This is a genomic window from Lysobacter yangpyeongensis, from assembly GCF_042655745.1.
GTDB classification, from domain to species: domain Bacteria; phylum Pseudomonadota; class Gammaproteobacteria; order Xanthomonadales; family Xanthomonadaceae; genus Agrilutibacter; species Agrilutibacter yangpyeongensis.
Genome location: NZ_JBHSNM010000001.1, coordinates 512,577 through 627,919, shown reverse-complemented (window position 1 = coordinate 627,919; position 115,343 = coordinate 512,577). Strand labels below are relative to the sequence as shown.

The following is a 115,343-nucleotide window of genomic DNA, read 5'->3' as shown; positions in this document are numbered from 1 at the left end:
CCTGTATCCGGACACCATGCGCATGGTGCTGTCGGGTTACACCGACCTGGCGATGATCACCGATGCGATCAATCGCGGCGCGATCTACCGTTTCCTGACCAAGCCCTGGAACGACGACGAGCTGCGCGAGCACATCCGCGATGCGTTCCGCGCGCACGAGCGCACCAGCACGTACGAAGAATCCTTCTGAGGCGACGACCGATCGCGGCCGGCGCCGGCGCGTCATGCCGGCGGCGCGACTTCCGAGGTCGATCCTTCCGCGGACGCCGGCTGCTTCACCGGCAGCACCACGCGGAACACGCTGCCGGTGCCGAGCGTGCTGCTGACCTCGATACGGCCGTGGTGCTTGGCGATGATGTTGTAGGCGACTGCGAGGCCCAGGCCGGTGCCGCGACCGATCGGCTTGGTGGTGAAGAACGGCTCGAAGATGCGCGGCAGCACGTCCGGCGCGATGCCGCTGCCGGTGTCGGCGATGCTGATCCACGCCTCGCCGCTTTCCACGCCGGTGGTGATGACGATGCTGCCCCGGTTCTCGATCGCCTGCCCTGCGTTGATGAGCAGCGTCATCAGCACCTGGTTGATCTCGGACACATGGCACTCGACCAGCGGCATGCGGCCGTAGTGCTTCTCCAGATGCACCTTGTACTTGAGCTCGTTCCAGACGATGTTGATCGTCGATTCCAGGCCCTTGATGAGGTCGGCCGGCCGCATCGGCTCGCTGCTGCTGCTTCGCGAGAAGTCCTTGAGGTCCTGCACGATCTTGGTGACGCGCTCGATGCCTTCGCGCGATTCCTCCAGCAGCTTGGGCAGGTCGCCGCTGATGAAGTCGATGTCGAGGCGGTCGCGCTTGGCCTGCACTTCGTGGCGGCGTGCGACCGGATCGCTCGAGTGGAGGACGGATTCGTAGCACTCCACCAGCGCGAGCAGCGCGCCGACGTAATCCTGCAGCGTGCCCAGGTTGGAGTGCACGTAGCCGATGGGATTGTTGATCTCGTGGGCGACGCCGGCGGCGAGCTGGCCGATCGAGGCCATCTTCTCCGACTGCAGCAGTTGCTCCTGGGTGCCGATGAGCCGCTGGTAGGTGCGCTCCAGCTGGTCACGCTGCATCTGCCGCGCATCGGCATCCTCGCCGGCGCCGGCGCCCGCTTCGCCGACGGTCAGCAGGCTGCGTGCCGCGCTGCCCTGCATGCCCGTGTAGAGGCGGACGCCGAGAATGGTGTCGTCGATCGTGACTTCGCCGCTCCAGCGGCCTTTCGCTCTCGCTTCCGTCCAGTCGCGCTCGGTCACCAGGCCGAGCAGGAATTCGGGGCCGGCGTCCTGGTGCAGTCGTGCGGCCAGCATCCAGGCCGACGGGTTCGCATGGAGGATCCGCCCGTGCACGTCGAGCAGCATCGCGGCCGTGTCGACCATGTCGATGGCCCAGCGGATGTCGTCGCCGCGATCGGTCGACGGAGGATTCGATTCGAGTTCGCTCATCCCACCCCGAGGCAGCGCGCCGTCGGACTGGCGCCGGATTGCCCGGTGGCATCGTACACGCCGGTGGATTCCACGCGGCCGAGATGGCGCAACGCCCAGCCCACTTCGCGGCGACGCCGCGCGAGCAGGATGCCGTTGGCCTGGTTGAAGTCGCGCAGCGCCAACAGGCGCGCTTCGTCGACCGCGCGGGACGGCAGGCTTTCGGCCTCGCGCAGGGCCGCCAGCTTGGCGGCCGTGGAACTCAACAGCGCATCCGCGTCGTGCTCGAGGAGTGCGCGACGTTCCGCATTGAGCGCCCGTTCCAGCGCTTCGAGCGGATGCACGGCGGGCATGGCGGCCTCGGCGGATGGCATCGGCGGGCTTTACTTCGTCAACGCGCGGTCGAAATCGAGCATGCGGGTGGCGATCTGCTCGGCATCGACACGGTAGGTGCCGTCGGCGATCGCGCTGCGCAGCGCGTTGACGCGCGCCATGTCGATGCCGGCGGGCGCGGAACCCAGCTGGCGTTCCAGGGCCTGCAGGCTTTCGGCTTCGCCGGTCAGGCGCACGCTTTCGCTCGCGCCGGTGGCGGACACCGACTGTGCGCGTTCGGCACCCGCACGCTGGGCGGCCGACGTGGCGACGGTCTCTGCCGGGCGGACGGCGGGCGACGCTCCTTCGATCTTGTGGGTCATGACACGTTCCTGATTGCTCGGTCGAACACGGTAACGGCGTCCCGGGAGGGAACTTGAGGGCTGCGGTACCGGCCCGGACGAAGGGGCCGGGCCGCGGGTCCGGTCCCCCGGGAAACTGGGGCCTCGGCGGGCCGCATCAGAGGAGAATTTCCACTTCCCCCTCCCCGGCTATCCGGCCGCGCAGTATGCGGCGTGACGAAACGTTTTCGACCGTGACCACGCCCCCGGCCTGGGCAGGGCCCAGGGCCCGCCCCTGCATGCGCACCTCGACGCCGCCGGTCCGGGCCACGAGGGTGACCGGATCGCCGCGGCGCAGGGTCGTGGCCGAGGTGAAGTCGGATTCCGTCGGCACGATGCCGGCAGCGAGCGCGCGACGCGGTGTGCGGCCGACCAGCGCGGCCGGATCGGCGAAGGCCGCATCGCCGAGCGTCGAGACCTCGCGGCGCTGGACGACCAGCTGCTGCGCCGTGATCGGCATGCCCGGCGCGGCCGGCGCCGCGAGCACGACGACATCGGCCTCGCGATGCGCCCGTACCGGCACGTACACGCGCCAGCCCGGCGCGTCGGGGCAACGCACCAGCGCCGTGCGCGGGCCCGACGCCACCGCCTGCAGCGGTTGCGTGCATTGCACCAGTCGCAGCGCGGGGTCGAGGGTGATCTGCGCGTCGGCAGGGGCGCCGACGGCCGTCGCCGCTGCAATGCGGATGTCTTCCGTGGGGTGAAATGCGCCCGCAATCGCACCCGTCGACCACGCGATCAACGCAAGAGGCAACGACACCCGGGGAGGCAGGAGCTTCGGCATGCCCGACAGCGTGCAAGCGACGTGCCTGCGGCGGCGCTCAAGAATCCGTCGCGGCGGCCGTCAAACCGCCCATGAGTCAGGACCTGCTGGACCGCATCGACCAACGAACCCGCCTCGCCGGCCACAACCGGCTGGCGCTGCTGTTGTTCCGGCTCGCCTCGCGTCAGCTTTTTGGCGTGAACGTGTTCAAGGTGCAGGAAGTGCTGCCGCGTCCGGCGCTGTTCACCCTGCCCTCGCTGCCGCCCGCCTTCGCCGGCGCGGCCGACGTGCGCGGCCGCAGCGTGCCGGTGCTGGACCTGGCGCGCGCGATCGGCCAGGCCGGCGATGCGGCGTTCGATCCCAGGTATCTGGTCGTCACCGAGTTCAACCGCTCCGTGCAGGGCTTCCTGGTCGGCGGCGTGGACCGCATCGTCAACATCGCGGTCGAACAGATCCAGCCGCCACCCGAGCTCGGCGGCGCCTGCCATTACCTCACCGGCGTGACGCGCCACCAGGGCGAACTGATCCAGCTGATCGACGTGGAAAGCGTGCTGGCCGAATCCGCGCCGCGCGGCAGCGATGCCGGCCAGATCCGCGCCCTGCCGGCCACGGCCGGTCCCCGCGAAGTGCTGGTGGTCGACGATTCGCGCGTCGCGCGCAACCAGATCCGCGCCGTGCTGCACCAGCTGGGGCTCGAAGCCACGCTGCTGTCCGACGGCCGCCAGGCGCTGGAGCACCTGCAGCAGCTGGCGCAGTCCGGGCAGCTCCCGCACGAGCGCTACGCCATGGTCATCTCGGACATCGAGATGCCGGCGATGGACGGCTACACCCTGACGACGGAAATCCGTCACGACCCGGCGCTGCGGGGCCTGTTCGTGCTGCTGCACACCTCGCTGTCGGGCGTGTTCAACCAGGCGATGGTCGAGCGCGTCGGCGCCGACGATTTCGTGCCCAAGTACTCGGAAAAGGACCTCGCCGACCGCATCGCGGCGCGTATCGGGTCGCTGTAGGGCGGTTCTCGGCCCGCCGTCAATGAGGCGGCATTCCCGCCTCCGTTTGAAAGGATGTGCCCGATGACGGGTCAAGACCCCTCCCAGGCCGCATCGCGATTCTCTGGCACGCCGCTTGCCTCGACGGGACGGAAATCCGCTCCCGGAGGGGCCCAATGTCCGACTTCCTTGGCATCCACGGCACCGCGCTCGCGCTGCGCGAGCAGCGCCTGCAGTTGCTCGCCGCCAACATCGCCAACGCCGACACGCCCCACTACCAGGCGCAGGACCTCGACTTCACCGCGGCGCTGAACAGCGCGCTGCAACCCGGCGCGGGTGCCACCACCGCCGCCGGCGGCGATGCGATCCAGCAGGCGGCCGCCGCCGCGCGCTACCTGCGGCCCGCGAGCCAGCCCAGCCTCGACGGCAACACCGTCGACGGCGATCGCGAGAACGCCGCCTACGCGCAGGCCGTGGTCGAGTACCGCGCCTCGCTGTCCTTCATCGAATCCAAGGTCCGCTCGATGCTGACCGCGATCACCGGTCAGTAAGGAGCGATGCGATGAGCAACCTGCCGATCTTCGATGTCGCCGGTTCGGCGATGAATGCGCAGTCGGTGCGCCTGAGCACCGTCGCATCGAACCTCGCCAATGCCGATTCGGTATCCGGCGATCCCAACACCGTCTTCCGCGCGAAGCAGCCGGTGTTCTCGGCCGAGCCGGTCGCGAACAACCCCGCGCTCGCCGGCGTGCAGGTCACGCAGGTGACCGAAAGCAATGCCGCGCCACTCAAGCGCTACGAGCCCGGCCATCCGCTCGCCGATGCGCAGGGCTACGTGTACGCGCCCGACGTCGATCCGGTCGCGCAGATGGTCGACCTCATCTCCGCTTCGCGCAGCTACCAGGCCAACGTCGAAGTCTTCAACAGCGCGAAGGAACTCGCGCTGGCCACGCTGAACATGGGCCGCTGATCGCGGCCCTGACAAGGAACCTTCGACATGACCACGGTCGGCACGAACAACAACGCGGACAGCCTCGCTTCGCTGGGCCTGTCCGTGCAGCAGAACGCGCGCAGCACCTCGCTCGGCCAGGCCGATTTCCTGCGCCTGATGACCGAGCAGCTGAAGAACCAGGATCCGCTCAAGCCGCTCGACAACGCGCAGTTCCTCGGCCAGCTCGCGCAGTTCTCCACCGTGCAGGGCATCGACAAGATGCAGAACGCGATGCAGGCGGTGGCGAGCGTCATGGAATCGGACCAGACCCTGCGCGCCGCCGCACTCGTCGGCCGCGATGCGCTGGTCGAGACCGACACGCTCGACGTGCAGGCCGGTGCCGCCGTCAACGGTGAAATCGCAGCGACCGGCGCCGGCCCGATCACCCTCGAAATCGTCGACGCCGCCGGCACGCGCGTGCGCACGATGACCGTGCAGGCCAACGCCGCCGGCGGCACGCCGTTCCAGTGGGACGGCAAGGACGACAGCGGCAAGGCGGTGGCCGCCGGTCGCTACACCGTCCGCGCCACTTCGGGCACCGGCGACGACGCCGAAGCGCTCGCGGTCGGTGTCGCCGCACGGATCGACAGCGTTTCCATCGAGCCCAGCGGGCTCGTCCTCAATCTCGAAGGCCTCGGCAGCCATCCGCTGTCGGCCATTCGCCGCATCGGCTGACCGCCGAAGCCATCACCAGGAGTCACCATGAGTTTCCGCATCTCGCTCAGCGGCATGAACGCGGCCTCGGCCGACCTCAACGTCACCTCGCACAACATCGCCAACGCCAACACCACCGGCTTCAAGCAATCGCGCGCGGAGTTCGCCGACGTGTTCCCGGTCTCCGCCTCGGGCCTGTCGCGCAATGCGATCGGCGCGGGCGTGCGCCTGGAAAAGGTCGCGCAGCAGTTCGCGCAGGGCAACGTCGACTTCACCGGGCGCGCGCTCGACATGGCGCTGTCCGGCCAGGGCTTCTTCACGCTCTCGGCCAACGGCTCGATGGTGTATTCGCGCGCCGGCAACTTCGGCACCGATCGCGACGGCTACGTGGTGAATCCGGCGGGCCAGCGCCTGCAGGTGTTCCTGCCCAATGCCGGCGGCAACGGCTTCGATACCGGCCGCATGAGCGACCTGCGCCTGGCCACCGGCGATTCGCCGCCGCAGGCGACGACCTCGGTGGAAGTCGGCACCAACCTGCCCGGCAATGCCGTGCCGCCGACGATCACGCCGTTCGATGCCAACGATCCGACCACGTACAACCACACCACCTCGCTGACGATCTACGACTCGCTCGGCGCGCCGCACACGCAGTCGATGTACTTCATCAAGACGGCGAATCCCAACGAGTGGCAGGTGCAGACCCAGATCGACGGCACCGACGTGGGCACGCCGCAGACGCTGCAGTACTCGTCGACCGGCCAACTCACCGCGCCGGCCACCGGCCGCATCGCCCTGCCCGCCTACACGCCCACCGGCGGCGCCGCGGCGATGCCGATCACGCTGGAACTGGGCGACTCCACGCAGTACGGCAACGCCTTCGGCGTGTCATCTCTGACCCAGGACGGCTACGCGACGGGTCGCCTGATCAATATCGAAGTGTCGAGCGAAGGCGTGGTCAACGCGCGCTACACCAACGGCGTGTCCACGCCGCTGGGCCAGGTCGCGCTGACGACGTTCACCAATCCGCAGGGCCTGCAGCCGCTGGGCGACAACGGCTGGGCCGAGACGTTCGAATCGGGCCAGGCGCGTCGCGGTGCGGCGGGCACGTCCGAATTCGGCCTGGTCCAGGGCGGCGCGCTGGAAGCGTCGAACGTCGACCTCACCGAGCAGCTGGTGAACATGATCACCGCGCAGCGCAACTTCCAGGCGAACGCGCAGATGATCTCGACGCAGGACCAGATCACGCAGACGGTGATCAACATCCGTTGATGAAACCGCTCGTCATCCCCGCGCAGGCGGGCATCCAGTGACTTTGGTTCTGAATTGACCGGCCTGGTGAAAAAGCAAAGTCGCTGGGTTCCCGCTTTCGCGGAACGACGAACAAAAGCAAACAGCGTCTCGCATCGCTGGAACGCCGAGCCAAAGCAGCTGAACTGACGCAGGAACCTCCCATGACCGACCGCTCGCTCTACATCGCCATGACCGGCGCCAGCGCCACGCTGCGCTCGCAGGCATCCGTGGCGCACAACCTGGCGAACGCGAACACGGTCGGCTTCCAGGCGACGTTGAACGGCACCGTGGCCGCGCCCGTTGCCGGTGCCGGATTGCCGTCGCGCGTGGCGACCGTGTCGCAGACGCTGGGCGTCAGTGCGGCGGCCGGTTCGCTGACCGACACCGGCAATCCGCTCGACATCGCCCTGCAGCCGGAACACTGGCTCGCCGTGCAGGACCGCAGCGGTGGCGTCGCCTACACGCGTGCCGGCGACCTGCGCATCAATGCGAACGGCCTGCTCACCACCGCTTCCGGCCTGCCCGTGCTCGACCAGGCGGGTGCGCCAGTGACGATCCCGCCCAACGACGCCCTGCACATCGGGAGCGACGGCACGGTGTCGATCGTGCCGCAGGGGCAACCCGCCTCGACGATGGCCAACACCGGGCGCCTGCAGGTCGTTGCCGCCAGCACGCGCGACCTGGTGCGCGGCGACAACGGCCTGATGCGCGCGCCGCCGGGTGCGACGCCTCCGGCGCCCGCGGCCGGCAACGTCCTCACCACCGGCGTGCTCGAGAACAGCAACGTCGACGGCACCGCGATGCTGGTGTCGATGATCCAGCTCGCCCGCCAGTTCGAGACGCAGGTACGGGTCTTGCACAGTGCTGACGAGAGCGCGCGATCGGCCAATTCGTTGCTGTCGTCGCGCTGAGTTCCGCCCTCCTTCACTACGAGTAGTCCGCCATGACCCAGGCTCTGTGGATCGCCAAGACCGGCCTCGACGCGCAGCAGACGCGCATGGCGGTCATCTCCAACAACCTCGCCAACACCAACACCACCGGATTCAAGCGCGACCGCGCCAGCTTCGAGGACCTGCTGTACCAGACCGTGCGCCAGCCCGGCGGTGCCTCGTCCGAGCAGACGCAGCTGCCCACCGGCCTGTCGACCGGTACCGGCGTGCGCGTGGCGGCGACGTCCAAGCAGTTCGCGCAGGGCAACCTCGCCCAGACCGGCAACGCGCTCGATATCGCGATCAACGGCCGCGGCTTCTTCGAAGTGCTGATGCCCGACGGCAGCACGGCCTACACGCGCGACGGCACGTTCCAGCTCAATGCGCAGGGTGAACTGGTCACCAATTCCGGTTATCCGGTGCAGCCGGGCCTGCAGTTCCCCGAAGGCACGCAGAGCGTGACCGTCGGCAGCGACGGCACGGTGAGCGTGCAGATCGCCGGACAGGCCGAATCCGTGCAGGTCGGCCAGCTGACCCTGGCGGACTTCGTCAATCCCGCCGGCCTGCAGGCCAAGGGCGAAAACCTCTTCGTCGAAACCAGCGCGAGCGGTCCCGCGCAGAGCGGCGCGCCCGGCCAGGGCGGCGTCGGCGTGCTGGTGCAGGGCGCGCTGGAAGGCTCGAACGTCAACGTGGTCGAGGAACTGGTGTCGATGATCGAGACGCAACGCGCGTACGAGACGAATGCGAAGGCGATCTCGACGACCGATCAGATGTTGGGTTACCTCAACAACAACCTGTGAGTGGTGTGATGAAGCGGAGCCGCGGCATTCTTTCGCTCGTCGTTCCCGCGAAGGCGGGAACCCAGCGACTTTCGGCCTTTCCTCGTTGCATGGGAGGAAAGGCGAAGACACTGGATTCCCGCCTTCGCGGGAATGACGAGCAAAAGCAACAGCGGGGGCTGCAGGTTCTGACCGCCTCCGCCCTGCTCGCGCTCTCCGGTTGCGCCAGCATCGTCGGCGATGTGAAGCCGTTCGCTTCCGAGGCCGGTTCGCCCGCAGGCCGTCCGATGCCCGTGCAGAACTACGCGCCTGCCGCGCCGACGGCGGGCGATGGTGGCGGTTCGATCTTCGCCGGTGCCGGCAACGGCGGCGGCAATGCGCGCATGCGGCTGTTCGAGGACAACAAGGCGCGCGAGGTCGGCGACCTGCTGACGATCGTGCTGGTCGAGAACACGCGCGCCAAGACCAACGCCAAGACCGCGGTGACCAAGGATTCGGGCGTCGACATCGCCGCGCCGACGGTCTTCGGCCAGGACGTCACCTTCCACGGCAAGCCACTGCTGCAGGCCGGGATCGAAGGCTCGCGCGACTTCTCCGGCGCTGGCGACAGCGCCCAGAGCAACCAGCTCGCCGGGAACATCACGGTCTCCGTGGTCGAGAACCTCGGCAACGGCAACCTGCGCGTGGCCGGCGAAAAGCGCCTGCGCCTGAACCAGGGCGACGAGCTCGTCCAGATTCAAGGAATCGTCCGCACGGCCGATATCGGTCCTGACAACCGGATTTCCTCCGATCGTGTCGGCGACGCGCGGATCGTCTATGGCGGCCGGGGCACGCTCGCGCGTTCCAACGCGATGGGCTGGCTCGGACGCTTCTTCAACTCCGCGGCGTTCCCGTACTGAGGCAACAACATGAAGTACGTGACGCAAGCTTTTGAATTTATTAAAAACGAGCATGGATCCGTTGGTCCTGAGCGCAGGCGCGCAATGCCGTCGTCGAAGGCATCCGGGGGCCGCCACGATGGGGCTGACCTTCGACGACGGCCTTGCGCCCTGCGCTCAGGACCAACGGATCCGGCTGCACGCACGAGCATGGCAGGACGCCTCGCGCTGGCGGCGTTGCTGCTGGTGTCGGTCATCGCGCCGGCCCACGCCGAGCGCATCAAGGACCTCGCCCAGGTCGCCGGCGTGCGCGGCAATCCGCTGGTGGGTTACGGCCTCGTCGTCGGTCTGGACGGCAGCGGCGATCGCACCAGCCAGACGCCTTTCACCGTGCAGAGCCTGAAGACGATGCTCGACCAGCTCGGCGTGACGATTCCGCCGGGCGTGAATCCGCAGCTCAAGAATGTCGCCGCCGTCGCCATCCAGGCCGAACTGCCCGCTTTCGCGAAGCCTGGCCAGACCATCGACGTCACCGTCTCCTCGATCGGCAACGCCGGCTCGCTGCGCGGCGGCACGTTGGTGATGGCGCCGCTGCGCGGTGCCGACGGCCAGATCTACGCGATCGCGCAGGGCACGCTGATCGTCAGTGGTTTCGGCGCGGCGGGCCGCGACGGCTCGAAGATTTCCGTGAACGCGCCCAACGGCGGCAGCATTCCCAATGGTGCGATCGTCGAACGCGCCGTGCCCAACGCGGCGCAGGGCAGCAGCGTGGTGACGCTGAACCTCAACGATGCGGACTTCACCACCGCCGCGCGCATCGTCGAAGCCGTCGACGCGGCCTTCGGCCCCGGCCGTGCGCACGCGCTGGACGGCGTGACCATCGAAGTGACGCCGCCCGCCGGCGACCGCATCGCCTTCCTGGCCCAACTCGAATCGCTGGACATCGCGCCGGGCGCCGCGGCCGCGAAGGTGATCGTGAGCGCGCGCACCGGCACCGTCGTCATGGGCGGCCAGGTGACCGTGCTGCCCGCCGCGGTGTCGCACGGCTCGCTCACGGTCTCGATCACCGAAAGCATCAACGTCAGCCAGCCCGACGCCTTCGGTCGCGGCAACACGGTCGCGACGCCGCAATCGAACGTCGAGGTGCAGCAGGACGGGGGGCACATGCTCATGTTCGCCGGCGGCACCTCGCTGGAATCCATCGTGCGCGCCGTGAATGCGGTGGGTGCGGCCCCGGGCGACATCGTCGCGATCCTGGAGGCGCTCAAGCGCGCCGGCGCGCTGCGGGCGGAACTCGAGGTGATCTGAGGTGGAGCAAGGGCGGGAATGAAGAGCGGGAACCGGGAACAGGAAATCAACGCGGCGCGCGGTGACGCGAGTCGATCCGCTACGCCCACGCCTTCACGAGCGTGGCTCCCTGCCTCGCTGTTCCCTTTTCCCTGTTCCCGCCCTTCGATACCAGGCACGCCGCTTGCAGCGCCCCTGACATGCGCCTGACTTCCGCCACCGGCATCGCCCTGGAGCCCGCTTCGTCGGGCTCTTCGCATGCGCGCATCGAGGAAGCCGCGCGCCAGCTGGAGACGCAGTTCGCCCACATGCTCATCAAGTCGATGCGCAGTGCGTCGATGGGCGATCCGATGCTGGGCAACGACACCACCTACCGCGAGATGTACGACCAGCAGCTCGCGAAGGAACTGAGCAAGGGCCGCGGGCTCGGCCTGGCGCCGATGATCATGCGCCAGCTGGAACGCAGCCAGCCCGAGGCGCCGCAGGCAACATCGCCCTTTCCGCAGGGCCTGCCGGCCGGAAGTCCTTCCGCGCCGCTGCCGCTGTCCGTGCCGACCGGGCCGATGTCGCTGCCGGCCATGAACGGCATGTTGCCGCTGGCACCGGCACGCAATGGCGTGTCGATGCAGGCGCTCGATCTGCCGGCGCTGAACGCCACGCAGCCGCAGGCGCCCGCCGCATGCGAGGCATCGGAACGGCTGGATTGCAGCAGCCCCGAAGCCTTCGTCCGTTCGATCTGGCCGATCGCGCAGAAGACCGCGTCGGAACTGGGCGTGCCCGCGCGCGCCCTGGTCGCGCAGGCGGCGCTCGAAACCGGCTGGGGCCGCCGTCTCGTGCAGAAGAACGGCGAGACCTCGCACAACCTGTTCGGCATCAAGGCCGGCGGTCGCTGGAGCGGATCGCGCATGAGCGCGTCCACGCACGAATTCGTCGATGGCGTGCGTCGCAGCGAACGCGCCGACTTCCGCGCCTATGGCTCGGTCGCCGAAAGCTTCGCCGACTACGCGCGACTGCTCGGCAACGGCCGCTATGCCGCCGCGCGCGGCTCGGGCGAGGACGTGCACCGTTTCGCCAGCGCCCTGCAGCACGCCGGCTACGCCACCGATCCGGCCTACGCGAAGAAGATTTCGGCGATCGCGCATGGCGCCACGCTCAACCGCGCCCTGGCGATGCTGCCGGCGCAGGACACCGGTGCGGACCGGCGCTTCGTCGCCAGCGCCGATGTCGCCACCACGCCACGGGGCTAAGCCATGAGCGGAATTCTCTCGACCGGCACCTCTGCCCTGCTCGCTTTCCAGCGCGCATTGGGCACCGTCGGTCACAACGTCGCCAACGCCGCCACGCCGGGTTACAGCCGCCAGCGCGTCGAATTCTCGGCGCGTCCCGGCCAGGGCACGAGCACGACCTACGTCGGCCAGGGCGTCGATGTCGGCAGCCTGCGCCGGCTCGCCGACGGCCTGGTGTTCGCGCGCCAGATCGACAGCAGCAGCGAACTGGGTCGCCTGGAACAGGTGTCCTCGCTCGCGACGCGCGTCGATGGCCTGCTCTCGGGCGATGCCACCAGCCTGTCGCAACCGTGGTCGGCGTTCTTCGGCGCGGCGCGCGGCGTGGTTTCCGATCCGACCTCGCCGGTCGCACGCACCCAGCTGATCAGCTCGGGCCAGCAACTGGCCACGCGCTGGCGATCGCTCGACAGCCAGCTCGCCACGGTGGAAAAGGACACCGACCAGAAGCTGGTCACGACGGTCGCCGATGCCAACCGCCTCGCCAGCGAGATCGCCAACCTCAATCGCGACATCGCAGCATCCGGCAGCAACGCGTCGCCGGACCTGCTCGACGAACGCGCCCTGCGTATCGACCAGCTGGCCAAGCTCGTCGGCGCCGAAACCGTCGCGCAGGACGACGGTTCGCTCAACGTCTTCACCACCGGCGGACAGGCGCTGGTGCTCGGCGGCCGCGCCATGACGCTGGACACCGTGCCCGATCCGTACCGTCCCGACCGGCTGCAGCTCGCCTTGCAGGGCGCGAACGGCCCGATGCGCCTGCCGACGAACGCCATCGGCGGCGAGATCGCCGGCCTGCTCGAATTCCGCGAACGCGTGCTCGATCCCGCACGCGCCGAACTCGGCCGCAGTGCGACGGCCTTCGCCCTCGCCTTCAACGAAGCGCAGCGCGCCGGCGTGGACTACAACGGCGCGCCCGGCACCGACTTCTTTTCGATCGCGCCGCCGCGCGTCGATGCGCACGCCGACAACGCCGGTAGCGCCGGCATCACCGCGAGCGTGGCCGACGTCGGCACCCTCACGGGCCAGGACGTGGTGCTGCGCTTTGATGCGGGCACCTGGTCGGCGACGCGCAGCGACAGCGGCGAGCCCGTCGCGTTGACCGGCACCGGCACCGCGGCCGATCCGCTGCGCATCGGCGGACTCGCGCTGGTCGTGGGCGGCGTGCCCGCGAACGGCGATCGCTTCGCCGTGTCGCCGACCGCAGGCGCGTCGGCGAGCCTCAAGGTCGTGCTGCAGGATCCGGCCGCGATCGCGGCCGCTTCGCCGCTGCAGGGCAAGGCCGACACCGGCAATCTCGGCACGGCAAGCGTCGGTGCGGCGCAGGTCACCGATCCGGCGGCCTTCGCCGGCTTCACCGGCGCCAGCATCGAATTCATCGACGACGACCAGTACACGATCGACGGCGCGGGCCCCTACGCCTACACCGCCGGCACACCGATCGCCGGCAGCGGCTGGTCGGTCGCGCTCGAAGGCACGCCGGCCGCGGGCGACAGCTTCGCGCTCTCGCCCACGCCGCCGCGTTCGGCCGACAACGGCAATGCGCGCGCGTTCGCCAATCTCGATACGAAAGCCCTGCTCGACGGCGGCACCACCAGCCTCACCAACGGCCTGAGCCAGCTCACCGCGCGCGTCGGCAGCGCCGCGCGCCACGCCGACCTCACGCTGGAAGCGCAGCAGGCCATCCACGCCCAGGTCGAAGCCGAACGCGAATCCGTGTCCGGCGTGAACCTCGACGAGGAAGCCGCCGACATGCTGCGTTTCCAGCAGGCCTACCAGGCCGCGGCGCAGGTGATCGCCACCGCCGACAACGTGTTCCAGTCCCTCCTGGGAGCCATCCGCCGATGACCCTGCGCATTTCCACCGCCGGCCTCCACGCACAAGGGCTTGCCGCGCTGCTTCGCCACCAGAGCGAAATCGCGCGCACTCAGCAGCAGATCACCACCGGCAAGCGCTTCAGCCAGGCCAAGGAAGATCCCGTCGCCGCGTCGAGCGCGCAACGGCTCGATCACGTGCTGGCGATGCTGGGCGAATACAGGCGCGGCGCCGAACAGGTCGACAACCGCCTGCGCCTGCAGGAAGAAGCGCTCGCGGACGCCGGCGACATGCTGTCGCGCGCGCGCGAACTCGCGATCCAGGGCAACAACGCGCCGCTGTCGGACAACGACCGCAAGGCGATCGCCGCCGAGATCCGCCAGCTGCGCGCCGGACTGATCTCCGTCGCCAACCGCGACGACGGCAACGGCCGTCGTCTGTTCGCCGGCACGCGCGATGGCGTGGTGCCCTTCGTCGACAACGCGGGCAGCGTCAGCTATCTCGGCGACGACGGCCAGAACAACGTCGACATCGCACCCGAAATCGCGGTCGCCGACACCGATCCGGGCAGCGCGGTGTTCCTGCGCGTGCGCACGGGCGATGGTTATTCGCGTGCGAGCGCCGGGGGCGCGAATGCCGGTTCGGGCGTGCTGGAGGAAGCCAGCGTCGGCGATCCCGCCGCGTGGAATGGCCGCGCGTTGTCCGTGCGCTTCACGTCCGCGACCGATTACGAAGTCGTCGATGCCAGCGGCCCCGCGCTCTCTCCGCCGGTCACCGGCACGTGGTCTTCGGGCCAGGCGATTCCCGATCCCGCGGCCGGACTCGGCGTGCAGTTCCGCATCAGCGGCGTGCCCGCGGCCGGCGACACGTTCTCGATCGAACGCGCGCCCACGCGCGATGTCTTCGCCACGCTCGACATGCTTGCCGATGCGCTGGAAGCGCCTTCCGGCACCAGCGCGGATGCAGCGCGACGCGCGAACGCGATGGCCTCGGCCATCGGCGATATCGCCACCGCGCAGGACCACATGCTCACGGTCCGCTCGGGTACCGGCATGCGCCTGCAGGAATTGGATCGCACCGCCGAACGCCGCAGCAGCGAGGAAGTCACGCTGGCCGGCACGCTCTCGGAGTTGCGCGACATCGACCTCGCCGAAGCGGTGAGCCGCCTTTCCCTGGAAATGACCGCACTGGAAGCCGCGCAGAAGTCGCTGCTGCGGGTTCAGGGGTTGTCGTTGTTTGATCAGTTGTGACGAAGGGCGGGAACGGGGAACGGGGAAGCAAAGGCAAAGCGCTGCAGTTCGCTTGCTTCCCTGTTCCCCGTTCCCCGTTCCCGCCTCCAAATCCCCAACCCCCATCACAAATTCAGCAAATTCCCCGCTAAAGACCCCCCGGACGGTGCCGTTACCTAATCCAGCAGAGGACAGGGCCGGTGGAAACGGCAAGCCCCTGCCAGACCACCACCCAATCGACGTTCCGTCGGCACCGTAACCGGAGACAAACAGATGTCCATCATCAACACCAACGTGATGTCGCTGAACTCGCAGCGCAACCTCGCGACCAACAGCGCCAGCCTCGCCACCACCATCCAGCGCCTGTCGTCGGGCCTGCGCATCAACAGCGCGAAGGACGACGCGGCCGGCCTCGCCATTTCCGAGCGCTTCTCCACCCAGATCCGCGGCATGAACCAGGCCGCGCGCAACGCGAACGACGGCATCTCGCTGGCGCAGACCGCCGAAGGCGCGCTGGGCGAAATCGGCAACAACCTGCAGCGCATCCGCGAACTGGCCGTGCAGTCGCGCAACGCCACCAACTCGGCCGACGACCGCGCCGCCCTGCAGAAGGAAGTGTCGCAGCTGAAGTCGGAAATCGACCGCGTTGCCAACCAGACCACGTTCAACGGCACCAAGCTGCTGGACGGCTCGTTCACCGCGCAGGCCTTCCAGGTCGGTGCGAACCAGGGCCAGACGATCACCGTCGACGCCATCGCCGATGCCAACATCGCCGCGCTGGGTACCTGGAACTCGGTCGCGCAGTCCAATGCTTCCGGCGCCGCCGGCACCTTCACGCAGGTCGACCTGGCCGATACCGAGGAGTACAGCCTCGAAGTCGACGGCGTCTCGATCATCTCGGTGACGGGCGATGCCGACGGCGAATCCGTCACGGCCGCCGACATCGACGCGCAGCTCGCCGACTCCACCGTGCAGGCCAACCTGGCCACCGCCGGCGTCACCGTCAGCGGCACGGCCGCCGGCGGCGACCTGAAGTTCACCAAGACCGACGGCAGCGCGATCGACATCGTGGTCGCCAACGATGCCGGCGCGAACGGCTTCGGCGGCGCGGACTTCGCCACGGGTACCAACACCGTCGACAACGGTGCCGCCGCTGCCGCGCAGACCGGCTTCGCCTCGCTGGACATCTCGACCGCCGAAGGCGCCGACAACGCGATCCTCGCGATGGACGCCGCCCTGAACTCGGTCAACAGCGCCCGCGCCGACCTGGGTGCCGTGCAGAACCGCTTCACCTCGGTGATCGCGAACCTCAACACGACCGCCGAAAACCTGACCGCGTCGCGCAGCCGCATCCGCGACACCGACTTCGCGAAGGAAACGGCGGAACTGACCCGCACGCAGATCCTGACCCAGGCCGGTACCGCGATGCTGGCCCAGGCCAACCAGGCGCCGCAGGGCGTGCTGAGCCTCCTGCGCTGATGAACGACGCGGGACGCGGCTCCGGCCGCGTCCCGCTGTCCGGGCACCACGGCACTACTGCAACACGCTTCAAGGCTTCAAGGTTTCAAGGCTTCAAGGTTTCAACGCTTCACGACTTCATTGCACCACCGCTCCGCTTCAACTCCAACGCAATTGGCTCCGCGTAATCCGTTCCAACTTTCTCCCGCGAGGCGTTCCATGGCCCACGACCGACTCCTATCGAACCGCCGGTCCGTGGTTTCCCGGAGCGCCTCGCTCTTCTTCGCCCGGTGGTCGCGATGAGCATCACGTCCACCGGTATCGGCAGCGGCCTCGACGTCGCATCCCTGGTGCAGCAGCTGGTCGCCGCCGACCGCGCGCCCACCGCGAACCGCATCGACGCGCTCGAGAGCAAGACCAAGGCCCAGATCTCCGCCTTCGGAGCGCTGCGCAGCGCCTTCGACAGCCTGCGCACGGCGATCGGCAAGCTGCGCTCCGGCGACACCGTCGATGCGCGCAAGGCGACCGTGCAGTCCGACGCGGGCTTCACCGCCAGCGCGACCGCGAAGGCCGCAGTGGGCACGTACAGCGTCGAAGTGCTTGCGCGCGCGAGCGCGCACAAGCTCGCCTCGCAGGCGTACGCCGCCGCCGACACCAGCGTCGGTAACGGCCATCTCACCATCACCAGCGGCGAGACCACGCTCGAAGTGGACATCGACGCCGAACACGCCACGCTGCAGGGCGTGCGCGACGCCATCAACAAGGCCGCGCAGGGCAAGGGCGTCACCGCCACGATCGTGACGGCGGACGACGGCGCGCGCCTGGTGCTCAGCGCCACGGCGACCGGCGCGGACAACGCGCTCGCCATCGCGGCCAGCGGTGGCGACGGCGGCCTGTCCGCCCTCGCCTACGCGCCGCCCGCGGCCACCACGATGACGCAGCTGCAGGCCGCGACCGATGCGAAGGTCAAGGTCGACGGCTTCGTGCGCAGCAGCGCCAGCGACACCATCGGCGACATGATCGAGGGCGTCACGCTGACGCTCACCGAAGCCGAGCCGGGCACGGTCAAGCAGCTCACGGTCGCGACGGATCCGTCGGTATTGCGCAGCGCGGCCAAGAGCTTCGTCTCCTCCTGGAACAGCGCCATCAATGCGATGGCCAGCACCACGAAGTACGACCCGGCGACCAAGGTCGCCGCGGCGCTCAATGGCGATGCACTGGTTCGCGGCGTCGCGCGCGACCTGCGCGGCCAGCTGGGCGACTCGGTCGCCGACCTGAAGGCGCTGGGCATCACCATCGACACCAACGGCACGCTGAAGCTGGACGAGGCGGCCTTCGATGCCGGCATGGCGAAGGATCCGGCGGCCGCGGCGCGCCTGTTCACCGCGGACGACGGGTTGGCGGCGGGACTCGACGCGAGCCTCGATCACCTGCTCGACAGCGACGGCCTGCTCAAGAGCCGCGACGACGACCTCGCCAGTCGCACCAGGTCCATCGCCGACCAGCGCGCCGCGCTCGATACCCGCATGAGCGCGCTGGAAGCCCGCTACCGCGCGCAGTTCGTCGCGCTCGACGAGCTGATGACGCGCATGCAGTCCACCAGCAGCTACCTCGCCCAGCAGCTCGACAAACTCTGACCATCCCCCAGTCATCACGAGTCCCGCCATGTACAGCGCCCGCAACTACGCCAACCAGTACCGGCAGACCGGCGTCTCCAGCGCCGTGCTCGATGCCAGCCCGCACGAACTGGTCACCCTGATGCTGGCCGGTGCGCGCGAACGCGCCCGTCTGGCCATCGCGTGCCTCGAACGCGGCGACCTGCCGCGCAAGGCCCAGGCGATCAGCGAAGCCGGCGCGATCATCGGCGGCCTCGACGGCGCCCTTAACCTCGAAGCCGGCGGCGAGATCGCCGACGGCCTGCAGGCGCTCTACGACTACGCGCAGCGCCGGCTGCTCGCCGCCAATGCCCACAACGATCCCGAGCCGCTGCGCGAAGTCGACGGTTTGCTCGGCGAGATCGAATCGGCCTGGCGTGCGATCGCGCCCGCGCCGGCGAAGTGATGGGTGAAGTGACCGGCGACGTGGCCAGCGGCACGAAGGTGCCGGATCTGCCTGCGGAGGAAATCCGCGAGGCTATCGCGCAATGCGACTGGCCGCGCGCGACCGCGCTGCTCGCACGTCACCAGCACGAACTGGTGACGGCGCTGGACCAAATCGATCGCGCCACGATGTCGCGCGAACCCTGGCTCGACCTGCTGCTCGCACAGCGGGCACTGCTCGCCGAGCTGCGTCACGCCCGCAACGAAGTGACCGACGCGCTCGAACGCCTGTCGGCAGACCACCGTGGCGCCCGCGCCTGGTTGCGGGAACTGGCATGACCACCGTGCTCGCAGCGATCGAGCGCGCGAACGAACAGTTGTTCGGGGACGCGCTCGCCTGCGAGGAAGTGCATCCGGCAGTCTTCCTGCCCGGTCCGGTCGAGGCGACGCGCCTGCGCGCGCACCTGCTCCAGGCCGAGGCGCTGCTGCGCGCGCTCGCCGTCGTCGAAGACAGCCCGCGCAACGAGGAAAGCGATCCGCACATCGACGCCGCCTTCCGTCGGCTCGAGGCCAAGGTCGACCTGCTCACCGCCCTGGTGGCCGGGTTCGCCGCCGGCCAGTCCACCGATCCGCTGCGCCGCCTGCGCTGGTCCGCCCGGGGCGTGCGCATGTCGCATGACGCGGCCTTCGCGCCGGGAACGCCAGGATTGTTTCGGGTGCAGGCGGCTGAATGGCTGCCTTCGCCGCTCGTGCTCCCGGCGACCGTGCTGGCGGCGGAAGCCGGCGTGGAACCCGGCTCGCAGTCGTTGTGGCTGCGCTTCGAGGGGCTCGGCCCGGTGCTGGAAGCGGCCCTCGAGCGCCATCTTTTCCGCGTGCACCGACGCGCCGTGGCCGAAAGCCGACGCGCAGGGTAACCAAACTGACGCAAGCGGCGATTTTGCGGATACACCCGCGGCATTAAGCTATCGTCCTAAGGGAATGCGGAGGGGCGCGGGTGATTCGAGTCTTGATTTGCGACGACCACACGCTCGTCCGCGCCGGCTTGCGCCGGCTGGTGGATGCCTTCGACGGCGTGGAAGTCGTCGGCGAGGCCAGCAGTGCCGACGAGGTCGTGCAACGCGCCAGACAGATGCTGCCGGACGTGATCCTGCTCGACGTGTCGATGCCGGGCCGCAGCGGTTTCGACGCGCTCGGCGAATTGCGCCACGGCCTGCCCGAAGCGGCCGTCGTGATCATGTCGATGCACGACGACTCGTTGCATGTGCGCGAAGCGATGCAGCGCGGCGCCAACGGCTTCGTCGTCAAGGAAGCCGCGCCGGCCGAACTGGAAGTCGCGATCCGTGCCGCCGCCGCCGGCCGCACCTTCCTCAGTCCGCAGGTCTTCGCCTCGCAACTGCAGCCGCCAGGCGCGCGCCGCGCGATGGGCGATATCGACAAGCTGTCGCCGCGGCAGCGCGAAATCCTCGATGCGCTCGGCGCGGGCCGCACCACCAAGCAGATCGCCGCGGACCTGGGCCTCAGCGTCAAGACGGTGGAAACCCACCGCTCGCGGCTGATGGAAACCCTGGGCTGCCGCAACGCCGTCGAACTGCTGCGCACCGCGATGCGCCTGCACGATCGCCGCTGACCGCGGCATCGCGCTGGGATTCCGCCGCCCCGCTCCGCCGCCCCGCGTCCCCCTGCGACGGCTCGCGTCACTTTTGCGACGCGGTGTAAGGGATTCCCCTACATGGGCCCGGGTTTTCCCCTAGTCGCGCCCGGGTTTGCCCCGATTCGTCTTCCGTCATGCGCCCTTCACGATGGTTCCCGGGGTCGCCCACAGGGCGGACGGGGACGAGTGACGATGAAGGCGGGAATGCGCGCGAACCTGGTGCAGGGCGTCAACCTGACACCGCAGCTGCTGCAGTCGATCCGGCTGTTGCAGCTGACCTCGCAGCAGCTGGAACAGGAACTGCAGCAGGCGCTGGAGCGCAATCCGCTGCTGGAACAGGACGAGCCCGCCGACGAATCCGACGCTCCAGCCGCCGACGCGGCCTCCGCCGCGCTCGAAACCGCCGCCTGGGACGAACTGCCCGAACCCTCCTTCCTCGCCGGCATCGCCGCCGGCGGCAGCGCCGGCGACGACGACGGCATGGCCCGCATCGCCGATGCCGCCTCCAGCGACCCGCGCGTGCGGCTGCTGCGCGAACTCGCGCTGCACTGGAAGCCCGCCGACCTCGAACTGGCAGCTTGGTGGCTCGACCGCTGCGACGACCGCGGCTATCTCGAACAGCCGCTGGCCGAACTGCTCGCCGAAGGCCGCGCCGCCTTCCCGCAACAGGCCGACGAACTGGAAGTCGTGCGCCAGCGCCTGCTGCACGGCGACTGGCCCGGCATGGCCGCCGCCGATGCCGGCGAATGCCTGTCGGCGCAGCTGGCGGCGCAGCCCGCCGGCCCGCTGCGCGAGCTCGCCGCGTGCATCCTGCGCGACCACCTCGCCCTGCTCGCCGCGCACGACGAAGCCGGCCTCGCCCACGCCCTGGCCGCGGATGCGGAACAGGTGCGCGCCGCCGTCGCCCTGATCCTCAGCCTGCGTCCGCATCCGGTCGAAGCGCCGGCCACCGACGAAGCGCACGTCGTGCCGGAAGTGGTCGCCTGGTTCGCCGGTGGCGCCTGGCGCGTCGCCCTCAATCCGCGCACCACGCCGAAGGTCCGCATCGCGCCGCATTGCGAACGCGCCCTCGCCGGCGGCGGCGCCGGCGACCATGCGGTGCTCAAGGGCCTGCTCGACGAAGCGCGCTGGCTGGTGCGCGGCCTGGGCATGCGCAACGACACGCTGCTTCGCACCGCGCAGGTGCTGGTCGAACGCCAGCGCGGTTTCCTCGAACGCGGCGACGAAGCCCTCGCCCCGCTCACTCTGCGCGAAGTCGCCGACGCCATCGGCATGCACGAATCCACCGTTTCGCGGATCGTCGCCGGCAAGTACATCCAGACGCCGCGCGGCACGCTCGAACTCAAGCGCCTGTTCGCCGTGCGCCTGGAAGGCGCCGACATCGGCGGCACCGCGGTGCGCGCGATGGTCAAGCGCCTTATCGACGCCGAACCCGCCAACGCGCCGCTCGCCGACGACGTGATCGCCGGCCTGCTCGCCCGCCAGGGCGTGCGCATCGCCCGCCGCACGGTCGCGAAATACCGCGACCAGCTTTCCATCGGTCCGGTCCGCGCGCGTCAGCGCGTCGCGGCGCGCGCCTGAACCCGGTGACCCGCATGGCAACGCTCAAGATACTTCTGGTCGACGACCACCCCGGCTTCATCAACGCCGCGGTGCGCCACCTGCGTCGCGTCGAGTGGATCGAACTCGCCGGCTCCGCCGGCAACGGCATCGAGGCGATCGCTCAGTGCGAAGTCCTGCGGCCCGACGTGGTGCTGATGGACCTGGCCATGCCCGAGATGGGCGGGCTGCAGGCAACGCGCCTGATCAAGGCGCAGGACGCACCGCCGTACGTGGTCATCGCCAGCCATTTCGACGACAGCGAACACCGCTCGCACGCGCTGCGTGCCGGCGCCGACGCCTTCGTCAGCAAGTTGAGCTACATCCACGATGTCATGCCGCTGCTCGAGCAGCTGGCCACGGAAAAGGGAATCAGGGAATGAGCGAGTCGCGCATCCTCATCATCGACCAGGACATGAAGCGTGCCGAGCACGTCGCCAACCTGCTCGAGTTCATGGACTTCACGCCGCGCATCGCGGCCGAAGCCGGCGACGTCGACCTCGCCCGCGCGCGGGGCAGCGACTGGGTGGCGGTGGTCGTGGGCGACATTGGCGACGGCGCCGCCTTCGACGGCTTCGCCCGCTGGCTCGCGCGCGAATCGCTGCATCCGCCGCTGCTGGAGCTGCCCGGCCACGCCGCCGACGCCGCCTGGCGCGCGCATCTGCATCCGCAGGCGGTGTGGCCGCTCGCGTATCCGATCCGTCGCGCCCAGCTGCAGGAAGCCCTGCGCCGCGCCAGCCTCAAGCGCATCGACGAGGACGCGCGCCGTGACGTGCCGCGCATCGGCCCGACCGGCCGCAGCGTCGCGGTGCTGCAGCTCAACCGCATGATCGACCAGGTCGCGCCGCACGACACCACCGTGCTGGTGCTCGGCGAATCCGGCACCGGCAAGGAAGTGGTCGCGCGCGCGATCCACGACCGCTCGGTGCGCCGCGACAAGCCCTTCGTCGCGATCAATTGCGGCGCGATCCCGCCGGACCTGCTGGAAAGCGAGCTGTTCGGCCACGAAAAAGGCGCCTTCACCGGCGCGCTGACCCAGCGCAAGGGCCGCTTCGAGATGGCCGAGGGCGGCACGCTGCTGCTCGACGAAATCGGCGACATGAGCCTGCCGATGCAGGTCAAGCTGTTGCGCGTCCTGCAGGAGCGCTGCTTCGAGCGCGTCGGCGGCAACCAGACGATGAAGTGCGACGTGCGCGTCATCGCCGCCACCCACCGCAACCTGGAATCGCGCATCGCCGACGGCCAGTTCCGCGAGGACCTGTTCTACCGCCTCAACGTGTTCCCGATCGACATGCCCGCACTGCGCGAGCGCACCGACGACCTGCCCGACCTGATCGCGGCGATCGCGCGGCAGCTGTCGGAAACCGGCCGCGGCCAGGTGACGCTCGCGGCCGATGCGATCCATGCCCTGCAGCACTACGCCTGGCCGGGCAACGTGCGCGAGCTGAGCAATCTGATCGAGCGCCTGGCCGTGCTGCATCCGGGCGGCACCGTGCGCGCCGTCGACCTGCCCGCCCGCTACCGCGCGGCGATGCCGGTGAATGCGGTCTCGAGCGTCGATTTGCCGGGGGGAGATGTGCCGGGGGCGGCGGTTTCGGCAGACATTTCGTGTAACCGGTTCCACTCCGCACCGGAACCCGAACAGATCGCACTGCCGCAGACGCACGCCGGCGCGGCACCGGAGCAGAACGCAAAGGCCACCGACGCCACGATCGATCCGTCGAAGTATTCGCCGAACGCCACGCTGCCTCCGCAGGGCATCGACCTGCGCAGTCACATGGCCAGCATCGAACTCGAACTGATCCGCGCCGCGCTGAACCAGTCCAGCGGCGTCGTCGCCCACGCCGCGCCACTCCTCGGCCTGCGCCGCACCACGCTGGTGGAGAAGCTGCGCAAGTACGGGATTTTCCGCGACCAGGGCGACGAGGTGCAGTCGGACGACGCGGCGGCATGAGGGTTTCCGGCTGAGCGGAACAGGATTCCTCTCCCACCTGCAGGAAACGGATTCCTCTCCCACCTGCAGGAAACGGATTCCTCTCCCACCTGCAGGAAACAGATCCCTCTCCCCGCTTGCGGGGAGAGGGTGCCCGAAGGGCGGGTGAGGGGGAGCGAGCGCAGCGAGCTGCTTTTGCTTTTGCCGTCGTACCTGCAAGAAGAGCAAAGGCAACTCGCTTCGCTCGCCTCCCCTCATCTGCCCTCCGGGCATCTTCTCCCCGCGGTGCGGGGAGAAGAGGAACAGGCTTTGCTTTATCCCTCTCCCGGCTCACGGGGAGAGGGTCGAAGCGGCGACAGCCGCTGAGGGAAGGGCGATGAGGAAGAGCGAGCGCAGCGAGCTGCTTTTGCTTTGCCGTCGTACCTGCAAGAAGAGCAAAGGCAACTCGCTTCGCTCGCCTCCCCTCATCTGCCCTCCGGGCCTCTTCTCCCCGCGGGGCGGGGAGAAGAGGAACAGGCTCCCCCTCGCCCCGCATGCGGGGTGAAGGCGGACGTTCATGCGCCACTGGCGCATGTCCGACTGAACGCCCTTGCGCTATGCGCAAGGGCCGGGGGCAGAGCGAGGGACCGCGTGGCGTCGCGACGCAGGGTGAGGGGACGTATCGCGAAGCAGCGACATAGCCAAAGCCCCCACGCCAACTTCCCGTCACCCCTCTGGCACACGCCTTGCCTAGCCCCTGCAAGTCCGTTCCGAAGCGACGACCGCGATGACCGACGCCATCTCCTCCATCCTGTCGCAGATCCGTGCCCACGAGATGCGCACGCGCGGCGCGATGGCCGATGCGCCGGCCAGCACGGCCATCACGCCGCCAGGCGCAGGCGGGATTGCCGGTCCCGCCGCCCCGGCGACGGGATTCCAGCAGACGCTCACCAAGGCCCTCGACCAGGTCAACCAGACCCAGGCCAACGCGAGCAGCCTGCAGCAGGCCTTCGAAATGGGCGACCCGCGCGCCGACCTCGCCCGCGTGATGGTCGCGATGCAGCAGTCGCAGGTCGCCTTCCGCGCCACCGTCGAAGTCCGCAACCGGCTCGTCCAGGCCTATCAGGACGTGATGAACATGCCGGTGTGACCGGACAGCAACGGCGGGAATGAGTAGCGGGAATGGGGAAGAGGGAATGCAGGAGATTTCGTCGATGACGTTTTGCGCACAGCCCGAAGAACCGGCGGCGATGCCACCCGCCACTGACTTCCGTTCCCCATTCCCCATTCCCCTTTCCCGCTCCTCCTCCCAATCATGAGCGTCATCGCCCTCCCCAAATCCACCGGCGGCCTCAAGGACCTCGGCCACCTGCAGGACATCCCCGCGGTGCGCCAGCTCGGTCTGCTCGCGCTGGTCGCGGGCACGATCGCGCTGGGGCTGTGGCTGTTCTTCTGGACGCAGAAGCCGGACTACGTGCCGGTCCACGCGGGCCTGGACGCCAAGTCGGTCGACGAGGCTTCCGAGCTGCTCCGCGGCGCGCAGATTCCGTTCCGCATCGAACCCGCCAGCGGCGTACTGTCGGTGCCGACCGACCAGCTCGGCGCCGCGCGCATGACGCTGGCCTCGGCCGGCCTGCCCTCGGCCGACGGGCGCGGCTTCGAATCCATGCAGGGCGACCAGGGCTTCGGCACCAGCCAGTTCGTCGAGAACGCGCGCTACCAGCAGGCGCTGCAGACCGAACTGGCGCGCACCATCGCCAACCTGCGCCCGGTGCGCGAAGCCCGCGTGCATCTCGCCCTCCCCAAACCCAGCGCGTTCACCCGCCAGAACGAACCGGCCAGCGCCTCGGTAGTGCTCGAACTGCGCAGCGGCAGCACCCTGGAACAGGGCCAGGTGAACGCGATCGTGCATCTGGTCGCATCGAGCATTCCCGGCCTGTCGCCCGAACGCGTGACCGTCGTCGACCAGTTCGGCCGCATGCTCTCCAACACCGATCCAGACGGCGACGAAGCCATCGGCGCGCGCCAGTTCGACCAGCAGCGCCGCGAGGAAGCGGTCTACGTGCAGCGCATCCAGGAACTGCTGGAACCGATGACCGGTCGCGGCCGCGTCAGCGCGCAGGTCAGCGTCGACATGGACTTCGCGCAGACCGAGGAAGCCAGCGAACGCTATGGCCCGCAGACCGCGCTGGTGCGCAGCGAACAACTGTCCGAATCGGGCAATCTCGGCCCCGCCGGTCCTGCCGGCGCCGCGCCCGCGCAGGGGATTCCCGGCAGCGCGAGCAACACGCCGACGGCGGCCAACACCACGTCGACCACAGCCACCGCCACGCAGGCCGCACCCACGAATGCACCCGCGAACGCCGCGCCGTCGGTATCGGGACCGGGCAGCCGCACCGCCGTGCGCAACTACGAACTCGACCGCACGCTGACGCACACCCGCCAGGCGCCCGGTCGCATCCGCCGCGTCACCGCCGCCGTGCTGGTCGACAACGTCCCGCAGGCGACGTCGGAAACCGGCAAGGCATCGAAGGAACGGCCGCTCACCGCCGCCGAACTCAAACGCATCGAGACGCTGGTGCAGCAGGCCATCGGCTTCGACGCGCAGCGTGGCGACGTGGTGTCCGTGGTCAACGCGCCCTTCGCCCGCAGCAAGGTCGATGTGCCCGAGGACCCCCCGCCGATCTGGCAGAACCCGCGCGCCCGCGACCTGCTGCGCACGGTGCTGGGCGGACTGGCCGTGCTGGTGCTGATCTTCACCGTGCTGCGCCCCGCGTTCCGCCAGCTGATTGCGCCGAAGCCGCGCCAGATGCAGCCCGCGCTGGTCGAGTCCGACGAGGAGATTCCGGTCGCCATCTCGACTCCCGGCACCAAGGCGAACCTCGCCTCGCCCGCGCTGATGAACTTCGACGAAAAACTCGACGTCGCCCGCTCGGCCGTCAACACCGACGCCAAGCGCGTGGCGCAGGTCGTGCGCAACTGGGTGGAATCCGATGGCTGACCAGGCGGTTCTTTCCGGCGTGCAGCGCGCCGCCATCGTCCTGCTCTCCCTGGGCGAGCAGCAGGCGGCCGAAGTGCTCAAGCACATGGGCGCCAAGGAAGTGCAGAAGCTCGGCCTGGCGATGACCTCGGTCGGCGGCGTGTCGCGCGAAACCGTGGCGACCGTGTTCGACGACTTCGTAGACACGCTGGCGCAGCCCAACGTGATGGGTTCGGCCGCCGATGAATACGTGCGCGCGGTCCTCACCCAGGCGCTGGGCGAGGAACGCGCGAGTAGCCTGATCGACCGCATCCTGATGGGGCGAAATACGTCCGGCCTGGATTCGCTCAAGTGGATGGAACCGCGCGCAATCGCCGAACTCGTCCGCAACGAACACCCGCAGATCATCGCGATCGTGATGGCCCACCTGGACAGCGACCAGGCCGCCGAAGTGCTCAAGTGCCTGCCGGAACGCGTGCGCGTGGACGTGCTGCTGCGCCTGGCCACGCTCGACGGCATCCCGCCGCACGCGCTCAATGAACTCAACGACGTGATGCAGCGGCAGTTTGCCGGCAGCCAGAACATCAAGTCTTCGATGGTCGGCGGCATCAAGGTCGCCGCCAACATCCTCAACTTCATGGATTCGGGTCAGGACGAAACCATCCTCGGCGCCATCGGCGAAGTCGACGGCGAACTGGGCGGCAAGATCCGCGACCTGATGTTCGTCTTCGACAACCTCGCCGATCTCGACGACCGCGCCATGCAGTCGGTGCTGCGCGAAGTCTCCAGCGAACGCCTCGCCATCGCCCTGCGCGGCGCCGATGCGAAGGTGCGCGAGAAGATCACCGGCAACATGTCGCAACGCGCCGCCGAGATCCTGGTGGAAGACATGGAAGCGCGCGGCCCCGTGCGTCTGGCTGAAGTCGAAGCGGCGCAGAAGGAAATCCTCGCCATCGTGCGCAAGATGGCCGACAGCGGCGAGATCCAGTTGTCCGCCAAGGCCGAGGCCTTCGTATGAGCGCGACGGTCACGATGCTCGATGCCGTGCGCTGGAACGCCCCGGGCCTGTCGACCGCGCGCAGGGACGAACCCGCCCTGCCCGCTCCGCCGTCGGTGGAGGAACTGCAGGCGCTGGAACGCGCCGCACACGACGAAGGCTATGCGCGCGGCCACGCCGAAGGCCTCGCCGCGGGGCAGAACGAAGTGCGGCGGATGATCGCGCAGATCGAGGGCATCCTCGACAGCTTCACCCGCCCGCTGGCGCGTCTGGATGGCGAAGTCGCCGATGCGCTCGCCGATCTCGCCGTGCGCATCGCCGGCTCGCTGCTCGCACGCGAATACACCGCCGATCCCACCCTGCTCGCCGACCTCGTGCGTGAAGCGCTCGACGCCGTGGGCAGCGGCAGCCGCGAGATGGAACTGCGCCTGCATCCCGACGATTTCGGCGTGCTCGCGCCGCACCTCGCCGGCCTGGACGGCGTGCGTCTCACCATCGACGCCTCGCTGGGCCGCGGCGAACTGCGCCTGCACAGCGAGAGCGTGCGCATCGACGGCACCATCGCCGCGCGCTTGCAGTCGGTGCTGGAAGCGGTGATCGCGGGCAAGGGGGCCGAACGGTGAGCGCAGCCACCGCCACGCCCGCCGTGCCTGGCGTAGGGCAGGCTCAAGCCTGCCAATCCACGCTCGCGCCGCCTCGCCTCCGCCGGTGGCCGGGGGCCGATCCTGCAAAAACTGTCGGCCGTCGGTTCACCGGTGAAATCCGTCCGGCAATTTTGATTCGTCGTTCCCGCGGAAGCGGGAATCCAGTGTCCTTGTTTCCTGGGAGTACAACGACACAGGGTTCCCGCCTTCGCGGGGATGACGATGGTTTTTCGCCCGCTTTGCTTCGTCATTCCCGCGGCTTTCTGCAGACGAATGTCCGATCCAGCGGGAGGCGCTTTTCAACGGCGCGCAGCGCTGGTCATCCAGTGCCTTTTGTGCAGGTAACGGGACTGACAAAAGCGAAGTCACTGGATCCCCGCTTCCGCGGGGATGACGAGCGAAAGCGAAAGCAACCTCGCTTGGCCAACATCGCGGACCACCCCTGCCTCCGCGCGGCCGCCCCCCGCAAGGAGCACCGCGCATGAGCGTCCCCGCCTCCCACTGGCAGGAAGCCCGCAACCTGCGTCTGGCCGCGCGCCTGCAGGACTGCGATCCGAACACGCCGCTGCTCGGCCTCGCCCGCGAAGGCGTGCTGCGCCGCGCGGTTGGTCTCACCCTCGAAGCCTCCGGCTGCAGCGCTCCGCTCGGTTCGCGCTGCCGCGTGGAAAGCGCGGGCGGACGCTGGGTCGACGCGGAAGTCGTCGGTTTCTCCGGCGACCGCACCTTCCTGATGCCCTCGGCCGACGTCGCCGGCCTGCTGCCGAACGCGCGCGTCGTGCCCGCGCGGCGCCGCGGCGAAGTGGCGGTCGGCGAAGGCCTGCTCGGCCGGGTGATCGACAGCGATGGCGTGCCGCTCGACGGCCGCGGCCCGATCCGCGAGGAGCACTGGGTCGGCCTCACCGGCGCCGCGATCAACCCCTTGATGCGCGAACCGATCACGCGTTCGCTCGACGTCGGCGTGCGCGCGATCAACGCGCTGCTGCCGATCGGTCGCGGCCAGCGCGTGGGCCTGTTCGCCGGCTCGGGCGTCGGCAAGTCGACGCTGCTGGGCATGATGACCCGCTTCACCGCCGCCGACGTGATCGTCGTGGGACTGATCGGTGAACGCGGCCGCGAAGTGCGCGATTTCGTCGAAGCCACGCTCGGCGAGGAAGGCCTGCGCCGCGCCGTCGTCGTCGCCGCACCGGCCGACCGTCCGCCGCTGGCGCGCCTGCACGGCGCGTTGCGTGCCACCGCCATCGCCGAGTGGTATCGCGACCAGGGCCTGCACGTGCTGCTGCTGATGGACTCGCTGACCCGCTACGCCCAGGCACAGCGCGAGATCGGCCTGTCGGTGGGCGAGCCGCCGACCACGCGCGGTTATCCGCCCTCGGTATTCGCGCGCCTGCCGGCTCTCGTGGAACGCGCCGGCAACGGCGCCGAAGGCCGCGGTTCCATCACCGCGTTCTACACCGTGCTCACCGAAGGCGACGATCAGCAGGAACCCATCGCCGACGCCGCGCGCGCGATCCTCGACGGCCACATCGTGCTCACGCGCCGCATCGCCGATGCCGGCCAGTACCCGGCCATCGACGTCGAAGTCTCGGTGAGCCGCGTGATGCAGGACATCACCGACGCGCCGTGGCGCGAGCGCATCCGCAAGCTCAAACGCCTGATGGCCGCCTACAACGCCCAGCGTGACCTCATCGCCATCGGCGCCTACCAGCGCGGCAACGACCCGGTGGTCGACGAAGCGATGGCGCGCTGGCCCGCGATCCTCCAGTTCCTCGGACAGGACGTGTCCGAGGCCGCCGATGTCGAAGCCAGCCGCGCGGCGCTCGCGCGACTGCTCGACGAATCCAACGTCTGACGTCCTGTACCGATAGGCCCCCGATGCGCTCGAACCGTCTCGATCCGCTCCTGAAAGTCATGCACCAACGCCAGGACACCGCCGCCCGCGAGGTCGCCGAGCGCGATCGCGCGCTGGCCGAGCAACAGGAACGCCTGGAAGCGCTGCGTCGCTACGCCGAGGAATACGCGACCCCACCGGCGAACACCAGCATCGCGCCCGCCCTGCTGGTGAACCGGATGGCCTTCCGCGAACGCCTCAACGCCGCGGTGGTGCAGCAGGCCGGCATCGTCGATCACAACCGCCAGCTCAGCGACGTCGAACGCGCGCGCCTGTTGCTGGCGAGCCGCGAGACCAAGGTGCTGGAAAAGCTCGCCGACAGTTACCGCGCGCAGGAAACACGCGTGGCCGAACAGCGCGTGCAGCGCGAACTGGACGACCTGGGCGGCCGCCGCGCGCTTGCCGCGAAGGCGGACAACGCCGGCGATCCCGACAAGGGCGGGGAGTCCGCTACGTGATCGGTGCCATGAGCACGCCGGCCGCGGCAAATCCAGTGACGATGGCATCGTCGCCCCCGCCTTCGGGTGCGATGTCTGAAGTGGAGACCGCGGCGCAACCCGGTTCCGCACCGGAGCCTTCGACTGCGGCACCGGAACAGGCCGGAGCCAACGGCGCGACCGAAGCATCCGCGCGACCGCAGGGGACCGCGTCCAGGCAGAACCGCACCGACGCGGCGAAGCCGCATGCGCCATCCGAGTTCGCCGCGTTGCTGTCCTCCAGTATCGGTAGCGGCGCGGTGACCACGGAATCTCCGGCGAATGCGCCCGCTGCGTCGATCGGGCAGGATTCGGGCGATCAGAACGACGCGGCTTCGACGCTCGATGCCGCCCTGCCCGATCAGCTGCTGGCGCTACTGGGCGGCGCGTGGTCGACAGCGGGAACGCCGGCGACCACGCCACCGGCGGCACCGCCTTCCACTGGGCAAGGCGGAACCGAGGCATCGGCGTCCCTGACCCCTGCTGCCGTTGTCGGAGGCAAACCGGCGGCGGCGATCGCGGCGTTCTTCCCCGCGACCGCGACCGCGACCGCGACGGCAACGCCGGCCGATGCGTCCGCTGCGCCGTCGGAAGTGTCGGCCGGTCCTGTGTCCACCGATCCGGCCGCCGCGATTGGCACTTCGAACGACGCGGCCACGCCGGTGGTGGGCAGCGATGCGTCGCCTGCGTTCCCCGCATTCCCGAATATCGCGCCTACGACTGCATCCGCATCCGAAACGCGCACCGCCGTGACGGCGCCGCTCGCGGTCCCGGCCGATCCGCAGCAGGGCTTCGACGACGGTTTCGGCGCGCGCCTGGTGTGGATGGCCGAACAGCGCCTGGGCCACGCCGAGATCCGCCTGAACCCGGAACACCTGGGCCCGATCGACGTGCGCGTGCAGGTGGACGGCACGCAGGTCAACGCCGAATTCCACAGCGCGCACGCGGCCGTGCGGCAGACGATCGAAGCCAGCATGCCGCGGCTGCGCGAACTGCTCGGGCAGCAGGGGCTGCAGCTGGGTCACGCCGATGTGGGGCAGCGGCAGGCGGGGGCCGGGCAGCGGGCGCGCGAGGACACGCCCGGCTTGCCGGCGTCCGAGTCGCCGGGAGCGGTCAATGCGGTACTTCGGCCGCTTCGCAGCCGGGGGTTGTTGGACGAATACGCCTGACGTCAGGTCGCCAAGAGCAACTCGCTGCGCTCGCCGCCCCTCATCTGCCCCCCGATTAAGGCATTCGGGGCAGGCTCTGCGGGTATCTTCTCCCCGCGAGCGGGGAGAAGAGAAAGCAACACGCGCGGCGTTCCGCTGGCGGAAGCTGCGGAAGCCGCGGGAGTCACGGAGCCGCGGGAGCCGCGGGATCTACGGAACCCCTTCTCCCCGCTTGCGGGGAGAAGGTGCCGAAGGCGGATGAGGGGAGCGGGCGCAGCGAGCCACTCTTGCCTTTAGCTCCAGGACCCGCGTCAACCCGCCGCCACCCCCGCATTCATCCTTCCGCCAAAACCCCGACACGTCCCAGGCACAGCGCTTGCACAGCTCCGGCATTCCAGACCCGGAGTGCCCTACGTGCCAGCCCCCGCTGAACCCGCCCGCAAGACCGCGCCGGCCAAGTCCGGTCGCAAATGGCTGTGGATCACCCTCATCCTCGTCGTGTTCGGTGGCGGCGGTGGCGGCGGCTTCTGGTGGTGGCAGGGCCAGCAGGCGGCGGCCCACGCCGCGAACAAGGCGGCCAAGCCGCATCGCGCGCCCGCGCAGTACTACGCGCTCGAACCGGCCTTCGTGGTCAACCTGGTCGATACCGAAGCGGTCCGCTACCTGCAGGCCGACGTGCAGCTCGTAACCCGCGACGCCGACACCCGCGCGGCCGTCGAGGCGCACGCGCCGGCGATCCGCAATCGCCTGCTGCTGCTGTTCGGCCAGCAGTCCTCCGCGCAGCTCGCGCAGCGCAGCGGCAAGGAACGCCTGCAGGCCGCCGCGCTCAACGAGGCGCGGCAGGTGCTGAAACAGGAAGGCGCGGCCGACAGGGTCGACGCCGTCATCTTCACGAGCCTGGTAACGCAGTGATGGGCGCCGACCTTCTCTCGCAGGACGAAATCGACGCCCTGCTCCACGGCGTCGACAGCGGCGCGGTCGATACCGAGGAGCCGCCGCCCGCGCCGGGCGAGGCGCGCTCCTACGACTTCGCCAGCCAGGACCGCATCGTCCGCGGCAAGCTGCCGACGCTGGAGATGATCAACGAGCGCTTCGCGCGCACCTGGCGCATCGGCCTGTTCAACCTGCTGCGCCGTTCCGCCGACCTGTCGGTGCGCGGCATCGATCTGGTCCGCTTCGGCGAATACATGCATTCGCTGCAGGTGCCGACCAACCTCAACCTGGTGAAGATGAAGCCGCTGCGCGGCACCGCGCTGGTGGTCTACGAACCGCGCCTGGTCTACACCGTCGTCGACAACTTCTTCGGCGGCAACGGCAAGTTCCACACCCGCATCGAAGGCCGCGAATTCACGCCGACCGAGATGCGCGTCATCCAGCTGCTGCTCAAGCAGACCTTCGCCGACCTGGTCGACGCGTGGGCGCCGGTGATGCCGGTCGAATTCGAATACCTCAATTCCGAAGTCAATCCGCACTTCGCCAACATCATCAGCCCGCGCGACTACATCGTCGTGAGCCGCTTCCACTGCGAACTCGAAGGCGGCGGCGGCGAAGTCCACGTCGCGCTGCCCTACTCGATGCTCGAACCGATCCGCGAGCAGCTCGACGCCGGCGTGCAGAGCGACCGCATCGAGAAGGACGCCGGCTGGACGCGCGCGATGCACGCCCAGCTGCAGGAAGCGATGGTCGAAATCAGTTCCACCATCGCCCGTCGCCAGATCAGCCTGCGCGATCTCTCGCGCATGAAGGTCGGCGACATCATCCCGATCGACCTGCTGCCCGTCGCGCCCGTGCACGTCGAGCAGATGCCGCTGTTCTCCGGCGAATTCGGCGTCCACAACGGCCGCAACGCCATCAAGGTCACGCAGGTGCATGCCGCGCGACCCGCTTCCACCTTCGATCCCACGGCAGCCACTCCATGAACATTTCCGATTCCGCCGCCCGCGCGGCCTTCGATCCGCTGACCGCCGAAGCCGGTGCTGGTGGCCCCGAACTCAACCTCGACGTCATCCTCGACGTGCCGGTGTCGCTGTCGCTCGAAGTCGGCCGCACGCGCATCCCGATCCGCAACCTGCTGCAGCTCAACCAGGGATCGGTGGTGGAACTCGACCGCGCCGCGGGCGAGCCGCTCGACGTCTACGTCAACGGCACGCTGATCGCGCAGGGCGAAGTCGTCGTCGTCAACGACCGCTTCGGCGTGCGTCTGACCGACGTGGTCAGCCCGGCCGAGCGGATCAAGAGGCTGCGATGAGCCGTACCGCTTCGCGCAGCGCGGCGCTGCTGGCGCCGTTGCCGCAGGTCGTGCCGGCGATGGCCTCGAACGGCGACGCGGCCGCAGTCACGCTCGCTTCGGCGGACGCAACCGCGACCGTTGCCACGCCCGCAACCGCTCCGGCGTCCGTCGGCGAAGTCGCATCTGCAGCGGCCACCGCGTCGCTTGCGCGGGATGCGCGCAGCCCGGCGATGTCGCCTGCGACCACCGCTACGACTGCGCAGGCCGTTGCCATCGATCCGGCGGCGAAGAACACCGCTGCCACGCAGGGCACTGCGTTCGCCGGTCCGAAGACCGCGACCGTCGCCCAGATCGGCAAGCCCGCCGCGATGCCGCATTCGCCCAGCGCCGCCGGCAGCATCGGCAGTGCGGTCGTCGCGCTGGCGATGGTGATCGGCTTGATCCTCGCACTGGCCTGGATCGCCAAGCGCATGCCCGGTTTGCGCGGCGGCGCCGGCAGCAACGCGCTGCGTATCGTCGGCTCGCTGGCATTGAGCCCGCGCGAGCGGCTCGTCGTCGTTGCCGTCGGCGAGACCCAGCTGGTGCTCGGTGTCGGTGCCGCCGGCACGCGCACCCTGCACACGCTGAGCGAACCGCTGCCCGTCGCCGAAGCCGCGGCGCCGTCCGCCTTCGCGCAGGTACTCGCGCAGCATTTCGGAAAGAAGGCATGACCCGCCCGACGCACTCTCCCCGGCGCTTCCTGTCGCTCGACTACCTCCTGCGCGCGCTGACGATGTTCGCGCTCGGCTTCGCACTGGCGATTGCGCTGAGCGGCACCGCCCATGCGCAGGCGCGTCCTGCGCAGGTGCAGGCACAGACGACGCCCGCAGCGGCAGCCGCCGCGACGCCTTCCAGCCCCTTGCCGTCGGTCACCGTCGGCCAGATCGGCAACCAGCCGGTGAGCATGCCGTTGCAGGTGCTCGCGCTGATGACCGGCATCACGCTGCTGCCGGCAGCGCTGATGGGGCTCACCGCGTTCACCCGCATCATCATCGTGCTCGGCCTGTTGCGACAGGCACTCGGCACCGGCCAGACGCCGGGCAACCAGGTGCTGCTCGCGCTCGCGCTGTTCCTCACCGCGATGGTGATGGCGCCGGTGTTCGACCAGTCCTGGGCGCACGGCATCGCGCCGTATCTCGATCACCAGATCGATTTCAAGACCGCCTGGACCGCCGCGTCCGATCCCTTCCGCTCCTTCATGCTCGCGCAGGTACGGCAGAACGACCTGATGACCTTCGCCGGCCTGTCGCACACCGGCCCGTATGCGACGCCGCAGGACGTGCCGTTCGGCGTGCTCGCCGCGTCGTTCCTCACCAGCGAGCTCAAGACCGCGTTCGAGATCGCGTTCCTGATCTACATCCCCTTCGTGATCATCGACCTGGTCGTGGCCAGCGTGCTGATGTCGATGGGCATGATGATGCTGTCGCCGATGCTCATCTCCACGCCGTTCAAGATCCTGCTGTTCGTGCTGGTGGACGGCTGGGTGCTGGTGGTGGGTTCGCTCGCTTCCAGCTTCAACCCCATCTGAGTGGCACCGCCCATGACTCCGGAAATCGCACTCGACGAAATCGCCAACGGGCTGCAACTGGCGCTGATGCTGGGCGCGCCGCCGCTGCTCGCGGTGCTGGCGATCGGCGTGCTGGTCGGCATCGTGCAGGCTGCCACGCAGATCAACGAACCGACCATCGCGTTCGTGTTCAAGGCGCTCACCCTGGTGGTGACGCTGGGACTGACCGGGCATTTCCTGCTGGGGCGGCTGGTGTCGTTCACGACGGATCTGTTTCAGCGGATTCCGCAGTTGATTGGGTGATGGACGCCGTTCTCGCCGCTGTTGCTTTTGCTGGAAAGCCCGACGTTGCTATGGCTCGTCATTCCCGCGAAAGCGGGAATCCAGTGTCTTTGGCTCCTCGCTTTTTCGGACCGCTTCGTATTGCAAAAGCAAAGACACTGGATCCCCGCTTCCGCGGGGATGACGAGCGTGGAAGTCACTGGATCCCCGCTTTAGCAAAGACGCTGGATCCCCGCTTCCGCAGGGATGGCGAGCGTAGAAGTCACTGGATCCCCGCTTTCGCGGGGATGACGAGCGGAAAAGCCGAAGCGGCTGCTTTCGCGCGAACGACAGACGGAACGCCGCGGGCAGCCTGATGGACAGCGCCACCCTCGCCACCGCCATTGGCGTCGATCTGTTCGCCCTGCTCGGCACCGTGCTCTGGTACGCGCTGCGCATCGGCGCGGCGGTGCAGGTGCTGCCGGTGCTCGGCGGCCGTGGCATGCCGGTGCGTGCGCGACTGGTGGTGACCCTCGCCATGGCGGGCGCGATCTCCACCGTGCTGCCTACGCCACCGCCGATGGGCGTCGATGCGACGACGATCCTCGGCGTGCTGCGCGAGGTCAGCGTCGGCCTGGTGATCGGCCTGCTGCTGCGCCTGGCCTTCGAAGCCGGACAACTGGCCGGCGAATTCGTCTCGCAGGGCATGGGCCTGTCCTTCGCGACGATGGCCGATCCGCTCAGCGGCGCGTCCTCGCCGGTGCTGTCGCAATGGTTCTACCTGGTGTTCGCGCTGCTGTTCTTCACCCTCGACGGACACCTCGCGCTGGTGCGCCTGCTCGCCAACAGTTACGACGGCCTGCCCATCGGCGCTGCCCTGCCCGACCGCCAGGCACTCCTCGCCGCGGTGCCGACCTTCTTCTCGACCACCCTGCGCGCAAGCGTGCTGCTCGCGTTGCCGGTGACGATGGCGCTGCTGGCGGTGAACATCGCGTTCGGCGTGCTCGCCCGCGCGGCCTCGCAACTCAACCCGATGGCGATCGGTCTGCCCGTCTCGCTGCTGGTCGGTCTCGCCCTGCTCATGCTGCTCACCCGCGAACTGCAGGCGCCGGTGCAGCAATTGTTCGACGACGCCTTCGCCGCCGCACGCGGCCTGACGGGTTGAGGAGGCCGCATGAGCGAAGCCGCCGACCACGAAGACCGCACCGAACAGCCATCGGAAAAACGATTGCGCGAGGCCCGCGAACGCGGCGACGTCCCGCGCTCGCGCGAGCTCGGCAACGTCGCAGTGCTCGGCTGCGCGGTGCTCGCCCTCAAGGCCACCGCCGGCGGCATGGGCAGCGCCTCGCGCGACTGGATGCGCGATGCGCTCACCGTCGATCCGGCGCTGATCGACGCCCCCGACCGCCTGCTGCCGCACGCCGCATCGCTGCTGGGCGGGCTGGTGGTACCGATGCTGCCGCTGTTCGCCGCCGCACTGATCGCCTGCCTGGTCGCCCCCGCCGTGATGGGCAATCTGCGCTTCGCCAGCGCGGCGCTGCAGCCCGACTTCAACCGCCTCAATCCGCTGAACGGGCTCAAGCGGATGTACGGGCGCGACAGCCTGGTCGAAATCATCCGTTCAGTCCTGCGCGTGCTGTTGATCGGCGGCATCGGCGGCTGGATGGTGTACCGCGCCTTCGACACGCTCATTGGCCTGCCGCAGGCCTCGCTCGAGGTCGCCGTGTCCGAAGGCATCGGCCTGGCTTCCTCCGCCCTGCTGGCGATGGTCGGCGCGCTGGGCGTGCTCGCCGCGCTCGACGTGCCCTGGCAGCACTTCCGCCATCGCAGCAGGCTGAAGATGACCAGGCAGGAGCTGCGCGACGAGCTCAAGGAATCCGAAGGCAACCCGGAAGTGAAGGCGCGCGTGCGTCAGGTCGCCCGCGAGATGTCGCGCCGCCGGATGATGGAAGCCGTGCCCACCGCGGACGTGGTGATCACCAATCCGACCCACTACGCGGTCGCGCTCAAGTACAGCGCCGGCGCCATGCGCGCGCCGAAGGTCGTCGCCAAGGGCGTCGACGAAATGGCGCTGGCGATCCGCGAACTCGCCGGCAAGCACCGCATCGCCATAGTCGAAGCGCCGCCGCTGGCACGCGCCTTGTATCGCCTGGCCAAGGTCGACCAGGAGATACCGGTGAAGCTCTACGCCGCCGTCGCGCAAGTCCTGTCCTACGTGTACCAGCTCAAGGCCTGGGTGCCGGGCCGTGGCCCGATGCCGACGCTGAACGCGGTCGATGTCGGCGCCGACGGCGCCCCTGACAGCGACGTCAAGGATTCGACACCGTGAGCGCGGCACCGATGAACGCCGGCGGCTGGTCCGCCGGCATGCGCAATGCCGTGGCCGCGCCGATCGTCGTCCTGGCGATGCTGGCCATGGTGGTCGTCCCGCTGCCGCCGATGCTGCTGGACGCCCTGTTCACCATCAACATCGCGCTGTCGCTGGTGGTGATGCTGGCGGTGGTCTACGTGAAGCGACCGCTGGAGTTCTCGATCTTCCCCAGCGTCCTGCTGATGGTGACGCTGCTGCGCCTCGCGCTGAACGTCGCCTCCACCCGCGTCGTGCTGCTGCACGGCCACGAGGGCGGCGGCGCGGCCGGCCACGTCATCGAATCCTTCGGCCAGTTCGTGATCGGCGGCAGCTACGCGGTGGGCATCGTGGTGTTCGCGATCCTCACCATCGTCAACTTCGTCGTCGTCACCAAGGGCGCGGGCCGCATTTCGGAAGTGTCGGCGCGCTTCATCCTCGACGCCCTGCCCGGCAAGCAGATGGCGATCGACGCCGACCTCAACGCCGGCCTGCTGACGCGCGAGGACGCGAAGCTGCGTCGCCAGGAAGTCCGCGACGAAGCCGACTTCTACGGCTCGATGGACGGCGCCAGCAAGTTCGTCCGCGGCGACGCGATCGCCGGCATCCTGATCCTGGCGATCAACCTGGTCGGCGGCCTGCTGATCGGCATGCTCCAGCACGGTTTGGGTTTCGGCGCAGCGGCGCAGACCTACACCACGCTGGCGATCGGCGACGGCCTGGTCGCGCAGCTGCCGGCGCTGCTGATCGCCACCGCCACCGCGATGCTGGTCACGCGCTCCACCGGCGAACAGGAAATGGGCTCGGCCGTGTCGCGCCAGTTGTTCGGCCACCAGCGCGCCCTGACCGTCGCCGCGGCGCTGATGGGCCTGATCGGCGTGGTGCCGGGCATGCCGAACATTCCCTTCCTGCTGCTGGCCGGCGTGCTCGGCTTCGCCGCGTGGAAGCTGCGCCAGCGGGCGCTGCGCGAAGCCGATGCGCCGCAGGCCGACAGCACCGCGCAGGTCGTCGATCCGGCCGCCGCCGAACTGAGCTGGGACGAGATCCGCCCGGTTGAACCGCTCGCGCTGGAAGTCGGCTACCGCCTGATCGCGCTGGTCGACAAGGCGCAGGGCGGACAACTGCTCGCGCGCCTCAAGGGCGTGCGCCGCAAGCTCACCCAGGACGTCGGTTTCCTCATTCCCGCCGTGCACGTGCGCGACAACCTGGAGCTCGCGCCCAACCACTACCGCGTGCTGGTGCACGGCGTTCCGGTCGCCAGTGGCGAACTACATCCCGACCGCGAACTCGCGCTGGATCCGGGCCGCGTGTTCGGGCCGGTCGAAGGCATCCCCGGCAAGGATCCCGCCTTCGGCCTCGATGCTGTCTGGATCAATCCCAACCAGCGCGCCCATGCCGAATCGCTGGGGTACACCGTGGTCGATGCGGCCACGGTGGTCGCCACGCATCTGTCGCACCTGGTCCGCGAGAAGGCCGCCGAGCTGCTCGGTCACGAAGAAGTCCAGCACCTGCTGACGACTCTCGGACGCAACGCGCCCAAGCTCGTCGAGGATTTGACGCCCAAGCTGCTGCCGCTGTCGGTGGTGGTGAAGGTGCTGCAGTCGCTGCTGGCCGAGCGCGTGCCCGTGCGGCAGCTGCGGCAGATCGTGGAAGCGCTGCTGGAACACGGCGCGCACACGCAGGACCCGGCGTTGCTCACCGCCGCGGTGCGCACCGCGCTGGGCCGGTTCATCGTCCAGGAACTCAACGGCCTCGCGCCGGAACTCCCCGTCTACACCCTGGCACCGGCCCTGGAACGGGTGTTGCAGGAGTCGGTCAGCGGCCAGGGCGCCGCGCTGGAACCCGGACTCGCCGAGCGACTTCACCAGAACCTCAGCGAATGCGTGGCCCGGCAGGAAAGCCGCGGCGAACCCGCGGTCCTGCTGGTCCCCGGCGGGATCCGTGCGGCGATCGCCCGGCTGGTACGCCACAGCATCCCGTCGATGTCGGTGCTGGCCTACGGCGAGGTGCCGGAGGACAAGCGGCTGAGGTTGGTGGGGGCGATTGGCTGATCCGAAAAGCGGGAACAGGGAACGGGAAAGCAACAGCAACTTCACTACCTGACGGCATGAAGACAGAAGACCGTGAGCAAAGACCGATGAACACAAACACCTTTCCGTCCGACGCCCCACCCGTCGTTTCTCACCTTCCGCTTCCCCGTTCCCTGTTCCCCGTTCCCGCCTTCTGAGTCTTCCCCATGCGCATCAAACGCTTCACCGCCCCCGACATGCGCACCGCGCTGCGCATGGTGCGCGAGGAACAGGGTCCCGATGCGGTCATCCTGTCCAATCGCGCGACGGACGACGGCATCGAGATCGTCGCCGCGACCGATTACGACGAAGCACTCGCCGCGCAGGCGCTGCGCGCCGCGGTGCCGGGCCTGGATACATTCGCGCCTGCGACCGTGGTCAACGTCAGTTCGCGCGCGATGGCGGCGCAGTCGGCGAACGCGCCGGCAAACACGCTGGCGAACGCACCCGTCGAAACGCGCGCGCCCGCTGGCGCCCGCCAGGCGTCTGAACCCGCCGCCGAACCTGCAATCGCTGCTGCCGTCGCTGCGCCCGCCTTCGCCGCTACGAACGTGCGCGAATCGGTCGCGCCGCGCGAATCGCTGATCACCCGCGCCCGCGCGATCTTCCGCATCGGCGATGGGCCGGACGCAGGCGAAGGTCCGACGCTTGCCGAACTCACCGCCGCTTCGGTTCCGCAGTCCGCACCCGCGACGGCCGCGCCGCGTCGCGCCGACTCCGGTTCGCGCTTCGAGGAGATGGTGGCGGCGTTCAATCCGCCGACTGCCACGCCCGCCGCGCCGGCGCAGGAAACGCCTGGCGTCGATGCAACGCCGGCATGCGCCGAGAGCGAGGCCGCGCGCTGCGAATCGAACATCACAGCGGATACGCGCAGCATCGAAGCAACCTCTTCCGCGATCCGCGACGCCGCGCTCGTCGCGCCCGCCGAAAGCGACGCCGACTACCTGATCGCGCTCGCCACCGGCATCGCCACGCCCGCTGCCGACACCGCCGGCACGGTCGCGCCGGTCGAAGCCGTCGCATCGTCCTCGCGCACCCTGCATGCAGTCGCGGGCGACAAGGCCGAAACCGATCCGTCCATCCTCGCCATGCGCCGCGAACTGGCGACGATGCGCCAGCTGATGGAACGGCAGATGGAACAGCTGTCGCTGGAACGCCTGCGCGGTTCGCCGGCACGCGCGGCCGCGTTCGAAACCTTGCTCGCGCTGGGCTGCGATCCGGCCATCGCGCAGAGCGTCGCCGCCGAACTGGATCCGCGCCTGCCGCCTGCCGACATGCTCGATCCGATGGTCGCCGGCCTGCTGCGCACGCTCGACATCGCGCACAGCGAGCCGATCGACGAAGGCGGCGTGATCGCCCTGGTCGGCCCGACCGGCGCCGGCAAGACCACCACCGCGGCGAAGCTCGCCGCACGCTTCGCCGCGCGCCATCGCGCCCGCGACGTGGCCATGGTCAGCATCGACCGCGAACGCACCGGCGCGCGCGAACAGCTGCACGCACTCGGCCGCCGCCTCGGCGTCACCGTGTGCGACGCGGAGAACAGCGACGGCCTCGGCCGCGCGCTCGACCAGCTCGTCGATTACCCGCTGGTGCTCGTCGACACCGCCGGCTACGGCGTGCGCGACCGCGCCCTGCTGCGGCAGATCCTGTGGCTGCGTTCGAGCAGCCGCCTGCGCAGCCTGCTGGTGCTGCCCGCCAACGCGAATCCGCACGACCTGGGCGACATCGCCCGCCGTTACCGCCCTGCCGCGCCCGAAGGCGTGGTGTTGACCAAGCTCGACGAATCCGGCCGCCTCGGCGCCTCGCTCTCCGTGCTCGCCCAGCACCAGCTGACGCTCGCCTACACCTGCGGCGGCCAGCGCGTACCCGAAGACCTGGAAGCCGCCACCGCGGAAGGCCTGGGCGAGGTCCTGTGCGAGCAGGTGCAGGAGCTGCGCGCCGGCGAAGAACACCTCGCCCAAAAGCAGGCCGCCCCGAAATTGGCACTGGAGAAATCGCCGGGTGCTGCCGTTAACCCCTTGGACCTAGAGGATCGCCATGCGTTCGCCTGATTCCATTCCCAGCACGCCGCACCATCCCGCGCCCCGCGTCATCGCGGTCGCCAGCGGCAAGGGCGGCGTGGGCAAGACGTCGGTGTCGATCAACCTCGCCGCGGCCCTGGTCAACGCCGGGCAACGCACGCTGCTGCTCGATACCGACCTCGGGCTCGCCAACGTCGACGTGATGCTCGGCCTGTCGCCGCGCTTCACTCTCGCCGATGTCTTCGCCGGCCGCTGCGAGCTGCGCGACACCGTGCTGGAAGGCCCCAACGGGCTGATGATCGTCCCCGCCGCGTCGGGCAAGCGCCACATGACCGAGCTGACGCCGCAGCAGCACGTCGGCCTGGTCCACGCCTTCAGCGAACTCGACCTGCCCATCGACACGATGGTGGTGGACAACGCCGCGGGCCTCGCCGATGGCGTGCTGACCTTCTGCCAGGCGGCGCAGGAAGTCGTGGTCGTGGTCTGCGACGAACCGGCTTCCGTCACCGACGCCTACGCGCTGATCAAGGTGCTCAGCCGCGAGCGCGGCGTCGCCCGCGTGCAGGTGCTCGCCAACCAGGTGCAGCATCCGGTCGAAGGCAAGCAGCTGTTCGACAAGCTCGAACGCGTCACCTCGCGCTTCCTCGACGTGACCCTCAACTACCTCGGCGCGATCCCGCGCGACGAATGGCTGCGCCGCGCGGTGCAGCGCCAGGAATCCGTCGTCGACGCCTTTCCGTCGAGCCCGTCCGCGCTCGCTTTCCGCGACATCGGCCGCCGCTCGCGCCAGTGGCAATCGCCGGCCGCGCCGCGTGGCCACGTCGAATTCTTCATCGAACGCCTCATCGGCACGCCGGCGAACAGCCCGACGAGGAGCGCCGCCGCATGAACGCCAGCGCCGCCGCCCAATACCGCGCCAACCAGCAGGGCTCGGCGCACGACATCGTCGCGCAGCACGGCGAACTCGTGCGCCGTATCGCCCACCATCTCGCCGCGCGCCTGCCGGCGAGCGTGGAGATCGACGACCTGATCCAGGCGGGAATGCTCGGGCTGATCGACGCCGCGCGCAATTTCCAGTCCGACCAGGGCGCCACCTTCGAGACCTACGCGTCCATCCGCATCCGCGGCGCGATGATCGACGAGATCCGCCGCGGCGACTGGGTGCCGCGCTCGGTACATCGCCGTTACCGCGACCTCGTCGCCGCCACGCGCGACATCGAACAGCGCACCGGCAGCGCAGCTACTGCGCAGCAGGTCGCCGGCGCGCTCGGCGTGAGCCTGGACGAATATCACCACATGGTCGAGGACGCCGCGCGCGGACAGCTCGTCAGCCTCGACGCGCACATGGAGGAACACGACGGCGAACCGCGCCTGTCCGTGGCCACCACGGCGACGCCGGCGCGCGCCTTCGAGAGCGACGCCTTTCGCCACGCACTGGGCGATGCCATCGGCAAGCTGCCCGAGCGCGAGCGCCTGGTGCTGTCGCTGTACTACGAGCAGGAACTCAACCTGCGCGAGATCGGCGCCGTGCTGGCGGTGAGCGAATCGCGCGTCTGCCAGATCCACGGCCAGGCGATGGTCCGCCTGCGCGCCCGCCTCGGCGAGTGGCGCGGCAGCCACGACGAGGACGACGACGTCCTGCCCTGAGCCACCCGCATCCCAACGTTTTCGACCGCAACACGAGACCCCGCATGGACAAGAACATCCGCATCCTGATCGTCGACGACTTCTCGACCATGCGGCGCATCGTCAAGAACCTGCTCAACGACCTGGGCTTCTTCAACACCGCCGAGGCCGACGACGGCAACAGCGCGCTGGTGGAACTGCGCAAGGGTCCGTTCGACCTGGTGATCACCGACTGGAACATGCCGGGCATGCCGGGTATCGACCTGCTCAAGGCGATCCGCTCCGACGCGCAGCTGTCGAAGATCCCCGTGCTCATGGTCACTGCGGAAGCCAAGCGCGAACAGATCATCGAAGCCGCACAGGCCGGCGTGAACGGTTACGTCATCAAGCCCTTCACCGCGGCAACGCTCGGCGACAAGCTCGGCAAGATCTTCGAACGCCTGGGAGCCGCGGCGTGAACGCGGTGGCGTCCCCCGACGGGCTCGCCCTGGACGGACGCCTGGGCGACCGCCAGGCCGTGATCGCCTGCCTGCATGCCGCGCTCGACGCGCTGGAAGCCGACAACCATGCCGCGTGGCGCACGCACGTCGACGAACTGATCCAGTGGCGCACGCAGCCGCTGGTGCAGGGACTGGCCAGGCTCGCGCGCGAACTCGACCAGGCGCTGGGCAATCGCAGCGGCGCGGCGGAAGGTTCGCTGCCCGAAGCGTGCGCGCGCCTGGAGCACGTCGTGCGCATGAGCGAGGACGCCAGCCACCACACGCTCGACCTGATCCAGGAATGCGGCCTACTGATCGGCACGCTGCCCGCGACCTCCATCGATGAAGACGTCAAGGCCACCATGGCCGCGATCCGTTCACGCCTGTCGGAAATGACCGCCGCGCAGGGCTACCAGGACCTCACCGGGCAGATCATCCGCCGCGTGGTGCAACTGGTGCAGGCGGTGCATGCGGGTCTGGGCGATGCGGCCACCGCGACGTCGGGCGGCGAACCGCTGCATCTGACCGGCGGCGAAGCAGCGCGGCAGGGCTTCGGCCCCTCGCTGGCGGGCCTCGATGCCCCGGCGGCGACGCAGGACGACGCCAACCAGCTGCTGTCTTCGCTGGGGTTGTGATGGTGCTGGCGATGCTCGCTCCTTCTGCCCTGGCTCCTTTGCCCTTCGCGCGTCACTCCCGCGGCTTTCAGCGGACGAATGTCCGGTCAAGCGGGAATCCAGTGTCTTCGCCTCTTCCTTTCGCTCGTCATCCCCGCGGCCTTCAACGGACGAATGTCCGGTCAAGCGGGCATCCAGTGTCTTCGCCTCTGCTTTTCGCTCGTCATCCCCGCGAAAGCGGGAATCCAGTGTCTTTGTCTTTGCCCTTCGCCCGTCATTCCCGCGAAAGCGGGAATCCAGTGTCTTTCGCCGTGGAGGCAGGAAGGGAGAAGCAAAGTCACTGGATCCCCGCTTTCGCGGGGATGACGAGCCGGAAACTGCGTCCCTGGGGCCCCGCCTGCGCAGGAATGACGAGCCAAAAGCAAAGTCACTGGATCCCCGCTTTCGCGGGGATGACGAGCCGAAAACTGCGTCCCTGGGGCCCCGCCTGCGCAGGAATGACGAGCCAAAGGCAAAGTCACTGGATCCCCGCTTTCGCGGGGATGACGAGCCAAAAGCAGCCTTCGCGTGTCCCCACCTGCTCGGAGATGACGAACCTAAAGCAACGTCCATGGATCCCCGCTTTCGCGGGGATGACCAGCCGAAAGCCGCGACCGCTTGACCCCGTTTTCGCGGGGATGACGAATCAAAAACAACAGCCCTCAGGCCCCGCGTTCGCGGCGACAAAGACCCCAACGCAGGCAGCACCCACCGTTCCCCGGAACCGCGCGGCACATCGATTCCAGGAACGCACTCCATGAGCGCCCTCGCCTCCGACATCTGCGCCGACTTCCTGATCGAGGCGCGCGAGATCCTCGACCAGCTCGGCGAGCAGATGGTCGTGCTCGAACACGCGCCGACCGACCGCGACTGCCTCAATGCGGTCTTCCGCGGCTTCCACACCATCAAGGGCGGCGCGGGATTCCTCGATCTCGGGCCGATGGTCGAAATCTGCCACGCCGCCGAAGACCGCCTCGATGCCGCGCGCAGCGGCGTCGTGCCGCTGGACGCTGTCGCCTTCGACGGTGCACAGCAGGCGCTCGACCTGCTCGCCGACATGTTGCAGGCGGTCGCGTCGGGCTGTCCGCTCGACCCCGCACCGCAGGCCCTCGTAGCCTCGCTGCGCGCCGGCATCGGCGGTTCGCCCGCCGCGCCTGCGCTCGCGGCAAACAACACCGCCCAGGAAGCGATCGCGAAATTCGCCGCCGGTGGCGACGTCATCGACGATCTCGAATTCGAAGCGCTGCTGGACAGTCTGCAGGGCGCCGGCAATGCGCCCGCTCCGACATCGGCCGCACCCGCGCCGGTCGCACCGCAAGCGAATCGGCCGGCGAAACTCGCCGCCGTTCCCGCGCCCGCCGCGCACAACGACGCCGATGCCACCGTCCGCGTGGATGTGCGCCGCCTCGATGCGATGGTCAACCTCGTCGGCGAACTCGTGCTCGCGCGCAACCGCCTCAAGACCATCCGTCCGCGTCTGCGCGACGACGACCTCGATCGCGCGGTGGCCGCGCTGGATGTGGCGACCTCGCGCCTGCAATCGGCGGTGATGACCGCGCGCATGCAGCCGGTCGGCCGCGTCTTCGCCCGCTTCCCCAAACTCGCGCGTGACGTCGCGCGACAACTGAAGAAGAACGTCGAGCTGGAAGTCGTCGGCGCCGACACCGAACTGGACCGCAACCTCGTCGAAGCCCTGGCCGATCCGCTGGTGCACCTGGTGCGCAACGCGATCGACCACGGCATTGAAATGCCCGAGGCGCGCCGCCGCGCCGGCAAGCCCGAACAGGGCCGCGTGCGCCTGAGCGCGCAGCAGGAGGGCGACCACGTCAACATCGAAGTACGCGACGACGGCGCCGGCATCGATCCGGAAAAGATCCGCCGCAGCGCCGTGGAAAAAGGCCTGGTCACCGCCGAAGCCGCGGCGCGGCTGACCGGCGAGGAATGCCTGCAGCTGATCTTCCTGCCGGGCTTTTCCACCCGCAACGAAGTCAGCGACCTGTCCGGCCGCGGCGTCGGCATGGACGTGGTGCAATCGAAGATCCGCGAACTCAGCGGCCAGGTGCAGATCCACTCCGAGATCGGCGAAGGCAGCCGCTTCTGCATCCGCGTGCCGCTGACGCTGGCGATCCTGCCGACGCTGCTGGTGGAGATCGAGGGCGACGTGTATGCGCTGCCGCTGGTGCGCGTGGTCGAAGTGCTTATCCACGACCCGGCCAGCGCGCTGTCGATCGACGGCCAGCCGATGCTCGACCTGCGCCAGGAACCCATTCCCCTGCTGTGCCTGCGCGAATGGCTGGGCATGCCGCCGGCCGATCTGCCGCTGGTCACCGCGGTGGTGCTGCAGTCGGGCGAGCAGCGCTACTGCATCGCCGTGGACCGCGTGCGCGGCCGCGAGGAAGTCGTGATCAAGGCCCTGCCGCCGACCCTGCGCGGCCTGCCCGGTTACGCCGGCGCGAGTCTCGTCGGCGACGGCCGCATGGCGCTGATCCTCGACGTCGATGCGCTGCTGCGCACGGGTCTGCGCGAAGGCGCGCGGGGCGCGAAGCCGCAGGACGAGCGGTCAAGTTCGCTGCGCACGGGCCGATAACGCGTTCATATGGACAGACTCAGTGTCATCGGACTCGTACTCGCCATCACCGCCCTGTGCGGCGGCAGCGTGCTCAAGGGCGCGGGCCTGTCGGGCCTGTGGTCGCCGGCCGCCTTCGTCATCGTGATCCTCGGCACCACGGCCTCGATCCTGGTGCAGACGCCGATCCACACCTTCAAGCGCGCCATGGCCATGTTCCGCTGGGTGTTCCGCCCGCCGGCGCACGACCGCCGCGCGATGATCGCGCAGCTCGTCGAATGGTCCACCACCGCGCGCAAGCAGGGCCTGCTCGGCCTGGAAGCTCAGGTGCAGGCACAGCAGGATCCCTTCGTGCGCAAGGGCCTGCAGATGGTGGTCGACGGCATCGAGCCGGAAACCATCCGGCAGATGCTGGAAATCGAAATGCACGGGCAGAGTTCGCGCGACATGGCCGCGGCCAAGGTGTTCGAGGGCATGGGCATCTACGCGCCGACGCTGGGCATCATCGGCGCGGTGCTGGGCCTGATGGCGGTGATGAAGAACCTCGCCGACCCGAGCAAGCTCGGCCACGGCATCGCCGCCGCGTTCACGGCAACGATCTACGGCATCGGTTCGGCCAACCTCGCGCTGCTGCCGATCGCGAGCAAGCTCAAGGGCGTGGTCAACGCGCAGACCGAAGAGCGCGAGATGATCGTGGAAGGCCTGATCGCCATCGCGCAGGGCGAGAACCCGCGCAACATCGAATCGCGCCTCAGCGGCTACCTGTAGAGGGCGCGTTCGCATGGCCCGCAGGCACAAGCACGAGGAACACGCCAACCACGAAGCCTGGGCGATCCCCTACGGCGACCTGGTGACGCTGCTGCTCGCGTTCTTCGTGGTGATGTACGCGATCTCCTCGGTCAACGAGGGCAAGTACCGCGTGCTCGCCGACGCGCTGTCGTCGGCCTTCGGCGGGCCGCCGCACACGATGTCGCCGGTCCAGCTGGGCGAGACGCAGTTGCGCGGTTCCGCCTTCGACCGTCCTTCGATGCAGACCGCCGCTGCGAAGACCGGGCCGGCCTCGGTAAGCCCGGTGAGCCTGGTGCGCATCCGGCAGTCGCTGGAAATGCCGACGTACGGGCAGGCGCAGCAGCAGGCCGCTGCGCGGGCGCGGGCGAAGGAAGCCGCGATGGAGCGCGAACGCCAGCTCAACTCGCTGGGCCGGCAGATCCACGACGCGCTGTCGGAACTGGTGAAGCAGAACCTCGTCACCGTGCGTCGCGGCAACAACTACCTGGAGGTCGAGATCCAGAGCGACATCCTGTTCGCCAGCGGCGCGGCCGAACCCAGCAGCGTGGCGATGGCCACCGTGCGCAAGCTGTCCGCCGTGCTGCGCAACGAGCCCAATGCGGTGCGCGTGGAGGGCTACACCGACGATCGCCCGATCAGCACGCCGGTATTCCCCTCCAACTGGGAACTCTCTTCCGCCCGCGCCTCCAGCGTGGTGCACGCGATGATCGCCGAGGGCATCCAGGCGCGCCGGCTCGCGGTGATCGGCTACGGCGAATACCAGCCGATCGCGCCCAACGACACCGAAGCCGGCCGCAACGCCAACCGGCGCGTGCTGCTGGTGATCCTCGCCGCTCCCGCCGGACCGGATGCGATTCCCGAGAGCGGTCCGACGATCGCGTTCGAACCCGCACCCGCTGTGGAATCCGCACCCGCGGCCGCGACCGCGCCCGTGGAAACGCCGCCGTCGTCGCCTCGGCCCTACGGCGCGCACACCACCGTGCCGTCCTCCGCTACCGCCGCCTTGCCCCTGCGCGGCACCGCATCCAACGAACTGCGCGCATCCGTGGCAAGCGATGCCGCGCCGCAACCCGGAGCCGGCTGACATGCAGGTTTGGGCGATCGCCAACCAGAAAGGCGGCGTGGGCAAGACCACGACCACCCTCTTCCTCGGCCGCGGCCTCGCGCAGGCCGGGCATCGCGTGCTGCTGATCGACCTGGATCCGCATGCCTCGCTGACGCGCGCATTCGCCGTGCCTTCGGCGCCGCCACCGTCGGGCACGCACGATCTGTTCGGCAGCAGCGGCGCCACGCTCGCCTCGCTCGCGCGCAGCACCGACATCGAGGGCCTGAAGCTCGTCGCCGCGCAACCGGCACTGGCGACGCTGGAACGCCGTGGCGCCACGCAGCCGGGGCTCGGTCTCGCGCTCGGGCGCGCACTGCACGGCGCCCACGGGCTCTACGACTACGCCCTGCTCGACTGTCCGCCGACGCTCGGGCTGCTGATGATCAACGCGCTCGCCGCCGCGGATCGTCTGGTCGTGCCGACGCAGACCGACCAGCTCGCGCTGCACGGCCTGGCCGACATGCTGCGCACGGCCGAGATGGTGGAACGCTCGCGCCGCCGCCCGCTGCCGGGCTTCGTGGTGCCGACGCTGTACGACCGCCGCACGCGCGCGGGCATCCATAACCTCGATCTGCTCCACGACCGCTACGAAGGCCGCGTGTGGCCGCATGCGGTGCCAGTGGACACGCGGCTGCGAGATGCGAACGCGCTGACCGCCGCCGTGCCGCCTACCGGCCGCGGCGCCGATGCCTACCGCCGCGCACTGACGTGGCTGCTGGCGCAACCCGATGCCTCGCAACGGCAGGCCGCATGAACACGCAGCCTGCACCCGACGAAGTCGACGCGTATGTCGATGCGCTGCTGGTCGAGGGGCTCGACGACGCCGTGGTCACGCCATTCGCGCCCGCCGCAGCCGCGGCCGATGGTCTCGCCGTCATGAACGACCCGTCCGGTGCCAGCGACAGCGAGGTGAGCGCCGTGGACGAACAGCCCGTCGCTGCAGAACGCGCGGAGACTTCCATGCCATCGCCTCCCGCCATCGAACACGTACGACCCGCAACCGAAGTTCCCCCCGCGCCCCGACCTGCAGCGCCGGTGTTCAACGCCGACGCCTTCGCCCCGCCGCCGCCGGCGCCCACCCGCGCAATGACCCTGCTGCAGGCCTCCAACCGCTGGCTGCGTGTGGTGGTCGGCAGCGGCAGCTACGCACTGGAACTGCTGTGCGTGCAGGAAGTCGTGCGCGTCGCGCCGATCGTCGCGATGCGCGGCGCCAATCCCGCCGTGCTTGGCGTGATGAACCTGCGCGGCCGCATCGTGCCGGTGTTCGACCTGGGCCTCTGGCTGGGCACCGCGTGCGTGCAGCCGGACGAACGCAGCCGCATCGTGGTGGTGGAGCGCGACGACGAGCTGATCGGCGTGCTCGTCACCCTGGTCGAGGACGTGGTGACGCTCGGCCAGGACCGCATCGAACCCCCGCTGGCTGGCAGCAAGCCGGGACCGATCGTCGGCGTCGCCCGCGTCGGTGCCACGCCGACGGTGCTGCTGGATGCGGGGGCGTTGTTTGCTGTGTGAGACAAGCGGGAATGAAAAGCGGGAATAGGGAATGGGGAACGATGCATCGCCGGCCGGTGCGGGACTGCGTCGTTCCCTCTTCCCTACTCCCCCTTCCCGCTTCTGCTCCCCCTCAAGTCCCCGCCCCCCATGCCGTTAAACCGCATGAGCCCAAACGCCACACCGTCGCCATGACCGAGCTGACCCTGCAATCCGACCTGGGCATCGAGTGCGTCGCCGAACTCCAGGCCGCGCTGCAACCGCACCTGGAAGACGACAGTCCGGTCGCGCTCGCCGGCGAACACGTGCAGCGCGTCCACGCCGCAGGCCTGCAGTTGCTGCACGCCTTCGTGCGCGATCGCGCGGCGCGCGGCCACCAGACCACCATCACCCTGCCCTCGCCGACGCTTGCGGCGGCCGCGCGTCAACTCGGACTCGCGGTCAGCCTCGGCGTCGATGCACACACCGGAGAGCCCGCTTGAGCGCGCAACTGCTGATCGTCGACGACTCCCCTTCCATGCGGCAGATGGTCGCCTTCGCGCTGACTTCGGGCGGCTACACCGTCCAGGAAGCGGAAGACGGCCAGGCCGCCCTGGATATCGCCCGCACGCGCAAGTTCGACGCCGTCGTCACCGACGTCAACATGCCGCGCATGGACGGCATCACGCTGATCCGCGAACTGCGCCAGCTGCCGACCTACAAGTTCACGCCGCTGCTGATGCTCACCACCGAGTCCGGCGGCGACAAGAAGCAGGAAGGCAAGGCGGCCGGCGCCACCGGCTGGCTGGTGAAGCCGTTCGATCCCGAGCAACTGGTCGCGACCGTGCGCAAGGTGCTCGGCTGACGTGGAGCGGGCATGTCGGCGCGGTAGCCGCTAACGGCAACCGCGCCACGGCTTCCTCCCGCCCGCTGCGCCTGCCTTTGCGCCACACCTCTTCCTAGTCATCCACTCCTGGCCACGCACTCCACTCCATGGACATCACCCGCTTTCATGCCGCGTTCTTCGAAGAAAGCCGCGAAGGCCTGGACGCCATGGAGAGCGGCCTGCTGGCGCTGGAATCCGGGCGCAGCGACGCGGAAACGATCAACGTCATCTTCCGCGCGGCGCACTCGATCAAGGGCGGCGCGGCGACGTTCGGCTTCACCGCGGTCACCGACCTGACCCACCTGCTGGAAACGCTGCTCGATGAAGCACGCAGCGGCCGTCGCGTGCTCGATGCCGAAGCGACGGGCGTGCTGCTGCTGTCGGTGGATGTACTGCGCGGCCTGCTCGCCGGTTGCGAACACGGCGATGCGATCGACCAGGCGGGACTCACGCGCGCGCGCAGCAGTCTCGAACAACTGTTGTCCGGCGAAGCGAAGCCAGCCGCCACCCATGTCGAAGCCGAAACCGCCACGACTGCGGCCACGGGCGACTGGCGCATCAACTTCACACCCGCCGCATCGCTGTTCATGAGCGGCAACGATCCGCTGCGGATCCTGCGCGAACTCGGCAGCCACGGCGAACTGGGCGTCACCTGCCTCGACCAGCGCCTGCCCGGCTTCAGCGAGATGGACCCGTACGAGGCCTATCTCGCCTGGGACCTCACCCTGCCCGGCAGTGTGCCGCGCAGCGCGATCGACGAATCCTTCGCGTGGGTCGCGGACGAATGCGAACTCACGATCGAGGCCGCTCGCGCTGAAGCGGTACCTGCCGTCGTGTCTGCAGAAGCCGCCACCGAGGCCGACGCCGGCGCGATCGCCGGTCGCCGCGCCAGCGACCACGACAATTCCATCCGCGTCGCCGTCGCCAAGGTCGATGCGTTGATCAACCTCGTAGGCGAACTCGTCATCACCCAGGCGATGCTGCGCCAGCGTTCGGAACACCTCGATCCCGTCGCCAACGAGGCCCTGTTGTCCGGCCTGGTGCAGCTCGAGCGCAACACCCGCGACCTGCAGGAATCGGTCATGGGCGTGCGCATGCTGCCGGTGGAGTTCGCCTTCAGCCGCTTCCCGCGCATGGTCCGCGACCTCGCCAGCCGCCTGGGCAAGAAGGTGCACCTGCGCACCTCGGGCGAAGCGACCGAACTGGACAAGGGCGTGATCGAGAAAATCGTCGATCCGCTGGTGCATCTGGTGCGCAACGCGATCGACCACGGCCTGGAACTGCCCGAAGAACGCCGCGCCGCGGGCAAGGACGAAACCGGCACGATCACGCTCACCGCCGCGCACCAGGGCGGGCACATCATCATCGAGATCGGCGACGACGGCCGCGGCCTGGATCGCGAGCGCATCCTGCGCAAGGCCGCCGAACGCAACCTGCACGTGCCCGAGAATCCGACCGACGCGCAGGTGTGGGATCTCGTCTTCGCACCGGGCTTCTCCACCGCGGAAAAACTCACCGACCTGTCCGGCCGCGGCGTCGGCATGGACGTGGTGCGCAAGAACATCGCCGCGCTCGGCGGCCAGGTCGAGATCCGCAGCCAGAGCGGCGCGGGTTCCACCATTTCTATCCGCCTGCCGCTGACGCTCGCGATCGTCGATGGCATGTCCGTCGCCGTCGGCGACGAAGTGTTCATCGTGCCGCTCAACATCGTGATCGAATCGCTGCAGCCCGCGACCTCCGACGTGCGCACGATCGCCGGCGACGCCCGCGTGCTGCGCGTGCGCGAGGACTACCTGCCGCTGGTCAACCTCGCCGAGCAGTACGGCCTGCCCGTCGCTTCCCGTGCTGATGCGGGGCACGGCCATCCGATCGCGGTCGTCGTCGAGAGCGACGGCCGTCGCCTCGCACTGGAAGTGGACGAGTTGCTCGGCCAGCACCAGGTCGTGGTGAAGAACCTCGAAGCCAACTATCGCCGCATTCCGGGCGTGTCCGGGGCAACCATCCTCGGCGATGGGCGCGTCGCGCTGATCGTCGATGCCTCCGGCCTCGCGCAGTCTCCGCGTCTGGCTGCCGCCGCCTGACACCCACTACCGCACCCAATTCACGCATCGAATCGAGGAACCGCCCATGTCCCACCCGCATCCCAGTCCGCGCGGCGCCGCGACGGAGGAAACCAGCAACGAGTTCCTGACGTTCGCCCTGGGCAGCGAGGAATACGGCGTCGATATCCTCAAGGTGAAGGAGATCCGCGGTTACGACGCGGTCACGCGCCTTCCGGATGCGCCCGACTACATCAAGGGCGTGATCAACCTGCGCGGCACCATCGTGCCCGTGGTCGACATGCGCCTGAAGTTCCGCCTGGAACGCGCCGACTACACCGCGCTGACGGTGATGATCGTGCTCAACGTCGCCGACCGCGTGGTGGGCATGGTCGTCGACAGCGTATCCGACGTCGTGCGCCTCTCGGACGACCAGGTCCGTGCGGTGCCCGAGATCGGCGCGACGATCGACCGCCAGTTCCTCACCGGGATCGGCACGCTGGACGAACGCATGCTGATCCTGCTCGACATCGAGTGCCTGATGGGCAGCACCGAAATGGGCCTGGTGATACCCGAAGCGGCCTGAGGCCCACGCACCGACGTTCTCCGCACCAGTTGCTTCCGCGGCCGCGCTGCATCCGCCCGCAGACGTGCCGGCGGGCGCGATTCGACACCACGCAACGGCTTCCTCCCGGGGGCCGTTCTTCATTCGCGCGCAGAAGCGTTCCGCGGGCGCGACTCGAACATTCCACTACCGGCCGCCATGCGCGGCCGTTCTGCATTCGCAAGCGGCACGAACTCGTATCGAACGCACGTCGCCCCCCAAGCCCCCCCATCGAATGTCTTCGACACGCAGCGCCCGGCGTTCAGATTTTCCCGGTCCGGCCGATCTCCTGAGAGCTCGGCACGGCAGGACGCAGGCCGATTCCTCTTCCCTGCATTCCGCCGGAGTTTCGATGAACCCCCTTTCCCTGCGCGCCGCGTGCTTCTTCGCCTGCGCGAGCCTCTCGCCCGCCGCCGTCGCGGACGGACTGCCTTTCGATTTCTCTCCCACGGCCAACATCCAGTACGACTGGGCGCAGGTCGATTCCGATCGCATCGCCACCGAAGGCGAAGAAGGTTTCCGCCGTGCGCGCCTGGGCTTCCGCCTGAAGGATCCCGGCAAGCGCTGGCAGTTCGTCGCCGAACACGATTTCGCCGACCGCACGCCGCCCGATGCCTACCTGGAGCTCAGGCCGCGCGCGGGCCATTCCATCCGCGTCGGCCAGTTCAAGCAGCCGTTCACGCTCGAGGATGCCAACAGCGACAAGCAGACCGCCTTCCTCGAACCGTCCTTCGTCGGATCGTTCATCGTCAGCCGGCGCATCGGCGCCGAATACGCGCGCTTCGGCAAGCACGGCACGCTCAACGCCGCCGTGTTCGACCAGCGCCTCGACGGCACCAGCGAATCGCGCGGCGCGAGCCTGCGCGGCACCTGGCTGCTGCATTCGGACAAGACCGGCGCCGCCCATGTCGGCATGAGCCTGTCCAGCGAATCGCCGCGCAACGAACGCGCGTCCTTCAGCGCCAATCCCGGCACCACGTTCACCACGCTGAAGTCGGTGTCGACCGGTGCGCTGGCCGACGTTGACCGCCTGGATCGCGCCGCGGTGGAAGGCGTGTGGCTGCGGCGCAACTGGTCGCTGCAGGGCGAAGCGGCGCAGGTCGTCGCGCATCGCGGTGCGGGCCTGGCGGATTTCCACGGCAACGCCAGCAGCGCGCTGCTGACCTGGTCGCCCACCGGCGCGGCACGCACCTACAAGCGCGGCATCGCCGCCGCGCCTTCGGCCGACGACGCGATGGCCTGGGAACTGGCGCTGCGATGGAGCGCGATCGATCTCGACGACGGTGCCGTCGCCGGCGGCCACGCCGAAAGCCTCGGCTTCGCCGCCACCTGCTACTTCAACTCGAACGTGCGGCTGATCGCGAACATCGTTCGCGTCGATTCGGCCCGTCGCGGCATCCACGACGATCCGCTGGTCGTGGGCACCCGCATCCAGTACACCTACTGATTCCGGAGCCCGCCATGTTGCAGAACCTCACCATCGGCCGGCGCCTGGCGCTCGGCTTCGCCGCGCTCGCCATGCTCATCCTCGTCATGGGCGTGTTCGCCGTGGAACGCATGGGGACCGCGCAGGACAACGTGCGCACCGTGACGCAGGTATCCGTCCCCGCCATCCGCGACCTGGGCCGGCTGGCAACCATGCTTGCCGAGTACCGCGTCAGCGAACGCGGCCTCGTGGCCAGTTACGAAGATGCCGCCAAGGCCGCCGAGTACACCGGCGAACTGACCGAGGGCGCGAAGCAGTTCCAGTCGCTCGCCGACGCCTATGCGGCCAAGATCACCGAGCCGCGCGAGCGGGCGCTGTACGCCGACGTCGCCGCGAAGGCCGCGCGCTATTTCGACAACAGCCGCCGCCTCGTCGAGGGCCTCAAGAGCGGCGACATGGCGCCGGCCAAACAGGCCGGCGACCTGCGCCAGGCCACCGCCGACGCGGTTGGCGTGCTGCTCGAACACAACATGCAGCGCCTCAATCGCGGCGTCGCGGCCCAGGAGGCCGGCTACCACTTCAACCTGTGGGCGATCGGCACGCTGCTGGCGATCGCACTGGTCCTGGCGGTCGCCTCGGCCCTGGTGATCTCGCGTTCGATCGTCAGGCCGCTCACGCAGGTGGTCGCCGTCGCGCAGTCCGTGGCGCAGGGCGAGCTGGAAGGCCGCATTCCCGCTTCCGACGGCAGCGAAATCGGCCGCCTCGCCGACGCCATGCGCGGCATGGTCGGCGTGCTGCGCGACTACACCGTGGCCCAGGCCGAGATGTCCGAACAGCACGACGCCGGCGCGATCGACCATCGCATCGTGGCGGACCGCTTCCCGGGCGCCTACGCCCGCATGGCCGAACAGACCAACGCGCTCGTCGCCGCGCACATCGCGGTGAAGATGCGCGTGATCGAAGTCGTCAGCGCCTACGCGCATGGCGACCTGTCCGCCGACATCGAACGCTACCCCGGCAAAAAGGCCGAGGTCACCGCGGCCGTCGATGCGGTGAAGGCCGGCATGCAGTCGGTCAATGCCGAGATCAAGGGCCTGGTCGATGCGGCCCGCGCCGGCGACTTCAGCCATCGCGGCGATGCGGCGCATTTCCGGTTCGTGTACCGCGAAATGATCGAAGGCCTAAACACGCTGATGGCGACCGCCGACGATGCCCTGGGCGAAGTCGGCGCCCTGCTTTCGGCCCTGGCGGACGGCGACCTGGCGCGTCGCATCGACACCGCTCTCCCGGGCCGCTTCGGCGCCCTCGCGTCCGATGCGAACCGCACCGTCGCGCAGCTGACCGGCATCGTGGAGCGCATCCGCAGCGGCAGCGAAGCGATCAATTCCGCCGCCGCGGAAATCTCCGCCGGCAACGACGATCTGTCGCAGCGCACCGAGCAGCAGGCCGCGTCGCTGGAAGAAACCGCCAGCTCGATGGAGGAACTCACCTCCACCGTCCGCCAGAACGCCGACAACGCGCGCCAGGCCAACCAGCTGGCCACGGGTGCCGCCGATGTCGCGCGCCAGGGCGGCGTCGTGGTCGGTCAGGTGGTCAGCACAATGACCGCGATCCAGGAATCCTCGCGCAAGGTCGCCGACATCATCGGCGTGATCGACGGCATCGCCTTCCAGACCAACATCCTCGCGCTGAATGCCGCCGTGGAAGCCGCGCGTGCCGGCGAACAAGGTCGCGGCTTCGCGGTGGTCGCCTCCGAAGTGCGCTCGTTGGCGCAGCGTTCGGCCAGTGCGGCCCGCGAGATCAAGGAACTGATCACCAACTCGGTGAGCCAGGTCGGCGAAGGCTCCGCGCTGGTCGAACAGGCCGGCCGCACCATGCAGGACGTCGTGACCAGCGTGCAGCGGATGAGCGACTTCATCGCCGACATCTCGGCCGCATCGCAGGAACAGAGCGCGGGCATCGAGCAGATCAACCACGCCATCACCCAGATGGACGAAGGCACGCAGCAGAATGCGGCGCTGGTCGAGGAAGCATCGGCCGCCGCACGCAGCCTCGAACAGCAGGCGGCACAGCTGGTTGAAACCGTGGCGACGTTCTCGCTGCGCAAGGAAGGGGGGTTGCCGCCGCTGGTCGGGTCGTTCACGCATCCTTCGCAAAGGCGGCGAACGGCTGAACCGACCTGTCCCCTCCGTGATGCGGGTACGTCGGAATACACCTGTCGGTCGCGCGAGCGGCCAACAGGCGTTTTTGCGTCAGGAATACACGCCTGTTTTCACTGCCTCTTATCCCGCAGGCCCTTAAGTTCGGCCCGTCATTGGTACGGACGAACGGGTGAAAACATGAACGTTGCAAGACACATCGCCATCGCCACGCTGGCTGCCGCCCTGTGCGCGCTGCCGGCCCAGGCGCAGGACCGCGAACCCGAAGAACAGAAGTCCACCGTCGGCCAGACCACGGCCGATGCAGCGGAGCAGATGGGCGACGCCTGGATCACGACCAAGGTCAAGGCCGACCTGCTGGCCACGAAGGACGTCTCTGGCACCGCGATCGACGTCGACACCAGGGATGGCATCGTCACGCTGAAGGGCAGCGTCGCCTCGCGCGCCGAGGAAGACAAGGCCGTGGCCGTCGCCAAAGGCATCCGCGGCGTCACCGAGGTGAAGTCGCAGCTGAAGGTGGAGACGCCGAAGAAGTAACGATGCGGAGCGGGCGCTGCTGACGTCGCGTTCCCGCCTATCGCCGCCACGTCAGTGCGAGCGCCACCGACGGCGCGATTTCGCTGCGCGTTGCCGCATCGCCGTATTCCGCATGCGGATCGAGCAGGTTGCGGCCGCTGAGCGAGAGTTCCAGACCATCGCGCAATTGCCAGCCCAGTCGCGCATCGAGCACCGTGTAGGCGGGCACGGCGTTGTTGTCCAACTTCCCGACGTGCCGCAGACCCATGTCCAGCGTCGCGCGCGGGCTGATGTCCCAGCTGGAGCGCAGTTGCCAGCTGTGGCTGGGGTTGTTGCCCGACGCCGCCGGCGCCTGCGCATCGTTGCTGCCGGGCTTGAGCCGGTACGTTTCGTCGAGTGCGGCGAAACCGGCGCTCAGGCGCCAGTGTTCGCTCGCCTGCCAGGTGCCCCAGGCCTCGACACCATCGGCGCGGCCACGCATGCCGCTGCCGAAATAGAGGAACGTGAAGCTGGAATCGATCTCCTGCGTGCGCAGATCGTCGTAATCGGTATGGAATGCGGTCGCGGACAGCGTGACCCGCGGCCCGAATCGCCCGCGGTAGCCGACTTCGTAGACCTTCGCGATCTCCGAGCGCACCGGATCGCCCCCATCCAGCAGGAACGGCGGAACACCGGGCACATGCGCATCGCGGTCCAGACGCGATGGCGCACGCACGGCTCGCGACGCCGCCGCCCACAGCAGGTGATCCGGCGCCACCGTCCAGGCGAGGCGCGCATTGGGCAGGAACTCGGTGCCGGTGTAATCGTTCCGCTCCAGGCGTGCGCCCACCACCATGCGCAGGCCGTCGCGCAGCGATACCTCGTCCTGCAGGAACAGGCTCGTCCAGTCCTGCTGCACCCGGCCCGGCAGGAAGGCGAAGTAAATGCTGTTGTCGACGCGGTCCCAGCTGTGGCGCGCGTTCATGCCCCAGGTCAACGAATGCCGGCCGAGCGGGTGCAGCGAATGCTGCAGCTGCAGGTCCACGATCTGCAGGGTCTCGCCGAACATCGGCGGCACATCGCGTCGGGTGCGGTCGTAGTAGGCCTGCACCTGCAACGTGCTGCCGCTTGCGAGCTGCCGTCTCCAGTCGGCAGTGAGATTGGCGCCGGAATACTCGATGTCCCCGAGCGCGACGTCGAGGCCTTCGATGTGGATCGCACCCGGCTCGGGCTGGCCCTGCGCGCCGTCGTAGGCCATGCCACGCAGGCTGAGGCGGTCGCGTCCAACGCCCCAGTCCGCCCGGAACCCGGCCTGCGTCAGGTGCTGGCCATCGTCGACCGCTGTACCGTCCTGCGTGGACGTGGCATCGCGGTGGAGATATTTGCCATACGCGCGGAAATGGCCGCTTGCGCCGGCGCTGCCGCCATGGCGCAACGCGATGTCCGCCTGCGCATCGCCCGCGGAGCCCGCCAGCAGCGTGCCCTGGGTGTCGGCGGCGGCGCGGGTCACGATGTTGATCACGCCGTTCACCGCATTGACGCCCCAGAGCGTGCCGCCCGGGCCGCTGACCACTTCGATCCGTTCGACGTCCTCCAGCATCAGGTCCTGCACGTCCCAAAACACACCGGAAAACAGCGGCGTGTAGATCGAGCGTCCGTCCACCAGCACCAGCAGCTTGTTCGGTGCGGTGTTGCTGCCGTTCATCCCGCGCGCCGAGATCGCGTAGCCGGTGCCGCTGACCTGGGCGACCTGCAGGTTCGGTGCGAGACGCAGCACGTCCGGCAGGTTGCGCGCGCCCGACCGGCGGATGTCCTCGCTGGTGATCACGAACACCGACGCCGCGGCATCGGCGAGACGCTCGGGCTTCTTCGATACCGAGGTGATGCGGATGTCGCCCAGTTCCTCGAGCGACAGCGAGGTCAGGTCCAGCGGCGCGCCCTGCGCCTCCACGCGCGCGGCTGATCCGCACAGCAGCACACCCAGTGCGACGGCGAGGCCGACGCGGTGCAGGTGCGTGCCCTGGGCGTCATGTCTTTTCGTAGTGTCCAGGTCGCGCCATCGCCATCTGCGCGGCATGTGCGGGGCGATACGCGCGACCAGTCGGCCATCGCGATGCCCCACGAGCGCAGCTCCTTGCGGAATGCCGATCGACCTTGCGTCGTCCATGCGTCCCCCGGTTCGCCGATCCAAGGCCCAACGCCGAAGTTTCCCTGTCGCCTGCGTCCCGCCCGTCCCGTAACGCGATTCCGCGGCTGCGACGCCCCCGAAGATTCCCACTCATCGGGTCACGCTTCAAGGCCATGGTACGACCGGCGCGATGACGCCCCCGGGATCGGGGACAGTCTCCGTCAGGCAACACCGGCCTTGCGCGCCGATGCCGCAAGGCTCAGCGAGCGGATGAGGCCTGATTCATGCGGCGTCGGAGGCCGATTCAGGTTGGCACTGCCTGGCTTGAAAAAATGCCGGTCACAACTTGAAGTCCAGCCGCACCTTGCCGCGGCTCTCGCCGCCCGGTGCGAACTGCCACTGCTTGAGCGCCTTCACTGCGGCGCCTTCGAAGGTGCGCGCCGGCCTGGCGTTCACGACCGACACCGATGCGACCTTGCCGGTCGCGTCGACGGTGAATTCGAGTTCCACGAAGCCGACCGTGCCGGACCTGACTGCCTCGGGCGGATAGGTCGGCTCCACGCGCTTGACGGGCGTGAGTTCGGCGCGGGCCGGCACGGCGAATACCAGCGCGAGTGCCGTTGCGGCGGCGAGAAGAAGAGGACGCATGCTTGTCTCCTGTTCGGACTGACGCGCGATCGGGCGATCGTCATTACCGGCATCGGCAGCGCGCCGGGATTCTTTAGGCGCAAAAAAAGCGCGCCGTCGCCGGCGCGCTTCGTCATCGCATCGGGGGCTGTACGGCTTACAGCGCGAAGTCCAGACGGACCTTGCCGCGACCGTCGGTACCGGCGGCGAATTCCCACTGCTTCACCGCCTTCACGGCGGCGCTTTCGAAGGTGCGCGCCGGCTTGGCGTTCACCACGGACACGCTGGACACCTTGCCGCTGGCGTCGACGGTGTATTCGACTTCGACGAAACCGGTGGTGCCGCTGCGCGCGGCCTCCGGCGGGTATTCGGGATTCACGCGCTTCACCGGCTTGAGCTCGGCATGCGCCGGCAGGGCGACGATCAGGGCGAAGGCCGTGGCGAGGATCAGGGAAACGGGACGACGCATTGGCGGAACACTCCAGGTTGGGAACCCCCAGGATCGGCCGCGTCCGCGGAATCTTTAGCGCGCTTTGAAACCTGTCATCCGCAGGCGCCCCGTTCCCGGCTGCCTAAAGTTTCGGTGGCGCGCGCCGATGCCGGAGGTGTCGACCCACTTCGGGTCCGTCCGTCACGAGGCCACCATGTCCGTTCGTCCCACGTCCTCCCTGCTGGATCGCCTGCTGGCGCCGTCCATCGCGCTGATGGCGCGATTGCGCTTCGGGCAGAAGGCATTGCTGATCGGTGCCAGTTTCACGCTCACCTGCGCGGTCCTGGCCGGCATGCTGGTGGTGCGTGCGAACGGCGAGATTTCCGATGCCCGCCTGCAATACGCCGCGACCGGCGCCCTGTCGCACCTGCACCGCGCCGTACTGGCCATGCAGGAACACGAGCAGTTGCTCGTGCGCCAGTTCGCCAAGGACACGGTGTCCCCCGAAGCGCTGAGCCGTTCGGCCACGTCCGCGTCGGACGCGATCGATGCGCTGGAAGCCTGGCAACGCACCACGCTGGCCGACACTTCGCTGCAGGCGCCGCTGCAGTCCGTGCGCGGCGCATGGGAGAAGGCGCTGTCCGAACACGCCGACGCCAGCGCGACCGTAACCAACCACGCGGCCGCCATCGCCCGCGTCAACGACCTGATGGCGGCGGTCTACCAGCGCACCGGCCTGATCCTGGCCTCCGATCCGAGCGTGTTCTACACCGGCCGCGCCGCGTCCGAGTGGACGCCGATGCTGGCCGACTCGGTCTCGCACCAGGGCCTGGTCGGCATCCGCGTGCTCGGGGAAGGCGCGATCTGGGTGGACGACCGCACCGGCCTGGCCGTGTCCAAGAACATGCAGCAGTTCGTGCGTACCCGCATCGAGGCCGACCTGAAGGAAGCCGAGGCCCGCATGCCGGCGCTGCAACGCTCCCTCGGCAAGCCGATGCGCTACGCGCTGGACGCGATGGACAAGGAGAACGCGCTGATCCAGAAGCACATCCTGGATGCGGACACGCCCTCGCTGCCGGTCAAGGTGATGTCGGCCCGCGCCGAAGCCGCGCGCCTGGCCTTCGCCGCGGCACTGACGGCCTCCAACCGTTCGCTGGCGATGGCAGCCAAGGCCGAGATCGCGCAACTGCAGCGCCGTTCCACGCTGACCTCGCTGGCCGTGGGCTTCGCCCTGCTGCTGTCGGCCTACCTGTTCGTGGGCTTCACCCGCGGCACGCGCACCGCGCTGCAGCGCATCGAATCCAGCGCGGCGCAGCTGAGCCGCGGCCATTTCCCCGACACGATCACCGTCGACACCCAGGACGAACTGCGCGAGATCGCGCGCAGCATGGAACGGGCGGTCAACACGCTGCGCGGCTTCGCGCGGGCGCAGAACGAAGTGTTCGAGGCGCACCAGAACGGCGAGATCGACGAACGCATCGATTCCACCGCGTTCCCCGGTTCGTACGGAGAAATGGCCGAGGAGATCAACACCCTCGTCGCCTCGCACATCGCCGTGAAGATGCGCGTGATCGAAATCGTCAGCGCCTACGCCCGTGGCGACCTGTCCCCCGACATCGAGCGCTATCCCGGCAAGAAGGCGCAGATCACCGCGGCCGTCGATGCGGTCAAGGCCGGCATGCAGCAGGTCAACGCCGAGATCAAGGGCTTGGTGGACGCCGCGTGCGCAGGCGATTTCAGCCATCGCGGCGACGCCGAACGCTTCGAGTTCGTGTATCGCGAGATGCTCGAAGGCCTCAACACCCTGATGGCCAGCGCCGATCGCGGCTTGCACGAAGTCGGCTCGCTGCTGGAATCCGTGGCCAAGGGTGACCTGACCCGCGAAGCCGACGCCGACCTGCCCGGCCGCTTCGGTCGCCTGGCCGCCGACGCGAACGGCACCGTGCGCCAGCTCGCGCAGGTGGTCGGCCAGATCCGCCTGGGCAGCGATGCGATCAGCACCGCCGCGGGCGAGATTGCCTCCGGCAACAACGACCTGTCGCAGCGCACCGAGCAGCAGGCCGCGTCGCTGGAAGAAACCGCCAGCTCGATGGAAGAACTCACCTCCACCGTGAAGCAGAACGCCGACAACGCGCGCCAGGCCAACCAGCTGGCGAGAGGCGCGGTCGACGTCGCCGCGCAGGGCGGCCAGGTGGTCGGCCAGGTCGTCGAAACGATGAGCGCCATCCACGAGTCCTCGCGCAAGGTCGCCGACATCATCAGCGTGATCGACGGCATCGCCTTCCAGACCAACATCCTCGCGCTGAATGCCGCGGTGGAGGCCGCGCGTGCGGGCGAACAGGGTCGCGGCTTCGCGGTCGTCGCCTCCGAAGTGCGCTCGCTGGCGCAGCGTTCGGCCGGCGCCGCCAAGGAAATCAAGCAACTCATCACCGAGTCGGTCGACAAGGTCGAACAGGGCAACCAGCTGGTCGACCAGGCCGGCAAGACCATGGGCGAGATCGTCACCAGCATCAAGCGCGTCACCGACATCATCGCGGACATCTCGGCCGCGTCGCAGGAACAGAGCGCGGGTATCGAGCAGATCAACCAGGCCATCACGCAGATGGACGAAGGCACGCAGCAGAACGCGGCGCTGGTCGAGGAAGCCTCGGCCGCCGCACGCAGCCTGGAGCAGCAGTCGGAGCAGCTGGTGCAGACCGTCGCGGTGTTCCGTCTCGGCGACGACGCACGCGTCACCAGGATGCCGGTGACGGAAGCGGCATCGGTCACGCCGGTCGCTCCGGCCGCTGCACGCAAGGCCGCCGCGGGCACACGGGCACGCCAGCCGCGCGCGGTGCGACCCAGTGCGGTCGCTGTCGCCGGCGGCGGCGACGCTCACTGGCAGGAGTTCTGAGGGATTCCCCCGGCGCTGCCGGGGGTTTCTTCATCGGCTCCGCATTTTTGAGCAGCACCTTCGAACAGCACTTTTCGAACAACAAGGTTCGAACAGCACGTTTCAAACAGCACGTTCTTCACGCGCACCGCAACCACGCTCCAGAGGCCCCGTGACCCTGCATTCTTCCCTGTCGCCCGCGCACAGCGCGGGCCCGGCCAGGACGGCGCACGCCGAGGAGGCGACGCTGTCCGCGGCGAATGCCGCCGAACGCGCGTTCGTGTTCGAAGACCGCGACTTCCGTCGCGTCTGCAAGCTGATCCATGCCCACGCGGGCATCCAGCTGCAGGCGCACAAGCGCGACATGGTGTACGGCCGACTCGTGCGCCGCCTGCGCGCGCTGGAACTGGAGCGCTTCAGCGACTACCTCGACCTGGTCGAAGACGATCCGGAAGCGGAGGTCCAGGCGTTCGTCAACGCGCTGACGACCAACCTCACCTCGTTCTTCCGCGAGGACTACCATTTCGGCGCGCTGGCCGATCAGCTGCGCCGCGCGTACGGCGAACGCGGCCGCGGCGGCGCGCCGCTGCTGATCTGGTGCTGCGCCGCTTCCACCGGCGAAGAGCCCTACTCGCTGGCGATCACCGCCTGCGAAGCCTTCGACACGCTCACGCCGCCCGTGCGCATCCTCGCCACGGACATCGACACCAGCGTGCTGCAGACCGGCGCGCGCGGCGTCTATCCGATCGAGCGCATCGAAGCGCTGGAGGCGCAACGCAAGCGGCGCTTCTTCCTACGCGGCACGGGTCCGAATGCCGGGATGTGCCGGGTTCGTCCGGAACTGCAGGCGCTGATCGAGTTCCGCCCGCTCAACCTGCTCGCCGCCGATTACGGCCTGCGCAACCGCTACACCGCCGTGTTCTGCCGCAACGTGATGATCTATTTCGACAAGGCGACGCAGTACCGCGTGCTGCAGCGGATCGTCCCGATGCTGGAACCGGACGGGCGGCTCTACGCCGGGCATTCGGAAAGCTTCCACCACGCGACGGACTTGGTGACGCCCTGCGGGCGCACCGTCTATCGCGCCTCCACCCGAACCGGCGAGCGCGACGCGCGATCGACCAAGGACACGGCAAACCATGCTCCAGGCCAGGCGTAAGCCCGCGATCGAAGGCAGCTATTACGACGCCGCGTTGCAGACCGAGGCGATCCGCCTGCTGCCGGCGGACTACGTCGCCACCGACCAGCCCGTTGCCCTGGTCACGCTGCTCGGCTCGTGCGTCGCGGCCTGCCTGTACGACACAACCATGGCGATCGGCGGCATGAACCACTTCATGCTGCCCGGCGACGGCAGCAACGATTCCAGCTGCGCGCGCTATGGCATGAACGCGATGGAGCTGCTGATCAACGACCTGCTCAAGCGCGGCGCGCGCCGGAGCCGCCTGCAGGCGAAGGTGTTCGGCGGCGGCAACGTGCTCAGCGGCTTCTATAGCGATCCGATCGGCACACGCAACGCGCGCTTCGTCCTGGAATACCTGGATGCGGAAAACATCCCGGTGCGCGCGCAGGACCTGGGCGACATCCATGCGCGCAAGGTCGGCTTCTTCGCGCAGACCGGCCGCACGCTGGTGAAGCGGCTGCCGTCGACGCGCGACGACGGCATCGTCGATGCCGAGCGCGCGCTGTACGGCCGCATCAACCGTGCGCCGGCCAGCGGCGGCGTGGAGTTGTTCTGACATGGCCGGGAAACGAGTCCGGGTGCTGGTCATCGACGACTCCGCCCTGATCCGCAAGCTGATGACCGAGATCCTCGGCGCCGATCCGGGTATCGAGGTGGTCGGCACGGCGTCCGATCCGTTCATCGCGCGCGACCGCATCAAGCAACTCGACCCGGACGTACTGACGCTCGACGTCGAAATGCCGCGCATGGACGGCCTCACCTTCCTCGGCAACCTGATGCGGCTGCGGCCGATGCCGGTGGTGATGGTGTCCACGCTCACCATGGCCGGCGCGCAGGTCACGCTCGATGCGCTCGCGCTGGGCGCGGTCGATTTCGTCGCCAAGCCGCAACTGGATGTCGCGCGCGGACTCGGCGACTACGCGGCGGCGCTCGTCGCCAAGGTCAAGCAGGCCGCGCATGCACGCGTCAGCGTGCGCCGCCCCACGGCCGTCGCACCGGGCGAATACAGCGGACCGGTCGGCTACCGCACGACCGATCGCCTGCTCGCCATCGGCGCCTCCGCCGGCGGCACCGAAGCCATCCGCGAAGTGCTCGCACGCATGCCCGCGGACGCCCCGGCGACGGTGATCGCCCAGCACATTCCCGCCGCCTTCAGCGGCGCCTTCGCCGAACGCCTGAACAAGCACAGCCGCATGACGGTGCTCGAAGCGCGCGAGGACCAGCCGCTGCTGGTGGGCCACGCCTACGTCGCGCCCGGTGGCCGCCACCTGCGCGTGGTGCGCAGCGGTGCGCGCTGGCATGCGCAGCTGTGCGACGACGATCCGGTGCGCGGCCATCGCCCCAGCGTGGACGTGCTCTTCGATTCCGTCGCGCGCCACGCGGGCGGCAACGCCAGCGCGGCCCTGTTGACCGGGATGGGCGACGACGGCGCGCGCGGCCTGCTCGGCCTGCGCAAGGCCGGCGCGCACACCATCGCGCAGGACAAGGCCACCAGCGTCGTGTGGGGCATGCCCGGCGCGGCCGTCGCCCTGGGCGCCGCGGCCGATGTGCTGCCGCTCGACGAAATCGCCGACCGTCTGCTGGCTTCCGCATCCGCTCCCCGGCCATCCGCAGCTAAAGCACCCGCCCCGGCGGCCGTTATCGCAAGTGACCGCTCACCTCGAGATTGACGATGGATTCGCGTGTACTGATCCGTATCGCCGCGCCGCTGGCGCTGACCCTCACCCTGATCTGCGCAGAGGCCTTCTCGCTTCCTGCGCCCGTCCGCTGGGGCAGCCTGGTGACCATGACCCTGGCCTGGCTCGGCTTCGCCTGGACCGTGCTCCGCCGCTCCAATCCCGCGAGCCTGCAGGAACAGACGCGCGTGCTGGGCGAGCTGCGCTCGTTCATCAACACCGAGGTGCAGGGCTCGCGCGTCGAGATCGACCGCACCCGTGAGCTGATCCGCGAATCCGTCGCCAAGCTCGGCGGCAGCTTCGAGGCGGTGAACCGCCAGTCGCGCGTGCAGAACGAGGTCATCTCCCGGATCGTCGATCGCCGTGCGGGCGACCACAGCGGCGGCGCCGACGTGCACCAGTTCGCGGTGCAGGCCAGCCAGAAGATGGAGCAGCTGGTCGAAGCCCTGGAAGAAGTCAGCGGCCAGAGCGGCACGACGGTGACCCACATCGATGCGATGGCCGAGCATCTCGACGGCATCTTCGCCCTGCTGGAAGACGTGAAGTCGATCGCCGACCAGACCAACCTGCTGGCGCTGAATGCGGCGATCGAAGCCGCGCGCGCTGGCGAAGCGGGCCGCGGCTTCGCGGTGGTCGCCGACGAGGTGCGCAACCTGTCCGAGCGCTCGACCGCCTTCAACGAACAGATCCGCAAGCTGGCGCACAGCTCCAAGGATGCGATTTCCCGCGTTCGCGACACCGTCAGCCAGATGGCCTCGCGCGACCTCGACCGCTCGCGCGGTGCGCGCGCCGAAGCGGCGGCGATGCTCGAACGCGTGGACGGCATCAACCGCGGCCTGGGCAACGGCATGCGCGAGATCGCCGAGTGCGGCCGCGCGATCGACGTCTCGGTGGCCGAGGCCGTGCGTTCGCTGCAGTTCGAGGACATCGCCACCCAGGCGCTGGGCGCAGCCAACGTGCACCTGGACCGCCTGAGCGCGATCAATCGCGAAGCCTCGTCGTTGCAGGACCTGCTGCATCGCACCGGCGGCCATGGCGGCACCGAGTTGCAGGGCGCACTGGTGCAGCTGGGCCAGCGCATCGCGCAGATGCGCAGCGAATGGGAACGCCCGCCGCACAAGCCCGTGATGCAGCAGTCGATGGATGCAGGCAGCGTGGAACTGTTCTAGCCGCATGAGTCGGCAGCCCCATCGGACGGTCGTGCGCAATACGCACGACCGTCCTTTTTTGCGTCTCTGGCTTCGTCGCGCCGGCGGCGCGTGCCCCCCCTTTTTGCAGTGGTTGCAGCCGGGCACGACACGCGGTTAGCGTTGCGCGATGACGCAATCGCAGGACCCGGCCCAGGGATCGTCAAGGATCGGCATCGCCGCCGCTCGCGGTCGACGCCGCGCGCTGTTCCGCGATTTCTCCAGTCTGTTGTTCGTTGCGGTGGTCCTGCCGGTCGTCGCCATCGCTGCGGTGTACCTGTGGCAGAGCAGTCGCGTGGCGCGCGACCAGTACGAGACGCGACTGCACGATGTGGCCAGTGCCCATGCGCGCGAAATCGATGCCTTCGTGGAGATGCACACCGCCGTGCTGCAGGTCATGGCCGACCGCCGCAGCAATGCCGGCACGGTGCGCGACGAAGCGCGATGGGTCGACGACCTGGGTCGCCTGCACCGCTATTTCCGTGACTTCAAAACCCTGGCGCTGGTCGATGCCGACGGCGCACTGGTAATGACCGAACCCGCCGCGACGCACGTGCGCGGTGTTTCGGTGGCGGACCGTTCGTACTACGCCGAACCGCGCCGCACCGGCCGCCCCCACATCTCCAATGCCTACCGCGGTCGCGTTACCAGCGAGATTCCATCGGTCGCATTGTCGGTGCCTTACTTCGCCGACCGGAAGTTCGCCGGCGTCATCGTCGGCGCGATCACCATCGAGGCCTTCCCGGCCCTGCGCTCGGAATCGGGCCTTCCCGGCGAATTCCAGATGCTGCTCGTGGACGGCCACCACACCGTGGTGCACGCGACGCCGGGCCTGCCGTTCCGCTCCCTCGACACGCTGCAGACCGAGGGCCGCGACGCGCCGCTGCGCCGCCTGGAAGCGTCCGACCAGAACGCGCGGATGACGCTCGTGCCGGGCGTGTTGCGCGACGGTGGAGATGCGTACGCAGTGGTCTCCCCGCTGCGCAACGGCTGGCACCTGCTGGTCTTCGTGCCGCAAAGCACGGTCGTTTTCGAAGTCCGCCGGCATACCGCCGCGATGCTCGTCCTGCTGGCGCTGGTTCTGGTCGGCGTGTTGGCGGTGACCGGAGCGCTGCTCGGACGCCTGCGCGTCTACTTCACCGATCTGCTCGACCGCATGCAGCGCTTCGCCCTGGAGAGCCAGGCGCTCCCCGCCTCGCCCGAGATGCTGCCCGTCGAGCTCGCGCCGGTCGCCGAAGCGCTCAACCAGCTGGCGGCGCGCGCCCACGGCGCCTACGAAGAAGTGAGCAACAGCCTCGAAGAGCAGCGCCGCCTGCGCCAGGAACTGCAGGACATGGCCCGGCACCTGATCACGCTGCAGGAAACCGAACGCCGCACCCTCTCGCGCGAGCTGCACGACGACATCGGCCAGGCCATCACCGCGATCAAGCTCGGCGCGATGGCGCTGCAGGACGACTCCGATCCGGAGCGCAGCCGCGAAGTCCTCGCCGAGATCATCGGGATCACCGACCAGACGGTCGCCAAGCTGCGCAACCTGTCCATGCTCCTGCGGCCGCCGCAGCTGGACACGCTGGGGCTGGAAACGGCGCTGCGCTGGCAGGCCGACACACTGTTCCGCTCCGGCCATCCGCAACTGCACCTGCAGCTGGCATCGCTGCCGGAGCGCCCGGATCCCGCGGTCGAACTCGCCTGCTTCCGCATCGCACAGGAAGCCCTGACGAACATCCTCCGCCATTCCGGCGCCACGCACGTGACGCTGAGCCTGGAGTTGGATGCCGCGACCGGAAGCCTGCACCTGGTCGTCACCGACGACGGTCGCGGCTTCAGCCCCGAAGCGGTGCGCGGCCTCGGCCTGGTCATCATGCGCGAACGCGCCCAGCAGCTCGGCGGCACGCTGCACATCGAGACCGTTCCGGGCCAGGGCACCCGCGTGAGCCTGGTGTTGCCCCTGCGCGGAGGCGAGCCCTCCTGACCCCCGGCGCACCAAACGTGCGCCAGTTGGCAGTTTCGTAACAAGCCCATTCAGCCGCCGCTGGCGCGGCCGTTAGCCCCTCCTGACACCCAATGGAACAGGAGGAAGAGCGCGTGTTCATTCTGGTCGTTAGCAATGACGGTGCCCGTGCCGGTGAGGTCCGCCGCGAACTGGAGGACCAGGGCCTGGAATGGGAGCTGGAATGGACCAGCGAAGTCGCCACCGCCCTGTCCGGCTCGCGCGTACCCGACGTCCTGATCTGCGCCGAGGAGGTCGGCGCCTACAGCGGCATTGCCCTGCTCGCGCAGATGAAGGTGCACAACCCCGAGACCATGCGGATCCTGCTCACCACACCGGGCGAGCAGACCGATTCCACGCATGCCCTGGAAGTCGCCCAGCGCGTGCTCTCCGAGCCGCTCGATTCCCTTGCGCTGATCGATACCGTCGAGAGCGCGGCCGAATTGCGTGCGCTGCTGGACGATCCCGCCCTGAAACGCAGCATCGGACGCGTGGGCTCCCTGCCCACCGCGCCGAACCAGTACCTGGCCCTCACCCGCCTGCTGCGCGATCCGGACGTCAGCGCGGCGCGCATCGCCGCGCTCATCGGCCAGGACCCGGCCCTGGCCGCGCAGGTGCTGCGCATGACGAATTCCGCCTACTACTCCTCCGGGCGCGAGGTCACCGACCTGCGCACCGCCGTGACGCGCCTGGGCCAGAGCGCGCTGCGGCAACTGGTGCTGGCCAGCGAGGTCTTCTTCGTCGGCAGCCACTCCGCGGCCGCGAAGGGCATGCGCGATCGCGCGTTGCGGATCTCGCGCCTGGCATCGGACCTGCTGGCCGGGCCGAGCGCGGAGCTCGCCGCCACCGCCGGCCTGCTGGCGGAAGTCGGCCTGCTCCTGCCGCAACAGGCGCACGTGGACGAAGCCGGCGTGGTGACGCCGCACAACATCGCCGGCGCGTACCTGCTCGGCCTGTGGGGCCTGCCGGCGCCGATCGTGGAAGCCGTGGCGTTCTACCGGAATCCCGCGCGCATCCGCGGCTTCTGGGTCACGGGCGCCGTGCATGTCGCCGCCGCGCTGGTCAACGAAACGGAAGTCGACGAGGGATACCTGCGCCGCGTGGGCCAGTTCGAACAACTGGCGCGCTGGCGTGCACTGGCAAGCGAACGCGCCGAGGCCGCCTGAGACATGTCGAAACTAGCGGGCACCATCGGACTGCTGCTGGCCGCCACCTGCGGCTACGCATTCGGGCAGAGCGCGAGCTTCGGACTGACGCTGCGTGTCTTGCCCGAGCAGGCGGTGCCGGAAGGTCCCGTCGAACTGCCGGTCCCGCCGCAGGCGCAGCGGCTACCGCCCGGCCGCAATGCCGCACGCCTGCTGTACGCGGGCAGCGCGGGCGACGCGAAACGCTTCTACGAAAGCCGACTGCCGGGAATGGGCTTCTACCTGGCCCAGCAGAAGGACGACCGCGCCGTGTGGGAACGCCACGACGTCCGCGCCGAACTGCTGTTCTATCCGGTCGTGGGCATGCAGGAAACGACCGGCATCATCGTCACGATGCGATCGCGCAACGCCGGAAACGCCGCGTCCCTGTAACCGTCCTGCGTCGGGTAGCGGGCTCAGACGCCGTCGGTGAGCGGGTGCGGTTCCTGCCGCCCCTGTCGGACCCGTCCCGGACGCGCACGCGCCGCACTGTCGGTCTTGCCGCGCTCGTAACCTTCGGGATTGCCCGACTGCCAGTGCCAGGCATCGCGGCACATGGTGTCGATGTCGAACCGCGCCCGCCAGCCCAGCAGCGTGTGCGCCAGCGACGGATCGGCATAGACCTGGGCGACGTCGCCCGGGCGGCGATCGACAATCTCGTACGGAATACGTCGCCCCGACGCCTTCTCGAACGCCTTCACCAGTTCCAGCACGCTGACACCACGGCCCGTGCCGAGGTTGACGGTCAGGTTCGCGTCCTCGCGAACCAGATAGTCCAGGGCATCGACGTGGGCGCGCGCGAGATCCACGACGTGGATGTAATCGCGCACGCCGGTGCCGTCGGGCGTCGGATAGTCGCCGCCGAAGATGCTCAGCCGCTCACGCCGGCCCGTCGCGACCTGGCAGATGAACGGCATGAGGTTGTTGGGGATGCCCGCGGGGTCTTCACCGATCAGGCCCGAGGGATGCGCGCCCACCGGATTGAAATAGCGCAGGTTGGCCGCCCGGAATGAAGGCACGCTGCTGCACAGGTCGCCGATCAGCTGCTCCATGACAAGCTTGGTGCGGCCGTAGGGGTTGGTCACCTGCAGCGGCGCGCTCTCGTCCACGGGCACGCGCTGCGGGTCGCCGTACACCGTGGCCGACGAACTGAACACGAGCCGCGGCACGCGCGCCTTCTGCATCGCCTGCAGCAGGTTGATCGTGCCGCTGATGTTGTTCTCGAAGTACGTGAGCGGCTGCGCGCACGACTCGCCGACGGCCTTGAGCGCCGCGAAATGCATCACCGCGTCGAAACGGTGGCGCGCGAACAGGCGCTTCAACGCGGTGCGGCTGCGCAGGTCCACCCGTTCGCATTCCACCGGTGCGCCGATGATGCGTTGCAGCCGCAGCAGCACGCGTGGCGAACTGTTGGCGAAGTTGTCGGCGATGACGATGCGGTAGCCCTGCTCCGCCAGCGCGACGCAGGCGTGGCTGCCGATGTAGCCGGCGCCGCCGCATACGAGAACCGACATCGGAGCCTGGCGTGCCATGCGAACCTGCCGTTGCTGCCCTGGTTCTACCGACAACGCGGAAGGCGGCCGCCAGCGTCCATCTCCCGTGGCGTGCACATCGCTTTCACATTCCGTGCCTGCCGCCTGTCCGCGTTGGCACGCAATTGGCGTTACCCAGTGAACCGATGCCGCCCCTGGCGCGCATCTCGACCCGGAAGTCGACCTGGGGAGGTACGTCTTGCCAAACAATGCACCCTTGGTTGCGCTCGAAAGCGCGCGCGTCGCCATCATCGGCCTGGGCTATGTCGGCCTTCCCCTCGCCGTCGCGTTCGGAAAGAAGTTTCCGACGGTCGGCTTCGACATCGATGCCGCGCGCGTGGCCGAACTCGGAGCGCACCACGACCACACCCGCGAAGTCACCGGCGACGACCTGCGCGAAGCCGCGCTGCTGCGCTTCAGCAGCGACCCGGCGGATCTCGCGGGCTGCAATGTCTTCATCGTCACCGTTCCCACGCCGATCGACGAATACAAGCGCCCCGACCTGCGCCCGCTCGAATCGGCCAGCCGCACCGTCGGCCGTGCGATCGCGCGGGGCGGCGTGGTGGTCTACGAATCCACGGTGTATCCGGGCGCGACCGAGGAAGTCTGCATCCCGATCGTCGAGCGCGAATCCGGGCTCGTGTACAACCGCGACTTCTACGCCGGCTACAGCCCGGAACGCATCAACCCGGGCGACCCGCAACACCGCCTGGAAACGATCAAAAAGGTGACTTCCGGTTCCACGCCCGTAGTCGCCGCATTCATCGACAGCCTGTACGCAAGCATCATCGTCGCCGGCACGCACAAGGCCTCCAGCATCCGCGTCGCCGAGGCGGCCAAGGTCATCGAGAACATCCAGCGCGACGTCAACATCGCGCTCATCAACGAGCTCGCCCTGATCTTCCACCGCCTTGGCATCGACACGCACGAAGTGCTCGAGGCGGCCGGCACCAAGTGGAATTTCCTGCCGTTCCGCCCGGGCCTGGTCGGCGGGCATTGCATCGGCGTGGATCCCTACTACCTCACGCACAAGGCGCAGCAGATCGGCTACCACGCCGACATGATCCTGGCCGGGCGTCGCATCAACGACAGCATGGGCAGCCACGTGGCGCGCCGCGTCGTGAAGCTGATGCGCCAGCGCAACCAGGACATGACCAACGCGCGCGTGCTGATCCTCGGGATGGCGTTCAAGGAAAACTGCCCGGACGTTCGCAACACCAAGGTGATCGACATCGTGCGCGAGCTGCGCTGCTACAACGCCGAGGTCGACGTGCACGATCCCTGGGTGAACGCGGCGCACGCGCACGACGAATACGGCGTCCACATGGTGGCCGAGCCGGAAACGGGCCGTTACAGCGCCGTCGTCCTCGCGGTGGCGCACGGCGAGTTCGTGGCGATGGGCGCGGAGCGCATCCGCGCCTACGGCGTGCCCGGAGCGGTGCTGTTCGACGTCAAGCGCGCTCTGCCGCGCGACAGCGTCGACGGGTGCCTGTAACCCATGCGCGTACTCGTCACCGGCGCAGCGGGCTTCATCGGCGCGAAGCTGAGCGAGGTGTTGCTCGCCCGCGGCGACGAGGTGCTCGGCTTCGACAACCTCAACGCCTACTACGACCCGCGTCTGAAACAGGCCAGGCTGGACCGCCTGCTGCCGCAGGCGAATTTCCGTTTCCTGCGCGGATCGCTCGAGGACAGCCTCGCAGTGGGCGAAGCCTTCGCCTCGTTCGCCCCGCAGCGGGTGGTGAACCTGGCCGCGCAGGCCGGCGTGCGCTATTCGCTGGAGAATCCGCGTTCCTACGTCGACAGCAACATCGTCGGATTCCTCAACATCCTGGAAGCCTGCCGCCATCGCGGCGTGGAACACCTGGTCTACGCTTCGTCCAGTTCGGTCTACGGCGCGAATCGCAAGCTCCCCTTCTCCGTGGACGACAACGTCGACCACCCGGTGAGCATGTACGCGGCGACGAAGAAGGCCAACGAACTGATGGCGCACACCTACAGCCACCTGTTCGGGCTGCCGACCACGGGACTGCGCTTCTTCACCGTGTACGGCCCGTGGGGCCGGCCGGACATGGCGCTGTTCCTCTTCACGCGGAAGATCCTGGCCGGCGAACCGATCGACGTCTTCAACCACGGCCGCCACAGCCGCGACTTCACCTACATCGACGACATCGTGGAAGGCGTGGTCCGCACGCTCGACCACGTGCCCGGCGTTGACGCCACCCTCACGCCTTCGCCGGGCACGTCGAACGCGCCCTATCGCGTCTACAACATCGGCAACCACCGGCCGGTGGAACTGCTGCGCTACATCGAAGTGCTGGAGCGCTGCCTGGGGCGGCGCGCCGAGCGCCGCCTGCTGCCGATGCAACCGGGCGACGTCCCCGATACGTGGGCGGACGTGGACGCGCTGCACCGGGATGTCGGTTATTCGCCATCCACTCCGGTGGAGGAAGGCGTGGCGCGCTTCGTCGAGTGGTACCGCGATTACCACCGGGTCTGAAGGGAAACCTTCGCCGGGTGGCTGGTTTGGCCGGGTGCCATGGCACCCGGCGTTGTCCAAGAGGGGTCTACCCGCAGCTCATCGGAGAATAGTCATGCGCGTTGCACCTGCCCTTCGGGCCTTCGGCTTGTCCCTGCTGCTCGCCGGCTGCGCCAGCACCGCGGGCATCACGGCGGGAGCCCCGCCCGCCCCGGCTCCGGCCGACGAATACCAGATCGGCGCCGACGACATCGTCCAGGTGTCGGTATGGCGCAATCCCGAGCTCAGCATCACCGCCCCCGTGCGTCCCGACGGCAAGATTTCCGTGCCGCTGGTCGGCGACGTCGTGGCCGGCGGCCGCACGCCGGACGCCGTGGCCAAGGACGTGCAGGACAAGCTCGCCACCTACATCAAGGAACCGCAGGTCACGGTGATCCTCACCGAACTGCGCAGCCATGAGTACCTCTCGCGCGTGCGGGTCACCGGCGCGGTGCGCACGCCGGTCTCGATTCCGTACCGGCAGGGCATGACCGTGCTCGACGCGGTGCTGGCGGCGGGCGGCGTGACCGAGTTCGCCGCGCCGGATCGCTCGAGCCTGCACCGCAAGGCCGGCGACAGCGCCCAGGCGTATGAGGTCCAGCTCAACCACATCCTCGAGGACGGCGACCTCACCACCAACTACAAGGTCGCTCCCGGCGACGTGATCACCGTTCCGGAGCGCGTCCTGTGAACACTCCGTACAGGCAGCTCAGCCTTCCCGGTCCCGCGCCCGATCGGTTGCCCGCGATCGCCGTCGCGACGATCGCGCGCAAGGAGGCGCGACGCTACCTGTTGCCGCTGGCCACCATCTTCGCCGCCATCGCGTTGTTCTTCCTCGCGTGGGGCCTGGTCAACCCGCCCACGTATCAGTCGTCCGCGACGGTGCTGGTGCAGGACAACGCGGCGATCGCGCCGTTGATGGAAGGCCGCACCGCGGCGCCGAACGATGCGTCGCGCGCGGTCATCTCGCGCGACGTGCTCTTCGGCCATCGCGTGCTGGACGAAGTGCTGCGCGCCGGCGGCTGGATGGACAACGGCGAACTCACTGCGGTCGAGAAGCAGAAGCTGAGCAACGGCATCATGGGACGCACCGAAGTGACGGTCACCGAGCGCACGCCGACGCGCTCCAGCGATCCCAAGCTGAGCCTGGTCAAGATCACCTACTCCGATTCCGATCCCAAGCGCGCCTACGCGGTGGCGAAGCGGTTTTCGGAAGCCCTGATCGAACAGGTGCTCGATTCGCGCGCCCGCGCCAGCAAGTCCGCGTACCAGTTCATCGACGCACAGGTCGACCAGTACCAGAAGGCGCTGGCCGAAGCGGACCGGAAGCTGCAGGCCTACCGCATGGCCAACCCCGATGCCGTGCCCGGCGTCGACAGCGACGTCGCATCGCGCATCGCCGAACTGCGTCGCGCCGCCGACAACGCGAGCATGGACCTGGCCGATGTCGGCGCGCAGGAACACCAGCTGATGGGCATGCTGTCGCGCGAAAGCCAGATCACCACGATCTCGCGCTCCAGCCAGACCAATGCGCAGCTGGCCGGCCTGCAGGCCGAATACGACCGGCTCAAGCTGAGCTACACCGACCAGCACCCCGACGTGGTGCGCGTGCGCAACCAGATCAGCGAGTTGCAGGGCCAGATGCGCAGCGGCCGTGCGAGGGGCTCGGTCATCCCGGGCGCGACGCCGACCATGAACCCGGTCTACGAACAGCTGCGCAGCCAGCTCACCGAAGTGCGGCGCCAGGGCGCGGCGGCCGCCTCGCGCGTCGCCACCGCCCAGGCCCTGCTGCGCGAGGAATACGAGCGCAGCCGCAAGATCATGGAATCCGGTGGCGAAGTCTCGGCGCTGACGCGCGCGCACGACGTCAACAAGGAGATGTACGAGGACCTGCTCAAGCGGCGCGAGAACGCCCGCGTGTCGATGAGCCTGGACGCGGATGGCCGCAGCCTCGGCTTCCAGATCCAGGAACCGGCCTCGATCCCGCTGCTGCCCACCGGCCTGCGCCTCGTGCATTTCGCCGCGGCCGGACTCGCTGTCGCCGTGTTCATACCGCTGCTGCTGCTTTCGCTGCTCGTCAGGCACGACCCGCGCGTGCGCGCGCCGCTGCAGATCGAACGCGAAGCCGGCCTGCCGGTACTGGCCGTGATTCCACCGCAGATGAGCCATGGCCAGAACGAACAGCAGGCCCGGCAGTTGCGGCTCGGATCCGCGCTGCTGCTTTCGGTGCCCGTGATCTACGGCATCGTCCTGATGCTGAAAATGGTGGACGTCCTATGAACGACTTCAACCAGTCCGCCGCGGAGGCCCTGGCCCGGATGGCCGCGATCGAACACCGCAGCGTCGTGCGCCGCAGCGAGTCGACCGCGCTGACGCCGGGGCAGCTGGCCGAGCGCTCGATCATTCCCTACCTGGACGGCGCCAACCGGCCGCTCGTGGATTCGTTCCGCGACCTGCGCACGCGGCTGCTGTCCATCTCCAACGAAAATTTCGTCACCCTGGTGGTGCCCGTGAGCAACGGCTGCGGCGGCAGCTTCGTCGCGCGCAACCTGGCGCTGTCGGTCACGTTCGACCAGTCCAAGACCGCGCTGTTGATCGACTGCAACCTGCGGCACCCCACCCAGCACACCGCGATGAAGATCGATACCGCCCGTGGCGGCCTGATCAACTACCTCGAGGATCCCGAGGCCGAAGTCGACGGCATGCTGTATGCCACCGGCATCCCGCGCCTCAAGCTGATCCCCGCGGGCCGGTCCACCTACGGCGACATGGAGGCCGAGCACTTCGCCTCGTTTCGCATGCGCCTGCTGCTCGATTCGCTGCGCAGCAGCTATTCCGACCGCTACATCTTCCTCGACAGCCCGCCCGCGCTCGGTGCTCCCGATGCGCGGATGCTCTCGGAGCTGGCGGACGTGGTGATCCTGGTCGCGGGTTACGGCCGGAATACGCCGGCCGACATCGCGGCCGCCGCCGGCAATTTCGATCCCCGGAAGTTCGCCGGCGTGGTCTTCAATGAAAACGCGTGACCCTGCCTTCCGCGCCAGTCGCTACCGCGCGACGCTTGCGCCGCTCGCCCTCGCGTTGCTGGTGGCGCTGTCCACGGGCAACGCGCGCGCCGCCCGGCTCGACTACCAGTTCGAGCTGACCGGGCTGCACAGCGACAACCTCAACCTCAGCGAGAACAACCAGGCCAACGAATCGGTCCTGGTGCCACGGCTGAGGTTCGACCTGAAGGAAGAAGGCGCGTCGGTGGAACTGCACGCGCGCGGTGACATCGAGCGGCGCCACTACTTCGGCAACGAATTCGACGACGAGACGCGCGCCGAATTCGCGGGCCAGCTCAAGTGGGCGCTGTTTCCCCAGCGCATGCACCTAGTGGTCGAAGACTACTTGAGCGAAGAGCCGATCAACTTCCGCGACGGCCGTTATCCGGGCAACCTGCAACGGGTCAATATATTTCTCGGCGGCCCCAGCTTCTTCGCGCGGCTGGGCGACACCAGCCGCCTCCAGATCGACGTGCGCGGCGCCGACAGCCAGGCGGAGGTATCGCGCGGATTCGACAGCCGGCGCTACAGCGCGGCCGCCGCGCTGCAGCACGACATCAATGCCACCTCCAACGTTTCGCTGCATCTGGCGCATACGCGCGTGGAGTTCGACCAGCCCGAAACCACGATCGTCGACTACACCCGCCAGGACGGTTACGTCCGCTACGAGGGCCGGTTGCGCGATATCGAATACCAGCTAGACGCCGGACGTTCGCGGCTGGACCGCGAGAACGCCGACAACGAGTCGACCACGCTCGCCCGCGCGACCGTGCAGTGGCAGGTCAATCCGCAGAACCGGTTGCGCTTCCGGGCGCGCCATCAGTTCGCGGACGAGGTCCAGGACCTCGTCGTGCGACTGAGTGATCCCGATGAGTCGCTGGTGCCCGATCTGGTCGACTCCTCGTCCTCGCTGGTCACCGCGGGCGTCTATCGCCAGAGCGATGTCGAGCTGGACTACCGCTTCTCCGGCGACCGCCTCGGCTTCCGCGTCCGCCCGATCTACCGCCAGTTGCGTTACATCTCCCGGCTCGACGCCGACCGCACCGAAAACGCCGTCATCTACCAGGCGAGCTACCGCCTGACGCCCCTGACCCGGATCGTGTTCGACGGTTCCTACCGCAAGCGCGATTTCCGCACCATTGACGAGCTGGATCGCGACCACGTCTACGCGCTGGGCATCGAACAACAACGTACCCGGCATTGGGGCTGGCGCGCCCAGGTCGTCCGCAACGAGCGCGATTCGAACCTGCCCGATCCGGTCTACAAGGAAAACGCGGTCCTGGTCACCCTCTGGTGGAAGCGCTGACGGCGGGGGACGGGAATGCTCGACGCAGTGCTCTGGAGCGCGATCTTCCTGCTGGCCTACGTCTATGCGGGCTACCCGGTACTGGCCATCGCGCTCGCCCGGGTTTTTCGCCGACCCGTCGTGAAGTCCGACCTGACCCCGACGGTCACCGTCGTCATCGCCGCGTACAACGAAGAAAAGCACATCGCGCAGAAGATCCTTAACGTACTCCAGCTCGACTATCCGGCCGGGCGCCTCGACGTCATCGTCGCTTCTGATGCGTCCACCGACGGGACCGACCGGATCGTGCGCGACCTGGCTCTGCCGAACGTGCGCCTGCTGCGGGTGGAGGGGCGCGTCGGCAAGACCGCCTGCCAGAACGCCGCCGCACAGGCGGCCACGGGCGAACTCCTGCTGTTCACCGATGCGACCACGCTGATCGAAGCGCATGCGCTGCGCGCGATGGCGGCGAACTTCGCCGATCCGTCGGTGGGCTGCGTCGCCGGCCGGCTCGCGTACGTGGCGCAGCGCGACGAGGCCACCGGCCACGGCGGCACTTCGTACTGGAACTACGAAATCATGCTGCGCATGGCGGAAAGCGCGCTGGGTTCGCTGATCGGCGTTTCCGGCTGCCTGTACGCCGTGCGGCGCGGGGCCTACCGACCGATTGCGCCGGAACTGATCAGCGATTTCGTCACCGCCATGGTGGTGCGCGAACAGGGCCTGCGCACCGTGCTCGAGCCGACGGCCACCTGTTACGAGGAAACGCTGGATCGCCCGGATCGCGAGCTCTCCATGCGGGTGCGGGTCTGCATGCGTAGCCTGTCGGCGCTGGCGAGCCAGAAGCGCTTCCTCGACCCGTTCCGCTACGGCGCGTTCGCCTGGCAACTGTGGTCGCACAAGCTGTTGCGCTACCTGTCGCCGGTGTTCTGGTTGGTCGCGCTCGCGGCCAACGCCGCGCTCGCGCTGCAGGGGCGCTACGTATGGCTGCTGGCGATGCAGCTGATCGTGCTGCTGTCGGGGTTGCTGGGCTTCACGCCGCTGCGCGCCTCGCGCAGGGCGCGACTGCTCGCGCAGCCGTATTACTTCCTGCTGACCAATCTCGCCTCGGCGGTGAGCCTCTTCAGGTTCCTGCGCGGTGAACGCATCGTGACCTGGACACCGTTGCGCTGATCCGGGCACCGCGATTCACGGCATCCGCGCTGGCCGTCCACGACGCGCTGCCACGTTCCATCCAGAGGAGCGTGTCGGAGCGCGGAACGGACCATGCAGAAGGAACACGTGCAAGGCATCGAGAGCGAAGCGATCGCCGCACCGGCGACGGCCGCGGCGGAAGGCATCGCGTCGGCGCCCGCGGCACCGTTGCGACGCGTCCTCTACATCGTCTCGCAGTTCCCTAGCTGGTCGGAAACCTTCATCGTCCGCGAGATCCATGCGCTGATCGAGGAAGGCGTCGACGTGCGCATCCTCTCGCTCAAGCGCTCCGCCGAAACCATGGTGCAGGCGGACGCCGCCGCGCTCATCGACCGCGTCCGCCAGCCGCCCGGCCTGCTGGCGACCTTCGGCGGCACGCTGCGCGCGCTGTTCGCGCATCCGCTCCGCGTGACTGGCGCCGCGGCGGTGCTGACTGCCGAAACCTGGCGCACGCCGAAGGTGTGGCTGCTGTCGATGGCGACGCTGTCCCGCAGCCTGTGCCAGCTGGGCTGGCTGCAGCGCTTCGATCCGCAGTTCATCCACGCCCACTGGTCCACCTACCCTGCGACCGCGGCCTGGGCGCTGGGGCGCGTGGCCGGACGCCCGTTCGGCTTCACCTGCCACGCGCACGACGTGTTCAGGAACCACCAGCTGCTGCCGCGCAAGATCCGCGAAGCCGCGCTGGCGGTGACGATCTCGCGACACAACGTCGACTGGCTCGACCGCAACGTGTCCCGGCTCGCGCCGCGCAAGCTGAAGGTCGTGCATTGCGGCGTCGACCTGCGCCAGATCCCCTGGCGGCCGGAGGGACGCACCGGCAACCGTATCGTCGGGGTCGGGCGCCTGTCGCCGGAGAAAGGCTTCCACACGCTCATCGAGGCGCTGGCCGAACTTCGCGACGCCGGCAACGACTTCCACTGCACGCTGATGGGCGAAGGCCCGGCGCGCCCCGAATTGCAGGCACTGATCGATCGCCTCGACCTGCAGCGCCACGTCGAGCTCGCCGGCGCGCAACCGCAGGAAGCCGTGCGCGCCGCCCTGCGCGAAGCCACCGTCTTCGTGCTGCCCTGCCAGGTGGCCGCCAACGGCAGCCGCGACGGCATTCCCGTGGCGCTGATGGAAGCCATGGCCGCTGGCTGCCCCGTGGTGAGCTGCCCGGTGTCGGGCGTGCCCGAACTCATCGTCCACGAGCGTCACGGTCTGCTGGCGGAAGAGCGCAGCGCCACCTCGCTGGCGCAGGCATTGAAGCGCCTGCTGGACGATCCGGCGCTGCGGCAACGGCTGGTCGTGGCCGCGCGCGAGCGGATCGAGGAGGAGTTCGACGTGCGCAAGGAAGCCAGCCGCTTGCACGGCCTGATGCGGGAGGCAGTCGGCCATGCCGCGTGAACGCATCCTCGTCGTGATCGATGGCATGGAAATCGGCGGCAGCCAGCGTCAGGTCCAGCAGTTGCTGCAGAGCCTGGACCGGCAGCGCTGGGAACCGGAGCTGGCGTATTTCCGCAACCACTCCTTCCTGGCCGATGCGATCCGCGATTCCGGCGTCGTCGTGCATTACCTGCCGAAGCGGCGCCGGATCGACCCGGCGTTCCTGCTCGCCTTCGCGCGCCTGTTGCGCGAGCGCAATTACGCGCTGATCCATGCGTTTTCGCTGACGGCGGAACTCGCTTCGGTGCAGGCGCGCTTCCTGTCGGGGCGGCGACCGCCGCTCGTCGCGTCGGAGCGCAGCTTCGCGCTCGACAAGCCCGCGTGGTTCTGGCGGCTCAAGCGTTTCGTGCTGGGCCACAGCGCCGCGGTGATCGCCAATTCCCGTGCCGGCGCGCGCGCCACGGCACGTCGCACACGCATGCCGGACACGCTGTTCACCACGGTCGCCAACGGCGTGGATCTGCCTGCGCCGATCGGCGAGGACGCGCGGCGCAATCTGCGCCGATCGCTGGGTGTGGCGGACGCGCGGCTACTCGGGCTGTTCGTGGGCCGCCTCGTTCCGGTGAAGAACCTGCCCTGCCTCGTCCGCGCGCTCGCGCGCCTGGAGCCTGGCATGCGTCCCCGCATCGTCCTCGTCGGCGAAGGGCCCGTGCAGGAGGAGGTGCAGCAGCTCGCCGTCGATCTCGGCGTGGCCGCGGACCTGTGCTTCCTCGGCGAGCGCAGCGACGTGGACCGGCTCATGCAGGCGGCGGATTTCCTGGTGCTGCCCTCGCATTTCGAGGGCCTGTCGAACGCGCTGCTCGAAGCGATGGCGGCCCGCTGTCCGGTCGTCGCCTCCGCGGTCGGTGGCAGCGTCGAGTTGATCGACGACGGGCAGACCGGCCTGCTGTTCCCGGCCGACGATCCCGATGCGCTGGCAGCCGCGATCCTGCGCATGAACGATGCGACGTTGCGCATGCAACTGGCCCGTGAAGGACGCCGCCACGTCGAACAGCACCACAGCCCCGATGCGCTGGCGGCGGCCACCTCCGCGGTGTACGAGCGCTGCCTGCGTGTGCGCGAACCGCGTGACGCGCGCGTGCTGGCGCATCCTGTGCGGGGACCGGCGAAATGATCTTCCGGCACGCCTGCCCTTCCGCGAGGCGGCGCGCGCGGACCCGGATCGGATGAACTGACATGCGCCTGCTGTATGCCCTTCCGATCGCATTGCTGCCTTTCGCCGCGCAGTTGCCCTCCAACGTGAGCGTCGGCGCGTCGGTCGGCATCCTCACGCTCGCGCTCCTGCTGGGCAACCGCGAACCCGGCTACCTGGCGCGCTCCAGCTACCTGCTGCCGCCGCTGGCAGCCCTGTTCGTGGCCATGCTCATCGGCTTCGCCGCCGCGCACTGGCACGACCTCGCCGATGTCGCCAAGGACCTGCGCGAGGCCAAGGTCGCGGTGCTCTTCCCCTTCCTCTACCTCGCCTATCGGCGCTGCGGACTGGACCTGAAGACCACGCGGCAGTTGATCGTCCTGTCCCTGGTGGTCGCGGTGGCGGCGGGGCTCGTGGCGGTCGGACAGGGCTTGAGCTTCAACCTCGGCGAATTCTCGGAAACCCAGCGCGCGACCGGGCCGTTCGGTCCGATCAAGATGGCCAATCGCGCCGGCGTCTTCTTCGCCATCTTCCTGCCCATGCTCGTGGCGATCGTGCTGCAATCGCGGCAGCGTCCGCTCGCCCGCGGCGCCGCGCTGGCAGGCAGCCTCGTCCTCGCCATGGCGATCCTGTTCACCTATTCGCGCCAGGCGTACCTGATCGGCCTGTTCGGAATCATGGTGCTGCTGGTGTGGCGGAGCATTCCCGCGGCGGCGCTCGCCGGCGTGCTGATGGTGGTGGTGATGCTGACCGTCCTGCCCGACAGCGTCGTCGATCGCGTGCAGGAAACCCAGCAGGTGGACGCCAGCGGCGAGGTATCGCTCGACGTGAGCACCACCAGCCGCTTCACGATCTGGAGCGGCACGCTGGCGATGCTGCGCGACCATCCCGCCGGCGTAGGCCTGAACCGTTTCGGCGACCACATCGGCGACTACACCAGCTACGCGGGCAAGGACGCGCACAACGGCTTCCTGCTCACCCTGGCCGAATGCGGCCCCCTGGGACTGCTGGCGTTGTTGTGGGTGTTCTGGCGCCTGTGGAGGATGACGCACTGGCTGCGACGATCTCCGGGCGCCGCGGGGCCGGAGGGCGGCACCTACGAGCGCGGCTTCACCCTCGCCGTGGTGTCCATGGCACTGGGGAACATGTACGGCAGCCCCTTCTTCGACAGCGTGATCATGGCGGACTTCTGGATCCTGTGCGGGCTGATGGAGCGCTACGGCACCATCCGCGAACACGCCGCGCACGTGGTGGCGGCCGCGCAGGCGCCACAGCGCACGCCGGTCACGCTCGGGCAACGCTTTCCGCTCGCCGCACGCGCATTGCCGGGACTGGCGCGCCTGCGGCAACTGCCTCCCTGACCTGCACCGGTCTGCGCGCATGGGGAACCGCATCGTCGCTACGCAATGCCATCACGCGCCGGAACGGGCGCGGGCGACGCGCGCCGCCGTGGCACGGATGGCGCTGTGCGCGGGTGCGCTTGTTTCCGGCGCGTCGGGCGCAGCGCCGCCGGTAGCCTGCGCTTCGCCTCGTGCCGACACCGCCGGGATTCCGATATCGCTCGCGCCGGCGCGCGACGCCAGGACGTTCTACGTCCGCGCCGACGGCGGCGACGCGGTGCAGTGCACCGGCCGCGCGGATGCAGCCTATCCCGGCAGCGGTTCGGGCAAGGCCTGCGCGTGGAAAAGTCCGGAGATCGCGTTGCCGCCTTCCGGGCCGGCGCGCATCTCCGGTGGCGACACGCTGCTGATCGGCGCGGGCACGTACCGCATCGGCGACAACGGTTACCTGCAACCGATTCCTGGCGGACGCAGTGCGGCGACGCCCACGCGGGTCATCGGCAAGCCCGGCACGATGCCGAAGATCGTCGGCGTCGGCGGCATCCATCGCGTGCTCAACCTCGAGGGCAGTTCCAACGTCGAAGTCGGCCGACTCGAGATCACCGACAACAGCGACTGCGTGTTCCGTCATGCCAATCCACGCGTCGCCTGCAACGACGCCATGGCATGGGCGCGCGTGGGCCTCTACGCCAAGTCGTCGAGCAACGTCTGGCTGCACGACCTCGACATCCATGGCCTGGCGGCGCGCGGCATCAATGCCGGCCTGCTCTCCAACTGGACGCTCGATCGCGTCAGGATCAACCGCAACGGCACTGCCGGCTGGGACGGCAATGTCGGCGATCGCGGATCCGATTCGGGGCGGATGATCCTGCGCGATGTCGAGATCGCCTGGAACGGCTGCGGCGAGCGCGTGGCGACCGGCGAGCCCTGGGCGTGCTGGGCGCAGTCCGCGGGCGGCTACGGCGACGGGTTCGGCACGACCGAAACCGGCGGCACCTGGCTGATCGAGGACGCCAATGTCCACCACAACACGTCCGACGGGCTCGACCTGCGCTACATGGATGGCGCCGACGGCACGTCCGTCACCGTGCGACGCCTGCGCGCGGTGGCCAACGCCGGCAACCAGCTGAAAATCAAGGGCAATGCGCTGGTCGAGGATTCGGTGCTGGTCGGCCACTGCAGCTTCTTCCGCAACCGCTTCTTCATGGGCGATGAAGACCTGTGCCGTGCGGATGGCAGCACGCTGCAATTGGTGCTGACCGGTGGCGATACGGTGACCGTTCGCCGCAACACGATCGCCGGCGAAGGTGCGGTGCAGATCGGCCACAGCGAGGGCGACGACAGCGACCGCATCCTCGTGCGCGACAACCTGGTGATGGGGTTTCCGTACTACCGCCGCCCATCGCGGCAGTCCGCCTTCGACGGCGGCAAGAGCCGCGCACGCATCCAGTCGACGGGCAACATCGCGTGGCGCGTCGACGAATGCCCCGACGGCGCGCGCTGCGAAGCGCCGCCGAAGCTGGCGAACACGACGCTGGCCGCGTTCGACGCGAGGCCGCTTCCCGGCAATCCGGGCGGCGGCAAGGCCGGTGCGATGCCATGCAGCGCGGCCGCGGGCCGCTAGGAACAGGGAGCGGACATGGCACTGGCCGACCGGATCTACGCCCATCTGCCGCACGGCGGACAACAGCTCGCGGCGTCGGCCTTCGGCGTGTATCGACACTGGCTGCGCTCGGGACCGGGTTACGGTCGCCTGGTGCAGGGCTACCGCGATCGCGACGGCTGGTCGGCCGAACGTTTCGCCGCGTACCAGGCCGGGATGCTCGGGCGCCTGCTGGCCGCCGCGGCGGATCACGTTCCCTACTATCGCGCTGCGTGGAGCGCCGCCGAAAAGCGCGCCGCGCAGGCCGGCCGGCTGGCGGAACTGCCACTGCTGGACAAGGATCCGATCCGCGCACGGCCCGGGGATTTCGCGCGCGACGACCTGCGTCCGCTGCTGCGCTACCGCTTCCTGACCAGCGGTTCGACCGGCACGCCCGTGACCACCTTGTGGACGGCGCGCGAAGCACGCGACGCGCGCGCGCTGCGCGAAGTGCGCTCGGCCGGCTGGGCCGGCGTGTCCTTCCGCGACGCGCGCGCGACGTTCTCGGGGCGCCTGGTCGTACCCGACACGCACAGCCGCGGCCCGTTCCACCGCTTCAACCGCGTGGAAAACCAGGTGTATTTCTCGGCTTTCCATCTCAGTCGCGACAACGCGCACCAGTACGTCGCAGCGCTCTGGCGCCACAATACCCGCTGGCTGACCGGATACGCCGTCTCGTGGGCGCTGCTCGCCCGCTACATCCTCGAACGCGGCCTCGAAGTGCCGCCATTGGCCGCGGTCATCACCACGAGCGAGAAGGTCACGCCGCAGATGCGCGCGGCGATGGAAGCCGCGTACCGGTGCCCGGTGTTCGAGGAATACGGCACGGTCGAGAACGCGGTCTTCGCCAGCGAGTGCACGCATCATCGCCTGCATGTCAGTCCGGATGCGGGCGTCGTCGAGATCCTGCGTCCCGACGGCAGCGCCTGCGATCCCGGCGAAGCCGGCGAGGTCGTTGCCACCGGGTTCGTGCGGCAATACCAGCCCTTCATCCGTTACCGCGTCGGCGATGTCGCGGCGTGGGATCCCGCACCGTGCACCTGCGGGCGGCACATGCCGGTGCTGAAGGAAGTGATCGGCCGCATCGAGGACGTGGTCATCGGGCCGGACGGACGCGAGATGGTGCGCTTCCACGGCATCTTCGTCGGGCAGGATCACGTGGCCGAAGGGCAGATCGTGCAGGAAGCGCTGGACCGCATCCGCGTGAAGGTAGTGCCGGCGGGAGCGTTCGGCGACGCGGACGTCGCGGACATCGGGCAGCGCATCCGCCAGCGGCTCGGCGACGTGGAGGTGCTGGTCGAAACCGTCGAAACCATTCCGCGATCGGCGAGCGGAAAGTTCAAGGCCGTCGTGTCGATGGTGAAACCAGTCGCCTGACCGATGGCGAAGGCATGGGGAGTGCCGATGACGTTCGCGGAGTACCGGTTCCTGCTGCTGTCCGACCTCTACCGCATCACCGGCAATGCACGGCGCGGGTTGGCGGGCGCGTGCTTCTTCCGCGGCGAATCGTTCCGCTACAACTTCTGGCTGCGCACGTGCGCGTACACCAGGTCGCATGCGTTGCTGCGGTACGTGGCCTACCCGTTCGCGCGCTTCGTGCTGGGACGGCTGATGTACCGCTACGGCATCTCGATTCCCGCCGGTACGCGCATCGGCAGCGGCTTCTACATCGGCCACTTCGGCGGCATCGTGGTGAGCGGCAAGGCCACCATCGGCCGCAACTGCAACATCTCCCAGGGCGTGACCATCGGCAGGACCAACCGCGGCAACCATCAGGGTTATCCGGTGATCGGCGACAACGTGTACATCGGTCCGGGCGCCGTGATCGTCGGCGGCATCCGTGTCGGCAACAACGTCGCGATCGGCGCCAACTGCGTGGTGACGCGCGACGTGCCCGACGATGCGGTGGTCGTCGGCGTGCCGGGCAAGGTGATCTCGTCCGAAGGCGCCGTGGGCTACGTCAACCGCACCGACTACGAAGGCAAGTTCGGTTGATCCACGCCGCGCTGGCGTCGCGTGGAAACGCTTTCGCCCAGTCAGCTTCCGCGGTCTCCGTCACATTTCTGAGCGAAGTTGGCACGATTTGCGCCGCGCATTTCGTCTTGTGACGCGTACCGCATTTTCCTGACCCGCGATTTTCGCGGCTCGCGACTATGATTCGCGCGCGCGAGGCACGCGCGCGCGATTGTGAACAGGGAAACCCCTGTTCATGATTTTCATCTTCCCTACTGCACGCTGAACATCGCATTCAAGCTCGCAGGCCTTGACCCCGCGATGCGCGTGTCGCGGGGTTTTCGCGCCTCGACGTGCAAAAGAACTGTGGCGGCTCGCACAACCGCCCAAAAACCCGCTCCGTAGAGTCCGCCCCCGGCCGTGCCGAGGGAGCTCTGGCCAACCCCCATCAGTTCTCACGGAGTTGCCCAGATGTTCCCCCAGTCCCTGCGTGACAGCCGCAAGCTGTCCAAGCTGTTCGTCTCCCTCTCCCTCGGTCTTGCCGCCATCGGTTCCGCCCAGGCCGCGACGTATTACGTCCGCGTCGACGGTGGCGATGCCTCGCAATGCAACGGTCGCGCCGACGCCGCCTATCCGGGCACCGGCACGGGTCAGGCCTGCGCCTGGAAGAATCCCAACATCGCCCTGCCTAACTCGGGCGCTGCGCGCATCGTCGGTGGCGACACCCTGATGATCGGCGCCGGCACGTACCAGATCGGCAGCGGCGGTTACATGCAGAAGGTGCCGAGCGGCACGAGCAGCGCGAAGACCCGCATCCTCGGCAAGCCCGGCACCAAGCTGGTGGGCGTGGCCGGCACGCATCGCGTGATCAACCTGGACGGCAGCTCGTACGTCGAACTCGGCAACCTCGAGATCACCGACAACAGCGACTGCGTCTACAACCATTCCAACGCCGCGGCCACCTGCACGAGCACGATGCCGTGGGCGCGCGTGGGCATCTACGCGACTGCGTCGAGCAACGTCTGGATCCACGACGTCAACATCCACGGCATGGCGAAGAACGCCTTCAACGCCGGCGGCCTGAGCAACTGGACGCTCGAGCGCGTCAAGATGAATCGCAACGGCAGCGCGGGCTGGGACGGCAACGTCTCCACCGGCGGTTCCAACTCCGGCGCGATGGTGATGCGCGATATCGAGATCTCCTGGAACGGCTGCGGTGAGAAGGTCGCCACCGGCGAAGCCTGGGCCTGCTGGGCGCAGAGCACCGGCGGTTACGGCGACGGTTTCGGTACGGTCGACACCGGCGGCCAGTGGCTGATCGAAGACGCCTTCGTCCACCACAACACCTCGGACGGCCTCGACCTGCGCTACATGGACGGCGCCGACGGCACCAACGTGGTGATGCGTCGCGTCTACTCCTTCGCCAATGCCGGCAACCAGGTGAAGATCAAGGGCAACTCGCTGATCGAGAACTCGGTGCTCGTCGGTCATTGCACCTATTTCCGCGGCAAGTTCTACATGGCGGAAGCCGACCTGTGCCGCGCCTACGGCAGCACGCTGCTGCTGATCCTGACCGGCAACGACGTCGCCACCGTCCGCCACAACACCATCGCCGGCGAAGGCGATGCGCAGATCGCGTATGGCGAAGGCACCTCGACCGACAAGATCTACGTGCAGAACAACCTGGTGGTCGGTTTCCCCTACTACGCCAGCACGTCCAGCAACACGCTGATGGCGGGCGGCGGCGCGCCGGCGGTGAAGAGTTTCTCCGGCAACATGGGCTGGAACGTGCGTTCGTGCCCGTCGGGCACCACCTGCACGCAGAACCCGATGCTGACCAACATGACGCTGGCCTCGTTCAATGCCGAGCCGCTGTCGGGCAGCCCGGTGATCGACAAGGCGCCGATGATCAGTGCGGTGACCACCGACTTCGTCATGGGCGCGCGTCCGACCGGCACCGCCAACGACGTGGGTGCGTACGAGTTCGGTGCGGGCTCTTCCACTCCGCCTCCGCCGCCGGCTCCGACCTGCACGCGCGCCGCGCCGACGCTGACCGTCACTGGTCCGACCGTGGCGGTCGCCGCGGGCACCACCAACAGCTACGCGATCAGCCTGAAGAACAACGACAGCGCCGAATGCGCCGCGACGTCCTTCGCCCTGGCTCGCACCGTTCCGTCGGGTTGGACGGGCACGCTGTCGGCCACTGCGCTGTCGCTTTCGCCGGGCGCCACGGGCAGCGCCACGCTCGCGGTCGTCTCGCCGTCGACCGCCGCTGCAGGCAGCTACGGCCTGGGCGTGGGCACCAGCAGCAGCGTCGGCAGCACGCACACCAAGAGCGCTTCGGCAACGTACACGGTCGCCGCTCCGCCGGCGCCGGTCCTGACCGAAACGGTCAGCGCCAGCAAGACCAGCTACAAGGCCGGTGAAACCGTGTCCCTGACCGCGCGCGTGATGAAGAACGGCGTGGCCCTCGCCGGTGCCTCGGTGAACTTCACCGCGATCAAGCCGAACAAGACCAGCAAGGTCATCCTCACCGGCACGACGGACAGCAACGGTTATGCCCGCGTGTCGTTCAAGTCGGGCTCGGGTTCCAGCTCGATCGGCACCTATCAGCTGACCGCCACGGCGACCAGCGGCAGCCTCACCACGAAGGCGACCACCACGTTCTCGGTCTACAAGTAAGTCGAACGCAGTACGCAGCAGTTCCACAGGGCCCCGGGGTTTCCCGGGGCCCTTTTTGCGAACGGATCTCTTCGCGCAACCGGAGACCTCCGCGTCTGGCGAACCGGCGAAGGCATCGCGCAGGCAGGCGCTTCTTCACGCAGTGAGGCAACGGCCGTGTGCAGATCCGTTGGCACGGTTTAAGCCGCGAACGAAGAACCGTGATGCAGGCCTCATTTTTCTGACTCGCGATTCTCCGAGGCAAACGCGCGCAAATCTCTGCGAGTGCGCGCATCCGGCAAACATGAACAGGGCGACTCCTGTTCAGAAATTTCATCTATCCGACTCGTACCTGAACACACTGCCTCGGCGGCCGTCTTTAACCGCCCGATACGCGTCTCTCCGCTCGCCCGAGGCCATGCGGGATCGAAGTGTGGCCGCTCGCACAAACCCCCTCGGACCCTCGTTCGTACAGTCCGCGCCGGCCTGGGGAAGGAGTTCCTGGCCTTCCCCCAATGGTTTGCGGAGTTGTCTTCATGTCCTTGTCCAAGCTTTTCGTCTTCGTCTCCCTCGGCCTCGCCGCCATCGGCTCCGCCCAGGCCGCGACCTATTACGTGCGCGCCGACGGCGGAACCGCTTCGCAGTGCACCGGCAAGTCGGACGCCAGATACCCCGGCACCGGCACGGCCCAGGCCTGCGCCTGGAACAGCCCCAACATCGCCCTGCCCGCATCCGCTTCGCGCCGCATCGCCGGCGGCGACACCCTGGTCATCGGTGCGGGCAGCTACCAGATCGGCAGCGGCGGCTACATGCAGCCGATCCCGAGCGGCACCTCGACCGCGAAGACCCGCATCATCGGCAAGGCCGGAAGCACGCCCAAGCTGGTCGGTGTCGGCGGCACGCACCGCGTGATCAACATGGACGGCAGCTCGAACGTCGAGATCGGCAACCTCGAGATCACCGACAACAGCGACTGCGTCTACAACCATTCCAACGCCGCGGCCCGGTGCACCAGCACGATGCCCTGGGCGCGCGTGGGCATCTACGCGACCGCCTCGAGCAACGTCTGGATCCACGACGTCAACATCCACGGCATGGCAAAGAACGCCTTCAACGCCGGCGGCCTGAGCAACTGGACCATCGAGCGCGTCAAGATGAACCGGAACGGCAGCGCGGGCTGGGACGGCAACGTCTCCACCGGCGGTTCCAACTCCGGCGCGATGGTGCTGCGTGACATCGAAATCGCCTGGAACGGCTGCGGCGAAAAGGTCGCCACCGGCGAAGCCTGGGCCTGCTGGGCGCAAAGCACCGGCGGTTACGGTGACGGCTTCGGCACGGTCGATACCGGCGGCCAGTGGCTGATCGAAGACGCCTTCGTCCACCACAACACCTCCGACGGCCTCGACCTGCGCTACATGGACGGCGCGAGCACCACCAAGGTGACGATGCGTCGCGTGTACTCGGTGGCCAACGCCGGCAACCAGGTCAAGATCAAGGGCAACTCGCTGATCGAGAACTCCGTGCTCGTCGGCCAGTGCACCTATTTTCGTGGCAAGTTCTACATGGCCACCAGCGATCTGTGCCGCGCCTACGGCAGCACGTTGCTGCTGATCCTGACCGGCGGCGATACCGCAACGGTGCGCCACAACACCATCGCCGGCGAAGGCGATGCGCAGATCGCGTACGGCGAAGGCACTTCCACGGACAAGATCTACGTGCAGAACAACGTCGTGGTCGGCTTCCCGTACTACGCCAGCACGTCGACCAACACGCTGATGGCGGGCGGCAGCGCGCCGGCGGTGAAGAGCTTCTCCGGCAACCTGGGCTGGAACGTGCGTTCGTGCCCGTCGGGCACCACCTGCACGCAGAACCCCAAGCTGACCAACATGACGCTCTCGGGCTTCGACGCCGAGCCGCTGTCGGGCAGCCCGGTGATCGACAAGGCGCCGATGATCAGCGCGGTCACCACCGACTTCGTGGACGGCAAGCGTCCGACCGGTGCCGCCAACGACGTGGGCGCGTACGAATACGGCGCTGGCAGCTCTGCTCCGTCGCCTACGCCGGCTCCGACCTGCACGCGTGCCGCTCCGACGTTCACCCTGGCCGCGTCGAGCGCGTCCGTCGCCCCCGGCACTTCGAAGACCTTCACGATCTACCTGCAGAACCACGACAGCGCGGGTTGCGGCAATACCTCGTTCAAGCTGGCGCGCACCATCCCGTCTGGTTGGACCGGCACGCTTGCATCGACGACCCTGTATGTCGCCCCCGGCAACTGGGGCAAGACCACCCTGGTTGTGACCTCGCCTGCCACGGCTACCGCGGGCAGCTACACCATCGCCACGGGCGTCAGCAGCAGCGTCGGCAGCGCGCATACCAGGAGCGCCACGTCGAAGTACTCGATCGCTTCGGCAACCTCCACCGGCCTGGCGGAATCCGTCAGTGCCAGCAAGTCGAGCTACAAGGCCGGCGAAACGGTGTTCCTCACGGCCCGCGTCACCAAGGGCGGCGTGGCTGTCGCCGGTGCCAGCGTGAACTTCACGGCGCTCAAGCCGAACAAGGTCAACAAGGTCATCCTCAACGCCACCACGGACAGCAATGGTTACGCCCGCGTGTCCTTCGTCTCGGGAACGGGATCGAGCTCCATCGGCACGTACCAGCTCACCGCGACCGCGACGAGCGGCAGCCTCACGACCAAGGCGACCACCACGTTCGCGGTGTACAAATAATTCGGAACCATGTGTACACCAAGGCCCCGGAAGAAATTCCGGGGCCTTATTTTTCGAACACCGGGTTTACCGCGCTGGCGGGTCCGCCCGCCAGCGGTAATACACCAGCCCCGCCCACTCATGCAGCGCGACTTCGGCATTGGCCAATGCGCTCGTGCGCGGAACCAGCGCCCACGGGATGCGCGAAGGCAGCCGGCGCAGGTCCGTACCGAGCGGGCACACGTCGAAACCGTTGCGGACATACGCCGTCTGCGCGCGGCGCATATGCACGAGCGAGGTGACCAGCACCACGCGCCGCGGCAACCGGGGCGAGAGTTCGGCCGCGTGTACGGCATTGCCCCAGGTATCGCCGGAGCGGACTTCCAGCCGCAGCGCTTGCGCCGGCACGCCCTGCGTGCGCGCATAGGCGCCCATCAATTCCGCAAGCGCGGGAATGCCGCGATGCGGCGCCCCGCCCTGCATCACCAGCACGCGCCCTTCGCCGGCGCGCCACCACGCTACCGCGCGATCGACGCGACGGCGGCTGGCCAGGTTCAGCACGGAATAGTCCTGGTCATTGCGCGGCCGTGCGTCCACACCTCCTCCGAGCACCACTGCAACCGCAGGTGGCGCCGCCGCACATCCGTCCGCAGCGTAGAAGGGCCGCTCCAGGGGTCGGGCCAGCAGGTTCGCGCCGAGCGGCGTCATCACGACCAACGCCGCGAGCACCACCGCGCACAGCACGGCGAACGCGATGTGTCGTCGCCAATACCACGCAAACGGCAGGAGCGCCCCCGAAATCAGCAACCACGCCAGCGGCGACAGCAGCCACTTCATCCGGCTAGTGCGAGCGCTTGAGCAGCGCCAGCGCCATGCCGCGGAGCCTGCTGTCGAGCGCCAGGATCGGCAGCGCGTACAGCGCCAGGAACAGGACGCCCGCCACGACCAGTCGCATCCAGGTGCCGAGCACGCCGAACAGATCGGAGCCCAGGGCGACGCCCACCAGCACCGCCGCACATCCGAGCGAAAGCGCCGCGACGCGCACGTCCGGCATGCGCGCCAGGCCGCGCGGACAGACCAGGTACTGCGCAGCGCAGAGCGCCGCGTAGGCGATCGCCGTCGACCAGGCCGCGCCGATGTAACCCACGCGCGGAACGAGGATGAAGTTCATCGCGATGTTGAGCAGGGCCGCACCCAGGGTTATGCCGAGCACCAGCATGGTCCGCTTCTTCAGCTGCAGGCCGTAGTTGGCGATGGCGAACAGCGCATAGGTCGACACGGTGATGCCGACCACGATGAAGACCTCGCCCGAGGCGACCTTGTCCGGGCCGCTCAACGCGACCAGGATGTCCTCGCCCGACACCAGCAGCATCGCGATGATCGCCACGACGGCGTAGGTCATCGGCAGCAGAACGCGTTCCTTCAGTGCACGCACCTCGACGGCACCTCCCGTCTCGTACGCGCGCATCACCACGGGGGTGAATGCTTCCGACAGCGTCGCATCGATGAACACGTTGATCTGCATCGCCAGCGCATAGCCGATCGCATAGATGCCGACCGCGGCGAAGTCGCCGGTCAGTTGCTTGAGGAGTACGCGGTCCATGTTGGCCAGGACGCTGAAGGACAGTTCGTGCGCCATCAGCGGCAAGCCGTAGATCAGGCCAGCCTTCACCGCGGCGAGGTCGACCGTGTCGCGCGCAAAGTGCACGTTGCGGTACAGCCAGGACGCCAGCCAGGCCAGCAGCACGATCGTCGCCGCGATCTTGCCGCCGTACACGGCCAGCGCGCTGTGCTGCACGAGGATCACCGCGCCGACGACCAGGACGAGTTCCAGCAGCCTCCCGAGGATCCGCGTGGCCATCACGATGTCCGAGCGCTCGCTCGCACGAACCACCATCTGCACGATGTTGACCGCCGCGAGCATCGGGATCATGGCGAAGGCGCACCAGAACAGCGGCGAGAACCGGCCTTCGAGGATCGACCACCCCGCCATCGCCAGGGCGGCAATCAGCCACAACGCGCCCGACAGCAGCATCGGCAGCGCCACCATGTTGGTGCCGAAGGCGCGCATCTGCCGCGCATCGCCGTGGTACGGATAGAAGCGCACGATCGCGTGCGGCGTGCCGAGCTTGAGCGCCGCGACACCGAGCAGCATCAGCGTGTCGTAGTAGCGCAGGATGCCGAACTGCGTGTTGTCCAGGAACCGCGTGAGGATCGGGAACGAGATGAAGCCCGCAAGCATCACCATCCCGTTGGAGAACGAGTAGCGCAGATAGTGCGTGGCGATGCCAGGACGCCGGCGCGTCATGGGTGCGCTCCCGTCCGCTTCGCGTACCACGTCGGCCTGGCTGTTCATCCCTGTCGTTTCCCTCTGGAATCCGTTCCCGTTCACCGCCGTGGTCCGGTGTGCGCGGCGCCGTGCGAAGTAACGCCGGGAGCGTTCCGGGCCATGCCAAACCGGTCGGAGAAGGTCACGTTGGATGGTGGTGGCAACGCCGGCGCGTCGAACACCTGCAGGAATGCCGTGCCGTTCGGCGGGCGTCCCAGGATGTCGAGCACTTCGATGCCGCCGTCCGCGTTGTAGGTGTGGCAGCCATCGACCATCCGCGCGAGCCGCGGCGCCAGCCGCGACAGCGCCCGCTCGCGATAGGCCGTGGGACTGAGTTCCATCACCTCGTTGAACACGACGGCGTTGCCGTAACCGGGGGCGCAGTCCTGCCCCGGCCGCACCAGGCGCCCGCCGCGCCGGAACAGCCGGCCGGCCATGCGTGCACGCCGCACGTCGCAGACGATGGGTGAAGCCGGATGCGGGAGGTAAGGACCTTCGAGGCGGTCCGCGACGAACAGGAACAGTTCGTCGCAGGTGTTGTTGTGGTTCTCGGCAACGTTGGCGAACAGGTACCACCGGCCTTCGTGGTGGTGCAGCACCGGATCGACGGCCACGCGGCCCGTGACCAGATCGGCGATCCGCGACCATCCCATCGGGAAGTCGGTCGCCTGGTAGAGACTGACGCGCCGGTCGTATCCCGATTCCAGCGTCATGTACCACGTGCCCTGCCATTCGAAGACCTGGGGGAACGACAGATGCCCGGGCTCGTCGATCGCGACACCGAGCCGTTGCGCGCCTCCGGCGACGAGCTCGACGCAGGCGATGTTGGCCTTGCGCGAACGGGGATCGGCCATTTCCTCGACGAACACGAACTTGCGCCCGTTTGCAGCGACGACGAAGGGATCGCCCCACCAGCCCTTGGGCGCCTTGAGCAGCGCATGCGAACCGATCGCCGGCGACTCGGGATCGAGCGGCAACCCGCCCAGTCGCAGCACCAGCGTCCAGCCCACGCGGACGTTGCGGAACCAGCCGGTCAGCCAGCGCGGCGACGAGCGCACTGTCGACCAGAGCGTGCGCAAGGCGATGGCACCGGTCGACGACATCGGCGGCAGTTGCAGGGTCGCCACCGCATGCGACGACGGCCGCAGGTAACCACCGGCCAGACGATGCAGGCCGCGCACCAGCAGCCCGGGCAGCTTGCGGAAGGCATCCTCGCGTTGCTTGAGGAAGGACGTCGCGCGCGTGCGGCCCCAACTCGCCGCGAGATCGAGCGGAGCCCCCTCGCCTGCCTGCAGCATCAGGGCGATCTGCGTGGCCGTTTCGCCGCGCACCATCGGATCGACCAGCGACAACCCGGCATGGCGCCGGTCGAGCAGGCTCCCGCTGGCGTGCCAGCAGCCCAGCGGCGCGAGGCGGGCGAGCGATTCCGCCCAGGCTTCGGGCCCGAACAGGATGACCAGGTCCGGATGCGCAGCCGCGACACGTTCGTGCAGCGGCAACACCGCGTCCGCAGGCGTCGCCGCTGCCTGCAGCATCGGCACGCGCGCCAGGCTGCGGTTGACGCCGAGCACCGCATGCTCGAAGGCGATGAACGCGCGCAGGCCGAGCGGCACCTTCACCACCTGCGGCAGTACGGCATCGTCGGTCGTGACCACGACCGGTTCGAGCCAGTCGCATCCCGATGCCAGTGCATGGAAGGCATGCACCCAGCCGGGCACCTGCGGCGGCGTCACCAGCACCACGCGCAGTGGACGCTGCAGACCATCGGGAGTCGCATAGAGCGACGTTGCGGACGGCACGACAGTCATGGCGATGGCCGCTCCGGCAGGGCACGCATCCAGCGGACGACTTCCTCGAGCAGGCGCTCGCGCTGGTCCTTGCCGAAATAGGTGTGGTCGCAGTCGGGCCAGTAATGCATGGCCACGCGCGGATCGTGCACGCATGCGCCGAACGACCATTCGAACTGGCGCGGATGCAGGAAGCGATCGGCGTATCCGCCGCTGAAGATCCACAACATCCGCACCTCGCGCGCGAGCATCTGCGCGAACTGGGCGCGTGCCTGCGGCCGAGTCGGCCAGCTGCGGAAGGCGCTGGAATCCAGCCCGCCGCCACCGCGCAGCCGTCCCCGCGCCTTGCCGGCGAAGCGTCGCCACTCCCTGGGCAGCCGGCGCAACAGGTCGAGGATGCGCGCGTAGCGATGCCAGGGTCCGCCGAAGCACACGCCGTCGAGCATCAGCAGCGCCGAGACGCGCGGATCGGCAACGGCGGCGTCCCAACCGGTATCGGCGGCGCTGCAGATGCCGCCGATGGCGAACGTGCCGCAACCGTGCAGCGCTTCCAGGCGATCGATGGCCGCGATGGTCGCCTGCGTCGCGTCGCAGTCGGGCAGGCGCGGCGCCTCGCCGACGCCGGGAATGTCGTAGCGGAAACTGCGGATGCCCTGCGCGGCGAGGCGTTGCGCCAGGATCCAGTGCAGGCGGAAGGGACCCGAACGCGGCTGCAGTCCCGCGCTGGGCAACAGCAGCACCGGCCCCTTGCCGGCAGGGCCGGCGAGAATGCCGAGCAACGCCCCGCCCGGACCGAAGCGCACCAGCGTTTCGACGGCAGCCTGCGTGCCGGCACGCGCGGGTTCGATCACGACGCTCATGCGAAGGCCTCGCGGCGCATCGCCACGCCCAGCTCGCCGACCAGGTCGCGCATCGGCGGCGTGAGGAAGAACGTCGCGTCCATCGCCGCCGCCACGTTGAAGTTCGGCGCGCCTTCGGGCAACGACAGTTGTCTTGCCAGTGCCAGCGGCAACGCGGTGGGGCTCGCGCGCACCACGCCCCACACCGGCACGCGGCCACGCGCGATGTCGCCTTCCACGCGCGCCCGGTCCAGATCGCCACGCAGCCGCGGCGAAGCCGCGAAGCCCATCAGCTGCCCGTCCGCAGGATTCGTGGTGCGCGGCACGCCCGCGCGCGGCGGCGGTCGCTGCGCGCGTTCGGCCGCGTCGCCTTCGACCAGTTCGCGCAACCACTGCGCTCCGTCGAGGATCGGCTCCCAGAGCACAACCAGATCGACCGCGGCGCGTTCCACCCAGCCCTGCAACGCCAGTGCACTGCCCCGCCATGCCAACAGGACGGTGCGCTCCACGCCGGTCCGGTCGCGCAGTGCCTGCACGGCGAGATCGAGATCGCGCTGCATGGAGGCGAAATCGAGTTCTTCGCCCTCGCCGCCCGAATCCCCGGTGCCGTGATAGTCGAATCGCAGGCACGGCAATCCCATCGCGGCGAATTCGCCCGCGATTTCGGTCAGGAACCGGCGGCTGCGCGGCAACTCATGGAGCAATGGCGGCGCGAGCACCACGCCGGTCGCACCGGGCGCGCCGTGCAGGGCCGCATACAGGCGGCGCGGCGGCAGCCCGAGCCAGAAGGCATCCCAGTCCGCGCCGCTCATCGCAATGGCTTCCTTGTCGTCTTCGCATGCGGGCCGCTCACGGATTCGACCCCGCAGCGAGACCGAACAGGCGGCGCAGGCCATTGCCGAACCGACCGCCCGCGCGTGCCTCCTTCACCGGTTCTTCCGCCGGCTCCGGAAGCCCTGCGGCCACCTGCGCCAGCGTCTCCGCGCCGAGCCGGATCAGCTTGATCCGGTGGCCCGTGTCGCGCTCGACCCGGCTGGCCATCTGCACGGCGAGCATCGAGTGACCACCCAGTTCGAAGAAGTTGTCGTCGGGACCGGCCGGAATTCCGAGCAACTCGGTCCACACGGATACGAGATAGCGCACGCGTGGATCGACGTTCGACGTCGCGGCCTCCGCGGGCGCGATGTGCTCCTCGGACGACGCGGGCGGCGGCAGCGCATTGCGGTCCACCTTGCCGTTGGGCAGCAGCGGCAGTTCGTCCAGAACGACGAAATGCTGCGGCAGCATGTACGCCGGCAACAGTTCGCGCAGGTGCGCGCGCAATGCCGACTCGTCGATGGCGGAACCCGGCTGCGCCACGAGATACGCGACCAGGCGCTGGTCGTTCGCGCGGTCCTCGCGCACGATCACCAGCGCCCGCGCGATCTCGGCGCGTGCGGCGAGGTTGGCTTCGATCTCGCCCAGTTCGATGCGGTAGCCGCGCACCTTCACCTGGTGGTCGAGGCGCCCCTGGTGCTCGAGGTTGCCGTCCGCGCGCCAGCGACCGCGATCGCCGGTTCGGTACAGCAGCGCCTGACCGTCGCCCGTGGCGGCACTGAAACGATCCGCGACGAAACGTTCGGAAGTGAGTTCGGCGCGATCGAGGTAACCCTTGGTGACACCTTCGCCACCGATGCAGATCTCGCCGGGAACGCCGAACGGACACAGTTCGCCGCGCGCATCCAGGATCCAGACGGTGGTGTTGGCGATCGGCCGGCCGATGTGCACATCGGGCGTCTGACCTTCACCGGCGCTGATGCGTGCGCAGGTCGACCACACGGTGGTTTCGGTCGGTCCGTAGACGTTCCACAACGAGGTGCAGCGCGACAGCAGCTGCGAAGCGAGATCGGGCGCCATGGGTTCGCCGCCGCACAGCGCCTTGAAGCCAGGCGAACCGGCCCAGCCCGCATCGAGCAGCAAGCGCCAGCTCGACGGCGTGCCCTGCATCACCGTGGCGCGGCTGTTCTCCAGCAATGCCAGCAACGCGACACCATCGCCCACGGTTTCGCGGTCGGCCAGTACGATCTGCGCGCCGACCGACAGCGGCAGCAGCAGTTCCAGCACGGCGATGTCGAAGGACAGCGTGGTGATGGCCAGCAGGCGGTCGGACGCGTCCAGGCCCGGCTCGCGCTGCATGCTGGTGAGGAAGTTGGAGACCGCGCGATGCGGCACGACGACGCCCTTCGGACGCCCGGTGGAGCCCGAGGTGTAGATGACGTACGCCGGGTCTTCGGGCTGCGCCGAGCCGGCGTCGGCTTCCAGTCGGCTGGCCGGCGCGGCTTCGAGCTGCGTCGCATGTTCATCCAGCAGCAGCATGGGCCGGCCGCGCAGGTCGAAGCGCGGTGCGTACTCCGCGGTCGTCAACAGCATCGCCAGGCCCGCATCCGCCGCCATGTAGGCGAGGCGTTCGGAGGGGAACTGCGGATCCAGCGGCACGTAGCCCGCGCCCGCCTTGAGGATGCCCAGCAGCCCCGCGAGCATGTCCGCACCGCGATCGACCGCGAGGCCGACCAGCGCGCCGCGCCGCACGCCGTTCCCGCGCAGCATGTGCGCGATGCGATTGGCCCGCGCCTCCAGTTCCGCATAACTCAGTGCGACCGCGCCGGCGCGCAATGCGATCCGCGCGGGCGTGCGATCGCACTGCCGCTCGAAGTACTGGTGCATCCGGCACCCGCGATCGAAATCCGTGCGCGGCGGCTGCAGGGCATCCAGTTCCAGTCGCGCCTGCGCATCGACCAGTGGCAGGCCGGCGAAGTGGGCGGTTTCGCGTTCCACCGCCGCACGCAGCAGCACCTCGTAGGCGTGCATCCAGCGGCGGATGGTCGCCGCGTCGAACAGGTCGCTGTTGTACTGGCATTCCAGTCGCAGCTGCCCCTTCACCTGCACTGCGTTCACGAACAGCTCGAAAGTCTCGAAGCGGCGCGGATTGCTGTCGAACTCCATCGCCAGACCGTGGAACGCCGTGCTCTCGTGGTCCAGCGCCTGGTCGAGGTTGAACAGCACGCTCACCAGCGGCATGCGCGCCGGATCGCGACGAATCCGCAACTTCTTCAACAGCGTGCCGAAGGTGATCTGCTGGTGTTCCAGAGCATCGAGCAGCGTGCCCTGCGCGTCGGCGAGCAACTGCGCGAACGGTGCCGCCGGATCGATGTCGAATCGCAGCGGCAGCGTGTTGACGCAGTGGCCGACGAGATCGTCGCTGCCCGCCACCGGCTGGCCTGCTGCGGGGATACCGACGATCACGTCACGCTGCCCGGTCACGCGCGACAACAGGCCGGAGAACCCGGCCAGCAACGTGGCGAAAAGACTGACCCCGTGGCGCCCGCCCAGGCGGCGCAGCGCGGCGAACAGCGCTTCGTCGAGCACGTGATCCGCGCGCGCGGAAGCGAAGCTGCGCAGCGCGGGGCGCGTGCGGTCGGTCGGCAGTTCCAGCACGGGCGCACCGTCGCGGAACCGCGCCACCCAGTACGCCTCGTCGGCCTGGTGTGCCGCATCGCCCTGCCGCGTGACCTCGGCGATGGCGTAGTCGGCGAACGCGGCCGGCAATGGCGGCGCCTGGCTACCCGCACCCGCGTACAGGCCGTACAGCGCGCCCAGTTCGCGCACCAGCACCCACCACGACCAGCCATCGCAGACGATGTGGTGCGCGGAAAGCAGCAGCAGGTGGTCGGTTGCGCCCAGGCGCAGCAATTCCGCGCGGAACATCGGCGCATCGAGCGGGAACGGCGTTTCGACCGAGGCGCGCAGCCGCTCGGCCATGCCGCGCTCGCGTTGCACCGGATCCTGCCCCGCCAGATCCACGATCGGTAGCGGAACCTCGAAGCGTTGCAGCACCGCGAGGACCTGACCATCGGGCGACAGGCAGGAACGCAGGGCATCGTGGCGATCCACGAGATCCTGCAGTGCGCGTTGCAGCGCGGCGACATCGAGCGTGCCGCTGAAACGCATGGATTCGGAGAGGTTGAACGCCAGCGAGGCTTCGACGCTCAACTGGTCGGCAAGCCAGATCTCGCGCTGCGATTCCGTGGTCGGAACGACGAGCGCGATCTCGCCACCGGCGAACGGGTCGTAGTCCACCGGCTCATAGGTCGGCACGGACTGCAGTGGCGCGGCTGTATTCATGTACCCACCTTGAGGAACTTGCCGGCGCGATCGGGATCGGGAACGAACCACGCCAGATGGCCATCGGGTCCGCGCCCCAGGCGTGCCCCCGGCACGACGGGACGGCGTGCGTCGAGGACAACGACTTCCGCCGGTGCCGGCGCGACAGTCGCCGCGTCGACATCCGCCGGCAGCGCGGCGGCGCGACTCGGCAGGAAACCGGCCGCCTGCAGTTCCAGCACGGATTCGCGGAATGCCTGCACGATCGCGGCGATGTCCGCCGCGCTGTGCGCCGTCGTGAGGAACGACGGGAAGTTCTCCAGGATGTGCACGCCCCGCAGGCGCATCATCCCGAACAGCAGATCCTGCAACGGGTGCTCTTCGAGGAAGACGATCTTCCAGACCGACGCGAAATGGCGCACTTCGATCGGCGCACCGGTTTCGGCGCAGATCGCATTGAGCGCCGCACACATGCCGGCCGCATTGGCGCCCAACGTTTCCTGCAGTTGCGGACCGGCACTGCGCAGGTGTCCGAGCACCGCGCGCGCAGCCGCCAGCGCCAGCGGATGCCGGACGAACGTACCCGCGAAATAGGTGACGCCAACCGTTGGCAGCGAGTCGTCGCCGAAATCCCAGTGGCCGCCATCGAGCGCATCCATGCATTCGCGACGCCCGGCGATGACTCCGATCGGGTAACCGCCGCCGATCACCTTGCCGTAGGTGCACATATCCGCACGAACGCCGAACAGCGCCTGCACGCCACCGGGATGCGAGCGGAATCCGGTGACCACTTCGTCGAAGATCATCAGCGCGCCGGCGTCCGTGGTCACCTGCCGCAGTTCGCGCAGGAACTCGATCGGCTGGAAGCCGGGACGCCGGCTCTGCACGGGTTCCACCAGCACCGCGGCGATCCCGTGCGCACGTTCGCGGATCACCTGCAGGGCTTCGGGCGTGCCGTAATCGAGCACGATGACGTGTTCGGAGGTGTTGCGCAGGATGCCCGGCGCCGCGGGCACGGCGGCGTATCCGCGCGTACCGCGCACGATCACTTCGTCGTTGATGCCGTGGTAGGCGCCGGTGAACACGACGATGGTGTCGCGACCGGTCACCGTGCGCGCGATGCGCAGCGCGCCCAGCACGGCCTCCGAACCGGTGTTGCACAGCGCCGCGCGCTCGTGCCCGGTGAGTTCGCAGACGAGTTGCGTGACCTCGCCGGCCAGCGGGTGCTGCGGACCGATCTCGTAACCACGGTCGAGCTGTTCCTTGATGGCGGCCAGCACGAAATCCGGCTGCCAGCCGAACAGGCTCATGCCGAATCCGTTGACCGCATCGACGTATTCGTTGCCGTCCAGGTCCCACAGATGCGAGCCCTTGGAGCGCTCGACCACGATGGGATACGTGATCTCCTTGGTCAGCGGGCGGAACCCGTTGACCACGCGCGGATCGGCCAGGTGCTGGCGATGCCTGCCGGTATACGCCTTGGACTGGCGCGTGCGCGCCACGTACCGCTGCATGTAGGCATCCAGGCGCTCGCGCTGGTGCGCGTCCAGCGCGATACCGCCGCTGTTGTCGATGCGGGCGATGGCGCCGAAGGCCTTCTTGACGTCGTACTGGACCTGCGACGGGGCGGCGTTTGATTCCGCGGAGGTCGCGACGTCGCGGGGAGCGCTTTCCTGCCGCACCGCCTGCGCCGCGGCGCGCTGTCCGCCTTCTGCCGGCATCGCCTGTTCGAGCACCCTCGCCAGGCTGCCGATGCTGCTGCATTCGCCCATCAACTGACGGAAGCTGATCTTCACGCCGAATGCCTTCTGCAACTGCAGCGACACCTGGGTGAGCATCAGGCTGTCTAGGCCGAGCTCCATGAAATTCGCGTCGACGTCGGCATCGGCGAGATCGAACCCGGCCGTCTCCTGGAACAGGTCCTTCAAGCGCTCCGTCAGCCGCGCGAAGCCGTCCTCCCCGACCGACGACGAAGCCTCGGCGGGAACGGTCTCCTGCTCCGTTTCCACGACATGGGCCGCGGCCAGCGCGGGATGCGGGACCACATTCGAGACCGGCGCGGTGGCGGCTTCGACCCAGTAGCGTTGCCGCTCGAACGGATACGTCGGCAGCAGCACGCGCGCACGCACGTTGCGCCGGTCGAACATCGCCGGATCGATCGCCACGCCACGCGCCCACAACTGCCCCGTCGCCAGACGCAGGCTCGTCAGTTCCGCTGCAGGCGCATCGGCCAGCGAAGCGACCGCCACCAGATGGTGCTGCTGCATGCCGGGATGCTGCCGGGACAGCGAGGCGAGCGTGGTGCGCGGGCCGACTTCGAGCAGCACGCGCGCGGGCGTGTCCAGCACGCGGCCCAGCGCGGTGGCGAAACGCACGGGTTCGCGCAGGTGCGCGGCCCAGTAATCGGGCGACATGGCGCTCGCCGCATCGAGCCAGTCGCCACTCGCCGTGGAGACGATGGGAATGCGCGGCGCGGACAGCGTCAGCGCAGCGACTTCGGCGCGGAACGGCGCGACCACCGGATCCATCATCCGCGAATGGAAGGCATGCGAGGTGCGCAACGCGCGGCAGGCGACGCCCTCGGCTTCCAGTTGCGCCTGGAAGCGCGCGATCGCCTCGTGCGGTCCCGATACCACGCAACTGCCGGGCGCGTTCTCGGCTGCGAGCGAGAGATCGTCGGTCAGTTGCGCCATCAGCCGGTCGAGCGGCATGCGCACCGACAGCATTCCGCCGGCGGGCTGCGCCTGCATCAGCGCGCCGCGCCGTGCCACCAGTCGCAGCGCATCGGGCAAGGCGAACACGCCGGCGAGCGTCGCCGCGACGAATTCGCCGACGCTGTGGCCGATCATCGCCGCCGGTGCGAGGCCGTGGCTCATCCAGAACTGCGCCAGCGCGTATTCGATCGCGAACGTCGCCGGCTGCATGATCGCGGTCGGCAGCAGCGCCTCGGGATCGTCGGAGAACACGCGTTCGCGCAGGTCGAAGCCGAGCTCCTGGCGCAGCGCATCGGCGCAGTCGTCGAAGGCGATCCGGAACGCGGGCTCGGATTCGTAGAGCGCACGGCCCATGCCCGGGTACGTCGCCCCCTGCCCCGGGAACAGGAACACCGCGTCGCTGGCGCGCGCGGGCTTGGTGCGCGCCGCGGCCGCGGCGGTTTCCGGACTGCGCAATTGCGTCACCGCACCGGCGACATCGTCCGCCACGACCGCGATGCGATGGGCGAACGCCTTGCGACCTTCGGCCAGCGTCCAGGCGACATCGGCGAGGTTGGCGTCCGCGTGCTCCTCCAGATGATCGGCCAGGCGCGTCGCGGCGCGCGCGACCGCAGCGGGCGTGCGCGCGGACAGCACCAGCAACTGCGGGCCCTCCGCCGGCTCGGAGGCTGGCGCTTCGGGCGCTTCTTCCAGCACGACATGCGCATTGGTGCCGCCGACACCGAAGGAACTCACGCCCGCGCGCCGCGGCCCGTCCGCGGCCGGCCATTCGCTCAACGTCGCATTCACCACGAACGGCGAACCGGCGAAGTCGATCGACGGATTGGGCGCCCTGAAATGCACGGTGCCGGGAATGCGCCCCTGGTCCAGCGCCAGCGCCGTCTTGATGACGCCGGTCGCACCGGCGGCGATGACGAGATGGCCGACGTTGCTCTTCACCGATCCGATCCGGCAGAAGCCGACATCGGAGGTGCGGCGACGGAACGCCCTGGTCAGGCCTTCGATCTCGATGGGATCGCCCACCGGCGTGGCGGTGCCATGCGTCTCGACGTAACTGATGCTGCGCGGATCGATGCGCGCCCGGTCGTGGGCCATCGCGATGACCGCCGCCTGCCCTTCGCTGCTGGGCGCGGTGAAGCTCGCCTTGCCGCCGCCGTCGTTGTTGACCGCGCCGGCGCGGATCACCGCGAACACATGGTTGCCGTCGGCCAGCGCATCGGAGAGCCGCTTGAGCAGCACGACGGCGCCACCGTCGCTGAACACCGTGCCGCCGGCGTCGGCATCGAACGGACGGGTGTGGCCGTCCGGGGACAGCATCGCGCCTTCCTGATGGAAATAGCCGCTGCGTGGCGGACACGTGACGGTGATGCCGCCCGCCAGCGCCATGTCGCACTGCCCCAGCCGCAGGCTGTCCGCCGCCTGGCAGATCGCCACCAGCGACGTCGAGCAGGCCGTATGCACGCTGATCGCCGGACCGGTCAGGCCGAGCTTGTGCGCGACGCGCGTGGCGATGAAATCCTTCTCGTTGTCGAGCATCACCTGGAAAGCACCGACGCGCTCGATCAGCTCGGGATGCGCCGCCACGTGGCGCTGGAAATAGCTGGCGTTGAACATGCCGGCGAAGACGCCGACCGGCCCGGAGGCATCCGGCACATGGCCGGCGCGCTCCATGCACTCCCAGGCAAGCTCCAGGAAAATCCGCTGCTGCGGATCCATCAGCTCCGCTTCGCGCGGACTGATGCCGAAGAACGCCGCGTCGAACTGCTCCACGCCGTCGATCACGCCACGCGCGGGCACGTAGGCCGGATCGTTGCGTTCCTGCGCGCCGACCGCCGGATCCAGATCATCGGGGGCGAAGAAGGTGATGGTGTCGCGGCCTTCGCACAGGTTGCGCCAGAACGCCTCGACGTCCGCCGCGCCCGGGAAGCGGCCTGCCATCGCGACGATGGCGATCGGCTCGTCCGCAGCCGCATGGCCCGCGCGATACGCGGAAGCGAACCGTGACGGATCGATATCGGCGGCATCGCGCCCTTCCAGCGACGCCGCGAGCGCGGCGGCCGTCGGATTGCGGAACAGCAGGGCCGTCGGAATGACGCTGCCCGGCTCGCGCGCCTGCGCGACACGCTGCAGCAGGCGCGTCGCGAGCATCGAGTCGCCGCCGAGCTCGAAGAAGTTGTCGTGGCGGCCGACCGTGTCGATCGCCAGCAGTTCGCCCATGGCCTGGCACAGCAGGGTTTCCAGCGTGCCCACCGGCGGTTCGTAGTCCGAGACCAGTTCCGGGCGCTGCCGGGCGGGCGCGGGCAGCGCGCGCCGGTCGAGCTTGCCGTTCTCCGTCAGCGGCAGTGCATCGAGTTCGACGAATGCACCGGGAATCATGTAGTCCGGCACGCTGGCGGCCAGATGTTCGCGCAACTCGGTCTGCGACACGCGCGTCGCCGCGGGAACGACGTAGGCCACGAGTCGCGCATCGCCTTCCCCGAGATCGTTGCGCGCGATCACCGCGCATGCGCGGATCGAGGGGTGCCGCGCGAGCACGCTTTCGATCTCGCCGGTCTCGATGCGGAAGCCGCGGATCTTCACCTGGTGGTCGCTGCGCCCGAGGTATTCGAGATCGCCATCGGCCAGCGGACGCGCGAGGTCGCCCGTCTTGTACAGGCGCACGCGCGCTCCGTCGGGCGCCGTCCAGTCGAAGAAGCGTTCGGCGGTGAGTTCGGGCCGGTTGAGGTAGCCGCGCGAAACGCCGGCACCGCCGACGTGGATCTCGCCGACTTCGCCGGTGGCGACGGGCACGAGATTCGTGTCGAGCACGAACAGGCGCAGGTCGGGAATCGGTTCGCCGATCACGCTGCCCGCGTTGCGGTCGAGCTCGTCCAGGCCGATCGGGCGATAGGTGACGTGCACCGTGGTTTCGGTGATGCCGTACATGTTGATCAGGCGCGGCTGCCGGTCGCCGTGACGCTCGAACCATGGACGCAGCATCTGCAGCTCGAGCGCTTCGCCACCGAAGATCACGTAGCGCAGCGCAAGCGCGGACGGCGGCGTTCCCGAAGCGAGATCGGCATGGATCAGGTTGCGGAAGGCGGTCGGCGTCTGGTTGAGGACGGTGACGCCTTCGCGCACCAGCAACGCGTGGAAGGCTTCCGGCGAACGGCTGACCAGGTACGGCACCACGACGACGCGTCCGCCGTGGATCAGTGCGCCCCAGATCTCCCACACCGAGAAGTCGAACGCATGCGAATGGAAGAACGTCCACACATCGTCCGGACCGAAGCCGTACCAGTGCCGCGTGGCCGTGAACAGTCGCGCGACGTTGTCGTGCGTGACCTGGCAGCCCTTGGGCTTCCCGGTCGAACCGGAGGTGTAGATGACGTAGGCGAGGTTATCCAGCGTGGCGAGCGGCGCGGGATCGTGCGTCGGCTCGGAAGCCAGTTCGGCAGCGTCGTCGAGCAGCAGAGTCGGCACGTCCGTGGCCGGCAACGCCTCGCGCTGCGAGTTCGACGTCAGCAGCGCCGTGGGGCGCGCATCCTCGAACATGAACTGCACGCGCTCGCGCGGATACGCCAGGTCGACCGGCAGGTAGGCGCCACCCGCCTTGAGGATGCCCAGCAGCCCGACCACCATCTCGAGCGAGCGCTCGAGACCGATGGCAACCAGGGTTTCCGGACCGACGCCGAGTCGGCGCAACCGGTGCGCGAGCTGGTTGGCGCGACTGTTGAGCTCGCGATAGCTCAACCCCACGCCATCGCAGGTCACGGCAATGGCGTCCGGCCGCAACGCCGCCTGATACTCGATCTGCTGGGTGATGCACGCCCCCTCGGGAGGAAGATCGCGCGGTGAAGAGCTGTCGGATCGCTGGTTCATGCCACTTCCCGTTCCCCCGTACTTGCTCCCGAAAGCAAGAACCGGCGTTTGGTGAGGTATTTTCGATCGCGTCCTTCCGGCATTCAGAGGCCCCGATGGCGGCCATGAAGAGCGCGCTGCTGAAGTGACAAACGTCGTGGGTCCGGGCGCGCGGCCACGGTGCCCGCCCCGCGCTGTTCACGGGCGGCTCACGCGCTACGATAGGGACAAGCGGAAGGCGTGCCATGAAACCCGACCTGACACTGCTCTATTCCGAACTCGGCCTGAAACCGAACTGCAGCCTCGCGGAGCTGCAGCTCGCTTACCGTCGTCGCATCTCGCAACTGCAACCCCGCACCGGCACCGCTCAATCGCCGGAGACGCTTGCGGTTTTGCGCAACCTGATCTGGCTGTACACCACGGCCACCCGATTTCATCGGCGCTACGGGCGATTGCCGGGCGCCGCGCCGCGCGGGTCGGGCATGGCCGGGATGGTGGGTTCCGGCGTGCCGCGCGCTTCCGCGGAGCCGATGCCGCCGCCCGCCGAACCATCGTCTGTACCGCCGCGTATCGCCTTCTGGTTGGCGATCGTCCTGCTGGTACTGCTGTTCGTGCTGCTCGCTTTCGCGTCCGGCGAATGGCTGCTGTAAGCCCTACCGCATCGGGAAGTACCGTTCGTCCACTCCCGCCTGGAATCTGACCGCAACAGCGCGTTCGTGCCGTTTGCGTGAACGGGCTCCAGGCGCCCGTCAGGGAACAGACCCATGAATGCACCCAGGATCACCATCGACCGGGCGATCGTCACCCGCATCCTCGCCGTCGTGGCCGCCCTGTTCGTGGTCATCAATCTCGGCATGCAGTGGTACCGCATCCATGCCGGCAAGGAATACGTCTCCGGGCTGGCGATGATGAGCCTCGATGGCGAGCACAACCTGCCCGAACTCTTCTCGACCCTGTTGCTTCTCGGCGCCGCCGCCCTGCTGACGCTGATCACCCTGCTCGAACGCGCCAGACGCGGCCGCGATACCGGCAAATGGGCGCTGCTCGCCGCCGGCTTCGTCTGCATGGCCGTGGACGAAAGCCTGTCCCTGCATGAAGCGCTGATCGAGCCGGTGCGCCATCTGCTCGGCGGCGGGGAGTTGGGCCTCTTCTATTTCGCCTGGGTCGTGCCGGCGCTTGTGCTCATCGTCGCACTGGGCATCTATTTCCTGCCCTTCATGCTCCGCCTTCCGCGGCGGACCATGCTCGCATTCGCCGCTTCCGCGGCGATCTACCTCGGCGGCGCGGTGGGCGTCGAACTGTTCGAAGGCATGTACCGCGAGCACCACGCCTACCGGACTCTCGGCTTCCACCTGCTGGTCACGCTCGAGGAAGGCATGGAGATGACGGGCGTGATCGCCTTCATCCACGCATTGCTGGGCCACATCGCGGGGCGCTTCGGCGAGATCAGGCTCGGCGTCACCGGCGTTGCGGTCGCATCGCAGGAAGCCGCGCACACGATCGGACGGCCTTCGCCGACGTCGCCTTGAACTCTGTCTGCGGCTCTCGCGGTCAGCGGGAGCCGCGGTGGAACAACACCACCTCGACGGTCTGCAGCAGGATCAGCAGATCGAAGACCAGGCCGTGGTTCTTCACGTAGAACAGGTCGAAGGTGAGCTTCTCCTCCGCATCCTGCACCGATGCGCCGTACGGATAGCGCAGTTGCGCCCAGCCGGTCAGGCCGGGCTTCACGCAATGGCGGACGTTGTAGTACCGCACTTCCTGACTGAGCATGTCGACGAATTGCGGGCGCTCAGGCCGCGGACCGACGAAGCTCATGTCGCCGCGCAGGATGTTGAACAGTTGCGGCAGCTCGTCCAGACGCGACAGGCGGATGATCCGCCCCACGCGCGTGGTCCGGTCGTCGTTCTTGCTGGCCCAGCGCGCGACGCCGTCCGATTCCGCGTCCACGCGCATGCTGCGGAACTTGATGAGCTCGAACACGCGCCCGTTCTCGCCGATGCGCGCTTGCCGGTAGAGGATCGGGCCGCGCGATTCCAGCGCGATGCACAGGGCGACCAGCAGCATGATCGGCCAGGTTACGAGCAAGACGGCGCCGGCCGCGACCAGGTCGAAGAAGCGCTTGTTGAGGCGGCGCGGAATCGAATGGTCGAAGCCGCCGGAAAACGCGAGCCAGGAAGGATCGGCCACGTTGAGCTTGACCATGCCGGCTTCGCGCTCGAAGAACGTCGAAAGGTCGGTGATGGTGATGCCGCGCTGCGCGCACTTGAGCATCTCCTCCATCGGCAGCGCGCCGCGGCGCTCGTCGGGCGCCACCACGATTTCGTAGACCTGCAGCCACTCCGCGATTTCGGAAAGGCTGAAGTCGGTGTTGAGAAGCAGCTTGTCCGGCACCTGCACGGGCTGGCCGGCGATGGGCAGGTATCCGACCACCATGAACGAGCGCCGGTCGGCGTTCCGGCGCAGGCGGGTGTGGATCAGGTTCGCGTAGTCGCCCGCGCCCAGCACCAGGATGCGGCGACGGAACACGTCGGTCTTGAACAGGCGATCCACCAGCAGCCGCATCAGCGTGATTTCCGCCAGCCCCAGCGCCAGCGACATCGCCAGCACACCGCGCCCGATGTAGGTCTTCGGCACCAGGTAGTACAGGACCAGCAACGCGACGCCGGCGAAGGCGAACGACAGCACCAGCCGCACCAGGAATTCCATCCGGTTGTGGCGCACGTGCACCTGGTACAAGCCGAACGCCACCATCGAGACGGTGATGACGAGCCCGAAGATGAGCGCCCGCGACGGCGCCGACTCGAAGAACAGCGCGAATCCGGCCGGATTGCGCAGGAAACGCAGCCACGCGGCCGCCAGCACCGCAAGCATCAGCAGACCGACTTCGGCGAGCCAGAGCATCAGCAACGCGCGACTCTTGCGACTGGCCAGGGCCGTACTCATGGCGTGATCCTCTGCGACGGGTCCTTCCGGGGCATGCGCTACCTCATCCGGTGATCCCGGGAAATTCCGGGCAAATGGCGGCTCATCCAACGACTTGGCATTCGAGGGAAACGGCGTAACCGCGCACGCCCGGCCGCGCCGCGGCATGTCTCTTCCGGAGACCGCGACGTCCTATTCGTCGGGAAGCGGATGCAGCACCGCACATGTCACCGGCACGTCCGGCGCGCTCGCGACTGCGACGACCCACTGCGGGTCGGCTTCGAGCATCCGGACCCGGGTCATGCTGCCGTCGGGCAATGCGAGCAGGCCGTTGTCCGGGGCGGCGAAGGTCTGCATTTCGCGCTGGAGGCCGATGCCTGCGGCCTTGAGGAAGGCTTCCTTGCGCACCCACAGCGCGAGCAGGGCCTCGCTCCGCGATACGCCGGGCAACGCGGACATGCCGACGGCATCGGCGGGATGGCAGACGCGCTCCGCGATCTCGGGAATGACGGGCGCGCGCGCGGCCAGTTCGATGTCGACACCGATCGCGCCGCGGGGCGCGACCGCCGCCGCGACGCAGTGCTCCGCGTGGCTCAGGCTGGTCCGCAGGGGGCTGTCGGCCAGGTGCGGACAACCCGATGCGTCGCGACCGATCGGCACGTCCGCCGCGTCGCAGTCCAGCGCCTTGCCCAGCAGCAAACGATGCAGCGAATAGCCGAGCGCGAGCTGGTCCTGGTCCGATGCGACGCGCCGGCTTTGCACGCGCCGAAGCTCGGCGCTGTCCAGCATCGCGTAGGCATCGGCGAGCCAGGGCCACCAGTCGTGGAGATCGAAGAGCGCGACGCGCACGCCGGACAACGCCGTCAGCCAGTTCGGCCTGGGCAATGCGCTGTCGAAGGCCTCGCGCAGCGCCATCCCCGGGAAATGCGGACCCGTCGGACCCCGGTTGAGATTGACCTGCAGCATCCGCTTACCCTGGACGCCGCACGGCGTACCTGTCAGCCACTGTCCAAGAAGGAACGAGGCACTGCCGGTCGAACGGACAATTTTTGCGCGTATTCGCCAGATCGCTTTAGCTAGTCGATCCAAGTCATTGAAAACGAAAATCTTAATCTGCGAGACTCCATTGTTAGTATTATTGCTAACATGCAGTCCCGCCGCTCCCGTCCGATGCTTCGAGGCCCGTCATGGGAACGGTGACGGCGCTCGGAAGAAAAACGGACGATGCCTCCGTCCCCACTGCGCTCGATGGCCTGATTTCGCAGCGTCGCGTCTGGCGAGGTCGCGCGTCCGCAGGCACGACGGCTGCAGGACCCTCCACGGGCTGGCCGCTGCTGGACGCCGCGCTGCCCGCCCGCGGCTGGCCGGAGGCCGCACTGAGCGAGTTGTTGTTGCCGGCCGACGGCATCGGTGAACTGCAACTGCTCTGGCCGGCCCTGGCGCGCCTGAGCCAGCCGAAGGACGGCGTCATCGCGCTGGTGGCGCCGCCCTACCACCCCTATCCGCCGGCATGGCATGCCGCCGGCGTGCGCCTGGGCGCCGTGCAGGTCGTTCGTGCGGATACGCCGCGCGAGGCGCTGTGGGCGACGGAGCAGTGCCTTCGTTCGGGCGCCTGCGATGCCGTGTTGTGCTGGCCACAACAGGCGGACGACCGCGCCCTGCGACGATTGCAGGTCGCCGCGGAAACCGGCCAGGCACTGTGCTTCGCATTCCGTTCGTTCAAGGCCGCCATGAATCCGTCGCCCGCGGCCTTGCGCATCGCCATCGATGCGACCCCACGCCAGTTGCGCATCCTCAAATGCCGCGGCGGGAATCCGCCATCGCGACCGATTGCCTTCCCGCTGCCGGACCATCCGGATCCTTCCCGGCACGGCGTTTCACGCTCCGACGCGGCATCGAACCACACCGGTTTCGTCGCGCCTGCCATGGGCCGCGGATTCACCCATCCCCTCCCGCGCAAGGACGCCAGGACCACCGAGCCCAGCGGAACCTGAGATGCGCTGGGCCTGCCTGTTCCTGCCGCAGATCGCGATCGATGGCGTGCTGCGCCGCCGTCCCGATCCCGAAGCGCCCCTGGTGCTGATCGAGGGCCCCGTGCAACGCCGGGTCCTGCACGCGGTCAATCCGGCGGCACGCGCCCTGGGCTTGCGTCCGGGCATGCCGCTCGCCGCGGCGCAGGCGCTGGGTGGCCGCTTCGCCACGGTGGAACACGATCCCGTTGCCACCGAACGCTGGCGACAACTGCTGGCCGCGTGGGCTTACCGCTTCAGTTCGCAGGTCAGCACCGACCTCGCGCACGCGGTGGTGCTCGAAGTCGGCCACAGCCTGCAACTGTTCGGCCCCTGGCCGCGACTGGAAGCGCGTTTGCGCGAAGAACTGCAGGCGCTCGGTTTCCGGCATCGCCTCGTCGTCGCGCCGAATCCGCATGCGGCGCGCGTGCTGGCCAACG

At 68.7% G+C, this 115,343-nt stretch carries 98 protein-coding genes (2 of these 98 cut by a window edge); 81 read left to right on the top strand and 17 right to left on the bottom strand.

What is annotated here, in order from left to right; translation table 11 throughout:
* Positions 1-190, top strand: partial view of an EAL domain-containing protein gene (locus ACFPN1_RS02865; protein ID WP_386752816.1) — the 3' end only. 1,547 nt of this gene lie to the left of the window's left edge; 190 of the gene's 1,737 nt are visible here — the last part of the coding sequence; its start codon lies beyond the left edge, outside the window; it ends in the stop codon at positions 188-190.
* Positions 191-222: 32 nt separating this feature from the next.
* Here ACFPN1_RS02865 and ACFPN1_RS02860 read toward each other — a convergent pair whose 3' ends face one another.
* The 4 genes from ACFPN1_RS02860 to flgA form a co-directional block, all read right to left on the bottom strand.
* Positions 223-1,476, bottom strand: coding sequence for an ATP-binding protein (locus ACFPN1_RS02860; protein ID WP_386752814.1), 1,254 nt, complete (start codon positions 1,474-1,476; stop codon positions 223-225).
* The gene (locus tag ACFPN1_RS02855) at positions 1,473-1,808 is read right to left on the bottom strand and encodes a flagellar protein FlgN (protein ID WP_386752812.1); all 336 of its coding nucleotides are present in this window, start codon (positions 1,806-1,808) and stop codon (positions 1,473-1,475) included. Before ACFPN1_RS02855 ends, ACFPN1_RS02860 begins: the two co-directional genes overlap by 4 nt.
* A 30-nt stretch (positions 1,809-1,838) precedes the next feature.
* Positions 1,839-2,150, bottom strand: a complete 312-nt coding sequence (gene flgM / locus ACFPN1_RS02850) for a flagellar biosynthesis anti-sigma factor FlgM (RefSeq protein WP_386752810.1) — start codon at positions 2,148-2,150, stop codon at positions 1,839-1,841.
* Between the two features lie 136 nt (positions 2,151-2,286).
* Positions 2,287-2,952, bottom strand: coding sequence for a flagellar basal body P-ring formation chaperone FlgA (gene flgA / locus ACFPN1_RS02845; RefSeq protein WP_386752808.1), 666 nt, complete (start codon positions 2,950-2,952; stop codon positions 2,287-2,289).
* 71 nt (positions 2,953-3,023) lie between these two features.
* On the opposite strand from flgA, the gene ACFPN1_RS02840 reads away from it, so the two are divergent.
* The 53 genes from ACFPN1_RS02840 (at position 3,024) to ACFPN1_RS02580 (ending at position 58,660) form a co-directional block, all read left to right on the top strand.
* Positions 3,024-3,941, top strand: coding sequence for a chemotaxis protein CheV (locus ACFPN1_RS02840; RefSeq protein ID WP_386752806.1), 918 nt, complete (start codon positions 3,024-3,026; stop codon positions 3,939-3,941).
* Positions 3,942-4,096: 155 nt separating this feature from the next.
* A complete protein-coding gene (gene flgB, locus ACFPN1_RS02835; protein WP_386752804.1) occupies positions 4,097-4,471 on the top strand; it encodes a flagellar basal body rod protein FlgB in 375 nt (124 codons plus the stop codon).
* Between the two features lie 11 nt (positions 4,472-4,482).
* The gene (gene flgC / locus ACFPN1_RS02830; RefSeq protein WP_386752802.1) at positions 4,483-4,890 is read left to right on the top strand and encodes a flagellar basal body rod protein FlgC; all 408 of its coding nucleotides are present in this window, start codon (positions 4,483-4,485) and stop codon (positions 4,888-4,890) included.
* Positions 4,891-4,917: 27 nt separating this feature from the next.
* Positions 4,918-5,586 (top strand): flagellar hook assembly protein FlgD, encoded by a 669-nt coding sequence (locus ACFPN1_RS02825; protein ID WP_386752800.1) that lies wholly within the window; start codon positions 4,918-4,920, stop codon positions 5,584-5,586.
* 27 nt (positions 5,587-5,613) lie between these two features.
* Complete coding sequence (gene flgE / locus ACFPN1_RS02820; protein WP_386752798.1) at positions 5,614-6,834, top strand: flagellar hook protein FlgE; 1,221 nt, start codon at positions 5,614-5,616, stop codon at positions 6,832-6,834.
* Positions 6,835-7,016: 182 nt separating this feature from the next.
* Positions 7,017-7,766, top strand: coding sequence for a flagellar basal body rod protein FlgF (locus tag ACFPN1_RS02815; RefSeq protein WP_386752796.1), 750 nt, complete (start codon positions 7,017-7,019; stop codon positions 7,764-7,766).
* 32 nt (positions 7,767-7,798) lie between these two features.
* Positions 7,799-8,584 (top strand): flagellar basal-body rod protein FlgG, encoded by a 786-nt coding sequence (gene flgG, locus ACFPN1_RS02810; protein ID WP_386752794.1) that lies wholly within the window; start codon positions 7,799-7,801, stop codon positions 8,582-8,584.
* A 158-nt stretch (positions 8,585-8,742) separates the two neighbouring features.
* Complete coding sequence (gene flgH, locus ACFPN1_RS02805; protein ID WP_386754015.1) at positions 8,743-9,462, top strand: flagellar basal body L-ring protein FlgH; 720 nt, start codon at positions 8,743-8,745, stop codon at positions 9,460-9,462.
* A 189-nt stretch (positions 9,463-9,651) separates the two neighbouring features.
* Entirely contained in the window at positions 9,652-10,749 is a 1,098-nt protein-coding gene (locus ACFPN1_RS02800) for a flagellar basal body P-ring protein FlgI (protein WP_386752792.1), read from the top strand.
* Between the two features lie 179 nt (positions 10,750-10,928).
* The gene (gene flgJ / locus ACFPN1_RS02795; protein ID WP_386752790.1) at positions 10,929-11,975 is read left to right on the top strand and encodes a flagellar assembly peptidoglycan hydrolase FlgJ; all 1,047 of its coding nucleotides are present in this window, start codon (positions 10,929-10,931) and stop codon (positions 11,973-11,975) included.
* Positions 11,976-11,978: 3 nt separating this feature from the next.
* Positions 11,979-13,859 carry a flagellar hook-associated protein FlgK gene (gene flgK, locus ACFPN1_RS02790; protein WP_386752788.1) on the top strand — a complete coding sequence of 627 codons (1,881 nt, stop codon included), beginning with the start codon at positions 11,979-11,981 and terminating at the stop codon, positions 13,857-13,859.
* Positions 13,856-15,076 (top strand): flagellar hook-associated protein FlgL, encoded by a 1,221-nt coding sequence (gene flgL / locus ACFPN1_RS02785; protein ID WP_386752786.1) that lies wholly within the window; start codon positions 13,856-13,858, stop codon positions 15,074-15,076. Before flgK ends, flgL begins: the two co-directional genes overlap by 4 nt.
* Positions 15,077-15,328: 252 nt before the next feature.
* Entirely contained in the window at positions 15,329-16,534 is a 1,206-nt protein-coding gene (locus ACFPN1_RS02780; protein ID WP_386752784.1) for a flagellin, read from the top strand.
* 278 nt (positions 16,535-16,812) lie between these two features.
* A complete protein-coding gene (gene fliD / locus ACFPN1_RS02775) occupies positions 16,813-18,150 on the top strand; it encodes a flagellar filament capping protein FliD (protein ID WP_386752782.1) in 1,338 nt (445 codons plus the stop codon).
* A 28-nt stretch (positions 18,151-18,178) separates the two neighbouring features.
* Positions 18,179-18,574, top strand: coding sequence for a flagellar export chaperone FliS (gene fliS, locus ACFPN1_RS02770; RefSeq protein WP_386752780.1), 396 nt, complete (start codon positions 18,179-18,181; stop codon positions 18,572-18,574).
* Positions 18,574-18,891 (top strand): hypothetical protein, encoded by a 318-nt coding sequence (locus ACFPN1_RS02765; RefSeq protein WP_386752778.1) that lies wholly within the window; start codon positions 18,574-18,576, stop codon positions 18,889-18,891. The genes fliS and ACFPN1_RS02765 overlap by 1 nt, the downstream gene beginning before the upstream one ends.
* A complete protein-coding gene (locus ACFPN1_RS02760; protein ID WP_386752776.1) occupies positions 18,888-19,466 on the top strand; it encodes a PilZ domain-containing protein in 579 nt (192 codons plus the stop codon). Before ACFPN1_RS02765 ends, ACFPN1_RS02760 begins: the two co-directional genes overlap by 4 nt.
* 83 nt (positions 19,467-19,549) lie before the next feature.
* The gene (locus ACFPN1_RS02755) at positions 19,550-20,179 is read left to right on the top strand and encodes a response regulator transcription factor (RefSeq protein WP_386754014.1); all 630 of its coding nucleotides are present in this window, start codon (positions 19,550-19,552) and stop codon (positions 20,177-20,179) included.
* A gap of 216 nt (positions 20,180-20,395) precedes the next feature.
* Positions 20,396-21,784 (top strand): RNA polymerase factor sigma-54, encoded by a 1,389-nt coding sequence (rpoN, locus tag ACFPN1_RS02750; protein ID WP_386752774.1) that lies wholly within the window; start codon positions 20,396-20,398, stop codon positions 21,782-21,784.
* A 14-nt stretch (positions 21,785-21,798) separates the two neighbouring features.
* The gene (locus ACFPN1_RS02745; RefSeq protein ID WP_386752772.1) at positions 21,799-22,185 is read left to right on the top strand and encodes a response regulator; all 387 of its coding nucleotides are present in this window, start codon (positions 21,799-21,801) and stop codon (positions 22,183-22,185) included.
* The gene (locus ACFPN1_RS02740; RefSeq protein WP_386752770.1) at positions 22,182-23,756 is read left to right on the top strand and encodes a sigma-54 dependent transcriptional regulator; all 1,575 of its coding nucleotides are present in this window, start codon (positions 22,182-22,184) and stop codon (positions 23,754-23,756) included. Before ACFPN1_RS02745 ends, ACFPN1_RS02740 begins: the two co-directional genes overlap by 4 nt.
* 745 nt (positions 23,757-24,501) lie before the next feature.
* On the top strand, positions 24,502-24,864 hold the full coding sequence (fliE, locus tag ACFPN1_RS02735; protein ID WP_386752768.1) for a flagellar hook-basal body complex protein FliE: 363 nt from the start codon (positions 24,502-24,504) through the stop codon (positions 24,862-24,864).
* A gap of 165 nt (positions 24,865-25,029) precedes the next feature.
* A complete protein-coding gene (gene fliF, locus ACFPN1_RS02730; RefSeq protein ID WP_386752766.1) occupies positions 25,030-26,715 on the top strand; it encodes a flagellar basal-body MS-ring/collar protein FliF in 1,686 nt (561 codons plus the stop codon).
* Positions 26,708-27,712 carry a flagellar motor switch protein FliG gene (gene fliG / locus ACFPN1_RS02725; protein ID WP_386752764.1) on the top strand — a complete coding sequence of 335 codons (1,005 nt, stop codon included), beginning with the start codon at positions 26,708-26,710 and terminating at the stop codon, positions 27,710-27,712. The genes fliF and fliG overlap by 8 nt, the downstream gene beginning before the upstream one ends.
* A 14-nt stretch (positions 27,713-27,726) precedes the next feature.
* Positions 27,727-28,314, top strand: coding sequence for a FliH/SctL family protein (locus tag ACFPN1_RS02720; RefSeq protein WP_386754013.1), 588 nt, complete (start codon positions 27,727-27,729; stop codon positions 28,312-28,314).
* A 502-nt stretch (positions 28,315-28,816) separates the two neighbouring features.
* Entirely contained in the window at positions 28,817-30,184 is a 1,368-nt protein-coding gene (gene fliI / locus ACFPN1_RS02715; protein ID WP_386752762.1) for a flagellar protein export ATPase FliI, read from the top strand.
* A gap of 23 nt (positions 30,185-30,207) precedes the next feature.
* The gene (fliJ, locus tag ACFPN1_RS02710; RefSeq protein WP_386752760.1) at positions 30,208-30,681 is read left to right on the top strand and encodes a flagellar export protein FliJ; all 474 of its coding nucleotides are present in this window, start codon (positions 30,208-30,210) and stop codon (positions 30,679-30,681) included.
* Positions 30,682-30,722: 41 nt separating this feature from the next.
* The gene (locus ACFPN1_RS02705; RefSeq protein WP_386752758.1) at positions 30,723-31,868 is read left to right on the top strand and encodes a flagellar hook-length control protein FliK; all 1,146 of its coding nucleotides are present in this window, start codon (positions 30,723-30,725) and stop codon (positions 31,866-31,868) included.
* Positions 31,869-32,261: 393 nt separating this feature from the next.
* Complete coding sequence (locus ACFPN1_RS02700) at positions 32,262-32,759, top strand: flagellar basal body-associated FliL family protein (RefSeq protein WP_386752756.1); 498 nt, start codon at positions 32,262-32,264, stop codon at positions 32,757-32,759.
* Complete coding sequence (fliM, locus tag ACFPN1_RS02695; protein ID WP_386752754.1) at positions 32,756-33,766, top strand: flagellar motor switch protein FliM; 1,011 nt, start codon at positions 32,756-32,758, stop codon at positions 33,764-33,766. Before ACFPN1_RS02700 ends, fliM begins: the two co-directional genes overlap by 4 nt.
* A complete protein-coding gene (gene fliN, locus ACFPN1_RS02690) occupies positions 33,763-34,095 on the top strand; it encodes a flagellar motor switch protein FliN (RefSeq protein WP_386752752.1) in 333 nt (110 codons plus the stop codon). Before fliM ends, fliN begins: the two co-directional genes overlap by 4 nt.
* 350 nt (positions 34,096-34,445) lie before the next feature.
* A complete protein-coding gene (gene fliO, locus ACFPN1_RS02685) occupies positions 34,446-34,787 on the top strand; it encodes a flagellar biosynthetic protein FliO (protein WP_386754012.1) in 342 nt (113 codons plus the stop codon).
* A gap of 62 nt (positions 34,788-34,849) precedes the next feature.
* Complete coding sequence (gene fliP, locus ACFPN1_RS02680) at positions 34,850-35,644, top strand: flagellar type III secretion system pore protein FliP (RefSeq protein WP_386754011.1); 795 nt, start codon at positions 34,850-34,852, stop codon at positions 35,642-35,644.
* 12 nt (positions 35,645-35,656) lie between these two features.
* Complete coding sequence (locus ACFPN1_RS02675; protein WP_386752750.1) at positions 35,657-35,926, top strand: flagellar biosynthetic protein FliQ; 270 nt, start codon at positions 35,657-35,659, stop codon at positions 35,924-35,926.
* 334 nt (positions 35,927-36,260) lie between these two features.
* Complete coding sequence (gene fliR, locus ACFPN1_RS02670; protein WP_386752748.1) at positions 36,261-37,049, top strand: flagellar biosynthetic protein FliR; 789 nt, start codon at positions 36,261-36,263, stop codon at positions 37,047-37,049.
* Positions 37,050-37,058: 9 nt separating this feature from the next.
* Positions 37,059-38,213 carry a flagellar biosynthesis protein FlhB gene (gene flhB, locus ACFPN1_RS02665; protein WP_386752746.1) on the top strand — a complete coding sequence of 385 codons (1,155 nt, stop codon included), beginning with the start codon at positions 37,059-37,061 and terminating at the stop codon, positions 38,211-38,213.
* An 11-nt stretch (positions 38,214-38,224) separates the two neighbouring features.
* Positions 38,225-40,282: a flagellar biosynthesis protein FlhA gene (gene flhA / locus ACFPN1_RS02660; protein WP_386754010.1), complete on the top strand. Its 2,058-nt coding sequence runs from the start codon at positions 38,225-38,227 to the stop codon at positions 40,280-40,282.
* Between the two features lie 185 nt (positions 40,283-40,467).
* Entirely contained in the window at positions 40,468-42,351 is a 1,884-nt protein-coding gene (flhF, locus tag ACFPN1_RS02655; protein WP_386752744.1) for a flagellar biosynthesis protein FlhF, read from the top strand.
* Entirely contained in the window at positions 42,338-43,210 is an 873-nt protein-coding gene (locus ACFPN1_RS02650; protein WP_386752742.1) for a MinD/ParA family protein, read from the top strand. The genes flhF and ACFPN1_RS02650 overlap by 14 nt, the downstream gene beginning before the upstream one ends.
* A complete protein-coding gene (locus ACFPN1_RS02645) occupies positions 43,207-43,968 on the top strand; it encodes an RNA polymerase sigma factor FliA (RefSeq protein WP_386752740.1) in 762 nt (253 codons plus the stop codon). The genes ACFPN1_RS02650 and ACFPN1_RS02645 overlap by 4 nt, the downstream gene beginning before the upstream one ends.
* Positions 43,969-44,012: 44 nt before the next feature.
* Entirely contained in the window at positions 44,013-44,405 is a 393-nt protein-coding gene (cheY, locus tag ACFPN1_RS02640; protein WP_386752738.1) for a chemotaxis response regulator CheY, read from the top strand.
* Positions 44,402-45,061, top strand: coding sequence for a protein phosphatase CheZ (locus ACFPN1_RS02635; RefSeq protein ID WP_386752736.1), 660 nt, complete (start codon positions 44,402-44,404; stop codon positions 45,059-45,061). The genes cheY and ACFPN1_RS02635 overlap by 4 nt, the downstream gene beginning before the upstream one ends.
* A 775-nt stretch (positions 45,062-45,836) precedes the next feature.
* The gene (locus tag ACFPN1_RS02630) at positions 45,837-47,666 is read left to right on the top strand and encodes a chemotaxis protein CheA (protein WP_386752734.1); all 1,830 of its coding nucleotides are present in this window, start codon (positions 45,837-45,839) and stop codon (positions 47,664-47,666) included.
* A gap of 9 nt (positions 47,667-47,675) precedes the next feature.
* Positions 47,676-48,413: a flagellar motor protein gene (locus ACFPN1_RS02625; RefSeq protein ID WP_386752732.1), complete on the top strand. Its 738-nt coding sequence runs from the start codon at positions 47,676-47,678 to the stop codon at positions 48,411-48,413.
* Between the two features lie 13 nt (positions 48,414-48,426).
* Positions 48,427-49,518 carry a flagellar motor protein MotD gene (motD, locus tag ACFPN1_RS02620; RefSeq protein WP_386752730.1) on the top strand — a complete coding sequence of 364 codons (1,092 nt, stop codon included), beginning with the start codon at positions 48,427-48,429 and terminating at the stop codon, positions 49,516-49,518.
* Between the two features lies 1 nt (position 49,519).
* Complete coding sequence (locus ACFPN1_RS02615) at positions 49,520-50,293, top strand: ParA family protein (protein WP_386752728.1); 774 nt, start codon at positions 49,520-49,522, stop codon at positions 50,291-50,293.
* Positions 50,290-51,051 carry a chemotaxis protein CheW gene (locus tag ACFPN1_RS02610; protein WP_386752726.1) on the top strand — a complete coding sequence of 254 codons (762 nt, stop codon included), beginning with the start codon at positions 50,290-50,292 and terminating at the stop codon, positions 51,049-51,051. Before ACFPN1_RS02615 ends, ACFPN1_RS02610 begins: the two co-directional genes overlap by 4 nt.
* A gap of 170 nt (positions 51,052-51,221) precedes the next feature.
* Positions 51,222-51,512: an STAS domain-containing protein gene (locus ACFPN1_RS02605; RefSeq protein WP_386752724.1), complete on the top strand. Its 291-nt coding sequence runs from the start codon at positions 51,222-51,224 to the stop codon at positions 51,510-51,512.
* Positions 51,509-51,874, top strand: coding sequence for a response regulator (locus ACFPN1_RS02600; RefSeq protein WP_386752722.1), 366 nt, complete (start codon positions 51,509-51,511; stop codon positions 51,872-51,874). The genes ACFPN1_RS02605 and ACFPN1_RS02600 overlap by 4 nt, the downstream gene beginning before the upstream one ends.
* Before the next feature lie 128 nt (positions 51,875-52,002).
* Entirely contained in the window at positions 52,003-53,976 is a 1,974-nt protein-coding gene (locus ACFPN1_RS02595) for a chemotaxis protein CheW (RefSeq protein WP_386752720.1), read from the top strand.
* Positions 53,977-54,022: 46 nt separating this feature from the next.
* Complete coding sequence (locus ACFPN1_RS02590) at positions 54,023-54,520, top strand: chemotaxis protein CheW (RefSeq protein WP_386752718.1); 498 nt, start codon at positions 54,023-54,025, stop codon at positions 54,518-54,520.
* 370 nt (positions 54,521-54,890) lie between these two features.
* Positions 54,891-55,985: an OprO/OprP family phosphate-selective porin gene (locus tag ACFPN1_RS02585; protein ID WP_386752716.1), complete on the top strand. Its 1,095-nt coding sequence runs from the start codon at positions 54,891-54,893 to the stop codon at positions 55,983-55,985.
* 14 nt (positions 55,986-55,999) lie between these two features.
* Positions 56,000-58,660 carry a methyl-accepting chemotaxis protein gene (locus ACFPN1_RS02580; protein WP_386752714.1) on the top strand — a complete coding sequence of 887 codons (2,661 nt, stop codon included), beginning with the start codon at positions 56,000-56,002 and terminating at the stop codon, positions 58,658-58,660.
* Between the two features lie 37 nt (positions 58,661-58,697).
* On the opposite strand, the gene ACFPN1_RS02575 is transcribed toward ACFPN1_RS02580, so the two are convergent.
* From ACFPN1_RS02575 to ACFPN1_RS02565, 3 genes are all read right to left on the bottom strand, one after another.
* Positions 58,698-60,740, bottom strand: coding sequence for a TOL_0244 family TonB-dependent receptor (locus ACFPN1_RS02575; protein WP_386752712.1), 2,043 nt, complete (start codon positions 60,738-60,740; stop codon positions 58,698-58,700).
* Positions 60,741-61,085: 345 nt separating this feature from the next.
* Positions 61,086-61,394, bottom strand: a complete 309-nt coding sequence (locus ACFPN1_RS02570; protein WP_386752710.1) for an energy transducer TonB — start codon at positions 61,392-61,394, stop codon at positions 61,086-61,088.
* A 136-nt stretch (positions 61,395-61,530) separates the two neighbouring features.
* Positions 61,531-61,842 carry a TonB family protein gene (locus ACFPN1_RS02565; RefSeq protein ID WP_386752708.1) on the bottom strand — a complete coding sequence of 104 codons (312 nt, stop codon included), beginning with the start codon at positions 61,840-61,842 and terminating at the stop codon, positions 61,531-61,533.
* Between the two features lie 175 nt (positions 61,843-62,017).
* Here ACFPN1_RS02565 and ACFPN1_RS02560 point away from each other — a divergent pair, with 175 nt between their 5' ends.
* The 8 genes from ACFPN1_RS02560 (at position 62,018) to ACFPN1_RS02525 (ending at position 72,285) form a co-directional block, all read left to right on the top strand.
* Entirely contained in the window at positions 62,018-64,696 is a 2,679-nt protein-coding gene (locus ACFPN1_RS02560; protein WP_386752706.1) for a methyl-accepting chemotaxis protein, read from the top strand.
* Positions 64,697-64,922: 226 nt separating this feature from the next.
* Entirely contained in the window at positions 64,923-65,834 is a 912-nt protein-coding gene (locus ACFPN1_RS02555; protein WP_386754009.1) for a CheR family methyltransferase, read from the top strand.
* A complete protein-coding gene (cheD, locus tag ACFPN1_RS02550; RefSeq protein ID WP_386752705.1) occupies positions 65,815-66,411 on the top strand; it encodes a chemoreceptor glutamine deamidase CheD in 597 nt (198 codons plus the stop codon). Before ACFPN1_RS02555 ends, cheD begins: the two co-directional genes overlap by 20 nt.
* 1 nt (position 66,412) lies before the next feature.
* Complete coding sequence (locus ACFPN1_RS02545) at positions 66,413-67,525, top strand: protein-glutamate methylesterase/protein-glutamine glutaminase (RefSeq protein WP_386752704.1); 1,113 nt, start codon at positions 66,413-66,415, stop codon at positions 67,523-67,525.
* Positions 67,526-67,527: 2 nt separating this feature from the next.
* Positions 67,528-68,700 carry a methyl-accepting chemotaxis protein gene (locus ACFPN1_RS02540; protein ID WP_386752703.1) on the top strand — a complete coding sequence of 391 codons (1,173 nt, stop codon included), beginning with the start codon at positions 67,528-67,530 and terminating at the stop codon, positions 68,698-68,700.
* A gap of 148 nt (positions 68,701-68,848) precedes the next feature.
* Entirely contained in the window at positions 68,849-70,690 is a 1,842-nt protein-coding gene (locus ACFPN1_RS02535; protein ID WP_386752701.1) for a sensor histidine kinase, read from the top strand.
* A 113-nt stretch (positions 70,691-70,803) separates the two neighbouring features.
* Positions 70,804-71,874, top strand: coding sequence for an HDOD domain-containing protein (locus tag ACFPN1_RS02530; RefSeq protein WP_386752700.1), 1,071 nt, complete (start codon positions 70,804-70,806; stop codon positions 71,872-71,874).
* A gap of 3 nt (positions 71,875-71,877) precedes the next feature.
* Positions 71,878-72,285: a hypothetical protein gene (locus tag ACFPN1_RS02525; RefSeq protein WP_386752699.1), complete on the top strand. Its 408-nt coding sequence runs from the start codon at positions 71,878-71,880 to the stop codon at positions 72,283-72,285.
* A gap of 23 nt (positions 72,286-72,308) precedes the next feature.
* Here the strand turns inward: ACFPN1_RS02525 and galE are convergent, their stop codons facing one another.
* Complete coding sequence (gene galE / locus ACFPN1_RS02520) at positions 72,309-73,424, bottom strand: UDP-glucose 4-epimerase GalE (RefSeq protein ID WP_386752697.1); 1,116 nt, start codon at positions 73,422-73,424, stop codon at positions 72,309-72,311.
* Positions 73,425-73,641: 217 nt separating this feature from the next.
* On the opposite strand from galE, the gene ACFPN1_RS02515 reads away from it, so the two are divergent.
* The 15 genes from ACFPN1_RS02515 (at position 73,642) to ACFPN1_RS02445 (ending at position 94,341) form a co-directional block, all read left to right on the top strand.
* Positions 73,642-74,919: a nucleotide sugar dehydrogenase gene (locus ACFPN1_RS02515; RefSeq protein ID WP_386752695.1), complete on the top strand. Its 1,278-nt coding sequence runs from the start codon at positions 73,642-73,644 to the stop codon at positions 74,917-74,919.
* 3 nt (positions 74,920-74,922) lie between these two features.
* Positions 74,923-75,921 carry an NAD-dependent epimerase gene (locus tag ACFPN1_RS02510; protein ID WP_386752693.1) on the top strand — a complete coding sequence of 333 codons (999 nt, stop codon included), beginning with the start codon at positions 74,923-74,925 and terminating at the stop codon, positions 75,919-75,921.
* Positions 75,922-76,015: 94 nt separating this feature from the next.
* Entirely contained in the window at positions 76,016-76,630 is a 615-nt protein-coding gene (locus tag ACFPN1_RS02505) for an XrtA/PEP-CTERM system exopolysaccharide export protein (protein ID WP_386752692.1), read from the top strand.
* A complete protein-coding gene (locus ACFPN1_RS02500) occupies positions 76,627-78,219 on the top strand; it encodes a hypothetical protein (RefSeq protein WP_386752691.1) in 1,593 nt (530 codons plus the stop codon). The genes ACFPN1_RS02505 and ACFPN1_RS02500 overlap by 4 nt, the downstream gene beginning before the upstream one ends.
* Positions 78,216-78,965 (top strand): P-loop NTPase family protein, encoded by a 750-nt coding sequence (locus ACFPN1_RS02495; RefSeq protein ID WP_386752690.1) that lies wholly within the window; start codon positions 78,216-78,218, stop codon positions 78,963-78,965. The genes ACFPN1_RS02500 and ACFPN1_RS02495 overlap by 4 nt, the downstream gene beginning before the upstream one ends.
* Positions 78,952-80,289: a hypothetical protein gene (locus tag ACFPN1_RS02490; RefSeq protein WP_386752689.1), complete on the top strand. Its 1,338-nt coding sequence runs from the start codon at positions 78,952-78,954 to the stop codon at positions 80,287-80,289. The genes ACFPN1_RS02495 and ACFPN1_RS02490 overlap by 14 nt, the downstream gene beginning before the upstream one ends.
* Before the next feature lie 15 nt (positions 80,290-80,304).
* Positions 80,305-81,441: a glycosyltransferase family 2 protein gene (locus ACFPN1_RS02485; RefSeq protein ID WP_386752687.1), complete on the top strand. Its 1,137-nt coding sequence runs from the start codon at positions 80,305-80,307 to the stop codon at positions 81,439-81,441.
* Positions 81,442-81,534: 93 nt separating this feature from the next.
* A complete protein-coding gene (locus ACFPN1_RS02480) occupies positions 81,535-82,848 on the top strand; it encodes a glycosyltransferase family 4 protein (protein ID WP_386752686.1) in 1,314 nt (437 codons plus the stop codon).
* On the top strand, positions 82,838-84,001 hold the full coding sequence (locus ACFPN1_RS02475) for a glycosyltransferase (protein ID WP_386752684.1): 1,164 nt from the start codon (positions 82,838-82,840) through the stop codon (positions 83,999-84,001). Before ACFPN1_RS02480 ends, ACFPN1_RS02475 begins: the two co-directional genes overlap by 11 nt.
* Before the next feature lie 62 nt (positions 84,002-84,063).
* The gene (locus tag ACFPN1_RS02470) at positions 84,064-85,380 is read left to right on the top strand and encodes an O-antigen ligase family protein (RefSeq protein ID WP_386752682.1); all 1,317 of its coding nucleotides are present in this window, start codon (positions 84,064-84,066) and stop codon (positions 85,378-85,380) included.
* 19 nt (positions 85,381-85,399) lie between these two features.
* A complete protein-coding gene (locus tag ACFPN1_RS02465; RefSeq protein ID WP_386752681.1) occupies positions 85,400-86,983 on the top strand; it encodes a hypothetical protein in 1,584 nt (527 codons plus the stop codon).
* 15 nt (positions 86,984-86,998) lie between these two features.
* A complete protein-coding gene (locus tag ACFPN1_RS02460; protein ID WP_386752679.1) occupies positions 86,999-88,378 on the top strand; it encodes a phenylacetate--CoA ligase family protein in 1,380 nt (459 codons plus the stop codon).
* Positions 88,379-88,405: 27 nt separating this feature from the next.
* Entirely contained in the window at positions 88,406-88,996 is a 591-nt protein-coding gene (locus ACFPN1_RS02455) for a serine O-acetyltransferase (protein WP_386752678.1), read from the top strand.
* Between the two features lie 429 nt (positions 88,997-89,425).
* Complete coding sequence (locus ACFPN1_RS02450; protein WP_386752677.1) at positions 89,426-91,636, top strand: choice-of-anchor Q domain-containing protein; 2,211 nt, start codon at positions 89,426-89,428, stop codon at positions 91,634-91,636.
* A gap of 515 nt (positions 91,637-92,151) precedes the next feature.
* Positions 92,152-94,341, top strand: a complete 2,190-nt coding sequence (locus ACFPN1_RS02445; protein WP_386752676.1) for a choice-of-anchor Q domain-containing protein — start codon at positions 92,152-92,154, stop codon at positions 94,339-94,341.
* 66 nt (positions 94,342-94,407) lie between these two features.
* Here ACFPN1_RS02445 and ACFPN1_RS02440 read toward each other — a convergent pair whose 3' ends face one another.
* The 7 genes from ACFPN1_RS02440 to ACFPN1_RS02410 are packed head-to-tail and all read right to left on the bottom strand — an operon-like array spanning position 94,408 to position 109,990.
* Positions 94,408-95,157 carry a YdcF family protein gene (locus ACFPN1_RS02440; protein ID WP_386752674.1) on the bottom strand — a complete coding sequence of 250 codons (750 nt, stop codon included), beginning with the start codon at positions 95,155-95,157 and terminating at the stop codon, positions 94,408-94,410.
* Positions 95,158-95,161: 4 nt separating this feature from the next.
* On the bottom strand, positions 95,162-96,676 hold the full coding sequence (locus ACFPN1_RS02435; protein WP_386752672.1) for an oligosaccharide flippase family protein: 1,515 nt from the start codon (positions 96,674-96,676) through the stop codon (positions 95,162-95,164).
* 32 nt (positions 96,677-96,708) lie between these two features.
* The gene (locus tag ACFPN1_RS02430; RefSeq protein WP_386752670.1) at positions 96,709-98,457 is read right to left on the bottom strand and encodes a glucosamine inositolphosphorylceramide transferase family protein; all 1,749 of its coding nucleotides are present in this window, start codon (positions 98,455-98,457) and stop codon (positions 96,709-96,711) included.
* A complete protein-coding gene (locus ACFPN1_RS02425) occupies positions 98,454-99,296 on the bottom strand; it encodes an alpha/beta fold hydrolase (RefSeq protein WP_386752668.1) in 843 nt (280 codons plus the stop codon). Before ACFPN1_RS02425 ends, ACFPN1_RS02430 begins: the two co-directional genes overlap by 4 nt.
* The gene (locus ACFPN1_RS02420; RefSeq protein ID WP_386752667.1) at positions 99,293-100,087 is read right to left on the bottom strand and encodes an alpha/beta hydrolase family protein; all 795 of its coding nucleotides are present in this window, start codon (positions 100,085-100,087) and stop codon (positions 99,293-99,295) included. The genes ACFPN1_RS02425 and ACFPN1_RS02420 overlap by 4 nt, the downstream gene beginning before the upstream one ends.
* A 37-nt stretch (positions 100,088-100,124) precedes the next feature.
* On the bottom strand, positions 100,125-103,436 hold the full coding sequence (locus tag ACFPN1_RS02415; protein ID WP_386752665.1) for a non-ribosomal peptide synthetase: 3,312 nt from the start codon (positions 103,434-103,436) through the stop codon (positions 100,125-100,127).
* Entirely contained in the window at positions 103,433-109,990 is a 6,558-nt protein-coding gene (locus ACFPN1_RS02410; RefSeq protein ID WP_386752663.1) for an amino acid adenylation domain-containing protein, read from the bottom strand. Before ACFPN1_RS02410 ends, ACFPN1_RS02415 begins: the two co-directional genes overlap by 4 nt.
* 224 nt (positions 109,991-110,214) lie before the next feature.
* Between ACFPN1_RS02410 and ACFPN1_RS02405 the strand changes: the two genes are divergently transcribed.
* Together ACFPN1_RS02405 and ACFPN1_RS02400 are read left to right on the top strand one after the other, a co-directional pair.
* Entirely contained in the window at positions 110,215-110,619 is a 405-nt protein-coding gene (locus ACFPN1_RS02405) for a hypothetical protein (RefSeq protein WP_386752662.1), read from the top strand.
* Between the two features lie 114 nt (positions 110,620-110,733).
* Complete coding sequence (locus ACFPN1_RS02400; protein ID WP_386752660.1) at positions 110,734-111,498, top strand: hypothetical protein; 765 nt, start codon at positions 110,734-110,736, stop codon at positions 111,496-111,498.
* Between the two features lie 22 nt (positions 111,499-111,520).
* Here ACFPN1_RS02400 and ACFPN1_RS02395 read toward each other — a convergent pair whose 3' ends face one another.
* Together ACFPN1_RS02395 and ACFPN1_RS02390 are read right to left on the bottom strand one after the other, a co-directional pair.
* Complete coding sequence (locus ACFPN1_RS02395; RefSeq protein WP_386752658.1) at positions 111,521-112,915, bottom strand: TIGR03013 family XrtA/PEP-CTERM system glycosyltransferase; 1,395 nt, start codon at positions 112,913-112,915, stop codon at positions 111,521-111,523.
* Between the two features lie 171 nt (positions 112,916-113,086).
* Positions 113,087-113,860 carry a 4'-phosphopantetheinyl transferase family protein gene (locus ACFPN1_RS02390; RefSeq protein ID WP_386752657.1) on the bottom strand — a complete coding sequence of 258 codons (774 nt, stop codon included), beginning with the start codon at positions 113,858-113,860 and terminating at the stop codon, positions 113,087-113,089.
* A 221-nt stretch (positions 113,861-114,081) separates the two neighbouring features.
* On the opposite strand from ACFPN1_RS02390, the gene imuA reads away from it, so the two are divergent.
* Complete coding sequence (gene imuA, locus ACFPN1_RS02385; RefSeq protein WP_386752655.1) at positions 114,082-114,888, top strand: translesion DNA synthesis-associated protein ImuA; 807 nt, start codon at positions 114,082-114,084, stop codon at positions 114,886-114,888.
* A gap of 1 nt (position 114,889) precedes the next feature.
* Positions 114,890-115,343, top strand: partial view of a Y-family DNA polymerase gene (locus ACFPN1_RS02380; RefSeq protein WP_386752653.1) — the 5' end (the start) only. Its footprint extends 989 nt past the window's final position; 454 of the gene's 1,443 nt are visible here — the first part of the coding sequence; it begins with the start codon at positions 114,890-114,892; its stop codon lies off the right edge, out of view.

What these genes read in the sequence shown, in the direction of transcription:
- ACFPN1_RS02585 (WP_386752716.1), top strand. Translation starts at nt 54,891, where the DNA reads ATGAACCCCCTTTCCCTGCGCGCCGCGTGCTTCTTCGCCTGCGCGAGC.
- ACFPN1_RS02505 (WP_386752692.1), top strand. Translation starts at nt 76,016, where the DNA reads ATGCGCGTTGCACCTGCCCTTCGGGCCTTCGGCTTGTCCCTGCTGCTC.
- ACFPN1_RS02545 (WP_386752704.1), top strand. Translation starts at nt 66,413, where the DNA reads ATGGCCGGGAAACGAGTCCGGGTGCTGGTCATCGACGACTCCGCCCTG.
- ACFPN1_RS02435 (WP_386752672.1), bottom strand. Translation starts at nt 96,676, where the DNA reads ATGAACAGCCAGGCCGACGTGGTACGCGAAGCGGACGGGAGCGCACCC.
- cheY (WP_386752738.1), top strand. Translation starts at nt 44,013, where the DNA reads ATGGACAAGAACATCCGCATCCTGATCGTCGACGACTTCTCGACCATG.
- ACFPN1_RS02480 (WP_386752686.1), top strand. Translation starts at nt 81,535, where the DNA reads ATGCAGAAGGAACACGTGCAAGGCATCGAGAGCGAAGCGATCGCCGCA.
- ACFPN1_RS02485 (WP_386752687.1), top strand. Translation starts at nt 80,305, where the DNA reads ATGCTCGACGCAGTGCTCTGGAGCGCGATCTTCCTGCTGGCCTACGTC.
- ACFPN1_RS02630 (WP_386752734.1), top strand. Translation starts at nt 45,837, where the DNA reads ATGAGCGCCCTCGCCTCCGACATCTGCGCCGACTTCCTGATCGAGGCG.
- ACFPN1_RS02495 (WP_386752690.1), top strand. Translation starts at nt 78,216, where the DNA reads ATGAACGACTTCAACCAGTCCGCCGCGGAGGCCCTGGCCCGGATGGCC.
- galE (WP_386752697.1), bottom strand. Translation starts at nt 73,424, where the DNA reads ATGGCACGCCAGGCTCCGATGTCGGTTCTCGTATGCGGCGGCGCCGGC.
- ACFPN1_RS02490 (WP_386752689.1), top strand. Translation starts at nt 78,952, where the DNA reads ATGAAAACGCGTGACCCTGCCTTCCGCGCCAGTCGCTACCGCGCGACG.
- ACFPN1_RS02445 (WP_386752676.1), top strand. Translation starts at nt 92,152, where the DNA reads ATGTCCTTGTCCAAGCTTTTCGTCTTCGTCTCCCTCGGCCTCGCCGCC.
- ACFPN1_RS02450 (WP_386752677.1), top strand. Translation starts at nt 89,426, where the DNA reads ATGTTCCCCCAGTCCCTGCGTGACAGCCGCAAGCTGTCCAAGCTGTTC.
- fliD (WP_386752782.1), top strand. Translation starts at nt 16,813, where the DNA reads ATGAGCATCACGTCCACCGGTATCGGCAGCGGCCTCGACGTCGCATCC.
- ACFPN1_RS02645 (WP_386752740.1), top strand. Translation starts at nt 43,207, where the DNA reads ATGAACGCCAGCGCCGCCGCCCAATACCGCGCCAACCAGCAGGGCTCG.
- ACFPN1_RS02760 (WP_386752776.1), top strand. Translation starts at nt 18,888, where the DNA reads ATGACCACCGTGCTCGCAGCGATCGAGCGCGCGAACGAACAGTTGTTC.
- ACFPN1_RS02745 (WP_386752772.1), top strand. Translation starts at nt 21,799, where the DNA reads ATGGCAACGCTCAAGATACTTCTGGTCGACGACCACCCCGGCTTCATC.
- ACFPN1_RS02705 (WP_386752758.1), top strand. Translation starts at nt 30,723, where the DNA reads ATGGCATCGTCGCCCCCGCCTTCGGGTGCGATGTCTGAAGTGGAGACC.
- ACFPN1_RS02455 (WP_386752678.1), top strand. Translation starts at nt 88,406, where the DNA reads ATGACGTTCGCGGAGTACCGGTTCCTGCTGCTGTCCGACCTCTACCGC.
- flgM (WP_386752810.1), bottom strand. Translation starts at nt 2,150, where the DNA reads ATGACCCACAAGATCGAAGGAGCGTCGCCCGCCGTCCGCCCGGCAGAG.
- imuA (WP_386752655.1), top strand. Translation starts at nt 114,082, where the DNA reads ATGGGAACGGTGACGGCGCTCGGAAGAAAAACGGACGATGCCTCCGTC.
- flhA (WP_386754010.1), top strand. Translation starts at nt 38,225, where the DNA reads ATGAACGCCGGCGGCTGGTCCGCCGGCATGCGCAATGCCGTGGCCGCG.
- flgE (WP_386752798.1), top strand. Translation starts at nt 5,614, where the DNA reads ATGAGTTTCCGCATCTCGCTCAGCGGCATGAACGCGGCCTCGGCCGAC.
- flgL (WP_386752786.1), top strand. Translation starts at nt 13,856, where the DNA reads ATGACCCTGCGCATTTCCACCGCCGGCCTCCACGCACAAGGGCTTGCC.
- fliF (WP_386752766.1), top strand. Translation starts at nt 25,030, where the DNA reads ATGAGCGTCATCGCCCTCCCCAAATCCACCGGCGGCCTCAAGGACCTC.
- ACFPN1_RS02675 (WP_386752750.1), top strand. Translation starts at nt 35,657, where the DNA reads ATGACTCCGGAAATCGCACTCGACGAAATCGCCAACGGGCTGCAACTG.
- ACFPN1_RS02390 (WP_386752657.1), bottom strand. Translation starts at nt 113,860, where the DNA reads ATGCTGCAGGTCAATCTCAACCGGGGTCCGACGGGTCCGCATTTCCCG.
- fliP (WP_386754011.1), top strand. Translation starts at nt 34,850, where the DNA reads ATGTTCGCGCTCGGCTTCGCACTGGCGATTGCGCTGAGCGGCACCGCC.
- ACFPN1_RS02740 (WP_386752770.1), top strand. Translation starts at nt 22,182, where the DNA reads ATGAGCGAGTCGCGCATCCTCATCATCGACCAGGACATGAAGCGTGCC.
- flgG (WP_386752794.1), top strand. Translation starts at nt 7,799, where the DNA reads ATGACCCAGGCTCTGTGGATCGCCAAGACCGGCCTCGACGCGCAGCAG.
- fliG (WP_386752764.1), top strand. Translation starts at nt 26,708, where the DNA reads ATGGCTGACCAGGCGGTTCTTTCCGGCGTGCAGCGCGCCGCCATCGTC.
- fliJ (WP_386752760.1), top strand. Translation starts at nt 30,208, where the DNA reads ATGCGCTCGAACCGTCTCGATCCGCTCCTGAAAGTCATGCACCAACGC.
- ACFPN1_RS02560 (WP_386752706.1), top strand. Translation starts at nt 62,018, where the DNA reads ATGTCCGTTCGTCCCACGTCCTCCCTGCTGGATCGCCTGCTGGCGCCG.
- ACFPN1_RS02780 (WP_386752784.1), top strand. Translation starts at nt 15,329, where the DNA reads ATGTCCATCATCAACACCAACGTGATGTCGCTGAACTCGCAGCGCAAC.
- fliE (WP_386752768.1), top strand. Translation starts at nt 24,502, where the DNA reads ATGACCGACGCCATCTCCTCCATCCTGTCGCAGATCCGTGCCCACGAG.
- ACFPN1_RS02720 (WP_386754013.1), top strand. Translation starts at nt 27,727, where the DNA reads ATGCTCGATGCCGTGCGCTGGAACGCCCCGGGCCTGTCGACCGCGCGC.
- ACFPN1_RS02475 (WP_386752684.1), top strand. Translation starts at nt 82,838, where the DNA reads ATGCCGCGTGAACGCATCCTCGTCGTGATCGATGGCATGGAAATCGGC.
- ACFPN1_RS02610 (WP_386752726.1), top strand. Translation starts at nt 50,290, where the DNA reads ATGAACACGCAGCCTGCACCCGACGAAGTCGACGCGTATGTCGATGCG.
- ACFPN1_RS02525 (WP_386752699.1), top strand. Translation starts at nt 71,878, where the DNA reads ATGTCGAAACTAGCGGGCACCATCGGACTGCTGCTGGCCGCCACCTGC.
- ACFPN1_RS02410 (WP_386752663.1), bottom strand. Translation starts at nt 109,990, where the DNA reads ATGAACCAGCGATCCGACAGCTCTTCACCGCGCGATCTTCCTCCCGAG.
- ACFPN1_RS02510 (WP_386752693.1), top strand. Translation starts at nt 74,923, where the DNA reads ATGCGCGTACTCGTCACCGGCGCAGCGGGCTTCATCGGCGCGAAGCTG.
- flgC (WP_386752802.1), top strand. Translation starts at nt 4,483, where the DNA reads ATGAGCAACCTGCCGATCTTCGATGTCGCCGGTTCGGCGATGAATGCG.
- flgJ (WP_386752790.1), top strand. Translation starts at nt 10,929, where the DNA reads ATGCGCCTGACTTCCGCCACCGGCATCGCCCTGGAGCCCGCTTCGTCG.
- fliR (WP_386752748.1), top strand. Translation starts at nt 36,261, where the DNA reads ATGGACAGCGCCACCCTCGCCACCGCCATTGGCGTCGATCTGTTCGCC.
- flhB (WP_386752746.1), top strand. Translation starts at nt 37,059, where the DNA reads ATGAGCGAAGCCGCCGACCACGAAGACCGCACCGAACAGCCATCGGAA.
- ACFPN1_RS02420 (WP_386752667.1), bottom strand. Translation starts at nt 100,087, where the DNA reads ATGAGCGGCGCGGACTGGGATGCCTTCTGGCTCGGGCTGCCGCCGCGC.
- ACFPN1_RS02615 (WP_386752728.1), top strand. Translation starts at nt 49,520, where the DNA reads ATGCAGGTTTGGGCGATCGCCAACCAGAAAGGCGGCGTGGGCAAGACC.
- ACFPN1_RS02625 (WP_386752732.1), top strand. Translation starts at nt 47,676, where the DNA reads ATGGACAGACTCAGTGTCATCGGACTCGTACTCGCCATCACCGCCCTG.
- ACFPN1_RS02470 (WP_386752682.1), top strand. Translation starts at nt 84,064, where the DNA reads ATGCGCCTGCTGTATGCCCTTCCGATCGCATTGCTGCCTTTCGCCGCG.
- ACFPN1_RS02570 (WP_386752710.1), bottom strand. Translation starts at nt 61,394, where the DNA reads ATGCGTCCTCTTCTTCTCGCCGCCGCAACGGCACTCGCGCTGGTATTC.
- ACFPN1_RS02415 (WP_386752665.1), bottom strand. Translation starts at nt 103,436, where the DNA reads ATGAATACAGCCGCGCCACTGCAGTCCGTGCCGACCTATGAGCCGGTG.
- ACFPN1_RS02815 (WP_386752796.1), top strand. Translation starts at nt 7,017, where the DNA reads ATGACCGACCGCTCGCTCTACATCGCCATGACCGGCGCCAGCGCCACG.
- ACFPN1_RS02650 (WP_386752742.1), top strand. Translation starts at nt 42,338, where the DNA reads ATGCGTTCGCCTGATTCCATTCCCAGCACGCCGCACCATCCCGCGCCC.
- flgA (WP_386752808.1), bottom strand. Translation starts at nt 2,952, where the DNA reads ATGCCGAAGCTCCTGCCTCCCCGGGTGTCGTTGCCTCTTGCGTTGATC.
- ACFPN1_RS02425 (WP_386752668.1), bottom strand. Translation starts at nt 99,296, where the DNA reads ATGAGCGTCGTGATCGAACCCGCGCGTGCCGGCACGCAGGCTGCCGTC.
- ACFPN1_RS02460 (WP_386752679.1), top strand. Translation starts at nt 86,999, where the DNA reads ATGGCACTGGCCGACCGGATCTACGCCCATCTGCCGCACGGCGGACAA.
- ACFPN1_RS02430 (WP_386752670.1), bottom strand. Translation starts at nt 98,457, where the DNA reads ATGACTGTCGTGCCGTCCGCAACGTCGCTCTATGCGACTCCCGATGGT.
- ACFPN1_RS02595 (WP_386752720.1), top strand. Translation starts at nt 52,003, where the DNA reads ATGGACATCACCCGCTTTCATGCCGCGTTCTTCGAAGAAAGCCGCGAA.
- ACFPN1_RS02590 (WP_386752718.1), top strand. Translation starts at nt 54,023, where the DNA reads ATGTCCCACCCGCATCCCAGTCCGCGCGGCGCCGCGACGGAGGAAACC.
- ACFPN1_RS02765 (WP_386752778.1), top strand. Translation starts at nt 18,574, where the DNA reads ATGGGTGAAGTGACCGGCGACGTGGCCAGCGGCACGAAGGTGCCGGAT.
- ACFPN1_RS02800 (WP_386752792.1), top strand. Translation starts at nt 9,652, where the DNA reads ATGGCAGGACGCCTCGCGCTGGCGGCGTTGCTGCTGGTGTCGGTCATC.
- ACFPN1_RS02860 (WP_386752814.1), bottom strand. Translation starts at nt 1,476, where the DNA reads ATGAGCGAACTCGAATCGAATCCTCCGTCGACCGATCGCGGCGACGAC.
- motD (WP_386752730.1), top strand. Translation starts at nt 48,427, where the DNA reads ATGGCCCGCAGGCACAAGCACGAGGAACACGCCAACCACGAAGCCTGG.
- fliO (WP_386754012.1), top strand. Translation starts at nt 34,446, where the DNA reads ATGCCGCATTCGCCCAGCGCCGCCGGCAGCATCGGCAGTGCGGTCGTC.
- ACFPN1_RS02405 (WP_386752662.1), top strand. Translation starts at nt 110,215, where the DNA reads ATGAAACCCGACCTGACACTGCTCTATTCCGAACTCGGCCTGAAACCG.
- flgB (WP_386752804.1), top strand. Translation starts at nt 4,097, where the DNA reads ATGTCCGACTTCCTTGGCATCCACGGCACCGCGCTCGCGCTGCGCGAG.
- ACFPN1_RS02605 (WP_386752724.1), top strand. Translation starts at nt 51,222, where the DNA reads ATGACCGAGCTGACCCTGCAATCCGACCTGGGCATCGAGTGCGTCGCC.
- ACFPN1_RS02855 (WP_386752812.1), bottom strand. Translation starts at nt 1,808, where the DNA reads ATGCCCGCCGTGCATCCGCTCGAAGCGCTGGAACGGGCGCTCAATGCG.
- fliS (WP_386752780.1), top strand. Translation starts at nt 18,179, where the DNA reads ATGTACAGCGCCCGCAACTACGCCAACCAGTACCGGCAGACCGGCGTC.
- ACFPN1_RS02825 (WP_386752800.1), top strand. Translation starts at nt 4,918, where the DNA reads ATGACCACGGTCGGCACGAACAACAACGCGGACAGCCTCGCTTCGCTG.
- ACFPN1_RS02840 (WP_386752806.1), top strand. Translation starts at nt 3,024, where the DNA reads ATGAGTCAGGACCTGCTGGACCGCATCGACCAACGAACCCGCCTCGCC.
- flgK (WP_386752788.1), top strand. Translation starts at nt 11,979, where the DNA reads ATGAGCGGAATTCTCTCGACCGGCACCTCTGCCCTGCTCGCTTTCCAG.
- rpoN (WP_386752774.1), top strand. Translation starts at nt 20,396, where the DNA reads ATGAAGGCGGGAATGCGCGCGAACCTGGTGCAGGGCGTCAACCTGACA.
- ACFPN1_RS02400 (WP_386752660.1), top strand. Translation starts at nt 110,734, where the DNA reads ATGAATGCACCCAGGATCACCATCGACCGGGCGATCGTCACCCGCATC.
- flhF (WP_386752744.1), top strand. Translation starts at nt 40,468, where the DNA reads ATGCGCATCAAACGCTTCACCGCCCCCGACATGCGCACCGCGCTGCGC.
- ACFPN1_RS02540 (WP_386752703.1), top strand. Translation starts at nt 67,528, where the DNA reads ATGGATTCGCGTGTACTGATCCGTATCGCCGCGCCGCTGGCGCTGACC.
- ACFPN1_RS02535 (WP_386752701.1), top strand. Translation starts at nt 68,849, where the DNA reads ATGACGCAATCGCAGGACCCGGCCCAGGGATCGTCAAGGATCGGCATC.
- fliN (WP_386752752.1), top strand. Translation starts at nt 33,763, where the DNA reads ATGAACATTTCCGATTCCGCCGCCCGCGCGGCCTTCGATCCGCTGACC.
- ACFPN1_RS02440 (WP_386752674.1), bottom strand. Translation starts at nt 95,157, where the DNA reads ATGAAGTGGCTGCTGTCGCCGCTGGCGTGGTTGCTGATTTCGGGGGCG.
- fliI (WP_386752762.1), top strand. Translation starts at nt 28,817, where the DNA reads ATGAGCGTCCCCGCCTCCCACTGGCAGGAAGCCCGCAACCTGCGTCTG.
- ACFPN1_RS02465 (WP_386752681.1), top strand. Translation starts at nt 85,400, where the DNA reads ATGGGGAACCGCATCGTCGCTACGCAATGCCATCACGCGCCGGAACGG.
- ACFPN1_RS02580 (WP_386752714.1), top strand. Translation starts at nt 56,000, where the DNA reads ATGTTGCAGAACCTCACCATCGGCCGGCGCCTGGCGCTCGGCTTCGCC.
- ACFPN1_RS02565 (WP_386752708.1), bottom strand. Translation starts at nt 61,842, where the DNA reads ATGCGTCGTCCCGTTTCCCTGATCCTCGCCACGGCCTTCGCCCTGATC.
- cheD (WP_386752705.1), top strand. Translation starts at nt 65,815, where the DNA reads ATGCTCCAGGCCAGGCGTAAGCCCGCGATCGAAGGCAGCTATTACGAC.
- ACFPN1_RS02395 (WP_386752658.1), bottom strand. Translation starts at nt 112,915, where the DNA reads ATGAGTACGGCCCTGGCCAGTCGCAAGAGTCGCGCGTTGCTGATGCTC.